The 110,080-nt window shown below is 72.6% G+C and carries 101 protein-coding genes, 5 tRNA genes and 1 pseudogene (2 of these 107 running past the window's edge); 28 read left to right on the top strand and 79 right to left on the bottom strand.

From position 1 onward, the window contains the following. From HCU62_RS03110 to HCU62_RS03000, 23 genes are all read right to left on the bottom strand, one after another. On the bottom strand, nucleotides 1-659 hold the beginning of the coding sequence (locus HCU62_RS03110) for a multiheme c-type cytochrome (RefSeq protein WP_163298098.1). The gene continues 871 nt to the left of window position 1, outside the view; 659 of the gene's 1,530 nt are visible here — the first part of the coding sequence; its start codon is at nucleotides 657-659; its stop codon lies off the left edge, out of view. A 29-nt stretch (nucleotides 660-688) separates the two neighbouring features. Next, entirely contained in the window at nucleotides 689-2,062 is a 1,374-nt protein-coding gene (locus HCU62_RS03105; RefSeq protein WP_163298097.1) for a multiheme c-type cytochrome, read from the bottom strand. A 33-nt stretch (nucleotides 2,063-2,095) separates the two neighbouring features. Beyond that, entirely contained in the window at nucleotides 2,096-2,698 is a 603-nt protein-coding gene (locus tag HCU62_RS03100) for a peroxiredoxin (RefSeq protein ID WP_163298111.1), read from the bottom strand. A 66-nt stretch (nucleotides 2,699-2,764) separates the two neighbouring features. Further along, nucleotides 2,765-3,343: a rubrerythrin gene (gene rbr, locus HCU62_RS03095; RefSeq protein WP_163298096.1), complete on the bottom strand. Its 579-nt coding sequence runs from the start codon at nucleotides 3,341-3,343 to the stop codon at nucleotides 2,765-2,767. An 86-nt stretch (nucleotides 3,344-3,429) separates the two neighbouring features. After that, nucleotides 3,430-3,825, bottom strand: coding sequence for a Fur family transcriptional regulator (locus HCU62_RS03090; protein ID WP_246325180.1), 396 nt, complete (start codon nucleotides 3,823-3,825; stop codon nucleotides 3,430-3,432). A gap of 166 nt (nucleotides 3,826-3,991) precedes the next feature. After that, nucleotides 3,992-4,252, bottom strand: a complete 261-nt coding sequence (locus HCU62_RS03085) for a ComEA family DNA-binding protein (protein WP_163298094.1) — start codon at nucleotides 4,250-4,252, stop codon at nucleotides 3,992-3,994. Nucleotides 4,253-4,344: 92 nt separating this feature from the next. Continuing rightward, nucleotides 4,345-6,390 (bottom strand): chloride channel protein, encoded by a 2,046-nt coding sequence (locus tag HCU62_RS03080; RefSeq protein WP_169755415.1) that lies wholly within the window; start codon nucleotides 6,388-6,390, stop codon nucleotides 4,345-4,347. Between the two features lie 330 nt (nucleotides 6,391-6,720). Beyond that, entirely contained in the window at nucleotides 6,721-8,016 is a 1,296-nt protein-coding gene (locus HCU62_RS03075) for an ABC transporter substrate-binding protein (RefSeq protein ID WP_163298092.1), read from the bottom strand. Between the two features lie 16 nt (nucleotides 8,017-8,032). Then, on the bottom strand, nucleotides 8,033-8,947 hold the full coding sequence (gene ybgF, locus HCU62_RS03070; protein WP_163298091.1) for a tol-pal system protein YbgF: 915 nt from the start codon (nucleotides 8,945-8,947) through the stop codon (nucleotides 8,033-8,035). Between the two features lie 91 nt (nucleotides 8,948-9,038). After that, complete coding sequence (gene tolB / locus HCU62_RS03065; protein ID WP_169755414.1) at nucleotides 9,039-10,349, bottom strand: Tol-Pal system beta propeller repeat protein TolB; 1,311 nt, start codon at nucleotides 10,347-10,349, stop codon at nucleotides 9,039-9,041. A gap of 10 nt (nucleotides 10,350-10,359) precedes the next feature. After that, entirely contained in the window at nucleotides 10,360-11,130 is a 771-nt protein-coding gene (locus tag HCU62_RS12800; RefSeq protein WP_169755413.1) for a TonB family protein, read from the bottom strand. Nucleotides 11,131-11,133: 3 nt separating this feature from the next. After that, nucleotides 11,134-11,580: a biopolymer transporter ExbD gene (locus tag HCU62_RS03055; protein ID WP_309474847.1), complete on the bottom strand. Its 447-nt coding sequence runs from the start codon at nucleotides 11,578-11,580 to the stop codon at nucleotides 11,134-11,136. A gap of 3 nt (nucleotides 11,581-11,583) precedes the next feature. Next, the gene (locus HCU62_RS12485; RefSeq protein WP_163299857.1) at nucleotides 11,584-12,300 is read right to left on the bottom strand and encodes a MotA/TolQ/ExbB proton channel family protein; all 717 of its coding nucleotides are present in this window, start codon (nucleotides 12,298-12,300) and stop codon (nucleotides 11,584-11,586) included. Between the two features lie 8 nt (nucleotides 12,301-12,308). Next, entirely contained in the window at nucleotides 12,309-13,205 is an 897-nt protein-coding gene (locus tag HCU62_RS03045; RefSeq protein WP_163299855.1) for a 1,4-dihydroxy-6-naphtoate synthase, read from the bottom strand. Continuing rightward, nucleotides 13,198-13,890 (bottom strand): futalosine hydrolase, encoded by a 693-nt coding sequence (mqnB, locus tag HCU62_RS03040; protein WP_169755412.1) that lies wholly within the window; start codon nucleotides 13,888-13,890, stop codon nucleotides 13,198-13,200. The genes HCU62_RS03045 and mqnB overlap by 8 nt, the downstream gene beginning before the upstream one ends. Then, on the bottom strand, nucleotides 13,887-14,699 hold the full coding sequence (locus HCU62_RS03035) for a metal ABC transporter permease (RefSeq protein ID WP_163299148.1): 813 nt from the start codon (nucleotides 14,697-14,699) through the stop codon (nucleotides 13,887-13,889). The genes mqnB and HCU62_RS03035 overlap by 4 nt, the downstream gene beginning before the upstream one ends. 22 nt (nucleotides 14,700-14,721) lie before the next feature. Continuing rightward, entirely contained in the window at nucleotides 14,722-15,444 is a 723-nt protein-coding gene (gene pyrF / locus HCU62_RS03030; RefSeq protein WP_163299149.1) for an orotidine-5'-phosphate decarboxylase, read from the bottom strand. A gap of 115 nt (nucleotides 15,445-15,559) precedes the next feature. Then, nucleotides 15,560-18,721 (bottom strand): efflux RND transporter permease subunit, encoded by a 3,162-nt coding sequence (locus HCU62_RS03025; protein WP_163299150.1) that lies wholly within the window; start codon nucleotides 18,719-18,721, stop codon nucleotides 15,560-15,562. Further along, a complete protein-coding gene (locus HCU62_RS03020; protein WP_163299151.1) occupies nucleotides 18,718-19,905 on the bottom strand; it encodes an efflux RND transporter periplasmic adaptor subunit in 1,188 nt (395 codons plus the stop codon). Before HCU62_RS03020 ends, HCU62_RS03025 begins: the two co-directional genes overlap by 4 nt. Before the next feature lie 622 nt (nucleotides 19,906-20,527). Continuing rightward, the gene (locus tag HCU62_RS03015; protein WP_163299152.1) at nucleotides 20,528-21,985 is read right to left on the bottom strand and encodes an efflux transporter outer membrane subunit; all 1,458 of its coding nucleotides are present in this window, start codon (nucleotides 21,983-21,985) and stop codon (nucleotides 20,528-20,530) included. After that, nucleotides 21,982-22,617 carry a TetR/AcrR family transcriptional regulator gene (locus HCU62_RS03010; RefSeq protein ID WP_163299153.1) on the bottom strand — a complete coding sequence of 212 codons (636 nt, stop codon included), beginning with the start codon at nucleotides 22,615-22,617 and terminating at the stop codon, nucleotides 21,982-21,984. Before HCU62_RS03010 ends, HCU62_RS03015 begins: the two co-directional genes overlap by 4 nt. A gap of 167 nt (nucleotides 22,618-22,784) precedes the next feature. Then, complete coding sequence (locus tag HCU62_RS03005) at nucleotides 22,785-23,546, bottom strand: prenyltransferase/squalene oxidase repeat-containing protein (RefSeq protein WP_169755411.1); 762 nt, start codon at nucleotides 23,544-23,546, stop codon at nucleotides 22,785-22,787. Next, nucleotides 23,527-24,675 (bottom strand): tRNA-queuosine alpha-mannosyltransferase domain-containing protein, encoded by a 1,149-nt coding sequence (locus HCU62_RS03000; RefSeq protein WP_169755410.1) that lies wholly within the window; start codon nucleotides 24,673-24,675, stop codon nucleotides 23,527-23,529. Before HCU62_RS03000 ends, HCU62_RS03005 begins: the two co-directional genes overlap by 20 nt. 91 nt (nucleotides 24,676-24,766) lie before the next feature. On the opposite strand from HCU62_RS03000, the gene HCU62_RS02995 reads away from it, so the two are divergent. From HCU62_RS02995 to HCU62_RS02985, 3 genes are read left to right on the top strand one after another with little or no spacing between them, the layout of a single operon-like run. Continuing rightward, entirely contained in the window at nucleotides 24,767-26,005 is a 1,239-nt protein-coding gene (locus tag HCU62_RS02995; protein WP_163299261.1) for a NupC/NupG family nucleoside CNT transporter, read from the top strand. Nucleotides 26,006-26,041: 36 nt separating this feature from the next. Continuing rightward, a complete protein-coding gene (locus HCU62_RS02990) occupies nucleotides 26,042-26,473 on the top strand; it encodes a CoA-binding protein (protein ID WP_163299262.1) in 432 nt (143 codons plus the stop codon). Continuing rightward, nucleotides 26,470-26,976, top strand: a complete 507-nt coding sequence (locus HCU62_RS02985; RefSeq protein WP_163299263.1) for a type 1 glutamine amidotransferase domain-containing protein — start codon at nucleotides 26,470-26,472, stop codon at nucleotides 26,974-26,976. Before HCU62_RS02990 ends, HCU62_RS02985 begins: the two co-directional genes overlap by 4 nt. A gap of 56 nt (nucleotides 26,977-27,032) precedes the next feature. Here HCU62_RS02985 and HCU62_RS02980 read toward each other — a convergent pair whose 3' ends face one another. Further along, nucleotides 27,033-27,512 carry an FKBP-type peptidyl-prolyl cis-trans isomerase gene (locus HCU62_RS02980; RefSeq protein ID WP_163299264.1) on the bottom strand — a complete coding sequence of 160 codons (480 nt, stop codon included), beginning with the start codon at nucleotides 27,510-27,512 and terminating at the stop codon, nucleotides 27,033-27,035. Nucleotides 27,513-27,615: 103 nt separating this feature from the next. On the opposite strand from HCU62_RS02980, the gene coaE reads away from it, so the two are divergent. Together coaE and HCU62_RS02970 are read left to right on the top strand one after the other, a co-directional pair. Then, complete coding sequence (gene coaE / locus HCU62_RS02975) at nucleotides 27,616-28,296, top strand: dephospho-CoA kinase (protein WP_163299265.1); 681 nt, start codon at nucleotides 27,616-27,618, stop codon at nucleotides 28,294-28,296. Nucleotides 28,297-28,631: 335 nt separating this feature from the next. Next, nucleotides 28,632-28,708: transfer RNA gene (locus tag HCU62_RS02970), tRNA-Arg, on the top strand. A gap of 7 nt (nucleotides 28,709-28,715) precedes the next feature. Here HCU62_RS02970 and HCU62_RS02965 read toward each other — a convergent pair. The 9 genes from HCU62_RS02965 to HCU62_RS02925 all read right to left on the bottom strand — a co-directional run bounded on the left by HCU62_RS02965 (nucleotide 28,716) and on the right by HCU62_RS02925 (nucleotide 38,675). Further along, a complete protein-coding gene (locus tag HCU62_RS02965; RefSeq protein WP_309474830.1) occupies nucleotides 28,716-29,678 on the bottom strand; it encodes a bile acid:sodium symporter family protein in 963 nt (320 codons plus the stop codon). A gap of 3 nt (nucleotides 29,679-29,681) precedes the next feature. Further along, nucleotides 29,682-30,590 carry a polysaccharide deacetylase family protein gene (locus HCU62_RS02960; RefSeq protein WP_163299266.1) on the bottom strand — a complete coding sequence of 303 codons (909 nt, stop codon included), beginning with the start codon at nucleotides 30,588-30,590 and terminating at the stop codon, nucleotides 29,682-29,684. Beyond that, nucleotides 30,587-31,642, bottom strand: coding sequence for a bifunctional UDP-4-keto-pentose/UDP-xylose synthase (locus tag HCU62_RS02955; RefSeq protein ID WP_163299267.1), 1,056 nt, complete (start codon nucleotides 31,640-31,642; stop codon nucleotides 30,587-30,589). The genes HCU62_RS02960 and HCU62_RS02955 overlap by 4 nt, the downstream gene beginning before the upstream one ends. Before the next feature lie 80 nt (nucleotides 31,643-31,722). Continuing rightward, on the bottom strand, nucleotides 31,723-32,640 hold the full coding sequence (locus HCU62_RS02950; RefSeq protein ID WP_169755409.1) for a formyltransferase: 918 nt from the start codon (nucleotides 32,638-32,640) through the stop codon (nucleotides 31,723-31,725). A 3-nt stretch (nucleotides 32,641-32,643) separates the two neighbouring features. Continuing rightward, complete coding sequence (locus tag HCU62_RS02945; RefSeq protein WP_163299064.1) at nucleotides 32,644-34,332, bottom strand: ArnT family glycosyltransferase; 1,689 nt, start codon at nucleotides 34,330-34,332, stop codon at nucleotides 32,644-32,646. Further along, on the bottom strand, nucleotides 34,313-35,272 hold the full coding sequence (locus tag HCU62_RS02940) for a glycosyltransferase (protein WP_163299065.1): 960 nt from the start codon (nucleotides 35,270-35,272) through the stop codon (nucleotides 34,313-34,315). The genes HCU62_RS02945 and HCU62_RS02940 overlap by 20 nt, the downstream gene beginning before the upstream one ends. A 6-nt stretch (nucleotides 35,273-35,278) precedes the next feature. Next, on the bottom strand, nucleotides 35,279-36,463 hold the full coding sequence (locus HCU62_RS02935) for an aminotransferase class I/II-fold pyridoxal phosphate-dependent enzyme (RefSeq protein WP_163299066.1): 1,185 nt from the start codon (nucleotides 36,461-36,463) through the stop codon (nucleotides 35,279-35,281). 2 nt (nucleotides 36,464-36,465) lie between these two features. After that, entirely contained in the window at nucleotides 36,466-36,837 is a 372-nt protein-coding gene (locus HCU62_RS02930; protein WP_163299067.1) for an EamA family transporter, read from the bottom strand. Between the two features lie 140 nt (nucleotides 36,838-36,977). Then, the gene (locus tag HCU62_RS02925; protein ID WP_163299068.1) at nucleotides 36,978-38,675 is read right to left on the bottom strand and encodes an ArnT family glycosyltransferase; all 1,698 of its coding nucleotides are present in this window, start codon (nucleotides 38,673-38,675) and stop codon (nucleotides 36,978-36,980) included. Nucleotides 38,676-38,995: 320 nt separating this feature from the next. On the opposite strand from HCU62_RS02925, the gene HCU62_RS02920 reads away from it, so the two are divergent. The 3 genes from HCU62_RS02920 to HCU62_RS02910 all read left to right on the top strand — a co-directional run bounded on the left by HCU62_RS02920 (nucleotide 38,996) and on the right by HCU62_RS02910 (nucleotide 42,669). Further along, nucleotides 38,996-39,673 (top strand): response regulator transcription factor, encoded by a 678-nt coding sequence (locus HCU62_RS02920; RefSeq protein ID WP_163299069.1) that lies wholly within the window; start codon nucleotides 38,996-38,998, stop codon nucleotides 39,671-39,673. A 55-nt stretch (nucleotides 39,674-39,728) separates the two neighbouring features. Further along, on the top strand, nucleotides 39,729-41,093 hold the full coding sequence (locus HCU62_RS02915) for a sensor histidine kinase (RefSeq protein WP_169755408.1): 1,365 nt from the start codon (nucleotides 39,729-39,731) through the stop codon (nucleotides 41,091-41,093). 97 nt (nucleotides 41,094-41,190) lie between these two features. Beyond that, entirely contained in the window at nucleotides 41,191-42,669 is a 1,479-nt protein-coding gene (locus tag HCU62_RS02910) for a rhomboid family intramembrane serine protease (protein WP_169755407.1), read from the top strand. On the opposite strand, the gene HCU62_RS02905 is transcribed toward HCU62_RS02910, so the two are convergent. Then, a complete protein-coding gene (locus HCU62_RS02905) occupies nucleotides 42,666-44,168 on the bottom strand; it encodes a tetratricopeptide repeat protein (protein WP_163299145.1) in 1,503 nt (500 codons plus the stop codon). The genes HCU62_RS02910 and HCU62_RS02905 overlap by 4 nt on opposite strands. Nucleotides 44,169-44,362: 194 nt before the next feature. Next, nucleotides 44,363-45,157 (bottom strand): hypothetical protein, encoded by a 795-nt coding sequence (locus tag HCU62_RS02900; RefSeq protein ID WP_163299144.1) that lies wholly within the window; start codon nucleotides 45,155-45,157, stop codon nucleotides 44,363-44,365. 380 nt (nucleotides 45,158-45,537) lie between these two features. Between HCU62_RS02900 and HCU62_RS02895 the strand changes: the two genes are divergently transcribed. After that, nucleotides 45,538-46,788, top strand: coding sequence for a cation:proton antiporter (locus tag HCU62_RS02895; RefSeq protein WP_163299143.1), 1,251 nt, complete (start codon nucleotides 45,538-45,540; stop codon nucleotides 46,786-46,788). Here HCU62_RS02895 and HCU62_RS02890 read toward each other — a convergent pair. Further along, the gene (locus tag HCU62_RS02890; RefSeq protein WP_163299142.1) at nucleotides 46,777-47,076 is read right to left on the bottom strand and encodes a hypothetical protein; all 300 of its coding nucleotides are present in this window, start codon (nucleotides 47,074-47,076) and stop codon (nucleotides 46,777-46,779) included. The genes HCU62_RS02895 and HCU62_RS02890 overlap by 12 nt on opposite strands. Further along, entirely contained in the window at nucleotides 47,073-47,654 is a 582-nt protein-coding gene (locus HCU62_RS02885) for a hypothetical protein (protein WP_163299141.1), read from the bottom strand. The genes HCU62_RS02890 and HCU62_RS02885 overlap by 4 nt, the downstream gene beginning before the upstream one ends. Before the next feature lie 213 nt (nucleotides 47,655-47,867). On the opposite strand from HCU62_RS02885, the gene HCU62_RS02880 reads away from it, so the two are divergent. The 3 genes from HCU62_RS02880 (at nucleotide 47,868) to nifS (ending at nucleotide 50,513) form a co-directional block, all read left to right on the top strand. Then, nucleotides 47,868-48,362, top strand: coding sequence for a rubrerythrin family protein (locus HCU62_RS02880; RefSeq protein WP_163299140.1), 495 nt, complete (start codon nucleotides 47,868-47,870; stop codon nucleotides 48,360-48,362). Between the two features lie 118 nt (nucleotides 48,363-48,480). After that, on the top strand, nucleotides 48,481-49,323 hold the full coding sequence (nifU, locus tag HCU62_RS02875) for a Fe-S cluster assembly protein NifU (protein ID WP_163299139.1): 843 nt from the start codon (nucleotides 48,481-48,483) through the stop codon (nucleotides 49,321-49,323). Continuing rightward, nucleotides 49,323-50,513 (top strand): cysteine desulfurase NifS, encoded by a 1,191-nt coding sequence (gene nifS, locus HCU62_RS02870; RefSeq protein ID WP_163299138.1) that lies wholly within the window; start codon nucleotides 49,323-49,325, stop codon nucleotides 50,511-50,513. Before nifU ends, nifS begins: the two co-directional genes overlap by 1 nt. A 1-nt stretch (nucleotide 50,514) precedes the next feature. On the opposite strand, the gene epsC is transcribed toward nifS, so the two are convergent. From epsC to HCU62_RS02825, 9 genes are all read right to left on the bottom strand, one after another. Further along, a complete protein-coding gene (gene epsC / locus HCU62_RS02865; RefSeq protein WP_246325179.1) occupies nucleotides 50,515-51,462 on the bottom strand; it encodes a serine O-acetyltransferase EpsC in 948 nt (315 codons plus the stop codon). A 2-nt stretch (nucleotides 51,463-51,464) separates the two neighbouring features. Beyond that, entirely contained in the window at nucleotides 51,465-52,400 is a 936-nt protein-coding gene (gene cysK, locus HCU62_RS02860) for a cysteine synthase A (RefSeq protein ID WP_169755406.1), read from the bottom strand. 181 nt (nucleotides 52,401-52,581) lie between these two features. Continuing rightward, nucleotides 52,582-53,994, bottom strand: a complete 1,413-nt coding sequence (gene glnA, locus HCU62_RS02855; RefSeq protein ID WP_163298622.1) for a type I glutamate--ammonia ligase — start codon at nucleotides 53,992-53,994, stop codon at nucleotides 52,582-52,584. Nucleotides 53,995-54,147: 153 nt separating this feature from the next. Next, nucleotides 54,148-56,727: a [protein-PII] uridylyltransferase gene (glnD, locus tag HCU62_RS02850; protein WP_163298623.1), complete on the bottom strand. Its 2,580-nt coding sequence runs from the start codon at nucleotides 56,725-56,727 to the stop codon at nucleotides 54,148-54,150. 52 nt (nucleotides 56,728-56,779) lie between these two features. Beyond that, nucleotides 56,780-57,118 carry a P-II family nitrogen regulator gene (locus HCU62_RS02845; protein ID WP_163298624.1) on the bottom strand — a complete coding sequence of 113 codons (339 nt, stop codon included), beginning with the start codon at nucleotides 57,116-57,118 and terminating at the stop codon, nucleotides 56,780-56,782. Nucleotides 57,119-57,301: 183 nt separating this feature from the next. After that, nucleotides 57,302-58,525, bottom strand: a complete 1,224-nt coding sequence (locus tag HCU62_RS02840; protein WP_163298625.1) for an ammonium transporter — start codon at nucleotides 58,523-58,525, stop codon at nucleotides 57,302-57,304. Between the two features lie 355 nt (nucleotides 58,526-58,880). Continuing rightward, on the bottom strand, nucleotides 58,881-59,705 hold the full coding sequence (locus tag HCU62_RS02835) for a hypothetical protein (RefSeq protein WP_163298626.1): 825 nt from the start codon (nucleotides 59,703-59,705) through the stop codon (nucleotides 58,881-58,883). A gap of 66 nt (nucleotides 59,706-59,771) precedes the next feature. Then, nucleotides 59,772-60,110, bottom strand: coding sequence for a P-II family nitrogen regulator (locus HCU62_RS02830; RefSeq protein WP_163298627.1), 339 nt, complete (start codon nucleotides 60,108-60,110; stop codon nucleotides 59,772-59,774). Nucleotides 60,111-60,187: 77 nt separating this feature from the next. Further along, nucleotides 60,188-61,510: an ammonium transporter gene (locus HCU62_RS02825; protein WP_163298632.1), complete on the bottom strand. Its 1,323-nt coding sequence runs from the start codon at nucleotides 61,508-61,510 to the stop codon at nucleotides 60,188-60,190. A gap of 423 nt (nucleotides 61,511-61,933) precedes the next feature. Between HCU62_RS02825 and HCU62_RS02820 the strand changes: the two are divergent. Beyond that, nucleotides 61,934-62,071 (top strand): annotated as a pseudogene (locus HCU62_RS02820) (transposase); the annotation flags it as partial. Nucleotides 62,072-62,333: 262 nt separating this feature from the next. Here HCU62_RS02820 and HCU62_RS02815 read toward each other — a convergent pair. Continuing rightward, on the bottom strand, nucleotides 62,334-63,170 hold the full coding sequence (locus HCU62_RS02815; RefSeq protein ID WP_163298628.1) for a TorF family putative porin: 837 nt from the start codon (nucleotides 63,168-63,170) through the stop codon (nucleotides 62,334-62,336). Between the two features lie 591 nt (nucleotides 63,171-63,761). Between HCU62_RS02815 and modA the strand changes: the two genes are divergently transcribed. The 4 genes from modA to HCU62_RS12480 are packed head-to-tail and all read left to right on the top strand — an operon-like array spanning nucleotide 63,762 to nucleotide 67,011. Further along, nucleotides 63,762-64,538 (top strand): molybdate ABC transporter substrate-binding protein, encoded by a 777-nt coding sequence (modA, locus tag HCU62_RS02810; RefSeq protein ID WP_163298629.1) that lies wholly within the window; start codon nucleotides 63,762-63,764, stop codon nucleotides 64,536-64,538. Beyond that, nucleotides 64,535-65,206: a molybdate ABC transporter permease subunit gene (gene modB, locus HCU62_RS02805; RefSeq protein WP_163298630.1), complete on the top strand. Its 672-nt coding sequence runs from the start codon at nucleotides 64,535-64,537 to the stop codon at nucleotides 65,204-65,206. Before modA ends, modB begins: the two co-directional genes overlap by 4 nt. After that, nucleotides 65,203-65,994: an ATP-binding cassette domain-containing protein gene (locus HCU62_RS02800; protein ID WP_163298631.1), complete on the top strand. Its 792-nt coding sequence runs from the start codon at nucleotides 65,203-65,205 to the stop codon at nucleotides 65,992-65,994. The genes modB and HCU62_RS02800 overlap by 4 nt, the downstream gene beginning before the upstream one ends. A 12-nt stretch (nucleotides 65,995-66,006) precedes the next feature. Then, the gene (locus tag HCU62_RS12480) at nucleotides 66,007-67,011 is read left to right on the top strand and encodes a radical SAM protein (RefSeq protein ID WP_181448350.1); all 1,005 of its coding nucleotides are present in this window, start codon (nucleotides 66,007-66,009) and stop codon (nucleotides 67,009-67,011) included. A 59-nt stretch (nucleotides 67,012-67,070) separates the two neighbouring features. On the opposite strand, the gene lon is transcribed toward HCU62_RS12480, so the two are convergent. The 5 genes from lon to HCU62_RS02770 form a co-directional block, all read right to left on the bottom strand. Then, nucleotides 67,071-69,488, bottom strand: coding sequence for an endopeptidase La (gene lon, locus HCU62_RS02790; protein ID WP_163298256.1), 2,418 nt, complete (start codon nucleotides 69,486-69,488; stop codon nucleotides 67,071-67,073). Nucleotides 69,489-69,575: 87 nt separating this feature from the next. Beyond that, nucleotides 69,576-70,835, bottom strand: coding sequence for an ATP-dependent Clp protease ATP-binding subunit ClpX (gene clpX, locus HCU62_RS02785; RefSeq protein WP_163298257.1), 1,260 nt, complete (start codon nucleotides 70,833-70,835; stop codon nucleotides 69,576-69,578). Beyond that, on the bottom strand, nucleotides 70,835-71,440 hold the full coding sequence (clpP, locus tag HCU62_RS02780; protein ID WP_163298258.1) for an ATP-dependent Clp endopeptidase proteolytic subunit ClpP: 606 nt from the start codon (nucleotides 71,438-71,440) through the stop codon (nucleotides 70,835-70,837). The genes clpX and clpP overlap by 1 nt, the downstream gene beginning before the upstream one ends. A gap of 71 nt (nucleotides 71,441-71,511) precedes the next feature. Further along, nucleotides 71,512-72,813, bottom strand: a complete 1,302-nt coding sequence (gene tig / locus HCU62_RS02775) for a trigger factor (RefSeq protein WP_163298259.1) — start codon at nucleotides 72,811-72,813, stop codon at nucleotides 71,512-71,514. Nucleotides 72,814-72,913: 100 nt separating this feature from the next. Beyond that, a tRNA-Leu gene (locus HCU62_RS02770) sits at nucleotides 72,914-72,998 on the bottom strand. Between the two features lie 260 nt (nucleotides 72,999-73,258). Here HCU62_RS02770 and HCU62_RS02765 point away from each other — a divergent pair. The 4 genes from HCU62_RS02765 to HCU62_RS02750 all read left to right on the top strand — a co-directional run bounded on the left by HCU62_RS02765 (nucleotide 73,259) and on the right by HCU62_RS02750 (nucleotide 80,694). Then, complete coding sequence (locus HCU62_RS02765) at nucleotides 73,259-75,226, top strand: bifunctional aldolase/short-chain dehydrogenase (protein WP_163298260.1); 1,968 nt, start codon at nucleotides 73,259-73,261, stop codon at nucleotides 75,224-75,226. A gap of 73 nt (nucleotides 75,227-75,299) precedes the next feature. Further along, complete coding sequence (locus tag HCU62_RS02760) at nucleotides 75,300-76,577, top strand: sensor histidine kinase (RefSeq protein WP_163298261.1); 1,278 nt, start codon at nucleotides 75,300-75,302, stop codon at nucleotides 76,575-76,577. Nucleotides 76,578-76,687: 110 nt separating this feature from the next. Continuing rightward, entirely contained in the window at nucleotides 76,688-79,417 is a 2,730-nt protein-coding gene (locus HCU62_RS12475) for a PAS domain S-box protein (RefSeq protein ID WP_163298262.1), read from the top strand. Then, entirely contained in the window at nucleotides 79,414-80,694 is a 1,281-nt protein-coding gene (locus HCU62_RS02750; protein WP_163298263.1) for an NAD(P)/FAD-dependent oxidoreductase, read from the top strand. The genes HCU62_RS12475 and HCU62_RS02750 overlap by 4 nt, the downstream gene beginning before the upstream one ends. Here HCU62_RS02750 and HCU62_RS02745 read toward each other — a convergent pair. From HCU62_RS02745 to HCU62_RS02730, 4 genes are all read right to left on the bottom strand, one after another. Then, nucleotides 80,652-80,984 carry a ferredoxin-thioredoxin reductase catalytic domain-containing protein gene (locus tag HCU62_RS02745; protein WP_163298268.1) on the bottom strand — a complete coding sequence of 111 codons (333 nt, stop codon included), beginning with the start codon at nucleotides 80,982-80,984 and terminating at the stop codon, nucleotides 80,652-80,654. The genes HCU62_RS02750 and HCU62_RS02745 overlap by 43 nt on opposite strands. A 2-nt stretch (nucleotides 80,985-80,986) precedes the next feature. After that, nucleotides 80,987-81,247 (bottom strand): glutaredoxin family protein, encoded by a 261-nt coding sequence (locus HCU62_RS02740; RefSeq protein WP_163298264.1) that lies wholly within the window; start codon nucleotides 81,245-81,247, stop codon nucleotides 80,987-80,989. An 88-nt stretch (nucleotides 81,248-81,335) separates the two neighbouring features. Continuing rightward, a tRNA-Glu gene (locus tag HCU62_RS02735) sits at nucleotides 81,336-81,413 on the bottom strand. Between the two features lie 4 nt (nucleotides 81,414-81,417). After that, nucleotides 81,418-81,493, bottom strand: a tRNA-Lys gene (locus tag HCU62_RS02730). Between the two features lie 142 nt (nucleotides 81,494-81,635). Here HCU62_RS02730 and HCU62_RS02725 point away from each other — a divergent pair. Further along, the gene (locus HCU62_RS02725; protein WP_163298265.1) at nucleotides 81,636-82,748 is read left to right on the top strand and encodes an NAD(P)H-dependent flavin oxidoreductase; all 1,113 of its coding nucleotides are present in this window, start codon (nucleotides 81,636-81,638) and stop codon (nucleotides 82,746-82,748) included. Between the two features lie 18 nt (nucleotides 82,749-82,766). Here HCU62_RS02725 and HCU62_RS02720 read toward each other — a convergent pair whose 3' ends face one another. From HCU62_RS02720 to holA, 6 genes are all read right to left on the bottom strand, one after another. Further along, nucleotides 82,767-83,834: a branched-chain amino acid aminotransferase gene (locus tag HCU62_RS02720; protein WP_163298266.1), complete on the bottom strand. Its 1,068-nt coding sequence runs from the start codon at nucleotides 83,832-83,834 to the stop codon at nucleotides 82,767-82,769. A gap of 91 nt (nucleotides 83,835-83,925) precedes the next feature. Continuing rightward, entirely contained in the window at nucleotides 83,926-85,167 is a 1,242-nt protein-coding gene (locus HCU62_RS12795; RefSeq protein ID WP_169755405.1) for a heterodisulfide reductase-related iron-sulfur binding cluster, read from the bottom strand. Continuing rightward, on the bottom strand, nucleotides 85,133-85,879 hold the full coding sequence (locus tag HCU62_RS02710; RefSeq protein WP_169755404.1) for a bifunctional UDP-sugar hydrolase/5'-nucleotidase: 747 nt from the start codon (nucleotides 85,877-85,879) through the stop codon (nucleotides 85,133-85,135). The genes HCU62_RS12795 and HCU62_RS02710 overlap by 35 nt, the downstream gene beginning before the upstream one ends. 21 nt (nucleotides 85,880-85,900) lie before the next feature. After that, nucleotides 85,901-86,044 (bottom strand): hypothetical protein, encoded by a 144-nt coding sequence (locus HCU62_RS02705; RefSeq protein WP_169755403.1) that lies wholly within the window; start codon nucleotides 86,042-86,044, stop codon nucleotides 85,901-85,903. Beyond that, complete coding sequence (locus HCU62_RS02700; RefSeq protein WP_163300004.1) at nucleotides 86,041-86,673, bottom strand: HD domain-containing protein; 633 nt, start codon at nucleotides 86,671-86,673, stop codon at nucleotides 86,041-86,043. The genes HCU62_RS02705 and HCU62_RS02700 overlap by 4 nt, the downstream gene beginning before the upstream one ends. Then, nucleotides 86,670-88,064 (bottom strand): DNA polymerase III subunit delta, encoded by a 1,395-nt coding sequence (gene holA, locus HCU62_RS02695; RefSeq protein WP_169755402.1) that lies wholly within the window; start codon nucleotides 88,062-88,064, stop codon nucleotides 86,670-86,672. Before holA ends, HCU62_RS02700 begins: the two co-directional genes overlap by 4 nt. A 361-nt stretch (nucleotides 88,065-88,425) precedes the next feature. Here holA and HCU62_RS02690 point away from each other — a divergent pair, with 361 nt between their 5' ends. Further along, nucleotides 88,426-89,247 (top strand): YkgJ family cysteine cluster protein, encoded by an 822-nt coding sequence (locus tag HCU62_RS02690; RefSeq protein ID WP_163299297.1) that lies wholly within the window; start codon nucleotides 88,426-88,428, stop codon nucleotides 89,245-89,247. Here the strand turns inward: HCU62_RS02690 and ispF are convergent. Genes ispF through dnaA form a run of 4 tightly spaced genes read right to left on the bottom strand, consistent with a single transcriptional unit; the run spans nucleotide 89,228 to nucleotide 93,243 of the window. Continuing rightward, entirely contained in the window at nucleotides 89,228-89,722 is a 495-nt protein-coding gene (gene ispF / locus HCU62_RS02685) for a 2-C-methyl-D-erythritol 2,4-cyclodiphosphate synthase (protein WP_163299296.1), read from the bottom strand. The two genes, HCU62_RS02690 and ispF, sit on opposite strands and share 20 nt — an antisense overlap. A gap of 12 nt (nucleotides 89,723-89,734) precedes the next feature. Continuing rightward, complete coding sequence (gene ispD / locus HCU62_RS02680; RefSeq protein WP_163299295.1) at nucleotides 89,735-90,424, bottom strand: 2-C-methyl-D-erythritol 4-phosphate cytidylyltransferase; 690 nt, start codon at nucleotides 90,422-90,424, stop codon at nucleotides 89,735-89,737. 51 nt (nucleotides 90,425-90,475) lie between these two features. After that, the gene (locus HCU62_RS02675) at nucleotides 90,476-91,915 is read right to left on the bottom strand and encodes an FAD-binding oxidoreductase (RefSeq protein WP_309474832.1); all 1,440 of its coding nucleotides are present in this window, start codon (nucleotides 91,913-91,915) and stop codon (nucleotides 90,476-90,478) included. Next, a complete protein-coding gene (dnaA, locus tag HCU62_RS02670) occupies nucleotides 91,912-93,243 on the bottom strand; it encodes a chromosomal replication initiator protein DnaA (RefSeq protein WP_163299294.1) in 1,332 nt (443 codons plus the stop codon). The genes HCU62_RS02675 and dnaA overlap by 4 nt, the downstream gene beginning before the upstream one ends. Before the next feature lie 731 nt (nucleotides 93,244-93,974). On the opposite strand from dnaA, the gene HCU62_RS02665 reads away from it, so the two are divergent. Further along, complete coding sequence (locus HCU62_RS02665) at nucleotides 93,975-94,583, top strand: HD domain-containing protein (RefSeq protein ID WP_163299293.1); 609 nt, start codon at nucleotides 93,975-93,977, stop codon at nucleotides 94,581-94,583. Beyond that, nucleotides 94,538-95,239 carry a metal-dependent hydrolase gene (locus HCU62_RS02660; protein ID WP_169755401.1) on the top strand — a complete coding sequence of 234 codons (702 nt, stop codon included), beginning with the start codon at nucleotides 94,538-94,540 and terminating at the stop codon, nucleotides 95,237-95,239. The genes HCU62_RS02665 and HCU62_RS02660 overlap by 46 nt, the downstream gene beginning before the upstream one ends. A 24-nt stretch (nucleotides 95,240-95,263) precedes the next feature. Here HCU62_RS02660 and pabB read toward each other — a convergent pair whose 3' ends face one another. Continuing rightward, entirely contained in the window at nucleotides 95,264-97,159 is a 1,896-nt protein-coding gene (pabB, locus tag HCU62_RS02655; protein WP_163299441.1) for an aminodeoxychorismate synthase component I, read from the bottom strand. Between the two features lie 159 nt (nucleotides 97,160-97,318). On the opposite strand from pabB, the gene HCU62_RS02650 reads away from it, so the two are divergent. Continuing rightward, nucleotides 97,319-97,651 carry a hypothetical protein gene (locus tag HCU62_RS02650; RefSeq protein ID WP_163299443.1) on the top strand — a complete coding sequence of 111 codons (333 nt, stop codon included), beginning with the start codon at nucleotides 97,319-97,321 and terminating at the stop codon, nucleotides 97,649-97,651. A gap of 8 nt (nucleotides 97,652-97,659) precedes the next feature. Here HCU62_RS02650 and HCU62_RS02645 read toward each other — a convergent pair whose 3' ends face one another. Then, a complete protein-coding gene (locus HCU62_RS02645) occupies nucleotides 97,660-98,751 on the bottom strand; it encodes a pyridoxal phosphate-dependent aminotransferase (RefSeq protein ID WP_163299444.1) in 1,092 nt (363 codons plus the stop codon). Nucleotides 98,752-98,760: 9 nt separating this feature from the next. Beyond that, the gene (locus HCU62_RS02640) at nucleotides 98,761-99,324 is read right to left on the bottom strand and encodes a hypothetical protein (RefSeq protein ID WP_169755400.1); all 564 of its coding nucleotides are present in this window, start codon (nucleotides 99,322-99,324) and stop codon (nucleotides 98,761-98,763) included. A 172-nt stretch (nucleotides 99,325-99,496) separates the two neighbouring features. Between HCU62_RS02640 and HCU62_RS02635 the strand changes: the two genes are divergently transcribed. After that, a complete protein-coding gene (locus HCU62_RS02635; protein ID WP_169755399.1) occupies nucleotides 99,497-100,384 on the top strand; it encodes a hypothetical protein in 888 nt (295 codons plus the stop codon). A gap of 15 nt (nucleotides 100,385-100,399) precedes the next feature. Here HCU62_RS02635 and HCU62_RS02630 read toward each other — a convergent pair whose 3' ends face one another. The 3 genes from HCU62_RS02630 to HCU62_RS02620 form a co-directional block, all read right to left on the bottom strand. Beyond that, nucleotides 100,400-101,671 (bottom strand): glucose-1-phosphate adenylyltransferase family protein, encoded by a 1,272-nt coding sequence (locus tag HCU62_RS02630; protein ID WP_169755398.1) that lies wholly within the window; start codon nucleotides 101,669-101,671, stop codon nucleotides 100,400-100,402. 7 nt (nucleotides 101,672-101,678) lie between these two features. Then, nucleotides 101,679-102,173, bottom strand: coding sequence for a hypothetical protein (locus tag HCU62_RS02625; protein ID WP_163299900.1), 495 nt, complete (start codon nucleotides 102,171-102,173; stop codon nucleotides 101,679-101,681). 196 nt (nucleotides 102,174-102,369) lie between these two features. Continuing rightward, nucleotides 102,370-102,467: transfer RNA gene (locus tag HCU62_RS02620), tRNA-Sec, on the bottom strand. 121 nt (nucleotides 102,468-102,588) lie between these two features. Here HCU62_RS02620 and HCU62_RS02615 point away from each other — a divergent pair. Then, complete coding sequence (locus HCU62_RS02615; protein WP_169755397.1) at nucleotides 102,589-105,087, top strand: excinuclease ABC subunit UvrA; 2,499 nt, start codon at nucleotides 102,589-102,591, stop codon at nucleotides 105,085-105,087. Nucleotides 105,088-105,173: 86 nt separating this feature from the next. On the opposite strand, the gene atpE is transcribed toward HCU62_RS02615, so the two are convergent. From atpE to rny, 7 genes are all read right to left on the bottom strand, one after another. Next, nucleotides 105,174-105,539: an ATP synthase F0 subunit C gene (gene atpE / locus HCU62_RS02610; protein ID WP_163298236.1), complete on the bottom strand. Its 366-nt coding sequence runs from the start codon at nucleotides 105,537-105,539 to the stop codon at nucleotides 105,174-105,176. Between the two features lie 96 nt (nucleotides 105,540-105,635). Further along, nucleotides 105,636-106,352, bottom strand: coding sequence for a F0F1 ATP synthase subunit A (gene atpB, locus HCU62_RS02605; protein ID WP_163298233.1), 717 nt, complete (start codon nucleotides 106,350-106,352; stop codon nucleotides 105,636-105,638). A gap of 3 nt (nucleotides 106,353-106,355) precedes the next feature. Continuing rightward, complete coding sequence (locus HCU62_RS02600) at nucleotides 106,356-106,775, bottom strand: ATP synthase subunit I (RefSeq protein WP_163298232.1); 420 nt, start codon at nucleotides 106,773-106,775, stop codon at nucleotides 106,356-106,358. Further along, entirely contained in the window at nucleotides 106,744-107,049 is a 306-nt protein-coding gene (locus HCU62_RS02595) for an AtpZ/AtpI family protein (RefSeq protein ID WP_246325178.1), read from the bottom strand. The genes HCU62_RS02600 and HCU62_RS02595 overlap by 32 nt, the downstream gene beginning before the upstream one ends. Before the next feature lie 160 nt (nucleotides 107,050-107,209). Continuing rightward, complete coding sequence (gene hemL, locus HCU62_RS02590) at nucleotides 107,210-108,505, bottom strand: glutamate-1-semialdehyde 2,1-aminomutase (RefSeq protein ID WP_163298231.1); 1,296 nt, start codon at nucleotides 108,503-108,505, stop codon at nucleotides 107,210-107,212. Between the two features lie 152 nt (nucleotides 108,506-108,657). Next, a complete protein-coding gene (gene tyrS, locus HCU62_RS02585; protein WP_163298230.1) occupies nucleotides 108,658-109,872 on the bottom strand; it encodes a tyrosine--tRNA ligase in 1,215 nt (404 codons plus the stop codon). 30 nt (nucleotides 109,873-109,902) lie between these two features. Beyond that, nucleotides 109,903-110,080, bottom strand: the 3' end of a protein-coding gene (rny, locus tag HCU62_RS02580) for a ribonuclease Y (protein ID WP_163298229.1). The gene runs 1,385 nt beyond the window's last position; 178 of the gene's 1,563 nt are visible here — the last part of the coding sequence; its start codon lies off the right edge, out of view; it ends in the stop codon at nucleotides 109,903-109,905.

Genomic DNA, 110,080 nt, shown 5'->3' with positions numbered 1-110,080 from the left:
GGCCAGCCGGTGAGGATGGGGAAGTCCATCTCGCCGAGGTCGGTCTCCACGGTCCGCGTCCCGGCCACCTTGACCTCCGTCCCGTGGCACGAGAAGCAGGAATCGGCGAGGGTGAGGTCGTCGGGCGACTCCAGCCGGGTCCCTTCCTCCGTCACCACCTGGACCCCGTCCGTGGTCTCCACCAGGTTGTGGTAGACGGGATTGGCGTGGAGGTTGCCGTAGGCGTGGGACATGATGTTCTGGTCGTACTGCGCCCGTTCCTCCGGGTGGCAGGCGGCGCAGTCGGCCGGTGTCACCACCACGTGGACGCGGTAGCCGTTGTGGTCGAAGGTGTCGGCGTGGGCGTCGGGGTTGGCGGTGTGGCACTCGGCGCACCCCACCACGGTCATCCGGAGCCCCGGGGGCACCTGGTCCGCGGAGACCCGGCGCTCGAGCGCCGGCCGCTCCAGGGCGGCCATGGGGGTCGTCGCGGCGTGCCGGCTGGCCTTCCAGTCGGCCACGATCCCCGGGGTGGCCACGGCGTGGCAGGAGAGGCACTCCTCGGTGGCCTCGCTCACCTCCGGCGCCGCGGCGGCGGCCCCCGCCGCCGGGATGACCGCCACCAAGGCGGCGGCCGCCAGGGCCGTCCATCCCCTTGCAGTGTGGAATCTCGGTCTCATCTCTTCGCCTCCTCCAGCGTCGTCGTTCCTCATCGGCCCGGGCCTTCCACGGTGAGACGCAGCTCGGCGGTGTTCACCCGGATCGGCGCCGCCTCGTCGGCGGGCAATTCCAGGAGCCGTGCCACGGCGGCCGGGACCTGGGCGTACTTGAGCTCGGCCCGGACCCGGAGTTCACCCGGCGCCGCCGTCTCCGGGACCCGCCAGGTGTAGGTCTCGATCTTCGTCTCCCGGGGCCCGATCCGGTAATCCACGCGGGTATTGTCCGCCGTGTACCACTGGCAGATGGTCATCCGGCCCTTGGGGTCGAAGAAGGGCCGCCGGAAGATCCGGGAACCCGCCGGGGCCGGGGCGTCCCGCTCCACCCCGTCGAAGCCGCGGATGCCCAGGATCTCGCCCATGGCCACGTAGGCCCGGGCCGCCGGGTCCGCCACGGTGTAGGCCTCGCCGGCGAAACCCTTCCGGTCCACGGGGAGCCGGTAGGTGCGGCCCGCGGCGTCCACCGCCGTGACCTCGAGCCAGAGCATCCGCTCCTCGGTGGAGCCCGTGGGGATGAAGTGACCGGCCTTGCCGTTGAAGAGCGCCACCCGGATCACCGCCGTCCCGCCGGGACGCACCTTGGGCCGTTCCGCGTAGAGGGCCACGTCCACGGCCCCGGCGAGCTTCGAGGGGACGTGGGAGCCGTGGAAGTTGTGATGGGCGACGTCGGCGCGCTCCCGGCCGCCCCGGGCGGCCTTCCCGGGGGCCCGGTACATGTGGCAGTCCTGGCAGCGCGTCCCCTCCCGGGCGTAGGGACCGGCCTTCCACTCGCGGTAGGTGCTCTTCACCCAGGCGCCGTAGGGGCTCTGTTCATCGTGGCAGGTGGCGCAGAGCTCAGGGCTCCGAACGAAGTCCGAGCGCTGCACCCGGTGGTACGGGGAGCGGCCGTCGCCGCGCCCCCCGCGCTTCACCTTGCCCGGGGCCAGTTCATAACTGAAGTTGAAGGGCTCGGCCGCGGAACTGCCGGTGACGGTGTGGCAGACGTCGCAGGTCACCCCCTCGTTGGCCCGGGTGCCCTCGCCGGCGGGCTTCGGGGGGATGTCCCCGGCCAGGAAGGCCAGGGGCGCGTGGCAGGCGATACAGCCCGATCGGACCCCGGCCACCTTGGGCTCAGTGCCCGAATGCGGCAGGGCGAGGCGGAAGTACTCCGCCTGGTCCCAGGGGTGGGTGAAGGACTGGGCCATGAGGCTCTGTTCCCACTCCTCGAAGATCCGGGGGTGGCACCCCCGGCACCGCGCGGCCCGGTCGAAGGCCGCGTAGGGATGGGACCCCGGCGCAGCCGCCGGCGCCTCGCCGCCTCCCACGGCCAGGGCGGCGGCGAGGGCCGCCAGCACCACCCGTATCCCGTTTCCGACTGCGCGCTTCATGACCGCCTCCTCTACCCCGCCCAAAGTTTCGCCTCAGGCGCCCTTGGCGTGGCGTGCCAGGTACGCCGCCACGCCCTCGGCCGTGGGCTTCATGGCCTCTTCCCCCTTGTGCCAGTCGGCGGGACAGACGTCGCCGTGGGCCTCGTGGAACTGCAGGGCGTCCAGGACCCGGAGGGCCTCGTCCACGCTCCGGCCGATGGGAAGGTCGTTCACCAAGGCATGACGCACCACGCCCTCCCGGTCGATGAGGAACAGCCCCCGCAGCGCCACCGCCTCGTCGTGCAGCACGCCGTAGGCCCGGGAGATCTCCTTCTTGAGGTCCGAGACCAGGGGGTAGCGGATGGCACCGATGCCGCCCTGCTCCACGGGGGTGTTGCGCCAGGCGAAATGGGTATACTCGGAATCCACGGAGACGCCGATGACGTCGCAGTTCCGCTCCTGGAACTCCGCCAAGCGCCGGTCGAAGGCGATGATCTCCGACGGGCAGACGAAGGTGAAGTCCAGGGGATAGAAGAAGAGGACCACGTAACGGCCCCGGTAGGCCGAGAGCGAAAGGTCCTCGATGGTGCCCCCGGGCATCACGGCCTTTGCCGTGAAATCGGGGGCCGGGCGGGTGACGATGGTGTCCATGGCCATCTCCTCCTCAGATCCTTCCATCCAACTTCGACGGTAGTGGACTCGGTGCCGGTGTCAAGCCGCCGGTCACCAGTTCTCGGCCAAGAGCTCGAAGTAGTCCCTCGGGTGGGCGCAGGCCGGGCACTTTTCGGGCGCCTCCTCCCCCTCGTGGAGGTAGCCGCAATTCAGGCACCGCCACGTGGCCTTTCCCTCCCGCCGGAAGACCCGGTCCTTCTCGATGTTGGCCGCCAGCGCCCGGTAGCGCCGCTCGTGCTGGCGTTCCGCCACGGCGATGGCCTCGAAGACGGCGGCGATCTCCGCAAAGCCCTCGGCCCGGGCCACCTCGGCGAATTCCGGGTACATCCGGGTCTGCTCGTAGTTTTCACCCGCCGCGGCGGCCAGGAGGTTGTCGCGGGTGGTGCCGATGGTCCCCGCCGGGAAGGCGGCGGCCACCTCGACCTCCCCGCCCTCGAGCATCTTGAAGAGGCGCTTGGCGTGCTCCTTCTCCTGGTCGGCCGTTTCCGCGAAGATGCGGGCGATCTGGACGTAGCCTTCCTTCTTCGCCTGGCTGGCGAAGTAGGTGTAGCGGTTCCTGGCCTGCGACTCGCCGGCGAAGGCGGTGAGGATGTTGGCCTCGGTCCGGGTTCCCTTGAGACTCTTTTCCATGGCGTGACTCCTCCGATAAGCGTTCTCGGCACCCGGCCGACGGGCCGGGGCCTGGTTTTCGTCGCTTCCCCTCGCCGCCGCCCCGGTCACGATCCGGCGCCGGGCCCCTCCGCGCCCCGGCAGGCGGGGCAGACCCCCCGGAACTCGAGGCGGTGGGCCAGCAGCCGGTACCCGGTGACCTGTTCGAGCCGGGCCTGGGGGAGGTCCACCGGCGGTATCCCGTGGACGTCGTCCACCCGGCCGCACCGGACACACCGGACGTGGTAGTGAAGGCCCGGGTCCCCGTCGTAACGCTTCGGGCCGCCGGCCACGTCGAGCCGCTGGATGAGGCCCTCCCGGGCCATGAGCTCCAGGTTCCGGTAGACCGTGGCCAGGCTGATCCTCGGGATCCGTTTCCGGACCATCTCGTAGACCTCGTCGGCGGTCGGGTGGGTGGTGACGCCCCGGAGCTCCTCCAGGATCACCGCCCGCTGCCGCGTCATCTTGAGGGGAGGGCGAATATCCATAATTCAAAAATGATAATTGTTACTATCATCAATCCAGGCGGTTGTCAAGCCCCCCGGAACGTCGTGCAGGAAAGGCGCCGGGCCGAGAAGAATCAGGTTACAGGGGCCCGCGGGGAACTGCCCCGCATCGGGACCGGCGGCATCAGTCGCCCGAGACCGTCACCTCTCCCTCGAGGCGCTCGATGATCCGGGGACCGATGCCCTTGACGCGGCGGAGGTCCTCCACCGAGGTGAAGGGACCGTGGCGCTCGCGCTCGGCCACGATGGCCCGGGCCTTGGCGGGCCCGATGTAGGGCAGCTGCTCGAGGGCGGCGACGTCCGCCGTGTTCACGTTGACCGCGGCCCAGGCCGCGGCGGAGAAGAGGAACAACAAGACAAAGGCCAGCGACAGGATCTTCTGCATGGAATCCACCTCCAACGGGTCGGCGGCCCGGCGCCCGGCTCCAGGTTAGCCAAGGCGGCCGCCCGGCACAAGCCGCCCCGGCCCCGGCGGCCTCACTGGAGGTCCATCAGCTCCTCGACGGCCTGGCGGGGCCCGGCCGCCACGAGGACGTCCCGGTCCCGAACCCGGTACTCCCCGAGGGGCACCAGCACCCGGGGGGCCGCGTCCCCGTCGCGGGTACGGACGAAGAGGATCTGGAGCCCGTAGCGCACCCGGATGTCCAGCTCCCGCAGGGTCCGGCCCACGAAGCTCCTCGGGGCCGGAAGCTCCGCCAGGAGGTACCCGTCCCCGATGTCCACGTGCCGGACGCGGTCGAGGGCGGCGGTGGCACTGGCCACCGCGCCGGCGAGGTCCCGGCGGTAGATCTCCCGGCTGTAGGCCCGAAGCACGTCCTTCTCGAGGAGGGACCCCACGATGCGCCGCGGGTTCTCGGGGTCCACCACGGCGATCTCGTCGCGCCCCCCCTCGGCCAGGATCTGGACCGCCACGTCCAGGGTGTCCTCGGTGGTCACCCGGGGCACGTCCGGGTGCACCATGTCCGCGGCCACCACCACCCCCTGGAGGTCCTCCCGCTGGAAGGCGAAGAACCGGACGTCCTCGAGGGAGAGGGTCCCCAGGAGTTCCTCCTCCATGTTCACCACGAAGAAGGCCCCGCGTCCGCGGCGCAGGATGACGTCCAGGACCTCCCGGAAGGGGGTCGTGCCGGGGATGATGGCCGGGAGGGGATCCATGACGTCCCGGACCCGGACGGACTTGAGGACGTTGGGGTCCTCCTCGCGGGCCAGGTCCACCCCGCGCCGCCGGAGCTTCACCGTGTAGATGGAGTCCTTCTCGAGCAGGGTGGCCAGGAGGGTGCTCACCACGCAGGCCGCCATGAGCGGCGGGATGATGGTGTATTCGTCCGTCAGCTCGAAGATCATGATGATGGCCGTGATGGGGGCGTGGGTGGCGGCGGCCACCACGGCCCCCATGGTCACCAGGGCGTAGGCGCCGGAGGCGGCCGTCACGGCGGGGAAGGCGTGGTGCACGAAGGTCCCGAGCACCCCGCCCGTCACCGCGCCGAGGAAGAGCGACGGGGCGAAGACGCCCCCCGACCCCCCCGAGCCGATGGTGAGCGAGGTGGCCGCCAGCTTCGCGAGCAGGAGCAGCGCCAGCATCCCCGCCGGCAGGGCCCCCACCAGGGCCTGGTTGATGGTCTCGTAGCCCACGCCGAAGACGTGGGGGAGCCGGATCCCGACGGCCCCCACGAGGAGCCCGCCGAGGACCGCCTTCAGGGGCTCGGGGAAGGGCAGCCACTCGAAGAGGTCCTCGCAGGCGGTCAGCGTCTTGATGAAGGCCAGGGCCACGAGGCCGGACGCCGCCCCGACCACCATGTAGATGGGGAGCTCCAGGGGGCTGACGAGGTGGTAGGGGGGCACCTCGAAGGCCGGGAAGTTGCCGAGGAAGTGGCGCGAGACCACCGTGGCCACCACCGACGAGATCACGATGGGACTGAACTGGGGCACCCGGAAGTCGCCGAGGATGATCTCCACGGCGAAGAGCGCCCCGGCGATGGGGGCGTTGAAGGTGGCGGCGATCCCGGCGGCCGCACCGCAGGCCACCAGGGTCCGGAGCTGCCGCGGCGTCACCTTGAGCACCTGGCCGACGGCCGAGCCCAGGGCGGAGCCGATCTGGACGATGGGCCCCTCGCGCCCCACCGAGCCGCCGGAGGAGATGCAGACGGCCGAGGCGAGGGACTTCACCAGGACCACCCGGGGCCGGATGGCGCCTCCCCGGAGCATCACCGCCTCCATGACCTCCGGCACCCCGTGCCCCTTGGCCTCCTTGGCGAAGTAGTAGACCAGCGGCCCCACCACGAGGCCGCCGAGGGCCGGGGCCGCCACCCGCCAGGTCCACGGGTGGGAGAGGGCCAGGTGGAGGAGGTCCCGGCCCCCGCCCCAGAAAAGGGTCTGGAAGAGCTTGATGAGTTCCCGGAAGGCCACGGCCCCGAAGCCGCCGGCCAGGCCGCAGACGATGGCCACCAGCACCATGAAGAGGTGCTCGCCGAAGAGGGCCCGGCGGCCGCCCCTCGGCGGAGGGCGGAAGAGACGCCGGCGCATGGCGGGCCGGGAGGGCGTCATCCTGGATCCGTGGCGGCCTTCAGCGGGCATCGGGCCGAATCGCCTGGAGCTTGAGATCATGGGCGGACATGGCCTTCCGTGGCGGACTCACCCCGCCGCCCTTCGGGGCGCTCGACAACGGGCCCGGCTGGCCTCGCAAAAAGGCCTCTGAGGAGATGGCCGAACGAGAATCGCCAAGGGCAAGGCGCGACCCTCGCGAGGAACGAGGCGTACTTGAAGTACGCCGCAGTGACGATGCGATGGGAGGCAACGCCGTAATTGGTGATTCCCGCAACGCCATCATCCTTCGGCGATCCCCCCGCGGGGGGATCACTTCTCCACCGGTTCCCAGTGCTTCTGCGGGGTCCGCCGCACCACCAGCAGGGAACCGGGATCGAGGCCGATGTGGTCCCGCTCGGAGGGATGGAAGATCCCCAGGACGCCGATGTAGGGGGCGCTCATGTGCTCCAGGGCGTCGCGGATGCCCGCCGGCGTGCGCGGGGGCGGCACGGGGCCCGGCGCCGGCGCCGTGGCGTTGTCCTCCGGCGGGGGGGGATACATGGCCTGTTGGAGGGCCACGGCCACGAGGTGCACCGCGTCCCAGGCCGCGCCGCCGGCGAAGAGGGCCTCGGGGGCGGCGTCGTCGGCCCAGATGAGGATCTGGCGGAAGTAGCTCCCCACGGCGTAGGCGCAGACGTGGGACGGAGCGAGGTCCGTCCCCTCGAGCAGCGGCGGGAGCACCGCCCACAGCTCCTGCCCGGGCGGCAGCACCTCGAGAAGGTCCCCGGAGAGCAAGGTGGGCGGCACCGCCAGCCTCAGCCCGAGCCCGTAGGCGGACCGGAGCAGGGTGAGCCCCTGGCTCCGGGGCCCCCAGACCACCACCATCTCGGCCCCTTCGGCCTTCATGGCCTGGAGCTGGGAACGCATGTCGGTGTCCTTCGCCCCGAAGTGGGCGGCCTCGGCCACCTCCAGGCGAAACTCCGGGGCGTAGGCCTTGAGCCAGAGGAAGGCCTCGGACCCGGCCGGATCGTCGGAGGCGAGGATCCCGATCCGGCGGATGAAACGCCGCGCCAGGCCCTGATAGAGGACCCGCATGACCGCGGATCGCGGCGGGTAGACGCCGAAGCTCCAGGTGACGGCCCGCCCGCGCCGGTGCGGCGCCAGGAGCTCCTCCCCCGCCGTGAGCACCACCGGCACCTTCCGGGTGTCGGCGTAACCCCGGAGGGCGGGGACCAGCTCCGGCGTGCTGGGGCCGAGGAGCACCACCGCCCCTTCCCGGTCCACCAGGGTCTTGGCCTTGCGAAGCAGCCGCTCCGCCTCCCCCCAGGTGTCGGCGATGACGAGCTCCAGCCGGTGCCCGCCGATCCCGCCCCGCTGGTTGAGGGCCTCCACGGCCTGCCGGGCGGCGATGAGGGCCGCCGTCCCCTCCCGCTGCCGCTCCCCGGAAAGGTCCCACAGGGCGCCGATCCGGATGGGGGGCAGGGCCGCGTCCAGCCCCGGGCGGGCGTCCGGCGGCGGATCCGCCGCCGCCGGCTGGGCCTGGGCGCGCCCGGCCGGAAGCAGGAGCAGGAGCACGGCCAGGAAGACGAGGCCGAGCGCCGGCCTCCGGCCGGTACCGGCCCTCATGCTTCACCCCCCCGCATCATCCCCCTCCCCGCTTCGGGGCCGGGGCGCCGCCCTGGATCCTTTCGAGCTTCTTCCGCGCGTAGCCGGCCTGGGGACTCTTGGGATAGGCCGCGACGAGCTTGGTGAGCACCGTCCGGGCGCTCTCCACGTCCTTGAGCTTCAGGAAGGCGTAGCCCTGCTTGAGGAGCGCGTCCGGGACCTTGTTGCTCTGGGGAAACTCGCGGATCACCTTCTGGTAGGCCAAGACCGCCTCTTCGTAGCGGCCGAGGTTGTACTCGCACTCCCCGATCCAGAAGTGGGCGTTGGCCACCCGCTTCCCCCGGGGATGGCGGGTGAGGTAGCCGCGGAAGACCTCCTCGGCCTCGGCGTATCTCCCCTTGACGTAGAGGTCGCGGGCCTTCTGGTAGAGGTCCACCTTGGCCTCGGCGGCCCGGCGCCGGGCCTCCTCCGCCTTCCGGGCCGCCTCGGCGGAGGCCTGGAGCAGCTTCACCTCCTTGACGAGGTCTTCCACCCGCTTCGAGAGAACCGCCACCTGGTCGGCCAGGGCCTGGCGGGCCGCGGCGTCGGCGGCCCGGTCCTTCTCCGCCTGGTACTCGGCCTTTTCGAGCCGCCCGCCGACCTTCAGGATCTCGGTCTGGAGCGCGTCCACCCGGCTCGAGAGATCGGCCAGGCGGCTGCGGACCGAGCCGATCTCCTTCCGGCTCTCCATCTGGAGGTCCTTTGCCACGGCGTCCAGGACCCCCTGCATGGCGGCGATGCGGTTGTCCTGGGCCTGGTTCTCCACCGCCAGCCCCTGGATGCGCCGCTCGAGCATCCGGACCTGGTCGGTGGTGGCGCACCCGGAGAGCACCGCCGCCGCCAGGAGCACCGCCGCCGCCACGGCCGCCCGGCAGCCCCCCCCTCTTCCCTCCATCGTCACATGGCGTCTCATCGCATCGTCCTCCCGTCCAGCGCCGCCGGCCGCCTCCGCCCGCGGAACGGCCGCGCGCCCGGGTTCCAGTATCCCATCCCGGCCCGCAAAATCAAGGGCCGCCGGGCGCCGCCTCCGGCCCCCAGCTCGGCATGGCGACCCCGTCGCCCGCCGTGAGGAGCAGCCGCTGGAACTCCCCGTCCGCGAACATCACGTAGAGGGCCTTTCTCCCGCCGTAGCGGGTGGAGCTGAAGAGGATCTGGCGGCCGTCCGGCGACCAGGCGGGGTTCTCGTTGCTGCCCGCCGTGGTGAGCTGGACGGGGTCGCCGCCCTCCGCCGGGATGGTGAAGACCTGGAAGGTGCCCTCCACCCGGCCGACGTAGGCGATCCGGTCCCCCCGGGGCGACCACTGGGGATCGGTGTTGTAGTCGCCCTGGTAGGTAAGGCGGCGGATCTCGCCGCTGGCCGTGTCCAGGACGTAGACCTGGGGGGAGCCGCCCCGGTCCGAGACGAAGGCGAGCCGTCGCCCGTCCGGGGCCCAGGTGGGCGAGACGTTGATGCTCGGCCCCCAGGTGAGCCGGCGGAGCACCCGCCCCTCGAGGTCCATGAGGTAGATGTCCGGGGAGCCGTCCTTGCTGAGGGTCACGGCCAGCCGCCGCCCGTCCGGGTGCCAGGCCGGGGCGATGTTGAGCCCGTCGAAGGCGGCCAGGCGCCGGGTCTTCCCGGTCTGGAGGTCCTTCAGGTAGAGGGCCGGCCGCCCCGTTCGGTAGGAGGTGTAGGCGAGGTAGCGCCCGTCGGGCGAAAGGCGGGGCGAGACGGTGATGCCCCGGTCGAAGGTCTCCCGGCGGAGGCCGTAGCCGTCGAAGTCGGCGGTGTAGACCTCCTTGGCGCCGTTCATGGTGATCACCGCTGCGATCCGGGAGAGGCTCACCCCGCCCTCCCCGGTCACCGCCCGGAGCACCACGTCGCAGAAGCGATGGGCCATGGTCCGCAGATCCGCCGTCCGCCCCGTGTACCGGCGCCCGTCCATGAAGTCGCCGGTGGCCTGATCGAAGAGCCGGAGCTCCGCCACCAGGGTCTCCCCGGTCACGCGCACGCTTCCCTTGACCAGGTAGTCCACCCGGAACCGGCTCCAGTCCGCGTCCGGCCGTCCCCCGTAGACCGCGGGATCGAGCACCGAGAAGACGCCGTGGAAGGCGAGGTCGTCGGAGAGGATGCGGGCCAGGCGCCGGCCGGCCGCCGCCTCCTCCGCCGACCCCGACTCGGGGAGGAGGTACGGGACGGCGATGGGGATCTGCTTGAGGTAGGGGGAGGTGATGTCGATGTAGACCCGAGCCCGGGCCGGCGCCCCCCACCCCGTCCAGAGGACGGCGAAGAACAAAACGGCCGCCAGCGACGCCCCGGGGCGCCCGAAACGCTTCATGCCCATGACCCTATCGCCCCACGCCTTCCGGGCCGAACCGGATTCCGATCTCCACCGGCCCCGGCCGGAGCGGGGCGGGCAGCGGAGGCAGCTCCCCGGCCGCCGTCACCGCCAGCCGGGCGGCCCGGTCGAAGAACCGCGCCCCGGAGGATTTCTCCATCCACGCCTTCACCACCCGGCCCTCGGCCGAGATCCGGATCACCATCACGCACTCGAGCCCCCGTTCCTTCGAAAGCTCCACCGGAACCGCCCAGTTCCGCCGCACCCGAGGGTAGACCTCCTCGTCGGCGTAGCGCTGGAGCACCACCTCGAGGGCCGTCCCGAGCCGCCCGCCACCGGCGGCCGTCCCGTTTCCGGCCCGGTCCGTTCCGGCGGCCGGCGCACCCTGCCCGCTCCGGGCGGCCGCCGCCAGCTCGGCGAGCCGCCGCTCCAGCCGCCGCTCGGCCGCCTCCCGTTTCTTCTCCTCCTCCAGCGCCCGGAGCCGGGCCTCGAGCCGGGCGAGGGCCTCCCGGGAAAGGCGCGTGGCGTTGTCCTCCCGGGGCGCCGGCCGGGGCCGGAGCGAGACCGCCTTCTCGGCCTCGGGCACCCGGGGGGCCGGTGCCGGCCGGGGCGGCGGGGCGGCGGGGCGGATCGCTTCCACCGGGACGAGGCGCACCCGGTAGACCGGCGGCAGGGGCCGCGGCCGGGCCAGCCAGCGGGCCGCGGTCTGGACCGCCGCCGCCGCGAGGAGATGCAGGGCCAGGGCCACGGCGAGGCCTTCCTGCCACTGGCGGTCCCACACGGCCTACCGGCCCTCCCGGCGCCCCTCCGTGCGGGGCGGGGCGGCCTCCGTGACGAGCCCCAGGTCCTCGATGCCCGCCGCGCGCACCGCCGCCACCACCTCGGCCACCACCCCGTAGGGCACCCGCCTGTCGGCCCGGAGAAGCACCTGCGCCCCGCGCCGCCGGGCGCGCCGGTCGGCCAGGAGCCCCGGGAGCTCCTCCAGCGACACCCGGATCCGGTCGAGGGCCACCGAGCCGTCGGCGCGGACCGTGACCACCAGGGGGCGGGTCTTCTGGTGGAGGGGCCGGGCGGTGACCTTGGGCAGATCCACCTCGAGGCCCTTGGTCATCATGGGGGCGGTCACCATGAAGACGATGAGCAGCACCAGCACCACGTCCACGAGGGGTGTGACGTTGATCTCGGCCATGTACCGGCGGCCCCGGCGGCCGCCTCCCCCGGCGGAGAGCACGGCCTAGCCCCCGGACGGCCGCCCGCCGCCCTTCACGGCCAGCTGGCGGTCCACCATGTTCAGGAAGTCCTTGGCCAGCATGTAGAGCCGGTCTTCCATGAAGGCGAGGCGGTTGGTGAAGGCGTTGAAGGCCACCACGGCGGGGATGGCCGCGGCCAGGCCCGCCGCCGTGGCCACCAGGGCCTCGGAGATGCCCGGCGCCACGGTGGCGAGGCTCGCCGTTCCCTGGAGCCCGATCTCGTGGAAGCTCCGCATGATCCCCCAGACGGTGCCGAAGAGCCCGATGAAGGGGGCGGTGTTCCCCGTGGTGGCGAGGAACGGAACGCCTTGCTCCAGGCGCCCGAGCTCGCCCCGGATCCCCTTCTCCAAGGCCCGCTCCAGGGTGGCGAGCAGGATCCGGCGCCGCTCGGCGGCATCGACGGCGGGCATCTCCTGGTGGAGGCGGCGGAGGGCCTCGTAGCCCTGGGAGAAGACCACCGCCAGGGGGGCCCCGGCGGCCTGCCGCGCGGCCTCGTGGATCCGGGCCAGGGGGATCCCGGAGCGGAACCGCTGCTCGAAGGCGTCGTTGAGGCCCCGGACGCGCCGGAAGAGCCGGAACTTCACCACGATCACCGTCCAGCAGAGGACGGAGAAGGCCACCAGCACCAGGAGGACCAGCTGCACCACGGGCCCGGAGCCGAGGACCATGGCCCAGACGTTACCGGCGATGGGAGTCGACATGGAAGGCGTCACCTCCGCGTGCAATCGGGTGTGGCTTCGCCGGGGCGACCCGGCTCCCTGGACAAAACCATGTTTCGGCCCGCCCCGCCACCCCGGTCCGGGAAGACCCCGGCGGCCGCGGCCCGGCGGAAGAGTTCCGCCACCGCCGCCTCCCCCTCCGCCCCGATCTCCTCGGTGAACGCCGTCACGTAGAGCCCGATGTGGGCCCGGATCACCCCGGGGTCCAGCTCCCGGGCATGGGCGGCCACGAACTCCCGGGAGGCGTCGGGGTGTTTCCGGGCATGGCGGACGCTGGCGGCCAGGGCCCGGTCCACCGCCCGGATCCGCTCCTCGCCGAGGGCCCGCCGGGCCACGATCCCGCCGAGGGGGATGGGCCGACCGGTGACCGCCTCCCACCAGGCCCCGAGGTCCTGGAGGCAGACGAGGCCCAGTTCCCGGTAGGTGAAACGGCTCTCGTGGATGACCACGCCGGCCGGCACCTCGCCCGCGGCCACGGCCCCGGGGATCCGGGAGAAGAGCATGGGCTCGAACCGCCGGGCCCCGGGCAGGAAGAGCCGGAGGAGGAGGGCCGCCGTGGTCAGGGAGCCGGGGACCGCGATGGGCCCGCCGGCCGCGGCCTCCGGCGCCATGGGCGCCCGGGCGAGCAGCAGCGGCCCGCACCCCCGGCCCAGGGCGCTCCCCGACCGGAGCAGCACGTAGTCGTCCACCGCCAGGCCGAAGGCGTGGAAGGAGACCTTGGCCACGTCGAGCCGCCCCGCCAGGACGAGCCGGTTGAGTTCCTCCACGTCGGCCACCGTGAGCTCCCACTCGAAGGGCGAGGCCACCCGCCCGTGGAGCAGGGCGTCGAAGATGAAGGTGTCGTTGGGGCAAGGGGAGATCCCCAGGCGCAGCCGCTCCCTAGCCACCGGTCCGCACCTCCGCCGCCGGGGCCAGGGCCTCGAGGGCCGCGGCCGCCGCCGGGGCCAGGGCCTCGAGGGCCTCCCGCACCCGCCACCGGGCGCGGTCCGGCTCGCCCGCGACGTTGCTCACGGCCCGCAGCTCCACGAGGCAGGCCCCGGCCGCCCGGCAGGCCAGGGCCGCCGCCGCCCCCTCCATGTTCTCGGCCAGGGCCCGGAAACGGCGTCCGAGGGCCGCCGCCCGCTCCGGGGTCCCGCTGGCGCAGGAGACGGTCACCAGGCGGCCGGTCTTCGGGGCGGCGGCGTCCAGGGCCCCGCCCAGGCGCCGGTGCCCCTCGTCCAGGGGAAACCGCTCCGGGACCTCTTCCCCCTCCACCTCGATGGGGACCACGCCCCCGGCGGTGCACCGGCCGAGATCCCCGAAGACCTCCTCGGTGGCCAGGCAGAGATCCCCCGCATCGAGGCCCGCCCCCGGAAAGGCCCCCGCCACCCCGGCGAGCACCACCACCCGGTCCCCGTGCCGGGCCAGGCGCCGCGCCACGGCGGCGGCGGCCGCCGCCGGGCCGACTCCGGTCACGAGGACGGGCACCCCGAGGGCCCGGGCCGAGGCCCGGAGAGGCTCGAGCTCCAGCCGCGTCGGCACGGCGAGCACCACCCCGCCCCCGCCGGCTCCGCCCGGGGCCGCCGGGCTCATCCCCGCCGCCCCGCGGCCAGGGCCGCGAGCAGCAGGCCCCCGGAGATGGCCACGATGGCGCCGGAGGCCGGCCAGTCGAACGCCACCGCCGCCACGAGCCCCCCCGCCACCGACACCAGGGCCGCGGCCACGGACCGGAGCACGGCCCCCCGGAAGCTCCGCGCCGAGACCAGCCCCGCCGCGGCCGGCACCACGAGGAGGGCCGCCACGAGCAGCAGCCCCACCACCCGCATCCCGATCACCACGGTCACGGCGGCGAGCCCCACCACCAGGCCGTCGAGCCGCCCCACGGCGAGCCCCGCCGCCCGGGCCGTCTCCCGGTCGAAGGTGTCGTAGATGAGCTCGTGGTAGCAGAGGGCCACCGCCGCGATGACCGCCGCGGCCAGCCCGCCGGCGATCCAGACCTCCCCGGGATCGATGGCGAGGATGCTCCCGAAGAGGTAGGAGAGGAGTTCCGCGTTGAAGTCGCCGGCCAGGGAGGCGAGGATCACGCCGGCGGCCATCCCCAGGCTCGCCAGGATGCCGATCCCCGTGTCGCCCCCGAGCCCGGCCCGGTCCTTGAGCCGGACCATGGCCCAGGCCGCGGCGAGGGCCACGGCGAGGGCCACGGGCAAGGGCGCCGTCCCGGTGAAGAGGGCCAGCGCCACCCCGCCGAAGGTGACGTGGGCGAGACCGTGGCCCACCATGGCCTCCCGCCGGAGCACCAGGAAGACCCCGAGCACCGCGCAGCTGCCCCCCACGAGGAGCCCGGCGGCCAGGGCCCGCTGCATGAAGCCGTAGGTGAAGACCTGGAGCCATTCCATGGTCATGCCGGTGCCGCGCCCGTCGGCCCTACGCCCCGGCGGGCGCGGCGAGGGCCGCGGCGATCTCGTCCTGGAGCGCCGTCACCGCGACCAGGGGATCCGCGGCGTCCCGGACGGGCCGCCCCACCACCACGTGGTCCGCGCCGGCCGCCACCGCCTCGCCGGCCGTGGCCTTCCGGCGCTGGTCGTCCCCGGGGCCCGGGCCCGCCGGGCGGATCCCCGGGGTCACCACCAGGAGCCCGTCCCCCAGCTCGGCCCGCACCCGGGCGGCCTCGCGGCCCGAGGCCACGATCCCGTCGCAGCCGAGTTCCTGCGCCCGCCGGGCCCGCCGCAACACCAGGTCTTCCACGGACCCCGTCATTCCCATGGCCCGGAGGTCCGACTCGTCGAAGCTGGTCAGCACCGTCACCGCCAGGAGCCGCACGTCGCCCTTGGCGGCCACGGCGGCCCGGAGGATGGCGTCGTTGCCGTGGACGGTGGCGAAGCTAACCCCCCGGCCGGCGAGCTGGGCCACGGCCAGGCGGACCGTCTCCGGGACGTCGAAGAACTTGAGGTCCAGCATCACCTCGTGGCCCCGGGCGAGGATCCAGTCCACCACGCCGAAGCCGGCGGCGAGGAAGAGCTGGAGCCCCACCTTGAAGAACCGGACCCTGGGCTCGAGACGCCGCACCCAGTCCCGGGCCGCCGCCCCGGTGGGGACGTCCAGGGCGAAGATGATCCGTTTTTCCAGGGGGATGTCCCGGCGTGCCATGCGGCCTCCCTTCGGCCCGCGCCCCGCCCGGCCGGAGCGGCGCGGCGCGGCGCCGGCACGGGCAGGATACCAGAATCGCCCCGCGCCGACAGCCCTCCGGCCCGGGCGACGCCGTCTACGCCGTGGCCCGCTCCCGGCGCAGGACCCGGCCGGCCAGCCGCCGGAGGTCCTCCGCCACCAGGTAGAGGCTCGGGATGAGGAGCAGGGTGATCCCCGTGGCGAAGAGGATACCGAAGCCCAGGCTGATGGCCATGGGGATCAGGAACCGGGCCTGGACGCTGGTCTCGAGGATCATGGGGGTGAGCCCGAAGAAGGTGGTGAGCGAGGTGAGGAGGATGGGCCGGAAGCGCCGCCGGCCGGCCTCCTTCACCGCCGCGAGCAGCACCATTCCCTCGGCCCGGTTCCGGTTCACCTGGTCGATGAGCAGCAGCGAGTCGTTGACCACCACCCCGGAGAGCGCCACGATCCCGAACAGGCTGAGGATGCTCAGGTTGTAACCCATGACGAGGTGGCCCACCGCCGCGCCCACCACGCCGAAGGGGATGGCGGCCATGATGATGAGGGGCTGGACGTAGCTCCGAAAGGGGATGGCCAGGAGGGCATAGATGGCGAAGAGCGCCAGGGCGAACCCCCGCATCATGCTCGCCATGGACTCCCGCCGTTCCTTCTCCTCCCCCTCGAAGCTGTAGGAGAGGCCCGGGTAGTCCGCCGCCAGCGATCGGAGGACTCCGCCGGCCAGGGCCGCCTTGATCTGGTCCACCTCGGCCGACCGGCTGTCCACGCTGGCCGTGACGTCCACCACCCGCTTCTGGTCCACCCGGTGGATCTCGCTGTAGCCCCGGGTCTCGGTCACCGTGGCGGCCTGCCGGAGGGGGAGTTCCCCCCCGCCGGGGGTCCGGATGCGGACCCGGTCCAGGGAGGCCAGCCGGTGCCGCTCCCCGGCCGGGTAGCGCACCATGACCTTCACCTCGTTGCGGCCCCGCTGGAGCCGCAGCGCCTCGGCCCCGTAGTAGAAGGAGCGGATCTGGCGGCCGAGGTCCTCCTCGGTGACCCCGAGGGTCAGGGCCGCCGGCGTGAGCCGGAACCGAAACTCCCGCTTCCCCGGCGGGTTGTCGTCGGCGATGTCGCCCACGCCCCGGAAGCCGGCCAGCGCCGCCTTGACCCGCCGGGCCGCGGCCTTGAGCACCGCGAAATCCTCGTGGGCGAGCCGGACGTCGATGTTGGCCCCGAGCCGCATGACGTTGGAGGTGAAGGTGAGGACCTCGGCCCCGGGGACCTCCCCCACCGCCCGCCGCCAGGCGTCGTTCACGTCGGCCGCGGCCACGTCGCGGTACTCGCTCTTGACGAGCAGCATGGCGATGTCGGCGAGGTGCCCGCCGGAGCTGGTGGCGCCGGTGGCGCCCGGGCCGCCGGCGGCCATGGTCCCCCCCACCACGGTGTAGACATGGCGAAGGATGCGCCCGCCCTCGGCGTCCTTGTCGAACCGGGCCGCCACCCGTCGACCCTTGCGGACGATCTCGGCCACGGCCCGGGCCGTCTCGTCCACCGGGGTCCCCCTGGGCATCTCGAGGTGGACCCGGATGACGTCCCCGTCCACCTCGGGCATGAACCGGAACTTGAGGATGCCGCCCTTGACGAGCCCGAAGGTCACGAGGAGCACCGCCACCGCCACGGCCACCGAGACGTAGCGCCACTTGAGAGAGAGAGCCAGGAGCCGGGCGTAGGGCCCCCGGATGAACCCGTCGAGCCGGGCCGCCACCCACCGGCGGGGCCGGTCCACCCAGCGCGCGGCGAAACCGCCGGGCCTGGGCGGCCGGGGCCGGCCGTGGCCGAGGTGGGCCGGGAGCACGAAGAGCGACTCCACCAGCGAGACCGAGAGGATGGAGATCACCACCAGGGGGATCACCCGGATGAACTTCCCCATCATGCCCGAGACGGCGGCGAGCGGGACGAAGGCCGCCACCGTGGTGAGCACCGAGAAAATCACCGGGACGCCCACCTCCCGGACCCCGTCCACGGCGGCGCGGAGGTAGTCCTTCCCCCGCTGGCGGTGCTCGAAGACGTTCTCCCCCACAACGATGGCGTCGTCCACCACGATCCCGAGGGCCATGATGAAGGCGAAGAGGGAGATCATGTTGATGGAGACGTCGAGGGCCGGCATGAAGAAGAGGGCCCCCAGGAAGGAGATGGGGATCCCCAGCATCACCCAGAAGGCGAGCCGGATCTGGAGGAAGAGCCCCAGGGTCACGAAGACCAGGACGAAGCCCATGGCGGCGTTCTTGAGGAGCAGCCGCTCGCGGTCCCGGAGGATCTCCGAGCGGTCGTTCCAGGTGGCCAGGTGGAGGGAGGGCGGCAGCTCCGGCGCCTTCCGGGCGACGTAGCGGCGGACGGCCCGCGAGATGTCGATGGGCTTCTGGTCGCCGATCCGGAAGACGTCCACCATGGCCGCGGGCATCCCGTCGAAGCGGGCCGAGGTGTCCGTCTCTTCGAAGGTGTCCCGCACCCGGGCGATCTCGCCCAGGCGCACCCGGGTCCCGTCCGCCGCCTCCACCACCACGATGTCGGCGTAGCCCGGGGCGAAATCCCGCCGTTCCTTGGTCCGCAGCAGGATCTCGCCGCCCTCGGCCTTCACCACGCCGCCGGGGACGTCCAGGGAGGCCCGGCGGATCCGCTGGGCCACCTGCTCGAGGGTGAGGTTGTAGCGGCGCAGGTTCTCCTCCGGGATCTCCACGGCGATCTCGTAGGGCCGGACCCCGCCGAGGTCCACCTGGCTGATCTCCGGAAGGGCGAGGAGATCGTCCCGGATCCGCTCGGCCTGCTCCCTGAGGGTCCGCTCCGGAACGTCCCCGTAGACCACCACGGAGAGGACCTGGCGCCGGTTCACCACCTTGGCGATCACCGGCTCCTCCGCGTCCCGGGGGAAGGTGGTGATGCGGTCCACCTCGCTCTTGATGTCCTGGAGGATCCGGTCGGCGTCCTCCCCGGCGTGGATCTCGGCGACCACCGTGCCGAGGCCCTCGGCGGCCACGGCCTGGACCTCCTTGATGCCGTCCACCGCCCGGATGTTCTCCTCGATGGGAAGGATCACCCCCTCCTCCACGTCCGCGGGGGTGGCCCCGGGGTAGGCCACGGAGATCCGGATCCGGTCCAGGAGAACCTCGGGGAAGATCTCCTGCTTGATGGCGGTCCCCATGACCACGCCCCCCACCACGAAGACCATCATGAGGAGATTGGCGGCCACGGGGTTCCGGGCCATCCAGGCCATGGGACCCTTCACCGGCCGCCTCCCCCCGCCGCCAGGCGCAGCCGCATGCCGTCGGCGGCCCCCACGAGGGGGGTCACCACCACCCGGTCGCCGTCGTCGAGGCCCCCGGCCGCCAGGACCTCGTCGCCTTCGTAACGGGCCACCTGCAGCCGGCGGACCCTGAGCCGGCGGGCCCCGTCCATGATCCACACGGTCTCCCCCTCGTGGAGGACGCTCCTCGGCACGGCCACCACCCCCCGAAGGGACCGCCCCTCGATCTCCACCGCCACGAAGAGTCCCTCGGCGAGGTCGCCGGCCGGGCCGGGGTCGCCCGCCCGGCCCCCGTAGGGGTGGTCCACCCGGACCACCACCCGGGCCATGCGGCCCTTTGGGTCCACCTCGCCCAGGGCCCGCACCACCCGGCCCCGCCACGACAGGTCGACCCCCGCGGCCCGGTAGCGCACCCGGGCCGGGGAGCCGCCCTCGTCCGACCCCGCCGGGGGGAAGCGGATCCAGGCGAGTTCCGCCACCGGCAGCGGAACGACGATCTCGGCGGCGGCCGTCCCGGCGAGGACGGCCACCTGGGCGCCGGGGTTCACCACCTGGCCCACCTCCACCTGCTCGGAGCGAACCCGGCAGTCGAAGGGGGCCGAGACCCGGGTGCGGGCGAGATCCAGCTCGGCCTTTGCAAGATCGGCCTCGGCGGCGGCCACGGCGGCCCGGGCCTCCTCGAGCTGTGGGCCGTAGAGGACGAGCGGGCTCGGCGGCGGCGCCCCCTTGCCCTCGATCCGCTCCCATTCCTCCCGGGCCACCCGGGCCTTGCCCTCCACCTGGGCCAACTCCACCTTCGCCCGGGCCAGGGCCGCCCGGGCCTTGCGGACCGCGAGCCGGTAGTCCGCGTCCTCGATCCGGAAGAGGAGATCCCCGGCCCGGAAGAAGCCCCCCGCCACGAACCCGGGGGCCACCTCCACCACCTTGCCGCCCACCTGGGGCACGAGGGTCACCTCCCGGAGGGGCTGGACCGTGCCGGTGCCGAGGACCCGGGCCGTCCGGTCCACCCGGTGCACCTCGATGACCCGGACCAGGGCCCCGGCCGGGGGCGGGGCGGCCTTCCGCGGCGCGGGCCGCAGGACCTCGAGCCCCTTCATGGCGAGAGCCCCCGCGAGAATCACCGCCAGCGGCAGCCCCACGAGGAAGATGCGTCGCTTGGTCTTCATGGGCGGCCTCGCGAAAAGTGCTCGGAATGAAAGGCGAAGCCATGACGAGAACAGCCGAAGAAACGCCGCTGCGATGCGATTGCCGCCCAGCCGCCAGTTGTGGTGCCGGCTCGGGACGGCGGCCTCCTGCGGCGGGCGTTACTCTTCTTTGCGTGCCCAAAGAAAAGTAACCAAAAGAAAAGGCAGCCCACTGTGGCGCCCCGCCCCGGCCTGCTCCGCCAAGGCGGGGCGGGGCGGGGTCCCCTCGGCGTCTCGGCGGGGCCGGGCGCGACGAGGACTCGCCCCGCTCCGCGGGGCTCGAACAGTTCGTCGCGCTCCTTCCGGCCCCGCTGCCGACGCCTTCGGCACCACAGAGGGCGGGGGGCGGCGATGGCCCGAAAGGTCCTCTGCGTGGATGGCCAGGCAAGAGCCGCCGCGGCCCATGATCGGCCTCTTGTGCCGTCCCCCGGAACCTGCATGGCATGGCCCGGCAATAACATTCCGGCATCGGCACGGATGGCTGGGCCCTGGCCCCATGGGCGTTCGAAGATCCCGTGGGAAGGGGTGACACCGGAGGACGCCGCGGGGATGCGCGCGGCGCCCGGGGCACCGCCCCAGCCTGCGTATTTTTGTGACGCCATCTTCATCGGTATTCTCCATCGCCTTCGGTCCCCTGCGCCCGGGCCAGGGTCTCGTCCATCCAGTCGCCGCCGAGGGCCCGGACGAGGCCCAGCCGGGCGGAGAGCCACGCCCGGCGGGCGGCGGCGAGGTCCGACTCGGCGGCCAGCGCCGCCAGGCGCGCCTGCTGGAGGGAGAGCCAGTCGGAAAGGCCCGCCCGGTAGCGATTCGCCTCCCGGTCGGCCGCCAACCGGGCCGCGGCCCAGTCCCGCTCCGCCGCCGCCGCGTGTCCCGCCTCGGCCCGCTCCCGGGCCAGGGCGTCCTCCACCTCCCGGGCCGCCCGGAGGAGGGCCTCGCGGTAGGCCTCGAAGGCCTCCGCCACCGCCGCCCGCGAACGCGCCGCCTCGGCCCGCCGCCGCCCCCCGTCCACCAGGGGGAGGGCGAGGTCGGCGGCGAGGCGCCAGAAGGGGCCGGTCACCGCGCCGGCCCCGTAGTCCACCCGGCTCTCGCCCAGGGTCGCCAGGAGATTCACCGACGGGAACCGGTCGGCCACGGCGGCGCCGAGCTCGGCGTCCCGGGCCCGGATCCGGAGGAGCGCCGCCTCGATGTCCGGCCGCCGGACGAGGAGATCCGACGGGAGGCCCACGGCAGGAAGCGGCGGGGGGGCCGGGAGCGGCCCGCCGGGCAGGGCCTCGAGCTGTGCCGGGAACCGGCCGGTGAGCACCGCCAGGGCGTGCCGGGCCGCGGCGGACTCGGCCGCGAGGGCCGCGCGGGCCGTCTCCGCGGCGGCGAGGTCCCGCCGGGCCCGGTAGACCTCGCCCGCGTCCACGAGCCCCTCCCGGTAGCGCGCCTCCACGCGCCGGAGGATCTCCGCCGCCACCGCCGCCCGGCGCTCCGCCAGGGTGTGCCGGGCCGCCGTCTCCCGGGCCTCGAAGTAGAGGTCGGCCACCTGGTAGGTCAGGGAGAGGAAGAGGGCCTTGGCGTCCTCGCGGGCCGCCCCGGCCTCGAACCGGGCGGCCTTCCGGCGGTTGCGGAGCTTTCCCCAGAGATCCAGCTCGTAGCCCGCGGCCAGGGAATACCGGTAGTTGGTCCCGGTGGTGGGGCCGAAGAAGCCCGTCTGCTTGTCGCGGCTGAGCTCGCCGGAGGCGTCCAGGGTGGGCAAGAGGGGCGCCCCCGCGACGCGGAGACGGGCCTCGGCCTGCCGGAGCCGGGCCAGGGCCTGGCCCAGCCCCGGGTTGTGCCGCAGCGCCGCCGCCACCAGGGCGTCGAGGCTTGGATCGCCGAAGCGCTCCCACCAGCGGCCGATCCGGGCCGCCGTGGCGTTGGCGGCGGCGCCGGCCTCGGCGTAGGCCGCCGGGACGGCCACGGGGGCCCCGGGGACGCGGTCCCCGTAGCGGGCGCAGCCGGAGAGCCCCGCCACCGCCGCGAGGACGCAGAGGGCCGCCGCGCCCCGCCACCGGGCCGCGCCGTCCCCGGCCCTCATGCCGGCGCCTCCATCCCCGCGGCCGCGAAGTCGAGGAGGATCTCCACCAGCTCGTCCGCCCCGGTGGGCGGCCGGACCCCCTCCGGGACCAGGGGCAGCGTGGTCCAGGCGTGGAAGGTGATGTTCATGGCCCCCAGGAAGAAGAGGATCCGCCAGTAGAGGACCCCCGGCGGCAGGTGCGGCAGGGCCTCGGACAGCGCCGAGAAGACCTGCCGGTGGAGCGGCGCCACCAGGCGGCGGAAGGTGTCGCGGACCGTGGGGTCGGGGTCCGCGTGGGCCCGCCCCACCAGCGCCACGAAGTGCCGCGCCCCGGGCTCCGACGCCATGAACCGGAGGGTCGGCACGAGGACGGCCCGGAGGATCTCGCGGGGCCGGGGCCGGTGCCCGCGCGCCCGGGCCGCCGCCACCGCCTCGGCCACCCCCCGGGACCGGGCCCGGTTGAGCGGCACCAGGCGCCGTTCGAGGACCGCCACCATGAGGGCCTCCTTGGAGCCGAAGTGGTAGTTCACGGCGGCGAGGTTCACCCCGGCGGCCCCCGTGATGGCCCGGAGCGAGGTGCCGTGGTAGCCGTCGCGGGCGAAGAGCCGCTCGGCGGCGTCCAAGAGACGGGTCTTGGTGTCGGGTTCGGTCACGGGCCCTCCCCGCCCCCCGCCGTGGCCGGGCAGGGGGCGGCGTTTTTATACATGCATTTTAAACAAACGATTGAATAAGTCAAGGGCGATGGCAGGGCCTTGTCAAAAGGGCGTGGATGGCCCGGCGGGGGCGCCCAACGTGCGGCCCGGGAAGGGGGCGGCGGGCCTCAGGCGGGGCGCCAGCGGTCGAGGAGCCGGAGGGCCCCCACGGCATGGCGGGTGGCGTCGAGGAAGGCCGCCGCCCCGTGGATGCGGGCGAATCCGCCGGCGCCGGTGCGGCAGGCGAGGACGTAGGTCCGGGCGGCCGCCAGGTCGCGGGGCACGGCCCCGAGCATCGCCAGTACGCGGAGGGCCGTGTGGCAGTGTTCCACGAAGGAGGTCGTCCCCGGCCGGCACCCGAAGCCCCCGTCGCCGTTCTGGCAGGCCCGGACCCAGGCCGCCGCGCCGGCGGCCCATCCGGGGGCCTCCCCCGCCGCCCGGGCGAGCACCAGCGCCATCCATACCTCGCGCACCACGGGGGGCCGCCGCGCCGGGGCCGGCGCCCCCGCCGGGCCGGCCGCGACGCACCCCGCCTCCCGGAGCCGGTGGCGCCAGAAGCGGGCCTCAAGGGTGTCCCGCCCCCCCACCCCCGGGGCGGGCCCGGCCGCCGGCACCCCCACCCGCCGGGCGCTCCAGCACAGGTGGTACAGCGTGCGGGGGTCGCGCCCCGGCACCCCGAGCTCCCCGGCGATCCATTCCCGGAGGCCGGCATCCGGGGGCGGGACGGCCGCCCCCGCCGCCTCCAGGGCCTCCAGGGTCCGGAGGGCGTGATAGGTGTCCTCCGCCGTGGCGGGCAGGAGCGGGGTGGCGGCGTAGCCCCCGGCCGCCTTCCGCCGCGCCGCCACGAAACGAAGCACGCCGTCGGCGATCTCATCCCAGGGGGGCCGCATCTGCCGCCTCCTTCCCGCCGCCGGGCCGCCCCCCGGCCTCCCCCGCCGCGCCGTCGAGGATCCAGGCCCGGTACCTCTCCCCCAGGGCGGCCCAGGAAAAGGGTTCCGTGAGGGCGCGGGCCCGCTCCGCGCCGAGCCCCGGGCACCCCTCCCGCAGAAGGGCCTCGAGCCGCGCCTCGAGCGTCCCCTCCTCGTAGAGGAACTCGCCGGGGAAGAGTTCCGGGTACGCGAGCCGCCGGGGGAGCAGCGGCCGGCATCCCGCCCGGACCGCCTCGAGGACGGCGATCCCGAAGAACTCGTGCCGCGCCGTGGAGACCGCCACGTCGCCCCGGCGCAGCCAGGCCGCGTAGGAGGCCCGGTCCGGGGCCGTCCCGAAGTGGAGGATCCGGTGGCCCAGCCGCCGCCGGGCGGCCCGGAAGACGGCCGGCTGCCGCTCGAAGGACTGCCCGAGCACCACGAGCCGGAAGGGCACACCCCGCCGGTCGAGCCGGAAGAGGACCTCGAAGAAGGTCTCCGGGTCCTTGTCGTGCTCCCACCGGTGGTTCCAGACCACCACCGGCGCCCCCCCGTCGCGGGGCGGCCGCGGGGCCCGGTCGATGTCGGCGAAGTCCACCCCGGGGGGCAGCACCGTGCTCCGGGCACGGATCCGGCCGGCCGGGTCGTCGAGGGCGAGGTCCCGGGGCACGCGGAGGAGGCGCCGGGCCCCCTCGAGGAAGGTTGCGAGGTTGTGGGCGGAGTTGAAGGCCAGCCGGTCGGCGGCCAGGGCCGTGGTGAGGTTCGTGAGGGCGAAGTGGAAGTCCCGCTCGTCCTCCGCCTGCACCGGGTAGGCGAACTGGTTCTCGTGGAAGTAGGCGAGGAGCGGCACGCACCGGGTCCAGGCCGGGGCGAGCCCCCGGAAGGCCGCGGCGTCCAGGTAGGTGGAAGAGAGGACCCGGTCGAACCGGTCCCGGCACCCGGCCAGGCGCTCGGCGAAGAAGGGCGCCGCAAGGCGCATCCGCCACTTCCACTGCCGGGCCGGGAGCCCCATCACGGTCCACTCGGCGGCAACCGCCCGCTGGAGCCCCCGGAGAAAGGCCGCGTGGGAGCCGCCGAGGTAGGGTTCTATGACCAGGATCCGGGGGGTCCGCATGTTTCACCGGCTTGCCCGGCGGGCCGCCCTCCGCGTAAGGTGGAGCGACACCGGGCGGCGGCCGCCGCCCCGAGAATAAGGAGGCGACGTCGTGTGGCAGAGTCTCTTCGGCCTCTTGGTGCTCACCGGCCTGGCCTGGGCCCTGGGCGAAGACCGGCGCCGGTTCCCCTTCCGGGTGGCGGGGGCGGGGCTCGGGCTCCAGCTGCTCCTTGCTATTCTGCTGCTCAAGCTCCCCCCGTGCAAGGCCGTCTTCCTGGGCCTCAACCGCCTCGTGACCGCCCTGGGAGACGCCACCCAGGCCGGCACCGCCTTCGTCTTCGGCTACCTCGGCGGCGGGCCGCCGCCCTTCCCGGTCACGGTGCCGGAGGCCACCTACGTCCTGGCCTTCCGCGCCCTCCCCCTGGTCCTCGTGATGAGCGCCCTGTCCGCCCTGCTCTTCCACTGGCGCATCCTTCCCGCGGTGGTCCGGGCCTTCGCCCGGCTGCTCCAGCGGGGGCTCGGCGTCGGCGGTGCCGTGGGGGTCGCCGCCGCGGCCAACGTCTTCGTGGGGATGGTGGAGGCCCCGATCCTGGTCCGGCCCTACCTGGCCCGGCTCACCCGGGGCGAACTCTTCACGGTGATGACCTGCGGCATGGCCACCATCGCGGGAACGGTCATGGTGCTCTACGCCGAGATCCTCCGGGGGGTGCTCCCGGACGCCATGGGCCACATCCTCACCGCTTCCCTCATCAGCGCCCCGGCCGCCGTGACCGTGGCCCGGATCATGGTGCCGGAGGCGGCACCGCCCACCGGCGGCGGCGACGTCCCGCCCTCGGAGGCCGCCGGGGCCATGGACGCCGTCGCCCGCGGCACGGTCCAGGGCGCGGCCCTCCTCCTGAACATCGTGGCCATGCTGGTGGTCTTCGTGGCCCTGGTGCACCTGGCCAACCAGGCCCTCGCCCTCCTGCCCCGGCCGGGCGGCGGCCCGTTCACCCTCCAGGGGCTCCTCGGCCGGGCCATGGCCCCGGTGGCCTGGCTCACCGGCATCCCCTGGCGGGAGGCGCAGGCGGCCGGCGCCCTCCTCGGCACCAAGACCGTCCTGAACGAGTTCCTGGCCTACCTCGACCTGGCCCGCCTGCCGGGCGCCGCGCTCTCGCCCCGCAGCCGGATCATCCTGACCTATGCCCTCTGCGGCTTCGCCAACCCCGGCAGCCTCGGCATCCTCATCGGCGGCCTGGCCACCATGGTCCCCGAACGGCGCGGGGAGATCGTGGCCCTGGGGCCGAAGTGCCTGGTCTCCGGCACCCTGGCCACTTGCATGACCGGGGCGGTGGTGGGCATACTGGTCTAGGACACGGCCCGGGAAGACCCCGGCAGGGAGGAGACCATGGCCATCCTCACCGACGACGCGGACATCCGGCGGCTCCTCCAGGCGGCGCGGGTCATCGCGGTGGTGGGCGTCTCCACCAACCCCGAGCGCACCAGCCACGACATCGCCCGGCGGGTTCTGGACGCCGGCCGGTGGCGGGTGCACCTGGTCAACCCCGTCTACGCCGGCCGGGAACTCTTCGGGCGGCCCATCCTCGCCTCCCTGGCCGAGGTCCCGGAACCGGTGGACATCGTGGACGTCTTCCGACGGCCCGATGCGGTGGAGCCCATCGTGAAAGACGCCCTGGCCGCGGGGGCCCGGGCGGTCTGGTTCCAGCCCGGGACGGAGAACCCGGAGGTGATCCGGCGCTACGCCGACCGGCTGGACCTCGTCACCGGCGCCTGCCTCGGCGTCATGGCCGGCCGGGCCGCCGGGCCGGGGGCGCCGTGAAGGCCCTCGTCCTCACCGCCGCCGGGTTCGAGGACACGGAGCTCCTCTGCCCCCTCTACCGCCTCCGGGAGGCGGGGCTCCAGGTGGACGTGGCCGCGCCGGAATGGGGGGCGGTGCGGGGCCTGCACGGCTACTCGGTGACCGCCAACCTCACCCTCGACGACGTTCCGCCCGCCGGGCACGAGCTCCTGGTGGTCCCCGGCGGCACGGCGCCGGCGGCCCTCCGGACGCTGCCTCGGGCCCTGGACCTCGTCCGGGCCCAGGCCGCCGCCGGGCGGCCCCTGGCCGCCATCTGTCACGGCCCGCAGCTCCTGGCGGCGGCGGGGCTCTTGGCCGGGCGCCGGGTGACGGGCCACCCGAAGATCTCCCGGGAGCTCATCGCCGCCGGCGCCCGGTACGAGGACGCCCCCGTGGTGGTGGACGGCGTCTTCATCACCTCGCGGCGGCCGCCGGACCTCCCCGCCTTCATGGCCGCCATAGGAAAGGCCCTGTCCGCCTGGTGACGGACAGGGCCATCTGCCTCGAAAGGAGCGGGACCCGCCGGGCCCCGTCAGCAGGCTCACCCGCCGCCGCGGTTCAGGTTGAGCACCCGGAGCAGATCCGTGGCGGTGGCCATCCGGACCTCGGCCACCCGCCCCTTCAGGGTGAGGGACTTGCCGGCGGCGGGATGGTTGAAGTCGGCCACCACGGAATCGGCGCGGACCTCGCGGGCCACGAAACGGACCTTGCGCCCGTCGGCGGTGACCTCCTCGTAGACCTCCCCCTCCCGGATGGCCTCCGGGCGACGGAAGGTGGACAGCGGCACCTCGTTGACCAGGTTGCCGTCGTAGTTGCCGAAGGCCTGCTCGGGGGGGATGGTGACCTCCACCTCGTCCTCCGGCTCGCGGCCATGGAGGACCTTCTCGAGGGCGGGGAGGATGGGTTCGCGCCCGTAGACGAACTGAACCCGGTAGGGCCGGGTCAGTTCCTCGGGCGTTTCCCCCCCGTTGACCGAGAGGGTATAGTGCAACGTGACGACGGTGTCGGGGGTGATCTTCATGTCGCTCGGATGACCTCGTTGATCCTTCTTCGTGGATACCGGCGTATGCCGTTTTTTATTCAACAATCATTATAGCTTTTCCTCTAACGTTTTGCAAAAGGCCGTGGATACGTCCAGCCGACCACCGCTCAAGGTCTATGCCGTCACCGGGGGCCTTGCGGCCGGGAAGAGCACCCTCGCCGCGGCCCTGGCCGCGGAGGGAATCCCCGTGGTGGACACCGACGAGCTGGCCCGGGCGGCCGTCGCCCCGGGGGCCCCGGGCCACGCCGCCGTGGTCCGCGCCTTCGGCGAAGAAGTGCTCGCCCCGGACGGCTCCCTCGACCGGAACCGGCTGCGGCGCCTCGTCCTGGACGACCCAGGGGCGCGGAGCCGGCTCGAGGCCATCGTCCACCCCGAGGTGCGGGACCGGCTCGAACGGCGGCTCGAGGCCCTGGCCGCCCGGGGCCACCGGGTCGCCGTGGTGGAGGTGCCCCTCCTCTACGAGGCCGGATGGGAAGACCGTTTCGACGGGGTCATCGCGGTGACGGCCCCGGACGACGTGCGGGAGGCCCGCCTCGCCCGCCGCCACCGGATCCCGCCCGGGGAGGCCCGGCGCTGGCTCCGCGCCCAGATGCCCCAGGAGGAGAAGGCCCGCCGGGCGGACCTGGTGGTCCGCAACCACGGAGACGCGGCGGACCTGGCCCGCCAGGCCCGACACCTGGCCGCGGCGCTCAAGGCCGGCGGCCTGGATGAAACCAGCCCGGGGCCGCCGGGCCGTCGATCAACTCCCAGATCTACGCGATAAGGCGGCACCTACCTTGACGCACCTGCCGCCGTGTGTGCCGGGGGCGTGGCGACCGGGAAGACGAGCCCGATCACCCGGATGGGAGCCCGCGCCATGCGCGATGCCGTCCACTGGACGCGCAGCGTTCAACGGCGGTTGAACGCACGGGCGCCATTGATGCCCTGGAGGACTGGGAGACGAAACGGCCCAGATCTTCGCCAAAAGATGCGCCATCATCCGGGACTGACAGGTTATTGACAACGAGGCCCGCCCCGGGTACCCCTCGGTGACGCGGGCATCCGGAGCACCGCCGCAGCCGGCGCCGCCTTGCGGCGCCGGCGAACCCGGACCTCGCCGCGCCTGTAGCTCAATTGGATAGAGCGCCGGACTTCGAATCCGGAGGCCGGGGGTTCGAATCCCTCCAGGCGCACCACCCGGTTTCACGCCGGATCCGCCCGCCCCCCTTCCCCCGGGCCGGCCGGCCGGCGCCGCCAGATCCCGGCCAGCAGCGCCCCCGACACGTTGTGCCAGACGGAGAAGACCGCGCTCGGCAGCGCCGCCAGCGCCCCGAAGTGGGCGTGGGCCAGCGCCGCCCCGAGCCCCGAGTTCTGCATCCCCACCTCCAGGGCGATGGCGCGGCGGTCGGCGGTGTCCTGGCCGAGGATCCACGCCCCGGCGTAGCCCAGGGCCAGCCCCAGCCCGTTGTGGAGCACCACGGCCCCCAGCACCAGGGGGCCCGTGGCCCGCAGGTTGCCGGCGTTGAGCGCCACCACGCACCCCACGATGGCCACGATGGCGAGCACCGAGACGGCGGGCGTCCAGGCCTCCGCCCGGGCCGCCGCCCCCGGGGCCAGGCGCTTCACCGCGAGCCCCAGGACCACGGGCACGAGCACCACCTCGAGGATGGAGAGGAAGAGGGCCGCCGGGTCCACCGGGAGCCACCGGCGGGCATAGAGCAGGGTGAGCCAGGGGGTGACCAGCGGCGCCAGCAGCGTGGAGCACGTGGTCATGGCGATGGAGAGGGCCACGTTGCCCCGCGAGAGGTAGACCATGACGTTGGAGGCCGTCCCCCCGGGGCAGGCCCCCACGAGGACCAGCCCGGCCGAGATCTGGGGCGGCAGCCGGAACCCGGCGGCGATCCCGAAGCCGGCCAGCGGCATCACGAGGAACTGGAGCACCACGCCGAGGGCCAGGGGGACGGGGGAGCGGAGGGCCCGCCGGAAGGCCTCGGCCTCGAGGGTCATCCCCATGCCGAACATGATGAGCCCGAGCAACGGTGCGATCCAGGGCCGGATCCCGGTGAAGGCCCCGGGGAAGCGGACCGCCGCCGCCGAGGCGAGGAGCACCCAGAGGACGAACCACCGGGTGAGCACCGCGCCGCCCCTTGCCTTCGCCGCCGCCACGGCTCAGCCCGAGGTCGCCACCGTGCCGGCCCGGCCCGGAAGACACGCCCGGGCCAGTTCGCGGACGGGGACGGCCTCCGGCCGGGCGAGCACCCGTTCGGCCGTCGCTTCCAGGGTGCGGATCCCCGCGTGGCGGGCGAGGAGCTCCGAAAGGAGCGCATCGAAGAACTCGGCGTAGGGTCCCCCCTCCACCTCGGCGTGCACGGCGAGCACCGGGAAGGGCTCGCCCGCCAGGGCATCCAGGAGGGCGCGGCGGAGATCCGCCGCCCGCCGGACCCCCACGGCCAGCAGCTCCTCGATGCAGGGCCCGGTGGTGGGGACCTGGAGGGTCCGGAAGGCCCGCCCCGCCGCGCGCAGGCGGCAGGGCGGGCCGCCCCGGAGATCGCTCGCGTACCGCAACCCCAGCCCGTCCTGGACCTCGAGGCTCACCGCCGTGGCCTGCCACCCCGGGGCGGCGGTGGCCCGGGGCGGGCGCCCAAGGATGCCGGAGAAGGCCGCGAAGGCCCGCCCGAACTCCGCCGCCACCGCCGCCCGGTCCATCCGGTCCAGGTGGTCCTGCCAGCGCCGGTGGTCCCAGGCGTGCACCGCCGCCTCGTGGCCCTCCGCCTCGATCCGGCGCACGAGATCCGGGAAGGCCGAGGCGATGGGCCGGGCCGGGAGCAGCGTCCCGGACAGCACCGTGCGCCAGCCGTAGAGGCTCGGGGCCCCGGTCCGGAGCATCTTCTTCAGGAAGACCGGCTCTCGCAGGAGGCGGAAGACGGCCTTGCCGGCGTTGTCCGGCCCGAAGGAGAGGAAGAAGGTGGCCCGGACCCCGCGGCGGGCCAGGATCTCCAGGAGGACGGGCACCCCGCGGCGCATGCCGTCGTGGGTGTCCACGTCCACCTTGAGGGCCACGGGGGCGCCGCGGCTCATGCGCCCCCGGCCGGGTCCAGGGCCTCCCGTGCCGCGCGCCAGTCGGCCACGTAGGCCGCGATGGTGCGCCGGAGGGCCTCCCGGAGGCCGATCTTGGGCTCCCAGCCCAGCACCTCGCGGGCGGCGGTGATGTCCGGCACCCGGGCGCCGATGTCCTGGTAGTCCTTGCCGTAGAAGGCCTCGGCGGAGACCTCGCGCAGCTCGGCCTTCTCCGCCAGGGGAGCGAGGTCCGGGAACTCCTTGAGGACGTCGATCATGAGCTCCGCCAGCTCCCGGATGGAGACGTCGTTGGCGGGGTTGCCGATGTTGAAGATCCGGCCGTCGCACCGCCCGCCCTCGTTCCGGAGGATGGCGAGCAGGCAGTCGAGCCCGTCGTCCACGTAGGTGAAGCTGCGCCGCTGGCGCCCCCCGTCCACCAGGTTGATGGGCTCCTCCCGGAGCAGGTGGCCCAGGAACTGGGTCACCACCCGGGAGCTGCCCTCCTTGGGGGTGGCCAGGGTGTCGAGCCCGGCCCCGATCCAGTTGAAGGGCCGGATCAAGGTGAAGCGCAGGCCCCGGTGCTGCCCCATGGCCCAGATGACCCGGTCCATCATCTGCTTGGCGCAGGCGTAGATCCAGCGCTGCTTGTGGATGGGACCGTAGACCAGGAGGCTCGTCTCCTCGTTGAAGGGCGGCTCCGGGCACATCCCGTAGACCTCGCTGGTGGAGGGGAAGATCACCCGGGTCCCGTAGCGGGCGCACTGGCGCACCACCCGGAGGTTCTCCTCGAAGTCGAGCTCGAAGACGGCCAGGGGGTCGCGGACGTAGCTGGCCGGGGTGGCGATGGCCACCAGGGGGAGGCACACGTCGCACTTCTTCACGTGGTACTCGATCCACTCCTTGTTGATGGAGATGTCGCCCTCGATGTAGTGCACCCGGGGGTGGTCCACCATGTCGCCGAGCCGGTCGGCGGCGAGATCCATCCCGTAGATCTCCCAGTCGGTCTCGGCCACGACCCGCCGGGTGAGGTGACTGCCGATGAATCCGTTGACTCCCAGGACGAGCAGTTTCATGAGACGGCTCCTTGGCTGGGCCGGGCCCCTCGGCCCGGCCGACTTGCAATCCGGGGCGGCCGCCGGGCGGCCGCGATGGGTCACTCGAACCGGTCCCCCGGCCGGACCAGGGCGGCGAGATCCAGGGGAGTGTCGGGGCCGGCCCCGGCCTCGCTCACGGTCACGAGCCGCAGCGCCCCCTCCCCCGCGGCCACCACCGGTGCGGCGCCCCCCTCCAGCACCGTGCCCGGCGGGGCGGGACCGGGGGCGGCCGGGGCCGGTTCCGCCCACCAGACGATGAGCCGCCGCCCCCGGAGAAACCCGAAGGCCCCGGGGTAGGGCCAGGCCACGGCCCGGACCAGGTTGTAGATGCGGCGGGCCGGCCACGACCAGTCGATGCGGCCGTCCTCCGGCCGCCGGCCGCCGAAGTAGGTGGCCCGGGACGAATCCTGGGGAACCCGCGGCGCCGTGCCGTCGAGGACCCTCGGGATCATCTCGCGCAGGAGCTCCGCCGCCGCCTGCTCGCACTTGCGGAAGAGGTCGAGGGCGGTGTCGGTCTCGGCGATGGGGACGGCCCGCTGGCCCACGATGTCGCCTGCGTCCGCCTGGCGCACCATGTGGTGCAGGGTCACCCCGCCCTCCCGCTCGCCGTGGAGGATCTGCCAGTTCACCGGGCACCGGCCGCGGTACCTGGGAAGGAGCGAGCCGTGGAGGTTCAAGGCGGCGATCCGGGGCAGGCGGAGGATCTCCTCGCCGATCATCCGCCGGTAGTAGCAGGAAAGGATGACGTCCGGCGCCAGGTCCCGGATCTGCGCCACCCACTCCGGGCGGTTCACGTCTTCCGGGGCGAAGACCGGGACCCCGTCCCCATCGGCGAGTTCCGCCAGCGACCCGAACCACCGGGTCTCCCCCGGGTCGTCGCGGTGGGTGAAGACCGCCGGGACGGACACGCCCAGCCCCCGGAGCACCCGGTAGGCCGTCCGCCCCATGTCGCCGTAGCCGAAGAGGACCACGGACACGGGCTACCTCCCCCCGCCCGCCCGCAGCCGCCAGGCCACGAGCTTTCTCCGGGCCCGCCCCTCCCAGGGGCGGACCGGCTCGGCGAGAGACGCCGCCGCCGGGTCGAGGCCCAGGGGGGCGAGTTCCGCCAGATACTTCCTCCGCGAGACGAGGACCGGGACCCCCGGCCCCTCCTGAAAGGCCCGGACCGCCGCGGCGTCGGCCAGCACCGGGATGTCCGCCGGCGGATCGAGGTAGAAGATGGTGTTCGGGGAGGCCTTCCGGTAGAAGGCCGCCCGGGCCCCCGGTGTCGCGGCGAGCTCCCGCTTGAGGGCCAGGGCGAAGGGCTTCTCGGTCCGGTACGGTTCGAGGAGCCCGAGGCAGCCGAGGAAATACCCCCCCATGAGGACGGCCGCGGCGGCGACGGCGGCCCGGGCCCGGCCGCCGGGCCCGAGGCGGCGGGAGGAGAAGGCCGCCGCGGCACCGGCTGCGGCCGCGGCGAGCCCCATCCCCGCCACCAGGGCCGCAAGGCCCGGCGGGGGCACGAACCCCAGGCGCCGTTCCCAGAGGGGGGTCGCGGCGGCCGCGGCCAGGGCCGCAAGGCCCGCCAGTGCCAGGAACCCGCCCTGCACCCGGAGGGCCGCGCCCGCCCACCGGCCGAAGACCGCCGCCGGGTGCTCGAACCCGGCGGCCATCCACAACGCGGCGAAGGGCAGCGCCGGCAGGATGTAGTAGCTGCGGCGCGACCCCGAGGCGGTGAAGAAGCAGAAGACCAGCACCAGGGCCAGGAAGACCCAGGTCTCCGGCGCGGCCCGGGAGGCCCCGTCCCGGACCCCGCGCCACCAGCGGGGCGCGCCGGCCAGCGAGGCCAGGAAAAGCGGCGCCCACGGGAGCAGCAGCATGGGGAGGTAGTAGAGGTAGACGTAGAAGGGCTCCTTGTGGTCGAAGGGCTGGAAGAAGCGCTGGACGTTCTCCCGGAAGACCAGGGCGAGGCCGCTCTCCTCGTAGCCGGGCCGGGTGAGGCCGGCATAGACGAAGGGGACGAGGTAGACCCCGGCGGCCAGCAGGGCCGCGGCGATGTTCCGAGGGTCCCGGAGCGCGGACCAGTCCCGCCGGAGGTAGAGGTCGGCCGCCACGGCCAGGACCGGCACCACCACGGCGGTGAGCCCCTTGGTCTCGGCGCCGACGAAGCAGATGAGCCAGAAGGCCAGATAGTTCCAGAACCCCGGCCGCTCCCGGTGTGCAAGGTACCAGGCCACGGCCAGGGTGACGGCGGCGAGGTTCTCCATGTCGGCGGTCCCGGCCCGGGCCCAGAAGAGGAAACCGTAGGAGGTGAGCAGCATCCAGCCCGCCGCCCGCCCCACCCCGGGCGAGAAGAGGCGGGCGCCCATGTCGCGGAGCCCCCACAGGGCCGCAAGCCCCGCCGCCGCGCTGGGCAGCCGGAGCGCCAGCTCGTCCAGGGCGCCCAGCACCTTGGCGGCCGCCGCGATGAGCCAGTAGGTGAGAAGCGGCTTGTCGAAGTAGGCCGCCCCGTTGATGGTGGGGTGGAAGTAGTCGCCGGAGCGGAACATCTCCCGGACGATCTCGGCCCACCGGCCCTCCGCCGTCCAGAGCCCACGGTCCCCGAGCCCCCAGAAGAGGAGGACCGCGGCCGCGGTCCAGAAGAGCAGGTCTCCGGCCGTCTGCCGGCGCTCAAGGAGCGTCGTCGCCATGCTCGTACACCTCTCCGACGAGGTAGGCCGGCCGCCGCCGGACCGCCTGGAAGATCCGCCCGATGTATTCCCCGAGGAGCCCCAGGGCGAAGAACTGCCCGCCCACGAAGAAGAACAGCACCGCGAAGAGGGTGAAGACCCCCTGGGCGGCCCACTCCGCCCCCAGGACGAACCGGAGCACCAGGATGAGGGCCGCCATGGCGAGCCCCGCCACCGCCAGCCCCGACCCCACCAGGAAGAGGAGTCGGAGCGGCCAGAGCGAAAAGCCCGTCATGAGGTCCAGCTGGAGGCCGAGGAGCTTGAGGAGCGAGTACTTGGAGTCGCCCCCGGCCCGCGCCTCGTGTCGGACCGGGATCTCCACGGGGTTCGCCGCGAAGAAGGTGGCCAGGGCCGGGATGAAGGTCCGGTACTCGGGGTTTCGGAGGATGCCATCCACCACGCGGCGGCTGTATCCCCGGAGCATGCAGCCGAAGTCCCGGAGCGAGATCCCGGAGATCCGCGTGATGAGCCGGTTGGTGACCCGAGAGGCCCACTTCCGGAACCGGGTGTCGCGGCGCCCCACCCGGTAGGTCCCCACCAGGTCGTGCCCCTCGCGGAAGGCGGCCAGGAGCCTCGGGATCTCCTCCGGCGGGTTCTGGAGGTCGGCGTCCAGGGTGATCACCCACTCCCCGCGGCTTTCGGCGAAGCCCGCCATGACGGCCCCGTGCTGGCCGCAGTTGCGGGCGAGCCGCACCACCCGGAGCCCGGGGCGCCGGCGCTGCTCCGCCCGGAGGAGTTCGAGGGTCCGGTCCGTGGAGCCGTCGTCCACGCAGACCACCTCCCACGGCTCGGGCACCTCCGCCAGAACGGCGAAGAGCCGCCGGCAGAACTCGGCGACGTTGGCCGCCTCGTTGTACATGGGGGCCACGATGGAGAGCCGGGGGGCCGTCTCGCCGGGCATCCTGCGCTACCTCCGGAACCGACGGACGAGCCGCTCGAGCGCCGCCGCGACGTCCGCCTGGTCGGCCTCCTCCAGCAGCGGGTAGAGGGGGAGCGAAAAGAGCCGTTCCCCGTTCCACTCCGCCCGGGGGAGATCCCCGGGCCGGAAGCCGTAGCGTTCCCGGTAGTACTTCTGGAGGTGCACCGCCGGGAAGTGGAGCCCGATCCCGATGTTTTCGGCCTGGAGTTCGGCGATGAACCGGTCCCGGTCCACGGCGAGGGCCTCGAGCTCCAGGCGGACCACGTAGAGGTGCCAGGCGTGGACGTGGGGATAGGGGACCCCGCCCAGAGGCCGGACCTCGGGGATGCCGGCGAGGAGCTCGTGGTACCGGGCGGCCAGTTCCGCCCGGCGCCGGTTGAACTCCTCGAGCCGGGCGAACTGGTGGAGCCCGATGGCGGCCTGGATGTCGAGCATGTTGTACTTGAAGCCGGGCTCCTCCACCTCGTACTGGGGGACGCCGCCCTTGGCGTAGCGCCGCCAGGCGTCGCGGGAGATCCCGTGGAACCGGAGCCGGCGCATCCGGGCGGCCCGCTCCGGGTCGGCGCAGAGCACCATCCCCCCCTCCCCGGTGGTCATGTTCTTGATGGGGTGGAAGCTGAAGACCGCGGCCTCGCCCTCGGCGCCCACGAGCCGGCCCTTGTACCGGGTGCCCACGGCGTGGGCGGCGTCCTCCAGGACCGGGATGCCCCGGGGCTCGCAGAGGGCCCGGAGGGCGTCGAGATCGGCCGGGGCGCCGGCGAAGTGGACGGGGATCACCGCCCGGGTCCGCGGGGAGAGCCGCCGCTCCACCTCGGCGGGGTCGATCTGGAGGGTCTCCCGGTCCACGTCGGCGAAGACCGGCCGGGCGCCCAGAATCTCGATGTTGTTCACCGTGGAGGGCCAGGTGATGGGCGTCGTGATCACCTCATCGCCCGGGGCGAGGTCGAGGGTGCACAACAGGATGTGGAGCCCGGCCGTGGCGGAGTTCACGGCCACCGCCTCGCGCCCCCCGCTCCAGTCGGAGAAGGCCTTTTCCAGGGCGGCCACCTTGGGCCCCGTGGTGATCCAGCCCGAACGGAGCGAGTCCACCACCTCGTCGATCTCCGCCTGGCCGATGGTGGGACGCGAAAACGGGAGGAACGTCTCGCGGACGGGCCGATCCGTCGGGGTCATCTTCAGGCGCTCCGGGTGACGAGGTAGACGCCGAGGCAAATCACCAGGATCCCGGCCCAGCGGACCGGGCCGAGGGCCTCGCCGAAGAAGGCCTTCCCGGCCAGAGCCGTCACGATGTAGCCCACGCTGAGCAGCGGGTAGGCGTAGCTCACATCCACCCGGGAGAGCACCATGAGCCACACCACCACGCTCACCACGTAGCAGGCCAGGCCCGCGAGCACGTAGGGGTTCAGGGCCACCTCGAGGCAGAGGCCGGCCAGCCCCTCGAGGCGAAAGGCGAAGGGGCCCACCACCCGCATGCCCTGCTTGAGGGCGAGCTGGGCCAGGGCGTTGAGCAGCACCCCGGCGAGGATGAGAGGGAGATACCGGTTCATGGATTCGTTGTCGCCTCCACCGGAAGGGCCTCGACGGCGCGGCGGTGCAGGGGGCGCCGTTCCCGTCTTTATAGCGCCCGGAAGGGGCCAAGGGAACCCCCCCGCCGTGGCCGCCACGGATCCCGGCGCCCCGCGTGCCTTTAGCGGTGGCAGCGGACATCCCCCTCCAGCCGCCAAGCAAAGAGCCGGGCCGCCTCCTTCCCGAGCCGGGGCCAGGCCCGGGAGACGAGGAGGGGCCTTTCGACGACCGCGGCCGGCAGGGCCCAGCGGATGACGTCGAGGTCCTCGGCCCGGGCCACGATCACCTTCGGCCCCGGCGCCTCGAGGAAACGGCACAGGTCCCCGGTGCCGAGGAAGAGGGCCACCGGGCGCGGCTCGTCGAGGTAGAAGTAGAGGTTGGACATCAGCTTGCCGTAGACCCCGATCCGCTCGGGGGGCACCCCCCGGGCGGCCGCCTTGAGCCCGAGGAGGAAGGGCTTCTCCGTCCGGAAGGCCTCGAACTGGGGCTGCTGCACCGCGAAGACGCCGGCGGCCGCCACCGCCGCCGAGGCCAAGAGGCCCATCACGGCCGGGGGCCACCCCGGGGCCGGGCGGAGGCGCCTGGGGGCCCAGAGGGCCAGCAGCATGCCCGTGCCGACGGCGGCTCCGCCGAGCCGGAGGCCGGGGACCTCGGGCCAGCCCGCCTTCGCCCGGATCCAGGGCCAGGCCAGGGCCCCGGCGATCTCGGCGGCGGCGAGGACGGCGAAGACCCCCGCCTGGAGGCGGACGGCCGCCTCCCGCCACCGCGTCCGTCCCCCGATCCCGTCGAGGTAGGCGGCGCCGGCCAGGGCGCAGAATGGGATCACCGGCAGGATGTAGTAGCTTCGGCGGGAACCGGAGAGGGTGAAGAAGAGGAAGACCGCCCCGGCCGCCTCGAGCACCCAGCGGGCCCGGGGATCCAGCCGGCGGTACCCGGCGGCCATGTCGGCGAGGGCCCCCGCCGAGAGCGGCGTCCACGGGAGCAGCAGCACCGGGAGATAACGGAAGTAGACGTAGAAGGGCTCCCGGTGGTCGAAGGGGTGGACATAGCGGACCACGTTCTCCCGGAAGGCCATGAAGAGCCCCCTTTCGCCGTAGGCGCCGGCGGCCAGGTCCGCGTAGAGGAAGGGGAGGAGATAGGCCACGACCCCCAGGGAGAGGGCGGCGGCGTGGGCCGGGTTGAGGTGGCGGCGCCAGCGGCCGCCCCGGGCGAGGTCGGGGAGAAGGGCCGCCGCCGGTACGGCCACCGCGGTGAGCCCCTTGAAGTGGGCGCCGAGGGCACAGATCAGGTAGAAGCCGAGGTAGGCGCCGAACCCCGTCTCGTCCCGTCGCGCCCAGTACCAGGCCACGGCCGCCATGACGGCGGCCAGGTTGGCGGCGTCGGCGCTCCCGACCCGGGCCCACCCGGCGAACCCGGCGGTGGTGAGCAGGATCCACCCGGCGATCCACCCGGCCCGCCGGGACCAGAGCCGGGCACCCAGGGTCACCGTGGCCCAGAGGGCCACGAGGCCGGCCACGGCCGAGGGCAGGCGGACCGCCCACTCGTCGAGCCCGCCCGTCACGACGGAGGCCAGCGCGATGCCCCAGTAGGAGAAGAGTGGCTTGTCGAAGTAGGGAAAACCGTTCAGGCGGGGGTGGAAGAAGTCACCCGCGAGGAACATCTCCCGGACGATCTCGGCCCAGCGGCCCTCCGGCCCCCAGAGGGCCCGGCCGCCGAGCCCCCAGAAGAGCACGACCACGGCCGCCGCCCAGAAGAGGACCGCCGCCGCGGAAACCCGCCGCCCATCCCGGGGGGATATGTCCGCCGATCGTTCCGCCACCCGTATCCTCCACGGGCCCCGGCCCGCGGGGCCCACGGCGGACATCCTAGGCGGCCTTTCTTGAACGAGGATGACAGGTGGATGAAATTTCTGTCATCTTCGATGGCCCCGCCGCCATCGCCGCGGGGCCCCGATCGCCGTCCCCTCCCCCCGGCCGTGTTGACCTCCGGCGCCGGCTGCGGCACCATGGCCCCACCGGGACAGACGACGGACCCGGCCATCTCCCGAGGGGCCGCCCCGCGGTCCGGCGGCGCGGCGCGGAAGGGCGAAGGGCCCAGAGGCCCCCGGCCGCTTCGTGCGGCCGGGGGCGCCGAAGGACCATGAAGATCCTCGTCGTGGAAGACGACCGCCAGACGGCGCGCTACCTCGCCAAGGGGCTCCGCGAGGCGGGCTGCGCCGTGGTGACGGCGGCCGACGGCCCCTCGGGACTCGAACGCGCCCGCGAAGAGGTCTTCGACTGCCTCGTGGTGGACGTCATGCTGCCCGGGATCGACGGCCTCTCCCTGGTCCGGTCGGTGCGGCGGGGCAACCCCTCCGTCCCCATCCTCATCCTGAGCGCCCGGGGCGCGGTGGAGGACAAGGTTCGGGGCCTCGAAGACGGGGCCGACGACTACCTCTCGAAGCCCTTCTCCTTCAGCGAGCTCCTGGCCCGGGTCCGTGCCCTGGTCCGCCGGGGCGCCGGGCAGCCATCGGCGGCGCGGATCCGGACCGGCGACCTCGAGATCGACCTGGCCGCGCGCCGCGTCTCCAGGGCGGGCCGCCGCCTCGACCTCATGCCCAAGGAGTTCGACCTCCTGGTGGCGCTGGCCCGGAACGCGGGGCGCGTCCTCACCCGCACGCAGATCCTCGAGCACGTCTGGGGCTACCTCTACGACGCCGGGACCAACGTGGTGGACGTCCACATCTGCCGGCTCCGGAACAAGGTCGACCGCGGCTTCGCCTCCCCCCTCATCCACACCATCCGTGGCGTCGGCTATGTCCTCCGCGACGAGCCCTAGGCGCCGGCTCTCCCTGGCGGCGCGGATGACGCTCTTCACAGCGGGCGTCTTCGCGATGGCGACGCTCGGCCTCTTCTGGGGGACCTACCACTTCCTCGGCCGCGTCCTCGACCAGGACGTGGGGGCGGAGCTCCGGGAGGAGATCGGGGAATACCGCCTCGCCTTCCGGGAGGGCGGCCTCGCGGCCGTGCGTGCCGAGATCCTCGACGAGGCGGCCGGCGAGGGACCCGAGAACTACTACGCCCGCCTCTTCGACCCTGCGGGCCGCGTCGTCCTCGAGACGGACCGCCGGCCCTGGGGCGAGGTGCCGCTTCCGGCCCTCGACCCGGCGGGCGGCGCCGCCGGCCGGATCCGGCGCCTCGCCATCCCCGCCCGGCCGTGGCGGGAGGCCCGCCTGCTCACCCTCCCCGTCGGCGGGGGCTACACCTGCCAGGTGGCCCTGCCCGCCGCCTGGGACGTCCGCCTCCTGAACCCGATCCGGAACCTCATGGCCTGGGGCACCGTGCTCGCCCTGGCCCTGGCGCTGCCCCTGGGCTGGTTCGTGACCCGCCGGGGACTCCGGCCGGTGGAAGAGATCCGGCGGGTGGCCGCCGACATCGCCGGCGGGGGAGACCTCTCCCGACGCGTGCCGGAAGGCGGTGCCCGGGACGAACCGGCACGCCTCGCCGCGACCTTCAACGCCATGCTCGGCCGGATCGAGGCCCTGCTCCGCACGCAGCGGGAGATGCTGGACAACGTGGCCCACGACCTCCGGACCCCCATCACCCGGATCCGCGCCATGGCCGAGACCGCCCTGGCGGCGGCCCAGGCTCCCGGGGCCCAGGAACCGCTCGCCCACATCATGGAGGAGTGCGACCGCTGCACCGCCCTCTTCAACGCCCTGCTCGACCTGTCGGAGGCCGAGGCCGGGCTCCTGCGGCTTCGCGTGGAACCGATGGACGTCGGGGCGCTCCTCGGAGAGCTGGCGGCCTTCTTCGGCCCGGCCGCGCGGGATCGGGGCATCGAGCTCCTCGTGGAGGCCCCGGGCCCCGGTGCTCCAGCCGCCGTCGCCGCCGACCGGGTCCGCCTCCGCCAGGCCCTGGCCAACCTGCTCGAGAACGCGATCCGTTTCACCCCGCCGGGCGGGCGGATCCGGCTCTGGGCCGAGGCCGGCCCGGGCGGCCTGGGCCTCCTCGTCCAGGACTCCGGGCCGGGGGTCCCGCCCGCCGACCGGGAACGGATCTTCCGGCGCTTCACCCGCGGAGACCCGAGCCGCGCGGGATCCGGGCGCGGCCTCGGCCTCGCCCTGGCCCGCGCCTACGTCGAGGCCCACGGGGGGCGGCTCACCCTCGAGGAGCACCCCGGGCCCGGGGCCCGCTTCCGCCTGTGGCTGCCGCTCCGCCGCGACGGCGACGCGGCGGAGCCGGCCGAACCGGGCTGAGGAGACCGGGGGCCGGCCTCAAGGGGCGGGCGCCGGGGGCCGACAAGGAAGGCAGCGGGGCCGCCGGCCCAGACCGGGCGCCCCGCCCCGAACCGCCATGCTCCTCCTCCCCGTCCTCCGAGACACCGGCCGGCGGCACCGGCCGCTGGCCACCCTGGCGATCCTCCTCGCCAACTGCCTCGTCTTCGTCCTCTTCCAGCTCGGGGACGGGAAACGCTACCGGCAGGCCGAGTCCTTCTACCTGGAATCGGGCCTCGCCCGGATGGAGGCGCCCCTCTACCTCCGCTACCTCGAAGAACGGGGGGATCGGCCGCCGATCCCGGGAAAGACCCCCCCGGACCGGCTCTCCGAGCCCGACCTCCTTCGCCTCCACCGGGCCATGGAGGCCGACGCGGACTTCCTGGAACGGCTCGAGGCGGGGCGCCTCCGGCCCGCCCCGGCCCGGGGCTGGCCGGAGTGGCGCCGGCTCCGCCAGCGCTACACCGCGCTCCGCGCCCGGGTCACCTCCTGGCGGTTCGGCTTCCGGCCCGCCGCGGCCACGCCGCTCACCGCCGTCACCTACATGTTCCTCCACGGGGGCTTCTGGCACCTCATCGGGAACATGGTCTTCCTGTGGCTGGTGGGGACCGCCCTCGAGGGCGGCTGCGGGCGCCCCTTCTACGCCGCGCTCTACCTCCTCGGCGGCCTGGCCGCCGCGGGGCTCTTCTGGGCGGCCTATCCCCGGAGCCCCATGCCGCTCATCGGGGCCTCGGGGGCCGTGGCGGGCCTCATGGGGGCCTTCGCCGTGCTCTACGGCCGGCGGCGGATCCCGGTCTTCTACTCCCTGGGCTTCTACTTCGGCACCGCCACGGTGCCGGCCCTGGCCCTCTTCCCCGCCTGGGTGGGGAACGAGATCGCCCAGCTCGCCCTGGGCGGCGACACCCACGTGGCCTACGCGGCCCACGTGGGGGGGCTGGCCGGCGGGGCGCTCCTCGGCCTCCTGGACCGGCGCCTCCTCCACCGCTCGGACCCGGAGGCCTTCGAGCCGCCGCCCGAGGACCCCGTCCCGGCCCTCTACGAGGCGGCCCTCGTCAAGGTCCGCCGGCTGGATCTTGCGGGTGCCCGGCCCATCCTCGAGGAGATCCTGGCCCATGAGCCGGACCACGTGGGGGCCCTCCGCCAGCTCTTCCTCGTGGACCGGGAGACCCCCCGCGACCCCCGCTTCGCCCGCACCGCCGGGCGGCTTCTCGCCCGCCTGGCCCGGGACCGGTCCACCTGGGCCGAGGCGGCGAAGGTCTGGCGGACCTCCCGGGAGCTGGGCCTGGACCCGCCCGCGACGCCGGAGCTGCGCGCCCGGCTGGTCCAGGTCTTTCTCTCCCTCGGGGAGGTCCGCGAGGCGGAGGGCCAGGTGGCGGACCTCCTCCGAAAAGCGCCCGGCCACCCCGCCCTTCCCACCGCCCTCCTCCACCTGGGGCGCCACTGCCTCGAGCACGGCGAGCCGGAGAGGGGCCGCCGGTGTCTCCAGGCGATCCTGGCCCGGTTCCCCCGGGCCCCGGAGGCCCGCCTCGCCGAGACGCGGCTGGGGGAAGAGGGCTAGGCGGCCGGCATCTGCTCGAGGTAGCGCCGGATCCGCGGGGCGATCTCGTGCCCGGGGAACCGCCGGAGGACCCCCTCCAGGATGGACCGGGCCTGCGCGGGCTTCATGAGCCGCTCGTGGATCACCTGGGCCAGGCGGAAGCAGGCCTCCGGGACGCGGGGGCTTTCGGGATACCGCCGGACGAGGCGCTGGAGGGCCGCCGCCCCCCGCTTGAGGTCCCCGGCCTCCATCAGCCACCCGCCGACCCGGTAGAGGACCTCGGCGGCCGGGGCGAAGTCGGCGTCCAGCTCCAGGCACTCGAGGTAGGCGCGGCGGGCGCCGGCCCGGTCCCCGACCCGGACGAGGAGGTCCAGGTACTCTCCCGCGTGGGCGAGGGCCGCGGCGGGGTCCGGCCGGCGCCGGAGCAGCCGGAAGAGCCGGTCCGAGAGCTCCGGGTCGTCCCGGACCTCGGCCCGGGCCGGCCCCTGGAGCCACGCCGCCGCCTCGTCGTAGCGGCCCTGCTGGATCAGGGCGTCCACCCGGGCACGGCTACCGCCGCCGGCGCCGGGACCGCCCGCCCCGGCCCCGGCCGCCCGTTCCAGGAGGTCGGTCTCCACGGGAAAGCCCAGCTCCTCGTGGTACTGGAGGATGAAGCACCCCATGAGGTGGTAGGTGACCAGGAGGTAGTAGTTCGAGGCGGCCTGCCCCAGGAAGAAGAGGAGGACCGGCGGCAGCACGCCGCCCGTCAGCCGAAGGAGGGCGGCGGGGGCGGCCCCCAGGAGGAGCAGGAAGGCGAGGAGCACCAGGTACCCCCGGCCGGTCCGCGCCACCAGGGCCCCGAAGCGGCCGGGGTGGAGGGCCTGGACGAGGCTCCCCGTCACGACGAGGATCATCAGCATCGACGGCATGTAGCAGAAGGCGGCGAGGGCGAGGGGGATCGCCACCCAGGCCACCGCCGACGCGGAGGCGCGCCCGAGGAACGCCACCGCCAGGCCTCCCGCCACCCCGGCGACCAGGCCGATGGCCCCGCCCACCACGGCGTAGAGGGCGACCATCTTGAAGACCACGGGGAACTGCTCCGTGGAGACCCGCCCCGGCGACGGCGGCTCGAAGTTCCCCCGGGCGGTCTCCTGGAGCACCACGTAGGCGTAGTTCAAGAGGACGCCCCAGAGCAGGAAGAGGAGGAGGAACGTGAGCCAGGGCAGCGGGACCGGGAGGGCCCGGACCAGGAGGTTGGCGCCGGCCACCCCCAGGATCACGACCAGGGGCCTGGGCCGGAGGGGATAGCGGAAGATCCGGGGCAGCCGCCGCCAGAAGGGGGGCAGGAAGTTCGAGACCGGCAAGGGCTCCACGGGGAGGTTGCACCCGGGGCAGAGGCGGAGGCGGCCGGTGCCGGGGGCGGAGCCCGCGGGGGCCGGGACCACGCATTCCGGGCAGAGATGCGTCCGGCACCGGGGGCAGGCCCAGTGGGCCGGCCGGGTCGGGTGGCTGTCGCAGGAGACGGCCGTGGCGTCCTCCATCCCGGGGCGGTACCGCGCGGTAGCGCCCCTTCCTTTCCCGCCTTATCGATCCGGCACGGCGGATACTTTAGGGCCGGGGGCGCGGGGCGGAACGGCCCGGCGTGGCTCCGGGGAAGGGGCGGCCCCGCCGAAAAAGGGGCCGCGCCCGGATCGGGCGCGGCCCCTGACATCTCGTCCGAAGGACGGGAGCCGGTTCAGGGCGTTCCGGCCTCCTTCTGCCAACCGGTCTTGTCGCCCTGGTCGAAGCCCTTGGGCGTCTTTCCCTTCTTGGCGAGACCCGGCGGCATGGCGGCATCGCCCCAGCCGACCTTCTTGCCCCTGTTCTTCCGGCTCCATCCCGGAGGGGCCTGAACGTCGGCGAGCTCCACCCGGAAGTTGTCGAAGCCGGCGTCCAGGAAGTTCCGGTAGACCTTCATGTCCACGTCGATCCGCACGGCCTTTCCGGCGTAGGCGGAGATGTCGTAGACGAAGTGGGTCATGGGGATCTCCTGGGGCTGGGTCCCGTCGGTGAGAAAGAGCGTCTCGAGGACATTGTCGGACAGGTCACGGATGTGGACCGCGATGCACTGGTCCGGCCCGAAGCTGCCCGCGTGGTTCTTGTAGAACATATCCCAGCTCAGGGCACGGGCATAGTCGGGAAGGACCACGTCCTGGTACATCCGGTGCTCCTGGCCCCCGTTCTGGAGCTGGAGCGCCATGAGGCCGCCCTCGGTGGCCTCGTAGGTGTGGGGCAGGCCCGCGGAGTTCTCCTGCACCATCATGGCGTCGCAGTAGTCGAAGACGGCCTGGTAGCGGTTGATGGTCTCCCCGTGCCGGGCGATGCCCCAGGTGCCGAAGTAGGCGGGCCTCCCCTCCCGCAGGGTCCAGCCCGAGTAGTCGCCGGTCTCGAAGCCGCCGTTGACCAGGACCGGTTCCCCGGCGAAGGCGGTTCCGCCGACGAGCGACACCAGCAACGCCACCTTCCCCAGAAGCGAAAAGTGCTTGCCCATACGTCCCTCCTTCACGCTCGAGGGCCCGCGGCCCTCTTCTGTCGTCCCCGCACCGTAAAAAGGCCGCACGCGCCCACGATACCCGGAAGAAACGGCTCGTGGTGCCTGCAGCCCTTGGAGCGGTGCCCAAATTCGTCACTCCGTGTCGAACTTGGGCAGTTCTGACCTCCTTCTTCGGGGTGGACGGCGGCGCCGGCTGTTACATCAACATCTTGTTATCATTCAATATGCCGGTTCGTTCCCGGCCCGGAGGCCGGGGGCCGCCGTCACCCATCGCTCCCTGATTCAAGCAAGGCCCGTGCCAGCGGCACCGCCTTGACGGCCGCCCGCCCCCCGGGGGAAGATGGACGCCGGGCCCGCGGCCCGCCGGAGGTGTGCCCATGGACACGGCCCTCATCGTCGGCGTCATCCTCGCGGCCGGCCTCGCCTTCGGGGAGCTGGCCCGGCGGTGTCGGCTTCCCAAGGTCACCGGCTACATCGTGGCCGGGATCTGCCTCAACCCGCACCTGCTCCCCCTGGTGCCGGCCGCGTTCCCCGACCGGACCGACCCCGTCACCCACCTCGCCCTGGCCTTCATCACCTTCTCCGTGGGGGGCACCCTCGCCCGGGACCGCCTCCGGCGCCTGGGCCGGACCATCCTCTCGGTGACCTTCTTCGAGGCCGAGCTGGCCTTCGCCTGCGTGGTCCTCGCCTTCGCGGCCCTGAGGCTCCTCCGCCCCGGCGCCTTCGGGATACCGGCGGGGGCCGCGCTTCCCCTGAGCCTCCTCATGGGGGCCCTGGCCTGCCCCACCGACCCCACCGCCACCCTGGCGGTGGCCCACGAGTACCGGGCCAGGGGCGACGTCGCCACCACCATCATGGGGGTGGCGGCCTTCGACGACGCCTTCGGCATCGTCAACTACGCCCTGGCCACGGCCATCGCCCGGGTCCTGGCCGCCGGCGGCGGGTTCGGCCCGCTGGACCTGGCCGCCGGCCCCGCCCGGGCCATCGGCGGCGGGGTGCTGCTCGGGGTCTTCTTCGGTGCCGCCCTCGTGGCGCTGACACCGCTGCTGCGCCGCGAGACGGAGGGCGAGATCATCGTGCTCATGCTGGCGCTGCTGGGGCTCTGCTTCGGCACCGCCGCCGCCCTCGGCGTGGACGAGCTCCTCGCCACCATGACCTTCGGCGCCGTGGTGGCCAACTTCCACCCGAGGCGCCGCCGGATCTTCGGCCTGCTCCAGCGCTACACGGAGGAGCTGGTCTTCGTCCTCTTCTTCACCCTGAGCGGCATGCACCTCGACTTCGGGGCCCTGGCGGCCGGCCCCGTCCTGGTGGTCCTCTTCGTGGTGGCCCGGGCGGCGGGAAAGTTCGGGGGGGCGGCCCTGGGCGCCCGGCTCTCCGGCGCCCCGGAGAAGGTCCGGCGCTACGTGGCCCCGGGGCTCATCCCGCAGGGCGGCATCGTCATCGGCCTGGCCCTCATGATGCGGGGCGAGCCGGCCTTCGCCCCGGTGGCCGACACCCTCATCAGCGTGGTGATCGGAGCCACGGTCATCCACGAGATAGCGGGACCCGCCCTGGCGGGCCTGGCCCTGCGAAAGGCGGGAGAGATCCCGGCCGCGGGAGGGTCGGGACCCGCCGGCTCAGAGCCTTAAGGAAGGGCGCCGCCGGCCCCTGGCCTTGGCGCCGATGCCCGCCCCCAGGCCCGCCTGGACGAGGATCCCGGCGGCGAGCAGTACCCGCCCGAGGTCCCCGGCTTCCCCGCCGCCGTGGTGGAGGTCGGCGGCGGCCGCCGCCAGCCGGTGCACGCCCTCCCCGGCCGGGGGGCCGCCGAGGGCGTGCCGGAGGGAAAGGGCCAGGCCGCTTCCCGCCTGGACGAGGAGGAAGACGAAGAGCACCATCCCCAGCCGCCGGTGCCAGAGGCGAAGCGTCCTTTCCGTCACGGGTCACCTCCTCTCTCCGCCCCGGCGGCGGCGTCCGCCGCCGCGGCCACCAGGGCCTCGATCTCGCGCGTGGCGGCCAGGAGGGCCGCCGGGTCACCCGGGTCCCCGGCCCCGAAGACCTCGGGCGGCAGATCCTGGAGCACCCGGATCACGGCCTCTCCCTGGCGGGCATGGGCCTCGATGACCCGGAGCGGTTCCTCGGCCTCGCCCGGCGGCAGGCGCCGGAGGCGGCGGACCGCCCCCTCCGTGGCCAGGGCGGCGTTCAGAAAGTAATGGGACAGCACCCCCACCAGGCGCCGGTAGACCTCCAGGACCTCCCGCCGGAGGTCCGCCTCGAACCTCCGCTCCAGGAGCCGGCGGCGGTGCAGCGCCGCGAGCCCGGCGAGGAACCCCACCGCCGCGGACAGCAGGGCGAAGGCCAGGGCCATGGCGGTCATACCGGCCGCGAAGGCACCCGGGAAGGCGGCAGGCCCGCCGGTCCACCGCCACACCGCCATGGCGTAGGGGTGGAAGAGCAGGTAACCGGCGGCGCCCCCGAGGAGGGCCCACAGGATCAGGACGGATGCGGAACGACCCATAGGTATTTCATAGCAGAGGTGCCGGCCCCACGACAAATCGCCGGGGGAACCCGCCCAGGCGCCCCGGCGGCGCCTGCAGCGATGCCGCGGATCCGGCCGCGCCGTCCGGGACGGCGCGGGGAGAAACCCGTTGCCCTCCGCCGAAGGGCCCCGTACTATCCACCCAGGAGACACATCGGGACCATCCCGGAAAACCCGCGTCAGGAGGACCCCATGACAAAGACCGAGAAGAATCTCCTCGAGGCCTTCGCCGGCGAATCCCAGGCCAACCGCCGCTACCTCGCCTTCGCCGCCCAGGCGGAGAAGGAGGGCTACCCGCAGATCGCCCGGCTCTTCCGGGCGGCGGCCGAGGCCGAGACCGTCCACGCCCATGCCCACCTGCGCGCCCTCAAGGCCGTCAAGGACACCGCCGCCAACCTGAAAGAGGCCATCGAGGGCGAGACCCACGAGTTCACCGAGATGTACCCCCGGATGATCGAGGAGGCCAAGGCCGAGGGCGAGAAGGCCGCCGAGCGCTCCTTCACCTTCGCCAACGAGGTGGAGAAGGTCCACGCGGACCTCTACCGGAAGGCCCTTGAGAAGATGGGCGACCTCGAGGAGACGGACTACTACGTCTGTTCCGTCTGCGGCTATACCGCCGAGGGGGCGCCCCCGGCCAAGTGCCCGGTCTGCGGCGCCGCCGCCAAGGCCTTCTCCAAGGTGGACTAGCGGCGCGGGGCCTTCGGGGACCCTCGGCGGCGGGCCTTTGACACGGTCCGCCGCCATCATTAGATTGCTTATCAAACGGCCCGTCGGCCGCATCCCGCCAGAACCCGGAGGCCCCGCCATGTGGGAATATACGGACAAGGTCAAGGAACACTTCCTCCACCCGAAGAACGTCGGCGAGATCCCGGACGCCGACGCCGTGGGCGAGGTGGGGAGCCTCGCCTGCGGCGACGCCCTGCGCCTCTACCTCAAGGTGGACGACCAGGGCCGCATCACCGACGCCCGGTTCCAGACCTTCGGCTGCGCCAGCGCCATCGCCTCGAGTTCCGCGCTCACCGAGCTCGTCAAGGGAAAGACCCTGGACGAGGCCCTCAAGATCACCAACAAGGACATCGCGGACTACCTCGGGGGGTTGCCGAAGGAGAAGATGCACTGCTCCGTCATGGGGCGGGAGGCCCTCGAGGCGGCCATCCGCCAGCTCCGCGGCGAGGCCGTCCCCACCCCGGAGCTCGAGGGCGAACTGGTCTGTGAATGCTTCGGCGTCACCGACGTCCAGATCCGCCGGGCCATCGAGGAAAACGACCTCAAGACCGCCGAGGACGTCACCTACTACACCAAGGCCGGCGGCGGCTGCGGCAACTGCATCCCGGAGATCGAGCGGATCCTCGCCGAGGTCCGGGGCACGGCCCCGGAGAAGAAGGCCCCCGAGGGCCCCCCGAAGAAGCTCACCAACATCGAGCGGATCCAGCTCATCCAGAAGGTCATCGACGAGGAGATCCGCCCGCGGCTCCAGGCCGACGGGGGCGACCTCGAGCTGGTGGACGTGGACCGGACCCGGGTCTACGTAAGCCTCCGCGGGGCCTGCACCCACTGCCCCGCCAGCGAGCTCACCCTGAAGGACGGCGTGGAAAAACGCCTCCGCGAGGTGGTCGACCCCGAGATCCAGGTCCTGGAGGCGAACTGATGGCCGTCATCTACTTCGACAACAACGCCACCACCCGGGTGGACCCGGCCGTCTTCGAGGAGATGGCCCCCTACTTCTCCGACCTCTACGGCAACCCCTCCAGCATGCACACCTTCGGGGGCCAGGTGGGGAAGAAGCTCCGAGAGGCCAGGGAACGGGTCGCGGACCTCCTCGGCTGCGAACCCGACGAGATCGTCTTCACCTCGTGCGGCACCGAGGGCGACAACACCGCCATCTGGTCCGCCCTGAACGCGCAGCCCGACAAGCGGCACCTGGTGACCACCAAGGTGGAGCACCCGGCGGTGCGGAACCTCGCCAAGCACCTCGCCAAGAAGGGCTACCAGGTGACCTTCCTCGGCGTGGACGCCCAGGGGATGCTGGACCTCGACGAGCTCAGGGCGAGCCTCCGGGACGACACCGCCCTGGTCTCCATCATGTACGCCAACAACGAGACGGGGACCGTCTTCCCCATCCCCGAGATCGCCGAGATCGTCAAGGCCCGCGGCATCCTGTTCCACACCGACGCCGTTCAGGCCGTGGGGAAGATCCCCCTGGACCTCCGGCGCCTGCCCGCCGACCTCCTCGCCCTCTCCGGCCACAAGATCCACGCCCCGAAGGGCGTCGGCGCCCTCTTCGTGCGGAAGCGGACGCCGTTCCGGCCCTTCGTCATCGGCGGCCACCAGGAGCGCGGCCGGCGGGGGGGCACCGAGAACGTCCCGGGCATCATCGGGCTCGGCAAGGCGTGCGAGCTCGCCAAGGCCCACCTCGAGGCCGAGAACACCACCGTCCGGGCCCTGCGCGACCGGCTCGAGCAGGGGCTCGTGGCGGCCATCCCCGACACGCGCCTGAACGGCCACCCCACCGAGCGCCTGCCCAACACCGTGAACCTCTCCTTCAAGTACGTGGAGGGGGAGGCCATCCTGCTCCACCTGGACCGGTTGGGCGTCTGCGCCAGCTCGGGGTCGGCCTGCACCTCGGGGAGCCTCGAGCCCTCCCACGTGCTGCGGGCCATGGGCGTGCCCTTCACCTACGCCCACGGCTCCATCCGCTTCAGCCTGGGCCGGTTCAACACCCGGGAGGAGGTGGACCTCGTGGTGCGGGAGCTGCCGGGGATCATCGCCGGCCTCCGGGCCATCTCCCCCTACCGGGACGGCGACGAGGCCGCCGTCCCGCCCCGGGCCTGCGGCTAGGTCAGTCCTCCCCCGGCGTCCGCTTCCGGTGGGGCGGCGGGGCCTGGACCACCCGGGTCCCCGGGGGCACGCTCTCCGTGAGCCACACGTTGCCCCCGATGACCGAACCCCGGCCGATGGTGACCCGGCCGAGGATGGTGGCGCCCGAGTAGATGATGACGTCGTCCTCCACGATGGGATGGCGGGGGATGCCCTTCACCGGGCGTCCCTCCTCGTCCAGCGGGAAGCTCTTGGCCCCGAGGGTCACCCCCTGGTAGATCCGCACCCGGTTCCCGATGATGCAGGTCTCGCCGATCACCACCCCCGTGCCGTGGTCGATGAAGAAGCTCTCCCCGATCCGTGCACCCGGGTGGATGTCGATCCCCGTGATGCTGTGGGCGTGCTCGGTGATGATGCGGGGGATGAGGGGGATGCCCAGCCGGTGGAGCTCGTGGGCGAGGCGGTAGTTCATGACGGCGAGCACCCCGGGGTAGCAGAAGATGGCCTCGGCCGGAGAGGTGGCCGCCGGGTCGCCCTCGTAGGCCGCCTGGACGTCCGTGGCCAGGATCCGGGCCACCTCCGGCAGGCGCCCGAGGAAGGCGTAGGTGGTCTCCAGGGCCTGGAGGTCGCAGAGCTCGCACTCCTGGGCCTCGGTGCAGGCGAAGCAGAGACCCCGCTTCACCTGCTCCCTGAGGACCCGGAGCACCCGGTCGAGGGTGGCCCCCACGTGGAATTCCATGCTCTCGGCGTCCAGCTCGGCAAGGCCGAAGTAGCCCGGGAAGAGCACGGACCGGAGGTCTTCCACCATCTCCACCAGGACCGCCCGGGACGGCATGGGCTCCCGGTGCTCCATGCAGGTGCGCTGCGGGTGGAGCCCCCGGCTCGCCTCGCACAGCCGGCGGACCACGGCGGCGAGGTCCGAGGCCACCTTCCGGGCGAACTGGGCCTTCTTCATGAAGGTCTCCGGCATGGTCACACCGCCTCCGACTCGAAGAGCCAGGTGCTCAGATACCGCTCCCCGGTGTCGGGGAGCACCACCACCACCACGGCGCCGTCCAGCTCCGGGCGGGCCGCCACCTCCAGGGCCGCCTGCAGGGCCGCCCCGGAAGAGATGCCGGCGAGGATCCCCTCCTCCCGGGCCAGGCGCCGCGCCGCCCGGCCAGCCGCCTCGTCCGCCACCGGGATCACCTCGTCCACGAGGTCCATCCGCAACACCTCGGGGACGAACCCCGCCCCGATCCCCTGGATCTTGTGGGGCCCCGGCCGGCCGCCCGAGAGCACCGGCGAGGCGGCCGGCTCCACCGCCACGGCCCGCACCGAGGGCTTGCGGGCCTTGAGGACCTCGGCCACCCCGGTGAGGGTGCCCCCGGTCCCCACCCCGGCCACCACGACGTCCACCGCCCCGCCGGTGTCGCGCCAGATCTCCTCGGCGGTGGTCCGCCGGTGCGCCTCGGGGTTGGCCGGGTTGGCGAACTGGCGGAGCACCAGGTAACGGCCGTCGGCGGCCGCCATCTCCTCGGCCCGGCGCACGGCCCCGGCCATCCCCTCCGCCCCCGGGGTGAGGATCAGCTCCGCGCCGAAGGCGGCGAGCAGCTTCCGGCGTTCCACGCTCATGGTCTCGGGCATGACGAGGACCAGCCGGTAGCCTCGGGCCGCGCAGAGGAAGGCCAGGGCGATGCCGGTGTTGCCGCTGGTGGCCTCGAGCAGGACGGTGCCGGGCCCGATGGACCCCGCGGCCTCGGCCGCCTCGAGCATCCCGAGCCCGATCCGGTCCTTCACGCTGGAACAGGGGTTGAAGCTCTCGAGCTTGGCCACCAGGCGGGCCGGGAGGCCCCGGCCCACCCGGCCCAGCTCCACCAGGGGGGTGCCGCCGACCAGGCGGGAGACGTCAGGGGCGATGCGGGCCATGGGGCCTCCTTCCGCCCCGCCGGGAAGAAGAGGCGGCGGGAGAAAACGGCGGGGCCTGCCAATTACTTAGCATGCTCAAAATTGAGCGTCAATCCAGCAAAGGGACCGGGCCGGCAGACGGAAAGGCCCCGGGGCTGAAGGGCCCCGGGGCCGGAAAGACGCCGCCGCGACGGGGCGGGGATCAGATGTCGTAGTAAAGGAAGAACTCGTAGGGATGCGGGCGGAGTTTGACGGGGTTCACCTCGTTCTCCGTCTTGTACTCGATCCACATGTCGATCACGTCCTGGGTGAAGACGTCGCCCTTGAGGAGGAAGGCGTGGTCCGCCTTGAGCGCCTCGATGGCCTCCTCGAGGGAGCCCGGCGCGGAGGGGATCTTGGCCAGCTCCTCGGGCGGCAGGCCGTAGATGTTCTTGTCCATGGCCTCGCCGGGGTCGATCTTGTTCTCGATCCCGTCGAGGACCGCCATGAGCATGGCGGAGAAGGCCAGGTACCCGTTGCAGGAGGGATCCGGGGTCCGGTACTCGATCCGCTTGGCCTTGGGCGACTGGGAGTACATGGGAATCCGGACCGAGGCGGAGCGGTTCCGGCTGGAGTAGGCCAGGTTCACCGGGGCCTCGAAGCCGGGCACGAGCCGCTTGTAGGAGTTGGTGGTGGGATTGCAGATGGCGCAGAGGGCGCGGCCGTGTTTCAGGATGCCGCCGATGGCGTAGAGGGCCTCCTGGGAGAGGCCGGCGTACTTGTCACCGGCGAAGACCGGCTGCCCGCCCTTCCAGATGCTGATGTGGGTGTGCATGCCCGTGCCGTTGTCGCCGTAGAGGGGCTTGGGCATGAAGGTCACGGTCCGGCCGTGGCGGTAGGCCACGTTCTTCAGGACGTACTTGAACCACATGAGCTGGTCGCCCATCTGGAGCAGGGGCTTGAACCGCATGTCGATCTCGGCCTGGCCGGCGGTGGCCACCTCGTGGTGCTGGCACTCGACGTCGATGCCGAGTTCCTGGAGGGTGAGCAGCATCTCGGTCCGCATGTCCTGGAACTTGTCCACGGGGGGCACGGGGAAGTAACCCTCCTTGTGCCGGGGCTTGTAGCCCTGGTTGGGGCACTCGTCGCGGCCGGTGTTCCAGATGCCCTCCACGGAGTCCACCTCGTAGAAGCAGCCGTTGGAGGCCGCATCGTAGCGGACGTCGTCGAAGATGAAGAACTCCGCCTCGGGGCCGATGAAGCAGGTGTCCCCCACGCCGGTGCCCTTGAGATAGGCCTCGGCCTTCTTGGCGATGTTGCGGGGATCGCGGCTGTAGGGCTCGCGGGTCACCGGGTCCACGATGTCACCGATGAGGACCAGGGTCGGCTCCTCGAAGAAGGGATCGATCTGGGCCGTGGCCGGGTCGGGCACCACCAGCATGTCGCTGGCGTGGATGGGCTGCCAGCCCCGGATGCTCGAGCCGTCGAAGCCGAAGCCGTCCTCGAAGCTCCCCTCCGTCAACTCCCCGATGGGAACGGAAAAATGCTGCCATTGCCCCGGGAAGTCGAGGAAGCGGATATCCACCACCTTGATCCCTTTGTCCTTGGCCAGTTCCAATACGTCCTTCGCCTTCATGGTGCCTCCTTTTGGATCTTGAGAGAGTTTGTTGGGCGGCGGGGCCGCTGCCCCCCGCCGTAGGTGATTCTCAGTTGTGCCTCTTTCCTTCGGCCGTCGCTCCCCGCCCCCGGGTCCCCCGGCCCTTTCCGGGCCGCGCCCCGGCGCCGGATTTCAACAAGCGGCGGCATCGGCCAGGGCCCGCCGGATCTCCTCCCGGAGGTCGGGATCGTCGATCTTGGCCCCGTGCCGGTCCCGCACGTAGAAGACGTTCACCACCTGGTCCACGTGGGTGCTCACCCGCGCCCGCGAGATGTCCACCCCGAACTCGGCCAGCGTCCGGGTGATGTCGTAGAGGAGCCCCGCCCGGGCCGGGGCGTAGACCTCGACCACCGTGTGGAAGTCCGAGACGGTATCGTCCACCTCCACCCGGACCTCGGGCCGCAGGCACCCCCGCTCCCCCACCGGGGGCCGCTTGCCGCGGATCCGGTAGGTGAGGCCGAGCCGGCCCGAGAGGGCCGCCGCCATGTCCGCCCGGAGCCGCTCCCAGTCGTGGTCGCCGAGCGCCTCCCCCTCGAGGGCCGGGGCCACCTCCAGGACGTCCACCGCGGTGCCGTCCGACCAGGTGAAGATCCGGGCCCCGAGGACCCGGAGGTTGTGGAGGGCGAAGACGCCGCAGATGCGCGCGAGCAGTCCTGCCCGGTCCCGGGCCATGACCAGCACCGACCAGCAGGTCCCCTGGTCGGCGGGGACCACCACCGGGCCGCGTCCCTCGGCCACCCGGGCGGCAAGACGCACGTGCCCGGCCACCTCGTCGGGGCCGAAGGCCAGGAGGTAGTCCTCGGGGAAGACCCCGGGGGCCGGGGCGTCGCTGCCGCGGAGCCGCTCCGCCACCTGCCGCCGCATCCATTCCACGGCCTGGATCCGGTCGGGGCTCGCCAGGTCCGTCCGTTCCAGGAGGTGGGCCACCTTCAGGAAGAGCTCCTGCACCAGGACCGCCCGCCACTGCGTCCAGGCCGCCGGCCCGGTGGCCCGCCCGTCGGCGATGGAAAGGAGATAGAGCATGCGGAGGCGGTCGGGATCCCGGATGGTCCGGGCGCAGCGGAGGATGAGGTCCTCGTCGTCGAGATCGCGCCGGAGCGCGGTATCGGTGAGAAAGAGGTGATGCCGGACGAGGAAGGCGAGGCAGGCCCTCTCCTTCGGGGCCAGTCCCATCCGCCGGCCGATGGTCTCGGCCGCCTTGGCGCCCCGTTCCGCGTGCCCGCCGCCGCCTCCCTTGCCGATGTCGTGGAACAGCGCGGCCAAGAAGAGGACGTGGGGCGAGGCGAGGTCCGCGAAGAGGTGGGGCTCTTCGTCCCGAAGCCGCCGCACCTCGGCCACCGTCTGGAGGAGATGCCGGTCCACGGTGAAGACGTGGTAGACGTCGTGCTGGGCGAGTGCCACCACCTGCGCGAACTCCGGGATGTAGGCGGCCAGCAGCCCGGTCTCCAGCATGGGGTCCAGGACCCGCCGCGGGTCCGCCGCCTCGGTGAGGGCGGCCAGGAAGGCGGCGGCCATCCGGCGCGAGCGGCGGAGGCGGTCGTCCACGAGATCGAGGTGGTCCCGGACCAGGGTCCGGGCCGAGTGGTGGAGCGGGGCCCCCGTCCTCGCGGACCAGGCGAAGGCCCGCATGAGGAGCCAGGGGCGGCGCCGGGGGGCTTCCGGGTCGGCGAAGCGGACGCGGCCGCCGCGGACCTCCAGGCCGGGCTCGAGCCGGCGGCCGGCCCCGCCGGCGGCGCCCGGCTCGAGGACCTCCTCCACGTGCTCGAAGAAGAGATCGGCGGTGACCCGGACCGTCTCGAGGTGCCCGTAGACCTCGCGCATGAAGCGCTCCACCCCCAGCATCCCGTCGCCGCCCCGGTAGCCGAGGGCGGCCGCCAGCTCCTGCTGCCGCTCGAAGTAGAGCCGGTCGTTGCGGCGGCCGGCCGCCAGGTGGAGGCGGTTTCGGAGGCGGACCAGGGCGTCCCAGGCGGCCTCGAACCGCGCCCGCTGCTCGGCGGTGAAGAGCCCCGCCTCTTCGAAGGCGCCGGGGTCCGCGAGGCCGAAGACGGCCTTCCCGGTCCAGAACACGGCGTTCACGTCGCGGAGCCCCCCGGGGCTCTCCTTGAGGTGCGGCTCCAGGAGGTAGGCGTGGCCCCCGAAGCGCCGGAGCCGTTCCGCCCGGTGGGCCGCCATGGCCCGAGCGAACTCGGCGCGCCGGTCTTCCAGGACGGCGGCGGCGAAGGCCGACCGGAGCCCGTCGAAGAGCCCCCGGTCCCCGGCCAGGCGGCGCGCCTCGAGCAGGGCCACCTGGAAGAAGAAATCCCGCCCCGCCTGCTCGAGGCAGTCCGCCACGGTCCGGACGCCGTGACCCACCTCGAGGCCCAGGTCCCAGAGGGGGTACAGGATCCGCTCCGCCACGCCGGCCACCCGGCCCGAGGCCGCCTCGTCGTAGAGCACCAGGAGGTCCACGTCCGCGTAGGGGAAGAGCTCGCGGCGCCCGTAGCCCCCGAGGGCCACGAGGGCCATGCCGGGGGCCTCGCCCCACGCCTCGCGGAAGCGCTCGGCCAACCAGGCGTCCATCCGGTCCGCGTGGGCATGGAGCAGCGCCCGCCCGGAAAGGCCCCGGGCCCAGAGGTCCGCCAGGGCCTCGCCGCGCACGGCGAGCTCCGCACCGGGGCCCGCCGGGGGCGCCCCCGCGTGCCTCGCCCCGGCCGCCGTCTGGCCCGTGGTCATGCCCATGCGTCCCTCGATCCGAGCCCCGGCGGGCACCGATCCGCCGCCCGCCTCAGATGGCGTCCCGCCCGCGCTCGCCGGTCCGGACCCGGACCACCTCTTCCACGGGCAGGACGAAGATCTTACCGTCGCCGATCTTGCCGGTGTTGGCAGCCTCCCGGATGGTCTCCACCACCTTCTCCGCCTGGGCCGCCTCCACGATGATCTCGAGCTTCACCTTCGGGATGAAGTCCACCACGTACTCGGCGCCGCGGTAGATCTCCTTGTGCCCCTTCTGGCGGCCGTAGCCCTTGACCTCCGAGATGGTCATGCCCTTGATGCCGATCTCGTTGAGGGCCTCCTTCACGTCGTCGAGCTTGAAGGGCTTGATGATGGCCTCGATCTTCTTCATTAGGATCCTCCTTCAGGAAGGCGCGGACGCCTGGATGCCCCGCGGGCCGTCTTCCGCCGCCCGGGGACAGCCCTCGAGGGCGCCGCCGATCTCGCCGTTTCGGGCCGGGCCCCGGTGTCCCCACGGCCCACCGATACCACGAACGCCCTCCACATCCAAGGCGCACCCCGGCCGGACCGATCCTCAGGCATTGTAGGCCGCCTCGTTGTGCTCGCTCAGGTCCAGCCCCTCGGTCTCGGCCTCCGGGGCGAGCCGGAGCCCCCAGGCGAGGTCGATGGCCTTGAGCAGGACGAAGGAGAGCACGAAGGCATAGCCGGCCACCACGGCCACGGCGAAGGCCTGGGTCCCGAGGAAGGCCGCGTTGCCGGCCAGCAGGCCGTCGGCCCCGCCGGGGTTCACCGCCTTGGAGGCGAAGAGCCCGAGGCACAGGGTGCCCAGCACGCCGCCGAGGCCGTGGATCCCCACCACGTCGAGGCTGTCGTCGTAGCGGAACCAGCCCTTGGCCAGGACCCCCACGTAGCAGAGTCCCCCGGCGAGGAGGCCGATGACGACGGCGGCGTTCGGCCCCACGAAACCCGAGGCCGGCGTCACGGTGGCCAGCCCCGCGATGGCCCCGGAGGCCGCGCCCAGGGTGGTGGGCCGGCCGCGGTGGACCCACTCCACCAGCACCCACATGGCCATGCCCGCCATGCCCGCCAGGTGCGTGGCCACGAAGGCCGTGGCGGCCACCCCGTCGGCGGCCAGGGCGCTGCCGCCGTTGAAGCCGAACCAGCCGAACCAGAGGAGCCCGGCCCCGAGGAGCGTCATGGGGAGGTTGTGGGGCAGGAACTGCTCCCGGCCGTAGCCCTTGCGCCGGCCGAGGACCAGGGCCGCGGCCAGGGCCGCCGTGCCGGAGGTGAGGTGCACCACCAGCCCCCCGGCGAAGTCGAGGACGCCCCGGGCCTTGAGCCAGCCGCCGGCCCCCCAGATCCAGTGGCAGACGGGATCGTAGACCAGGACGGTCCAGAGCAGGGAGAAGAGCAGGAAGGGGCCGAACCGCATCCGCTCGGCGAAGGCCCCGGTGATGAGGGCCGGGGTGATGACCGCGAACATGCACTGGTAGATCATGAAGACGGACTCGGGGATGGTGGCGGCGTAGTCCGGATTGGGCGCCGCGCCCACCCCGGAGAGCCCCGCCTTGGCCAGCCCGCCGATGAGCCCGCCCACGTCCGGGCCGAAGGAGAGGCTGTAGCCCAGGTACACCCATTCCAGGCTCACCACCGCGATCATGATGAAGCTCTGCATGATGGTCCCGAGCACGTTCTTGCCCCGGACCATGCCACCGTAGAAGAGGGCGAGCCCCGGCGTCATGAGCAACACCAGCGCCGCCGCCACCAGGATGAATGCGGTATCTCCGGCTTGGATCATGTGCGTGCCTCCGTTGCTGATAAGGATCCCCGGCCCTTGGACCCGCGGCAGATCGACGGGACGGCTCAACACCGACGCCGGCCGCGGCGGTCGGCGCCCGTTTCGGCACCGCCACGGTTGCCCAGCCCAGGCACAGATCCTCTCCGGCTATAGCAGGCGCGATGCCAAGACCGGCGCCCGTGCGAAGATGCCCGGCAGGCGGGCGATCCAGGACGGCGGCGGCAGAGATGCCGGAGGCACGATCATGACAAATTTGCAAAAACAAGACCCATTTCCTTACAAAAATGAATTAAGCGCCGATTCGGCCGGGCCCGGGGAGGCGCCCCGGGCCCGGCACCGGCGCGCAGCGCCCGCCTCAAAAGGCCAGGCTCACCGAGACCCCGCCGTAGACGAAGTTGTCCTTGTCGTTCGTCACGCTGAGCCCCGAGTCCCGGGTGAGGGCCTCGGAATCGGCGGAGAGCGGGAACGACCAGAAGACCTCCGGCGTCACGGTCAGGTCAGGGGAGACCGGGATGGCCAGGGCGGCGGAGACCAGGCCGTCCCGGAAGTCGTTGAACTTTCCGTGGATCACGCCCCGGTCGTCCACCTCGGGGTAGCCGTCGCGGTCCCCGGAGACGAGGTAGGCCGCCTGGGCGCCGAGATCGAGGCTCATCCCGTGGGGGAGGGCAACGGAATGCGAGACCGCCAGGGTCACGTACCAGCTCGGAAGGTGCGCCACCTCCCGGTAGACGGTGAGGGTCGGGTTGAGGGGCGCGTCCAGGGCGACGGCCGCGAAGACCTCCTCCGAGTCGTCGACCGCCACGCCGTCCAGGGCGTAGTAGATGTAGCCCCCGGTGAGGGCCACGGGGCCCAGCGAGGCGGTGTAGGACAGGGTCGCGTCCGTCTCCGTCCAGCTGTTGAGGTGTTGCCCGGCGAGGGCCCCGCGCCGGTCGGTGTCCACGTTGCCCCACAGGTTGGCCTCGAACCCGCGGTAGCCCACCGTGAGGGACGGCTGGACCACCACGCTGTCCTCCGTGAGGGCGAAACCCCGCCACACGTACTGGCTGAGGACGTCCACGGTGAGCCCGGCGGTGGGCCGATCCTCCGCCGCCGGGGCGGGGGCCGGCAGGGCGGCCGTCATCCCCAGGGCCAGGACCGTGGCGGCCAGGACGGCCGCCACGGCGTTCATCGCATGGGTCATCGGGTGACTCCTTTCTCTCATCTCTCTCATCGCGTTGTTCCTTTCTCCCTCTCCGGGGCCCGCGGCCTAGACCGCCGCCTCGCCCCGTTCCATGCTCCGGATGCGCACGGCATCCACCACGTCGGAGACGAAGATCTTCCCGTCCCCGATCTCCCCGGTCCGGGCGGCCTCCGCGATGGTGACGACGATCCGTTCCACCGCGTCGTCCGCGCAGACGATCTCGAGCCGCGCCTTGGGGAGGAGGTCCACCTTGAACTCCCGCCCCCGGAACTGTTCCACCAGGCCGCTCTGCCGGCCGTGGCCCTCAATGCGGCTCACCATGAGGCCCGGAAGCCCGATCCCCTCGAGGGCCTCCTTGACCGCCTCCAGTTTCTCCAGGCGAACGATCGCCTTGATCTCCTTCATGACGCGTGCTCCTTTCCGCCGCGACCTCCCGGATCACGGCACCGGCTGCAAGGGGTCCGGGGCCGGCCCCGCCCCTCCTACGAGCGCAGGGTATAGAACTCCGGGTAGGCCGGCGTCCCGTGTTCGATGATGTCGAGGCCCTGGATCTCCTCCCTGGGGCTGACGCGGATGCCGATCAGGGCGTCGAGGACCTTGAAGGCGATCCAGCCGGTGGAGAAGGCCCAGGCCACCAGGGCCAGGACCCCGATGAGCTGCGCGACGAGCTGGTCCGCGCCGCCACCGAAGAAGAGCCCGCGGACGAAGGGGGCCTCGGTGCTGTAGAGGCCGTAGGTCCCGTCGGCGAAGAGCCCCACGGCGACGAGCCCCCAGAGACCGTTCAGCCCGTGCACGCTCACGGCGCCCACCGGGTCGTCCACGCCCCGGTCCTCGAGGAAGAGGACCCCGGCCACCACGAGGGCGCCGGCCACGGCGCCGATGATCACGGCGCTGGTGGCGTTCACCCAGGCGCACGGGGCGGTGATGGCCACGAGGCCGGCCAGGGCGCCGTTCAGGGACATCCCCACGTCGAACTTGCCCGTCCGGGCCAGCACGACGAGCATGGCCACCAGCGAGGCGGCCGAGGCGGCCAGGGTCGTGTTCACTGCGATCACAGCGATCCGCAGGTGGTGGGCGCTGAAGGTGCTGCCCGGGTTGAAGCCGAACCACCCGAACCAGAGGATGAAGGTCCCGAGGGCCGCGAGCGTTAGGCTGTGGCCCGGGATGGCCCTCGGCCTTCCATTTTTGTCATACTTGCCGAACCTCGGCCCGAGCACCATGGCGCCCGCGAGCCCCACGACGCCCCCAACGGCATGCACCACGCCCGAGCCGGCGAAATCCGCGAAGCCGACCCCGAAGGGCAGCTTCGTGAGCCAGCCCCCGCCCCAGGCCCAGTGGCCGTAGACCGGGTAGATAACGAGGCAGACGGCGGCGGCGTAGCCCAGGTAGGCCTGGAACTTGAGCCTTTCGGCCACCGCCCCGGAGACGATGGTGGCGGCGGTGGCCGCGAAGACCATCTGCCAGAAGAAACCGAGGTAGGTGTCCACGTCGTAGCCGTCCCCGGCGAGGAAGAAGCCCGAGGTCCCGAAGAGCCCGAGGCGATCCGCCCCCATCATGACCCCGTAGCCCACGGCCCAGTAGGCCAGGGACCCCACCACGAAGTCCATGAGGTTCTTCGCCAGGAGATTCGTCACGTTCTTGCTCCGGCAGAAGCCGGACTCCACGCAGGCGAAGCCCGCCTGCATGAACATGACGAGAAAACCGCACAGAAGGACCCACACGAAGTCCACCGCCTTGCCGGGGTCGGCCTTGAGCGCCGCCACCCCCGTGGGATCCCCGGCCGCCGCGGGCACCGCCGTGAGCATGGCTCCCAGGAGCCCCCCCGCGGCCGCCACCCGCGCCCAGAAATACCGCCCATTTCCTCGTTCCATGTCACTGCCTCCTTGGTGATGATTCCGGGCTGGTCTCAGCACCGCCCGCCGGCTACCGGTAACTGCAACAAGGAGGCCAGCACCGGTCAACAAAAAATTATATTAAATCAATATATTATAAATTCCTGTGGAAAACCATTTTCCTGTTTATTACTTTTCTGTATTTTTTTCTGAGAAAAAAATTACAATTTTGAAATTCTGCCGGGTTGGGCGTGCACCCTCCACGCACGCGACACGTCCCCGGGGGAGACGAAGCGACCCCTGGAAGCACCCACCGGGGCAAGGGGATCGCGGCGCCCTGCCGCGGGCCCGGCGGCGGAGAAGGAGAATATCTTGTTCTCCAGGGCCATGTGACGGCAGATATGGTCCGACAATCCCCAGGGGCGCTTGACTCACAAGGCCAGGCGACGCACCGACGTGGTAGGCATCTTCCCCAATCGGGCTGCCGTCATCAGGCTGATGAAAGTGGACGCGATGTTGGCCGAGCAGAACGACGGAACGAGCACATGTCGATCGAGGCCATGGAGTCGGCGTAACGCAGTCAAATCGAAGAAAAAGAAAGGGAGAAGGGAGGGTATCAAGCAGATCCTGCTTGATCTATTCCGAACGGTCCAAGGGCGTACACTTTACTGAACGTGGCCCTTTCCAGGGCCAAAATTCACACAGAGGCGACTTTCTGCGACGCCATCAAAAACGAATGGGGGGCCGGTGCAAACCGGCCCCCCGCGGGCATCCCGAAAGGGTCGCGCCCCCCGGCCTAGAACCGCATCACGGCCCCGATGCCTCCGTAGACGTAGGAGGCGCTGTCGGTGGTCACGCTGAGGCCGGCATCCCGGATGAGGGACTCGGCGTCGCTCGAGAGCGGGAAGGACCAGAACACCTCCGGCCGCACGGTGACATATTCCGTGACCGGGATCGAGAGGGCGGCCGAGACGCGGCCGTCGTCGAAGTCGTTGAACTTGCCGTGGATGACGCCGTGGTCGTCGATCTCGGGAAACTCGTCACGATCGTTGGAGATGAGGTAGGCGGCCCGGGCCCCCAGTTCGAGGCTCATCCCGTGGGCCAAGGCGAAGTCCTGGGAGACTTCGAGGGCGATGTACCAGCTCGGCTTGTGGGCCACCTCGCGGTAGGCGGTCAGCGTGGGGGCCAGGGGAAGATCGGGCAGGGCCAGCTTGGCGAAGAACTCCTCGGCATCGTCGATGGCGGGGTCATCGAAGGCATAGTAGATGAAACCGCCGGTCACCTCCACGGGGCCGAAGGCGTGGGAATAGGCAAGGGTGGCCTCCGTCTCGGTCCAGCTGTTCAGGTGGTTTCCCGCCGCGGCCGAATCCCGGTTGGTATCCACGTTGCCCCAGAGCTCGGCCTCGAACCCCATGTAGTCCACGGAGATCGCGGGCTGGATCACCACGCTGTCCTCCGAGAGCGCGAAGCCCCGGAAGATGTACTGGCTGAGGACATCCACGGAGAGCGCTGCGGCAGGCTTCTCTTCCGCCGCCAAGGCCGAGGCGGCCATCGTGAACCCGCAGAGGGCCCCAACCGCCAGGACCAAAACCCGTACCACCATCTTGCATCTTGCACCGTCATGTCGCTTCATCGTCATTCCTCCTTCTCCTTTTTTCTCCATCGCTGCAGGTCATGCCAAAGGCCGCCTCCCCGCCCGCCGGAGACGATCCCGCGGCGATCCTCATCCGGCGGATGAACGGCCAAAAGCTATATAAATCGAACGGCGCCACACGGGCAACTTATTAATTTTTCAAAATAAATTAAGATGCTAACAAATTTGGGGCGAATCCCCGAGCGGGCGCCCAACGGCCACCGAACGCAAGTCGCCGAAAGTACACAAGGAGGGAAATACTTTCCTCATACCCTGAGAAAAATGACAATTTTGATGGCGTCGCAAAAAGTCGCGGCTGCCGTGCTGCTTCGGATGTCCTCGTCTCATTGCGACGCACCTGAGCACGCAGCATTCCACGACATCCTCGCGCCTTGCATCCTTGATGCTTTCCCGGGGCGAACGCGCGGCCCCCGGCGCACGCGACACGTCCCCGGGGGAGGCGAAGCGACCCCGGGAGGCACCCGCCGGGGCAAGGGGATCGCGGCGCCCCCCCTGCCGCGGGCCCCGGCCCGCTCCGCGGTCCGCCCCGGCGCTTGCGTGCCGCCGGGCCCCGGCTTAAATTCGGGCATCATGGACCGCCGGACCGCCATCTGCGCCCTCCTCGCCCTGGGCCTCTCGGTGTCCGCCGCCGGGCGGGCCGCGGCGGCCGAGTTCGTGGTGGCCGCGGCGGCCAGCCTCTCCGATGCCTTCCGCGCCGAGGCCCGGGCCTTCGAGGCCGCCCACCCCGGGGACCGGGTGGTGCTGGATCTCGCCTCCTCCGGCACCCTGTACGTCCAGATCGAGCAGGGGGCCCCGGTTGACGTCTACGCCTCGGCCTCCCATCGCTACATGGACCGCCTGGAGCGGGCGGGCCGCCTCCTGCCCGGAACCCGGGCCGACTTCGCCGCCAACCGGATCGTGCTGGTGGTCCCCGCCGGCGCCTCCCGCGTCGCAACGCCGCGGGATCTCCTCCGGCCGGAGGTCCGGCGCGTGGCCGTGGGTGATCCCGCCCACGTCCCGGCCGGGCGCTACGCCCGGGAGGCCCTGGAGGGGCTCGGGCTCTGGCCCCGGCTCCAGGGCCGGCTGGTCCTCGGGGTCTCGGTCCGCCAGGTCCGGGACTACGTCGCCCGGGGCGAGGTGGACGCGGGCGTGGTCTTCGCCACCGACGCCCGGGTTCCGGGCCTCCGGGTGGTCCACGTCTTCGCGGACGGGCTCCACGCCCCCATCCGCTACCCCGCGGCGGTCCTGAAAGACGCGGCCCACCCCGCCGCCGGGCGCGCCTTCGTGGCCTTCCTCCGCTCCGGCGAGGGCCGGGCCATCCTCGAACGATTCGGCTTCGGCGCCGTCCCCGGGGAGCCCCGGCCGTGAACGAGGCGGTCCTCTTCCCCGTCCGGCTCTCCCTCCAGGTGGCCGCCACGGCCACGGCCGTCCTGGTGGCGGTCACGGTCCCCCTGGCCTATGCCTTCGCCCGGGGCCGCTTTCCGGGCCGCCGCCTCCTCGAGGTGCTCTTCTCGCTCCCCCTGGTGCTGCCGCCCACGGTCCTCGGCTACTACCTGGTGGCGCTGGTGGGACGCCGGGGCCTGGTGGGCCGCTGGCTCTACGAGACCACGGGATGGACGCCGGTCTTTTCGTGGTGGGGGGCCGTGCTCGCCTCCGCGGTGGTGGCCTTCCCGCTCCTCTTCCACACGGCGGTCGCCGCCATCGCCGCCGTGGACCCCCGGCTCGAGCAAGCGGCCTTCACCCTGGGCCACTCCCGGTGGCGCACCTTCTGGCGGGTCACCCTGCCGCTCGCCCGCCGGGGGCTCCTGGCCGGGGTGGTGCTCGCCTTCGCCCGGGCCATGGGGGAATTCGGCGCCACCCTCATGGTGGCCGGCAACATCCCCGGCCGGACCACCACCATGCCCGTGGCCATCTACAACGCCTTCATCTCCGGCCGGATGGCCACGGCAGGGACGTTGGTCCTGATCCACACCGGGGTGGCCCTCTTCTTCCTGTGGCTGGTCCGGGGCGCCCGGGGGTCGGAGGCGCCGGCATGATCCTGGACGTCCATCTGGAGAAGAACCTCGGCGCCTTCCGCCTCGAGGCCGCCTTCCAGGCCCGCTCCCGCCGCCTCGTCATCTGGGGGGCCTCCGGCGCCGGGAAGAGCCTCACCCTCCAGATGATCGCCGGCCTCCTCCGCCCGGACACGGGCCACGTCCGCGTCCGCAAAACGGTGCTCTTCGACGCGCGCCGGGGCATCGACCTCCCCCCGCAGCACCGGCGGGTCGGCCTCGTCTTCCAGGACTACGCCCTCTTCCCCCACCTCACGGTGGCCGAGAACCTGGCCTTCGGGATCCCCGCCGGGGCCGACCGCGACGAGATGGTCCGCGCCGCCGCCCGCCGGCTCGAACTCGAACCGCTGCTCCGGCTCCGCCCCGGCCAGCTCTCCGGCGGCCAGCGCCAGCGGGTGGCCCTGGGCCGGGCGCTCCTCGCCCGCCCCCGGCTCCTCCTCCTGGACGAGCCCTTCAGCGCCCTGGACGCCGGGCTCCGGGAACGCCTCCGGGAGGGCTTCTCCCGACTGGCCGCCGACCTCGACCTCCCCCTCGTCCTCGTGACCCACGACCCGGAAGACGTCCGCGCCGTGGGAGAAGAGGTGGCCGTCTTCCGGTCGGGACGGTGCCTCGGCTGCCGCCCGGTCCCGCCCGGGATTCGGGAGGGCGGCTCCGCCCGCACCCGGGACCCCCTCTGGCGCTACCTCGAGGGCCTGGACCGGGAGGCGGACACGGGCGAGAAGGTGATCCCCCTGGAAGGCCGCCGCCCCCGCTCCCGGGGCCGGGCCCCCTGACCCGCCCCCCCCGTGCACGCCGCCGCTCCTTCGCGCCGCCCAGGCTATCTGCGGCTCATCGAGACGGGAGAGTTCGACCGCCGGGTCCGGGCCCTCGAGGCCCGGTCGGACCCCTGCCGGCTCTGTCCCAGGGCGTGCGGGGCCCGCCGGGGCCGGGGCGAGACCGGGTTCTGCCGCACCGGCCGCCTCGCCCCGGTGGCGGCCTGGTGCCGGCACCGGGGCGAGGAACCCTGCCTCAGCGGTCGAGGGGGCTCGGGGACGGTCTTCTTCGCCCGGTGCACCCTGGCCTGCGCCTATTGCCAGAACCACCGGATCAGCCAGGAATGGCCGGCGGGGAGGGGGGAGATGGACGCCCCGGCCCTGGCGGAGGTCTATCTGGAGCTCGAACGGCAGGGGGCCCACAACCTGAACTGGGTGAGCGCGACCCACGTCCTGCCCGTGGCGGTGGCGGCCCTCGGGATTGCGGCCCGCCGCGGCCTCCGCCTGCCGGTGGTCCTGAACTCCGGCGGCTATGAGGCGGTGGCGACGCTCCGTCTCCTCGAGGGCATCGTGGACGTCTACCTGCCGGACTTCAAGTACTGGGACCCGGCGACCGCCCGCCGCCTCTCCGGGGCCCGGGACTACCCGGCGGCCGCCCGGGCCGCCGTGGGCGAGATGTGGCGCCAGGCCGGGCCGCTCGAAGTGGACGCCGACGGCCTCGCCGCCCGTGGCCTCCTGGTGCGCCACCTGGTCCTGCCCGGGGATCTTTCGGGCACCGCGGAGGTACTCGGTTGGATCGGCCGGGAACTCGGCCCGGCGGCCGCCGTGAGCCTCATGGCCCAGTACTTTCCCGCCCACCGGGCCGCCGCCCGACCGCCCCTCCACCGGCCCCTCCGGCCCGGGGAATACCGCCGGGCCCTGGCCGCCCTGGAGGCCGTCGGCCTCACGGAGGGCTACGTCCAGGAGCTCGAGGCCCGGGACCACTACCGCCCAGACTTCGACCGGGCGGGACACCCCTTCGAGGGTCCCGACGCCTGAGCTGGACGCAAAAAGGCCGCCGGGGGGCCGGCGGCCTGATCGCCTCGAATCTGGCGCGCTCAGTGGGGGGCGTGGACCTCCGCCGCCTCCGGCCGCTGGAAGCAGTCGGGGGCCTCGGCGGGCCCGAGCCCGGTGAAGAGGCTGTCCGGGTCTTCCATGTCGAGGGCGCGCCGGAGCACCTCGTCCATGTGCTCCACCCGCTCGATGGCGAGGGAACGGGCCAGCTTGGGCGGGATCTCCTTGAGGTCCCGCTCGTTCTCCTCGGGGATCAGGACGGTCTCCACCCCGCTCCGCCGGGCGGCGAGCAGCTTCTCCTTCAGACCCCCGATGGGCAGCACCCGGCCCCGGAGCGTGATCTCGCCCGTCATGGCCACGTCGTTTCGGACCGGGATCCGGAGCAGGGCCGAGACGATGGCGGTGGCGATGGTGATGCCCGCCGAGGGGCCGTCCTTCGGGATGGCCCCCTCCGGGACGTGCACGTGGATGTCCACCTTCTGGTAGAAATCCCAGGGCAGCCCGAACTGGTGGGCCCGGGACCGGACGTAGCTCATGGCGGCCCGGACCGACTCCTGCATGACGTCGCCGAGCTTGCCGGTGATGGTGAGCCGGCCCTTGCCGGGCATGACGGCGGCCTCGATCTCCAGGATGGCCCCGCCCGTCTCCGTCCAGGCCAGGCCCGTCACCACGCCGATCTCGGACTTCTCTTCCTTCTTCTTCTGGCGGTACTTGGGGACCCCCAGGTGCCGGTTCAGGGAGGCCTGGTTCACCTTGACGACCCGGTCGCCCTCCGAGTCCTTGGCCACCTCCCGGGCCACCTTGCGGCAGATGGTGGCCAGGGCCCGCTCGAGACTCCGCACCCCCGCCTCCCGGGTGTAGGAACGGATGATCTCCAGGATGGCCCCGTCGCTCACCTGCATCCGGTCGGGGGTGAGCCCGTGGGCCTCGATCTGCCGGGGGAGGAGGAAACCCTTGGCGATCTCGAGCTTCTCCTCCTCGGTGTAGCCCTCGAGCTCGATGATCTCCATCCGGTCCTGGAGGGGCAGGGGGATGGTGTGGAGCGCGTTGGCCGTGGTGATGAAGAGCACCTCGGAGAGGTCGTAGTCCAGGTCGAGGTAGTGGTCGTTGAAGGTGGCGTTCTGCTCCGGGTCCAGGACCTCGAGCAGGGCGGCCGCCGGGTCGCCCCGGAAGTCCATGCTCATCTTGTCCACCTCGTCGAGGCAGAAGACCGGGTTCTTGGTCCCCGCCCGCCGGAGGGACTGAATGATCTTGCCGGGAAGCGCCCCGATGTAGGTCCGCCGGTGACCCCGGATCTCGGCCTCGTCCCGGACGCCGCCCAGGGACAGCCGCACGAAGTTCCGCCCCAGGGCCCGAGCCACGGAACGGGCCAGGGAGGTCTTGCCCACGCCCGGCGGCCCCACCAGGCAGAGGATGGGGCCCTTCATCTTCTTGACGAGGGTCTGGACGGCGAGGTAGTCGAGGATGCGCTCCTTGGGCTTCTCCAGGCCGTAGTGGTCCTCGTTGAGGATCCGCTCGGCCTCGGCGATGTCGTTCTTGTCGCGGGTGCGCTCCAGCCAGGGCAGAGAGAGGATCCAGTCGATGTAGTTGCGGACCACCGTGGCCTCGGCGGACATGGGGGCCATCATCTTGAGCTTCTTGAACTCCTGGCGCACCTTGGCGGCGGCCTCGCGGGGGAGGCGCTTGCGCTTGATCCGCCGCTCGAGCTCGATGAGCTCGCTCTGGCCCTCGTCCTTCTGGCCCATCTCCTTCTGGATGGCCCGCATCTGCTCGTTGAGGTAGTAATCGCGCTGGTTCTTCTCCATCTGCTTCTTGACGCGCTCCTTGATCCGCTGCTCGGTCTGGGCGACCTGGATCTCGGTGCGCATCAGGGTGAGGAGCCGTTCCAGCCGGCGCCCGGCGTGTACCTGCTCGAGCAGCGACTGCTTGTCGTGCACCTTGAGCGGGATGTGCGCGGCGATGGTGTCGCTGAGCCGGGCCGGGTCATCGATGGAAGAGATGGAGAGCGCCACCTCGGAGGGGATCTTCTTGTTGAGCTTGACGTACTCCTCGAAGGCCCCGATGGTCACCCGCATCACGGCCTCGATCTCGGGGCCGGTGCCGGGCACCTCCACCAGGGGCGCCACGTCCACCAGGAAGAAGCGCTCCCCGCTCCGGTAGGCGGTGATCCGGGCCCGGCGCTTGCCCTCGATCAGGACCTTCACCGTCCCGTCCGGGAGGCGCAGGAGCTGCAGGATGGTCCCCAGGGTCCCCACCCGGTGGATGTCGGCCTCGCGGGGATCGTCCACCTTGGCGTCCCGCTGGGTCGCCAGGAAGATCTCCTCGTCGGCGGCCATGGCGTGCTCGATGGCCTGGACGGACTTCTCCCGGCCCACGAAGAGCGGCGCCACCATGTGCGGGAAGAGCACGATGTCCCGGAGGGGCAGGAGGGGAACGGTGAGGGTTTCCGAGTGTTTCGTCATGAAGTACCGCGTGTTTCAAGGGCTCGCCAGCCGCGATCTCGGGATCCGCCGGGGATCGATTCTACATTAAGGCCCCCCGCGGGGCTTTCAAGAGGCCTGGGCCTCCTTCACCTCGTCCAGGAGGATGGGCTCGGCCTGGCGGAGGATCACCTCCTCGCTGATCACGCATTCCCGGATGCCTTCCCGGGAGGGGATGTCGTACATGACGTTCAGCATGGCCTTCTCGAGGATGGAGCGGAGCCCGCGGGCCCCGGTCTTGCGCTTGATGGCCTCCCGGGCCAGGGCCCGGACGGCGCCCTCGGTGAAGTGGAGCTCCACGTTGTCCATCTCGAAGAGCTTCTGGAACTGCTTGAGGAGGGCGTTTCTCGGCTCGCGCAGGATCCGGACGAGGGCCTCCTCGTCCAGCTCCTCCAGGGTGGCGTAGACCGGCAGCCGCCCCACGAACTCGGGGATGAGCCCGTACTTGATGAAGTCCTCCGGTTCCACCTGGCGCAGGACCTCGCCGAGGCTCAGGTCGCGGGCCCCCTGGACGTCGGCCCCGAAACCGATGGTGTACTTGCCGAGCCGGCTCCGGATGATGTCCTCGAGGCCCACGAAGGCCCCGCCGCAGATGAAGAGGATGTTGGAGGTGTCGATCTTGACGAAGTCCTGCTGCGGGTGCTTTCGGCCCCCCTTGGGGGGGACGTTGGCCACCGTGCCCTCGATGATCTTGAGCAGGGCCTGCTGGACCCCCTCGCCGGAGACGTCCCGGGTGATGGAGGGGCTGTCGGCCTTGCGGGCGATCTTGTCGATCTCGTCGATGTAGACGATCCCCCGGCTGGCCAGCTCCACGTCGTAGTCCGCCGCCTGGAGGAGGTTCAGAATGATGTTCTCGACGTCCTCGCCGACGTAGCCGGCCTCGGTGAGGGTGGTGGCGTCGGCCAGGGTGAAGGGCACGTTGAGCACCTTGGCGAGGGTCTGGGCCAGGAGGGTCTTGCCGCTCCCGGTGGGACCCACGAGCAGGATGTTGCTCTTCTGGAGCTCCACGTCGCCCAGGTCCACCCGGCTGTCGATCCGCTTGTAGTGGTTGTGCACGGCCACGGAGAGGATCTTCTTGGCCTCCTCCTGGCCGATCACGTATTCGTCGAGCAGGGCCTTGATCTCGGCGGGCTTCAGGATCTGCGGGCCGCCGGTCTCCCGCTCCCCGGTCCGGTCGTACTCCTCCGCGATGATGTCGTTGCAGAGCTCGATGCACTCGTCGCAGATGTAGACGTTGGGACCGGCGATGAGCTTGCGGACCTCTTCCTGCCCCTTCCCGCAGAAGGAACAATGCAGGTCGCTGTGGCTTTCCACGTCCTTCTTCGCCATCAGGCTTCCTCCTGGCTCTCGGACGGCCGCTGGACGATCACCTCGTCCACCAGGCCGTAGGCCTTCGCCTCTTCGCCGCCCATGAAGAAATCCCGCTCCGTGTCCTGCTGGATGCGCTCGATGGGCTGGCCGGTGTGACGAGAGAGGATCTCGTTCAGCCGCTCCCGAAGGCGCAGGATCTCCCGGGCCTGGATGTCCACGTCGGTGGCCTGCCCCTGGAAACCGCCCATGGGCTGATGGATGAGGATCCGGGCGTTGGGCAGGGTGTAACGCTTGCCGGGGGCGCCCGCCGCCAAAAGCAACGCACCCATGCTGGCCGCCTGGCCCAGGCACAGGGTGCTGACGTCGGGCTTGATGTACTGCATGGTATCGTAGATGGCCAGCCCCGCCGTCACCAGCCCCCCTGGGGAGTTGATGTACAGGGTGATGTCCCGCCCCGGATCCTCGGCCTCGAGGAACAAGAGCTGGGCGATGACCAGGTTGGCCACCTCGTCGTCCACCGGCGACCCCAGGAAGATGATCCGTTCCTTGAGCAGCCGGGAGTAGATATCGTAGGCCCGTTCACCCCTCGGGCTCTGCTCTATTACCATAGGTATCAACGGCATGTCTGCAACTCCCTGCCGGCCGGCCGGCTCGTCCCGTTATGAAGCAAGATCGATGCCCGGACCGCGCCGGTCTAGCCGCCGGCCGCCGCCTCGGCGGCCCCGGCCCGGCGGATCACCGCGTGCTCCAGGAGGAAATCCACGGTCTTCTTGGCCCGGAGCTTCGGCAGCACGTGCCGCGCCACCGCCGAGGCCACCTGGTCGGGGGGCATTCCGAGCTCGGCGGCGGTCCCCTCGACGTGCCCCGAGACCTCCTCCCGGGACAGGGTGATGTTCTCCGCCTCGGCGATCCGGTCCAGGATCATCTCGGCCTTCACCTGGCGCTCGGCGTCCCCGCGCATCTTCTCCCGGAGCCGGTTCTCGGAGAGCCCGGCCCGCTCGAGATCCAGCCCGCGCTCCTGGAGATGCCCGGCGACGTTGTCCACCATCTGGGTCACCTTCTCTTCCACGAGCCGCCCCGGCACCGGGAAGTCCACCCGCTCGCACAGGATGTCCAAGAGCTGGCGCCGCAGGCTCGACCGGGCGGCCTCCTGCTTGTCGTGGGCCAGCTGCGCCCGGAGGCGCTCGCGGAGGTCCTCCAGGGTCTCGAAGCCGACGCCGAGGCCCCGGGCGAACTCGTCGTCGAGCTCGGGCAGCACCCGCTGCTTGATCTCCTTGAGGCGCACCCGGTAGCGGACGGTCTTGCCGGCCAGCTTCTCGTTGACGGCGTCCTCCGGGTAGGTGACCTCGATCTCCTTTTCGGCATCCCGGCGCATCCCCACCAATCCCGCCTCGAAGTCGGGGTTGAAGTGGTGGGAACCCACCTCGAGGTAGGCGTTCTCCTCCGTCAGCCCCTCGACGGGCTGCCCGTCAACGAACCCCTCGTAGTCGAGGATGACCAGGTCGCCGGTCTCCACGGGCCGGTCCTCCGCCACCGTCTCCACGGTGGCGTAGTGGGTGCGAAGGGCCTCGAGCTGCTCCTGCATCTCCTCTTCCGTGACCTCGGTCTCGGGTTCCTCCAGCTCGATCCCCTTGTACTCGGGCACGTCGAACTCCGGCCAGAGATCCAGGCGGGCGGAGTAGGTGAAGGGCCGGTGGGCCCGTACCTCGGAGGCGCCGTCCAGGACCGGCTGGAGCACCAGCACCAGCTTCGCCTCGTCCAGCGCCTTGGGAAGCGTCCGCTGGACGAGCCGTTCGATGACCTGATCCTGGATCTCGGCCCCGTAGTGCCGTTCCAAGACGCTGCGCGGCGCCTTTCCCTTTCGAAACCCCTTGATGGAAACCTGGCGGTTGAGCCGGCGGAAGGCCCGGTCCAGCTCGGCGTCCACCTCTTCGGCCGGAACTTCCACCGACACCCGTTTCTCCACGGGGCTGATGTCCTCGAAGGTCACTTTCATCGATTCCCTGCTCACCTTTTCCTGGGATTTCTCGGGAGGCGGGACGGCCGCCGGCGGCCCGGTCCACCCGCCCGGGGTGGGCCCCCGCCCCGCCGGTGCCTGGTGCGAGAGGCGAGAGTCGAACTCGCACGGCCGGGGCCGCTGGATCCTAAATCCAGTGCGTCTACCAATTCCGCCACTCTCGCACTTTCGAAGTGTTGCAATCTAATCGAGCGAAAAATCGAAGTCAAGCAAGGGCCCGGGCGGATCGGAGCGGGGAAATGCCTGGTTTTTCTCTTTGGCGTCAAGGAGTTACACTCAACGGCGCCCGCGGCGCGCCGCCCGGTTGATGCGCCCCGCCGCCATCCGGTAGACTGCCGGCGCGGTGACCCGCCGGCGGGCGGGCGCCGCCATACCCCGCCGGGCCGGCGCGCACCGCCGGGCCCGGGCCCGACAGGAGCCTGCCATGCGCAACCTCTGGGACGACCGCGAGGCCCGGGGCTTCGAGGGCGACCTCGGTCTCCGGGTCTACACCTCACGTCTCCTCGGCCGCGACGCGAGCCTCGTCCTCCACGGCGGGGGCAACACCTCGGTCAAGATCCGGGAGACCACCCTCTACGGGGAGGACGACATCCTCTACGTCAAGGGATCGGGGTGGGACCTGGCCACCATCGAGCCGGCGGGCTTCGCACCGGTCCGCCTCTCGCGGCTCCTCCACCTGGCGGGCCTCGAGCGCCTCTCCGACCCGGAGATGGTGAACGAGCTCCGGACCGCCCTCACCCGGGCGGACGCCCCCACGCCCTCCATCGAGGCCATCCTCCACGCCCTGCTCCCCTTCAGGTACGTGGACCACACCCACGCCGACGCGGTGGTCACCCTCACCAACACCGCGGACGGCGAGCGCCGGGTCCGGGACCTCTACGGGGACCTCGTGGTGGTGATCCCCTACGTGATGCCGGGCTTCGACCTCGCCCGGGCCTGCGCCGAGCGTTTCCCCGGGGAGCGCACCCCGCGCACCATCGGCATGGTCCTCATGAACCACGGGGTCTTCAGCTTCGGCGAAACGGCCAAGGAGGCCTACGACCGCATGATCCGCCTGGTGGAGATGGCCGATGCCGAGCTCGAGACCCGGGGGGCCCGGGTGACCACCGCCCCGGCCGAGGCCCCGCCGCCCTTCCCGCGGCTTGAGGCGGCGCGGCTCCGGCGCGCGGTCTCCGAAGCGGCCGGGGTCCCCTTCCTCCTCCACTTCGACCGGAGCCCGCGCACCTTCGCCTTCGTCACCCGGCCGGACCTGGACGTGATCGCCCGTGAGGGCCCCGCCACCCCCGACCACGTGATCCGGACCAAGCGGCTCCCCCTCCTCGGCCGCGACGTGGCGGCCTACGCCCGGGCCTACCGGGCCGAGTTCGAGGCCCTTTCGGCCTCGGCCCGGGCCCCGGTCACCATGCTCGACCCCGCCCCCAGGGTCGTCCTGGACCCGGAGCTCGGCATGGCCGCCGCCGGCCGGAGCGCCCGGGAGGCCGGGATCGTGGCCGACATCTACCGCCACACCATGGACGTCATCGAGCGGGCGACCTGCCTCGGCGGGTACCGGGCGCTCCCCCCCGAGGCCATCTTCGCCGTGGAGTACTGGGACCTCGAGCAGGCCAAGCTCCGGCGGGCCGGCCCGCCGCCCGTCTTCGCCGGCGAGACGGCCCTGGTGACGGGCGCGGCCTCGGGGATCGGGGCGGCCTGCGTCGAGGCTCTCCTCCGCCGGGGGGCCGCCGTGGTGGGCCTCGACGTGGACCCCTCTGTGGCGGACCGCCACGACGCCCCCGCCTACCTGGGCCTCGCCTGTGACATCACCGACCCGGCGGCCCTCGAGGCGGCGCTGGATGCCGCCTGCGAGCGCTTCGGCGGCGTGGACATGCTGGTGCTCAACGCCGGCGTCTTCCCCCGGAGCCGACCCATCGCCGAACTCGAGGGAACGGAATGGCGCCGCGTCCTCCGTGTGAACCTCGACGCCAACCTCGACCTCCTGCGCCTCTGCCATCCCCTCCTCGCCCTCGCGCCCGGCGGCGGCCGGGTGGTGGCCATCGGCTCGAAGAACGTCCCCGCCCCCGGGCCGGGCGCCGCGGCCTACTCCGCCTCCAAGGCCGCCCTCACCCAGCTGGCCCGGGTGGCGGCCCTGGAATGGGGGGCGGAGGGAATCCGGGTCAACGTCATCCACCCCGACGCCGTCTTCGACACCGGCATCTGGACCGAGGAGGTCCTCCGGTCGCGCGCCGAGGCCTACGGACTCAGCGTGGCCGAGTACAAGCGGAAGAACATCCTCCGGGCCGAGGTCTCCCGGACCCACGTGGCGGAGATGGCCGCCGAGATGCTCGGCCCCCTCTTCGCCCGGACCACCGGGGCCCAGGTCCCCGTGGATGGCGGAAACGACCGCGTGATCTGACCCGCCGCCGGGCCGTGCTATAATATGCCTGTCTCCGCTGCCCCGCCGGGCAGGGATGGAGGGAGGTGCCGGCATGTCCCAGCGGCCGTCCAGCCGCGAGGCCCGGTTACTCCGGGAACGGCTCCGGGAGCTCGAGGCCCTCGGCGCCATGGGCGCCCGGATCGCCTCGAGCCGCGGCCTCGAGGAGGTGGCCGAGGCCGCCCTCGAGGCCGCGGCCCGGGCGGCGGCCCCCGACCTCGCCCTGTTCTTCGTACGGGAGGATGACCGCCTCCGCCTGCTCCGCACCCGCCCCGACGCCCCGGAGCAGGCGGCACAGGAACCCGACCTCCGCCTCGGCGAATGCCTCTGCGGCCTGGCCGCCGGCGATGGGCCGGTCTTCTCGGGCGACATCCACGCCGACCCCCGGTGCACCCTCGAAGCCTGCAAGCTGGCCGGGTACAAGGCCTTCGTCGCCCTCCCCCTCACGGGCCGGTCGGCCTGCGTGGGGGTCCTCGGCCTCGCCTGGCGCCGGCCGCGGTCCTTCGACGAAAGCGCCCCCTTCTACGACATCCTCGGCCGCCAGGCCGGGTTCGGGCTCCAGAACGCCCAGCTCGTCGAACGCCTGCGCCACTACGCCGCGGACCTCGAGGCCGAGGTGACCCGGCGGACCGCCGAGATCCGGGCCGCCAACGAAGACCTCGAGGCCTTCGCCGACTCCGTCTCCCACGACCTCAGGGCCCCCCTCCGGGCCATCCAGGGCTTCGCCCGCGCCCTGGCGGACGACCAGGGCCCCCGCCTCGACGCCACCGGCCGGGACTACCTCGACCGCATCCTCCAGGCCTCGGCCCGGATGGAAGGCCTCATCCACGGCCTCCTCTCCTATGCCCGCCTGCGCCGGGCCAAGCTGCCGACCGGCCCCGTCCCCCTGGAGGCCGTGGTGGCGGAGGTCCTGGAGCTCGCGGCCCCCGCCGCCCGGGCCGGCGGCGGCGAGCTGACCGCGGAGGGTTCCTTCCCCGTGGTCCGCGGCCACCGGGAGACCCTGCTCCTCGCCCTCTCGAACCTTGTGGACAACGCCCTCAAGTTCACCGCCCCCGGGGTGGCCCCGAGGGTCCGGATCCGCTGCGACGCCGCCCCGGACGGCCGGGTCCGGATCACCGTGACCGACAACGGAATCGGCGTCCCGCCGGAGGCGCGGGACCGGATCTTCCGGCCCTTCGAGCGCCTCCACGGCCGCGAGACCTACCCGGGCACGGGGATCGGCCTCGCCCTGGTCCGCCGCGCCGCCGAGCGGATGGACGGCGCGACGGGGGTGGCGCCGGCCGAGGGCGGCGGCAGCGCCTTTTGGCTGGAAATCCCCCTGGCCGAGGGATAAAAAAGAAAGGAACGAGCGGAGACCACCGGTACGACGAACCGACCCCCGGATCGCCCGAAGACGAGGGACCACGGCTGAAAGGGCCTGGAAACGGACCCGGATCCACCGAGATGACGAAAAAGACGAAGGATCCCACCGCCCGCGCCGCCCCCGCGGAGCCGGCACCCCGCATCCTCCTGGTGGACGACGACCCGGACGACCGGGAGCTGGTCACCCGGGAACTCCGGAAGGAATTCCCGGGCGTCGAGGTCCGCCAGGCCTCGGATCCCGGCGCCCTCGACGCCGGGATCGCCGCCGGCGACCTCGACCTCGTCATCACGGACTACCAGCTCCACTGGACCACGGGGCTGGACGTCCTCCGGTCGGTCCGGCGCCGCCTGCCCGACGTCCCGGTCCTCATGTTCACAGGGACGGGCAACGAGGAGGTGGCCGTGGCCGCCATGAAGGCGGGGCTCGACGACTACATCCTGAAGTCCCCGAAACACTTCGTGCGCCTGGCGGCCGCCGCCCGGTCCGCCCTCGACAAGGCCGCGGCCAAGCAGGCCCGTCGGAGGGCCGAGCGGCGCTACCAGGCCCTCTTCCAGAACCTCCCCGTGGGCCTCTTCCGATGCGACGCAGACGGCCGTTTCACCGACGTCAACCGGGCCCTGGTCCGCATCCTCGGCGCCCCGGCGCCCGGCACCCTGGTGGGCCGCCGGCTCCCGGACCTCTTCCTGGACCCCGAGGTCTACCCGCTCTGGATCAAGGCCCTCCTCGATGGCGAGGCCGAGACCGCCCTCGAGACCCGGCTCCGCGCCCTCGACGGGCGCATCCTGTGGGCCGAGCTCCACGCCGCGCCCGTCCGGGCGGAAGAAGGGGACGCCCTCGATCACCTGGAGGGCACCCTGGAGGACGTCACCGAGCGCCGGGAGACCGCCGAGGCCCTCAAGGAACGCGAGGAACTCTTCCGGGACCTCTTCGAGAACGCCAGCGACCTCATCCAGAGCGTGGCCCCGGACGGCACCTTCCTCTTCGTCAACCGCAGTTGGAAGGAGGTCCTGGGCTACACCGACGAGGACCTCGAGACCCTGAAGCTCCAGGACATCATCGACCCGGCCTGCCGGGAGGCCTGTCTCCGCCACATCCAGGAGGCCCTGGAAGGCAAGGCGATGCCCCACGTGGAGACCATCTTCCGGGCCAAGGACGGGCGGGCGGTGCATCTCGAGGGGAGCTGCAACTCGAAGTACGTGGAGGGCCGCCCCGTCTCCACCCGCGGGATCTTCCGGGACGTCACCCACCGGAAGGCGGCGGAGGCGGCCCTGGCCCGGCTGCTCCGCCGCCACGAGCTCATCCTGAACTCCGCCGGGGAAGGCATCATCGGCGTGGACGCCGGTGGATCGGTCACCTTCGCCAACACCGCCGCCGCCGCCCTCCTGGGGGCGGGCGATCCCGCGGCGCTGACGGGGCGCGACGTCGACGAGTTCTGGCTGGCCGGGGAGGCTGGAGGGCCCGGAAACCCGGTGCGGGTGACCCTGGCGCAGGGCCGCCCGCACCGGGCGGAGGACGCCGGGCTCCGCCGGCTGGACGGCTCGCCGCTGCCGGTGGAATACCGGGCCACCCCCATCCTCGAGGACGGCGAGGTCACCGGCGCGGTGCTCACCTTCTCGGACATCTCCGAGCGAAAACGCGCCTGGCAGGAGCGGGAACGGATGCAGGCCCAGCTCCTCCACGCCCAGAAGATGGAGGCCATCGGCACCCTGGCCGGGGGGGTGGCCCACGACTTCAACAACCTCCTGACGGCCATCCAGGGCTACACGGACCTGGCGCTGCTCAAGATCCCGGAGGAGGACCCCGTCCACGCGGACCTCCGCTACATCCACCGGGCGGCGGTCCGGGCGGGCAACCTCGTGCGCCAGCTCCTCCTCTTCAGCCGGCGCCAGCCCATGGAGTTCACCTCCATCGACCTCAACGCCACCATCCGGGACCTCCTGAAGATGCTCACCCGGCTCATCGGGGAGGACATCACCGTGGAGACCGACCTCGAGCCCGCCCCCTGGCCCGTCCGGGGCGACGCCGCCAACGTCGACCAGGTGATCATGAACCTCGCGGTCAACGCCCGCGACGCCATGCCGGAGGGCGGGGTCCTCACCCTCCGGACCCGCAACGTCCGGGTCGAGGACCCACCCGAGGCCGCCCCCGGGCGCCGGGGGCGCTTCGTGGCCCTCACGGTGGCGGACACCGGCCTCGGCATGGACGCCGAGACCCTCTCCCACGTCTTCGAGCCCTTCTTCACCACCAAGGAGGCGGGACGGGGCACCGGGCTCGGTCTCTCGGTGGTCTACGGGATCGTCCAGGAACACGGCGGCTGGATCGACGTCCGGAGCGAACCCGGGCGCGGGACCGCCTTCACCGTCTACTTCCCGGCCGCCGCGACGGCCGCCGGCCCGGAGGACCGGCCCCGGGCCGACCTCGGCGGGCTCAGGGGGCGGGGGGAACGCATCCTCCTGGTGGAAGACGAGGCGTCGGTGCGGGACTTCGCCGCCATGGCCCTCGCCGGAAACGGCTACGAGGTGACCGCCGCGGCCTCCGGGGCGGAGGCCCGGGAGTGTTTCGAGTCGGCCGGCGGCGGGTTCGACCTCCTCCTGAGCGACGTGGTCCTCCCCGACGCCACGGGGCTGGACCTCGTCCGGGACCTCGCGGCCCGGGCGCCCGGCATGAAGGTGCTCCTCACCAGCGGCTACACCGACCAGAAGGCCCAGTGGCGCCACATCCGCGAGGCGGCCGTCCCCTTCCTCCAGAAGCCCTTCACCCTGGAGGCCCTCCTCGCCGCGGTGAAGAACGCCCTGGGAGGAACGCCGTGAGCCGGGTGGTCATCGTGGGGGCGGGCTTCGCTGGGCTCTGGGCCGCTCGCACCCTGGCCGCGGCCGGAGCCGACGCGACCCTGGTGGACCGCAACAACTACCACACCTTCCTCCCGTTGCTCTACCAGGTGGCCGCCGCGGAGGTGGAGCCCGAACACATCGCCTACCCGGCCCGGGGCATCTTCCGCCGCCGGCGCGGGATCCGGTTCGTGATGGCGGAGGTCCGGGGGGCGGACCTCGACCGGCGGGTTCTCTTCACCGACGGCCCGGCCCTGGCCTACGACCACCTGCTCCTGGCCCCGGGGAGCGTCCCCCGGTTCCACGGGATCCCCGGCGCCGACGCGCATTGCTTCCAGCTCAAGGAGCTCGAGCAGGGAATCGAACTCCGCAACCACATCCTCACCTGCTTCGAGCGGGCCGCGGTGACCCCGGAGGCAAAGACCCGAACGCGGCTGCTCACCTTCGTGATCATCGGGGGCGGGCCCACGGGGGTGGAATATGCCGGGGCCCTGGCGGAGCTCGTGCGGGGGCCCCTGGCCAAGGACTTCCCCGACCTCGACCCCGGAGCGGCGCGGGTGGTGCTCCTCGAAGCCACGGACGGGCTCCTGCCCGGCTACCCGGAAAAACTGGGCCGGTACGCGGCCCGGCGCCTGCGGCGCATCGGGGTCGAGGTCCGCCTCGGCGCCGCGGTCACCCGGGTGGACCCCGACGGCATCGAGCTTGCCGGCGCCCCCCGGCTCGCCACCGAGACGGTGGTCTGGAGCGCCGGCGTCCGGGGGCATCCCCTGGCCGGGGCCCTCGGCCTCCCGGTCACGCCGGACGGGCGGGTGGAGGTCCTCCCGACGCTCCAGGTGCCGGGACGGCTGGAGGTCTTCGTGGCGGGGGACCTCTGCGGTTGGAAGGGGCCGGACGGGCGGCCGCTCCCGCTCGTGGCACCGGCGGCGGTACAACAGGGACGGGCCGCCGCGGCGAACATCCTCCGGCTGGCCCGGGGAGAGACGCCGGTCCCCTTCCGCTACCGGGACAAGGGCGCCATGGCCGTGGTGGGGCGGGGGGCGGCGGTGGTCCGGATCGGCCGATGGGCCATCGCCGGCCTGCCGGCCTGGCTCCTCTGGCTCTTCGTGCACATCCTCTACCTCGTGGGCTTCCGGAACCGGCTGGCGGTGCTCCTCGACTGGACCCAGGACTACCTCTTCCTGGACCGGGCGGTACGGCTCATCCTCCCGCGCCGGCCTCAGGCCGAAAAGCGCTCGGGCGGGCGCCGCTCCGGAACGTAGACCCGGGGGACCCGTTCCTCGTTCCACTCCCGCGAGACGTAGAGCCCGCAGTAACAGCTCCCGTATTCCCGGACGTCGGCCTCCCGGTAGGCGCAGGGGCAGATGATGTCGGCGTCCCGGTCCCGGTCGCCGGAGGCCAGCCGGCAGGGACATGACATGTACCCGTAGCGGTCGACGTTCACCAGGAGGCCCTCGAGCAGCTCCAGGGTCCGGGCCTCGTCCCGGTTGAAGAAGTAGCCCTGGGGCTCCTGGAGACGGCGGAGGCGTTCGCGGAGGTCGCGGGGGTCCATCATCATGGCGCCACCCCCAGGACCCGGCGGATCTCGTCTTCACGGTAGCCCACCACCACCTCCTCGCCCACCACCAGGGTGGGGAAGGAACAGCGGGGATTGAGCCGGCGGACCTCCGCCACCGCCGAGGCCCGTTCCTCCCCCTCGAGGAGGTCCACGTCGGTGACGTCGTAGGCCACGGCGAGCGCGTCGAGGAGCCGCTTGGCGGCCCTGCAGTGACCGCAGGTGCTCAGGGCGTAGAGTTTCACGGGACCGGATGTCATGGGAAGGCCTCCTGGCGGATGCGGGTTGCCACCAGGATGGCACGGCAGGGGCCCGACGGCAAGCCCCCGGGGGCCGGGGCGGAACGGATGGCGTCCCCGACCGGATTTGAACCGGTGTTGCCGGCGTGAAAGGCCGGTGTCCTGGACCTGGCTAGACGACGGGGACTTCTTGGTGGGCCGTGCTGGATTCGAACCAGCGACTCTCTGCTTAAAAGGCAGATACTCTACCGGCTGAGTTAACGGCCCGGGCGCGGGCCCACTCGAACGCAGGCAGGTATCGTTATCATGGCCCCAGGGGCTTGTCAAGGACGGCCGAAGACGCCATTATGTCTGCAAACGGCCGGGCACCGCCGGTTGACGCGCCGCGGCCGTTGGGCTAAAAGGCACCATGCCGTCCACGACGTCTCTCACTCCGCCGACCCTGACCATAGGGGACATAACCCTCCGGCTGCCCATCATCCAGGGCGGCATGGGCGTCGGCATCTCCATGGCCGGCCTGGCCTCCGCCGTGGCCGCGGCCGGCGGGCTCGGGGTGATCGCCGCGGTCCAGATCGGCATCATCGAGGCCGACTTCCACCTGAACCCCCTCGAGGCCACCCTCCGCGCCCTGCGGCAGCAGGTCCAGACCGCCAAGGACCGATCCGGGGGCGGCCCCATCGGGGTCAACGTCATGGTGGCCCTCAACAACTACGACATCATCGTGAAGGCGGCGGCCGAGGCCGGCGCGGACATCATCATCAGCGGGGCGGGTCTCCCGCTCCGCCTGCCGGGGCTCGTCCCCGAGGGGACGGATCCCGCGCTGGTCCCCATCGTCTCGTCCGGCCGGGCGGCGGGCATCGTGGCCCGCCGGTGGGTCGAGCACTACGACCGCGCCCCCGACGCCGTGGTGGTGGAGGGTCCCCTGGCCGGCGGCCACCTGGGATTCAAGCCGGAGCAGATCGACGACCCGCGCTACGCCCTGGAGAACCTCGTGCCCGAGGTCATCGAGGCCCTCCGCCCGTTCCGGACCCGCCGCGGCACCCCCATCCCGGTCATCGCCGCGGGCGGCGTCTACACCGGCGCGGACATCTACCGGTTCATCAAGATGGGGGCCGCGGGCGTGCAGATGGGCACCCGGTTCGTGGCCACCCACGAGTGCGACGCCTCGGACCGCTTCAAGCAGGCCTATCTGGCCGCCACCAAGGACGACGTCACCATCATCCAGAGCCCCGTCGGGCTCCCCGGCCGGGCGCTTAAGGGCCGCTTCATCGAGCGCTCCCGGGAAGGGAAGAAACGCCCCTACACCTGTACCTACCACTGTCTCAAGGCCTGCGACTACCACAAGGCCCCCTACTGTATCTCCATGGCCCTTATCAACGCCCAGAAGGGCTACCTCGACGCGGGCTTCGTCTTCTGCGGGGCCAACGTCTGGCGGGTGGACCGCCTGGTCTCCGTTCAGGAGCTCATGGACGAGCTGGAGGCGGGGTACCGCGAGGCGGCGGCCCGGGACCAGGCCGCCTGAGGCGGCCGCCCCGGCGGGTCAAAGGATCTCGATCCAGCCGTAGGGATCGTCCCGGTCCCCGTACTGGAGCCCGGTGATCTCGTCGAAGAGCCGCCGCGCGAGCTCCCCCGTGCGGCCGCCGTTGATCCGGTGGTCGACCCCCTTGTAGTAGAGGGACCCCACGGGGGAGATGACCGCGGCGGTCCCCGAGCCGAAGCACTCCCTGAGGACGCCGCTTCGGATCCCCTCGAAGACCTCGTCCACGGCGATGCGCCGCTCGGAGACGCGGAGCCCCCAGTCGCGGGTGAGCCGGAGCACCGAGTCGCGGGTGATGCCCGGGAGGATGGTGCCCCCGAGGGGCGGGGTCACCAGCTCGTCGCCGAGGAGGAAGAAGATGTTCATGGTGCCCACTTCCTCGACGTATCGCCGTTCCACGGCGTCCAGCCAGAGCACCTGGGTGAAACCGAGCCGCTTGGCCTCCTCCGAGGCCATGAGGCTGGCGGCGTAGTTGCCGGCGGTCTTCGCCTCGCCGACCCCCCCGGGGGCGGCGCGCACGTACTTGTCGGTGACGTAGATCCGGACCGGGTCGAACCCCTCGGCATAGTAGGCCCCCACGGGGCTCAGGATCACGGCGTAGAGGTATTCCTCGGCGGGGCGCACGCCGAGGTGGGGCTCCGTGGCGATCATGAGGGGGCGGATGTAGAGGGAATTGCCCCGCTGCTTCGGCACCCAGTCCGCGTCCACCCGGACCAGGTGCCGGATCCCCTCGAGGAAGATCTCCTCGTCCAGCTCGGGCATGCACAGGCGGCGGGCCGAGCGGTTGAACCGCTCGGCGTTGGCCCGGGCGCGGAAGAGCCGGACCCGGCCGTCGGTGCCCCGGTAGGCCTTGAGCCCCTCGAAGATGGCCTGGCCGTAATGGAAGGCCATCGCCGCCGGGTCGAGCCGGAACGGCGCGTAGGGCACGATCCGGGGGTTGATCCAGCCCCGGTCCGCCCGGAAGTCCATGAGGAACATGTGGTTCGAGAAGTGGTCGCCGAAACCGAGGGCCTCGGGGGCCGGGGGATGGCGGCGCTCGCCTTCCGGCAGTAATTCCAGTCGGATATCCATGTAGCAGGTCCGTCCTTTGGCACCGGCCCTGGGTGAGCCGGGATTCACTGTTTTTACTGCAATCGGACCGACTTGGAAAGGGGCGGCGCGATCAGCCCCCCCGCCCCTGGGCCAGCTCGGCGGGGTGCAGGACCCGGACCCCCCCGTCCCCTGGACCCGCGGGCCCGGCCCGGAGCCGCAGGAGGCACCCGGAGCAGTTGGTGACCACCACCTCCGCCCCGGCGGCCCGGAAGTCCGAACGCCGCGCCGCAAGGAGCGCCTCCGCCGTCCCGGGCTCCCGGAAGGCGAAGGCCCCGCCCTGCCCGCAGCACCCTTCCCCCGCGGGCCGGAGGTCCATGCCGCCGAGGGCTTCCAGGAACTCGGGCAGGACGGATGGATCCCCGAGGCCGTGGCGCTGGTGGCAGGGGGTATGCCAGGTGACCGCCGCCGGGGGCGGGGTACCGGGAGCGCCGGCCGGCCGCAGGCCGAGCTCCAGGACGAGCCGGGCGAACTCCCGGACCCGGGCGGCCAGGGCCGCGGCGGCCTCGCCGTCCGGATCCCCGGGCGGGAACAACCCCGGGAGCCGCCGGGAGAGAAAGGCGGCGCACGAGGCGCATCCCGTCACCACCCACGTCGCGTGGAGGGGGGCGAAGACCCGGACGAACCGGCGGGCCTGGTCCCGGGCCCCGGCGACGTCCCCCGCGGCCCAGGCGGGCAGCCCGCAGCAGCCCTGCCCGGCGGGCACCGCCAGGTCTCCTTCCCCGAACCAGCGGGCCACCGCCACGGCCACCTCGGGGAAGAAGTGCTCCTGGAGGCACCCCACGAAGAGGGCCGCCCGGACGGGCCCGGCGCCCGGGCACAGCGGGCGCAGCTCGGGCCGCCCCGTGGCCGGGAGCGCGGCAGGCGCGGGGAACCCCCAGCCCCCGCCCCCCGGAAGGGGCAGGCGCCGGAGGAACCGGAGGCCCCCGGCGAAAAGACGCGCGAACCGGCCGCCCCGCCCCCCCGAAAAGGCGGCGCCGAAGAGCCGGGCGGCCGCCCGCCCCCCCCGGCCGCCCCGCCCCTCGGCCCTGGCCTGCTGCACGAGATCGGCCGGCGAGATCCCGGCCGGGCACCGGGCCGCACAGGCCCCGCACTGGAGGCAGGCCGAGAGCATCCGCTCCAGGCCCGGCCCGGCGACCGGGGGCCGCGCACCGAGGGCCACGGTCTTTCCCCGGGGGGCGGCGGCCTCGTGCCGGCGCACCCGGTAGACCGGGCACACCGCGAGACACGCCCCGCACCGGGTGCAGGCCCCGGCCGGGGCGGCCCCGCCGGCCCCCGGGCTAGCGGCCGTGGAGGGCCGCCCGGACCCGTTCACGGGCCTCCGGGTCCTCGGGGAGGTTGCCTGTCAGCATCACGAGGCGGTTCTGGATCGCCGGCGGCACGGATCCGCCCTGGACGCGCACCCGGGCGACCCCGATGGACTTCCCCCTGGGGTGGGTCCGGAGCAGCACCGTCCGCCCCTCGGCCGGGAGCCCGCCCCGGGGGGAGCCGGCCCCACTGCCGATGACCAGGTCGATCCCGGGAACGGCCCGGACGATGGCCCGGTCGGCGGTGTCGCCGAGGTTGGAGAGCAGCACCACGAGGTCCGCCTTCCGGCGCACCTCGGCCACCACGGGGGCGAGCACCTGCCGGGGGTCCAGGATCTCCACGTCGCCGCGGCGCCGGATCCCGCCGTAGAAGGTGCCGGTGACCCCGATCACCCCCACCCGGACCCCGCCCGCCTCGAGGAGGGTCCAGGCCGGCACCGGGGCGGCCCCCTTGACCCGGAGGTTGGCCGAGAGCAACCGGAGGCCGCGCCGCCGGGCCCCGTCGAGGCAAAACCCGGGCCCGGCGGAGAGATCCCGGGCCCCCACGGCGGCGGCCCGGTAGCCCGCGGCGGCGTAGAGGTCCAGCAGGGCCTCGGCGCGCCGCCGGGCGGCCTCGTCCGCCGGCCGCTCGTCGGCGAAGAGGAAGTCCCCGGCCTCCAGCAGCAGGAGGCCGGGCTGGCGGGCCTTCATGTCCCGGATCCACCGGACCCGGCGGGGCATTCCCCCGATTTTCCGGCCCTTTCAGGTAGCGCAGGCGTCCAGCTTCCCGAGGGTGTTTCCCGTGTAGGCCAGCGTCACGTCACCCGCCCCGGCCAGGCCCAAGGCGGGCCAGGCCCCCGCGAGGACCGCGGCGGCCAAGAGCCCCATCCATCGCTTCGTCTTCATCCGGAACCTCCCGATTCGTCCCCGGGCGGGGGCGATGCGCCGCCGGCGCCCCCTGCCAGGAGTTCTTCCATCCACCAGCTGGCCCAGTTCTCCTCGAGGATGGCCCGGGCCAGCGCCCGCCCCGTCTCGGTGCGGAGCCGGGCCCGCACGTGGGGGATCCAGCGGCCCGCATCGGGGCTCCCGGTATCGAGGTGGACCTTGAGGGACAAGAGCATGTCGAGCTGGTCCGCGTCCCGGGCCAGGGCGGCCTCCACGGTCTCCCCGGCCCGCCATTCCGCCAGCAGATCCGCGATCTCCCCGCCGCCGGGCAGATCCCGGGTCATGTCGGCCACCGCGGCCGCCTCGTCCAGGGTCACGTAACGCTTGTGGACGGCGTTGGCGTCCCCGGTCCGGGCCTCCGGGAGGTCGTGGACGAGGCAGAGCTGGATCACCCGCGCCGCGTCGGCCCCGCCGTGGCGCCGGGCGAGCATCCAGCCGATGAGCGCCATGCCGAAGGAGTGGGCGGCCACGGACTCGCGCCCCTGGCCGAGGAAGGCGTACCCCGTCCGCCAGGTCCGCTTCAGCATGGCCCCCTCGAAGAGGAAGCGGGCCAGGCGCCGCCACTCTCCCGTCGCCGGGTCCCCGCTCATGCGGCCGTCCTCCCTTGGCAAAGGCGCAGCAAGAGCGCCTCGAGCACCACCTCCGGGGCCCCCCGCCCGCCCCCCTTCAGGGCGAAGTCCACCTCGGCCATCCCCGCCAGCGCCCCCAACAGCCGGGCCAGCGGGAAGGCCGGGGCCCGGAGGGCCACCTTGTAGAGGGCGTACGGGTGGAGCCCCCGGACCGGCCCGGGGAGCGGCTCCCCCCAGGCCTCCCGGAGACCGGGCAGGACCTCCGCCTGGAAGCGGGCGTAGGTGAGCCCCGAAAGGCGCCGGAGGGACCCGGTGCGCTCCAGGGCGGCCCGTACCACGGCCATCCGCCGGACGAAGTTGGCCACGGCCCGGAGCACCGCCAGCGGGTGCACCCCCTGGGCGAGGAGCCGGTGCAGGGTGACGCAGACGCGTCCCGGGTCACCGGCCCCCACCGCGTCGGTGAGCTCGTAGACGGCCTCCTCCCGGTGCCGCACCACGGCGGCGGCCACGTCCCCGGCGGTGACCGTCCCGCGGCCGCCGGCGGCGGCGCAGAGCTTTTCGAGCTCGGTCCGGAGTGCCACCCGGTCCTCCGGGCCCACCTTGGCGAGGAGGTCCCGGAGGGCCTCGGCCTCGATGCGCTTTCCGGCCTCGGTGAGGACGCGCCGGGCGAACTCCGCGGCGGCCGCCTCCGCCCGTCCCCCCCGGTCGGCCTCCGGGGAGAGATCCAGCACCCGGCCGTGGGTCTTGAAGCGCCGGAAGGACCGCCCCCGCCGATCCACGGCCTCGGCCTCCAGGACGAGGACCACGGCGCCGGGATCGGCCCTGCGGGCGAGCCAGTCGAGGAGGAGCCCGTCGGCGGCCCCGGCCCCCGGGGCGGTCTCCGGGAACTCCTCTCCCCGCTGCTCCAGGAAGCCCCGGCACCAGGCGGCGAGATCCGCCTCGCCCTCAAGCCCCAGGGCCTCCCCGAGCCGGTCCGCGGGGAGCCGGGCCGCCTCGGCCGGGGAGAGCTTCGCCTCCGCCACAAGACGCGCGGCCCGGCGGATGGCCGCCTCCGTGGCGCCCTTCGCCGCCAGGGCCCGCACCTGGCGCCACCGCGCGGGGAACGTGGCGGCCGAGTGGAAGAAGGGCGCATCCCGGACCCAAACCACCTTCCGGCCCGGGAAGAAGGGCCGGGTCTCGAGCCGTTCCACCAGGGTGCCCTCCGCCAGGCCCTCGCCGTCGCAGACCTCCAGGTTGAAGTCCCGGGCGGCCGCCGGCACCAGGAGGTCGAGGAGGCGGTCGATCCAGGGCCGGCACAGGGGCCGCTCGCCCAGGAAGAGGTAGGCCGGGGCCGGCCGACCTGCCGCGGCCTCCGCCAGGGCCGCCTCGGCCTCTTGGATGCGGCTGCCCTCTGAGGATGTCTTCCTGGCCATGGCCTCCGATAACCATTTGAAATCAAACTGGATTTGTGGGCATCCAAGGGCGAGCCGGATGCCCGGCGTCAACGATATCGGCAAATTGCCAACGCCGCAGATGGCCCGTTATCGGGCGCCCCGAAGGGCGGCGGTGCATGCGCCGGAAGGCGCATACCCCCCAGGATCTCAAGTCCCGGGCGACCCGGCCCGATGCCCGTCAAAGGCCGCCACGGATCCAGGATCAAGCCGGTTTTGCACTATACGGGGAAGCGTTCCGGCCGGTCAAGCCGCCCGCCCTTTTGCCGACGCCCCGGGCCGGTGGTATTCTTATAGGTCCAGCATGCTGAGGACCAGACCCCGGTTCCAGAGGAGGACCTCCATGAGCCCCGAGCCCGAGGCCTACATCGACGACTCCCGCCGCCTCACCGACGACGACACCTTCGTCTTCGCCTGCCACCCCGGCTGCGAGTGCTTCACCCGCTGCTGCCACGACCTCAGCCTGGTCCTCATGCCCTACGACATCCTGCGCCTCAAGCGCCGGCTCGGCCTTTCCTCCGGGGAGTTCCTCCGCCGTTACACCTCGGTGCACGTGGGCCAGGGCTCCGGTCTGCCCGTGGTGACCCTCAAGATGGAAGGGGCCGACCTCCGGTGCCCCTTCCTCGACCCCGGCTCCGGCTGCACCGTGTACGAGGATCGCCCGTCGGCCTGCCGGACCTACCCCCTGGCACGGATGGCCCGGCGGAGCAAGGAGATGGAGGGCGTGGAGGAATTCTACTTCGTGGTCCGGGAGCCGGACTGCCTGGGCTTCCGGGAGGACCGCCGCTGGAGTGTCCGGGAGTGGAAGGAGAACGAGGGCCTCGGACCCTACAACGCCATGAACGACGCCTTCGGGGAGCTCCTCCAGGCCAAGACCGAGGTCGGCGTCGGGGCCATGGACGCCGACCAGATCGAGATCTTCTACCTCGGCTGCTACGACGTGGACGGCTTCCGGGCCTCGTACCTGGAAGGGCCGAGCCTCGACCGCTACCTGGAGCCCCCGGAGGTCCTGGAAGAGATCGCCCGCGATGAAGAGGCCCTGCTGCGCCACGGGATGCGCTGGGTGAAGAAGAAGCTCTTCCAGGGCGGGTGCGCGGCCTGCGGGGCGGCCTGCGGCCGGGGGGCACCCGACGACCCGGACGGCGTCACCCCGCCGGGACGATGAGCGCCACCGCGTAGGCCGCCATCCCCTCCCCCCTGCCCGCCGGGCCGAGGCCCTCGGTGGTGGTGGCCTTGACGTTGATGCGCTCCGGCGTGGAGCGGCAGGCCACCGCCAACTCCTCGGTCATGGCCCCGATGAAGGGGGCCACCTTGGGCGCCTCGGCCACCAGGGTGAGGTCGGCGTTGCCCAGGACCCACCCCCGCCCGTTGACCATCTCCACCACCTGCACCAGGAGGTCGAAGCCGGCCATGTCCTTGTAGCGGGGGTCGGAATCGGGGAAGTGCCGCCCGATGTCCCCGAGCCCGGCGGCGCCGAGGAGCGCGTCGGCGAGGGCGTGGACCAGGACGTCCGCGTCGGAGTGGCCGAGCAGCCCCGTGGGGTGCGGGATCCGCACCCCGCCGAGCACCAGCGGCCGTCCCGGCACCAGCCGGTGGACGTCGTAGCCGAAACCGATCCGGAAGGGGAGTCCCCGCGCCACGGGCCGCCGTCCCTAGCCCGCCCGGCAGGCGAACATGGCCTCGGCCACCGCCAGGTCGTCCGGCGTGGTGATCTTGAAGTTGCGGCGGCTCCCCAGGACCACCCCCACGGGCTGTCCCACCGCCTCGAGGAGGGCGGCCTCGTCGGTGGCCTCGAGGCCCTGGGCCTCCGCCCGGGCCAGGGCCCGCTCGAGGTCCGCCCGCCGGCAGACCTGGGGGGTCTGGGCCAGGAGCAGCCGGGATCGGTCCAGGGTCCGGACCACGAAGCCGTCCTCGTCCACCTCCTTGACCGTGTCGTGGACCGCCGTCCCGAGCACCGCGGCCCCCACCTCCCGGGCGAGGAGACAGGTGGCCTCGATATCCGCGGCCGCCACGAAGGGCCGGGCGGCGTCGTGCACCGCCACCCACTCCCATTCCGGCCCCACCGCCGAAAGCCCCGCCCGGACCGAATCCTGCCGGCGGGTGCCGCCCGCCACCACCCACACGGGGAGGGCCACCGAGGAGCCGCCCACGATGGCCTGGGCCGAGGCCTCCTCGCCCGGCGGCGCCACCACCACCATGGCCTCCACCAGGGGACAGCTGGCCAAGGCCTCGAGGGTCCAGGCCAGCAGTGGCCGCCCCCCCACCTCGAGGAACTGCTTGGGCATCTCGGCGCCCATGCGGCGGCTCACCCCGGCCGCGGCGACGATGGCGTTGACCTTCATGTCGAACTCCTCCGGGCGCCGGGCCGCTGCCCCACGCCTCGAGGGTCCATCTTAACCGACGTCTGCATCGTCGGGGAAGACCTTCCCCGGGTTCATGAGACCCCGCGGGTCGAAGACCGACTTCACCCGGCGCATGAGGTCCAGGACGTCGGGCCCGGTCTCCCACCGGATGAAGGGCCGCTTGGCGGCCCCGACGCCGTGTTCCCCGGAGATCGTGCCGCCGAGGGCCAGGGTCCGCCGCATGAGATCGGCCACGGCGGCCTCCACCCGGCCGGCCTCGCCCGGGTCCTCCCGGTCGAAGAGGAAGTTCACGTGGAGGTTGCCGTCGCCGGCGTGGCCGAAGACGAGCACCGTCACCCGGTGCCGCCCGCCGATCTCCTCCACCGCCGCCACGAGGTCGGCGAGCCGGCCCCGCGGGACGCAGACGTCCTCGCTGACCTTGTGGGGCCTGCCGAGACGCTTGAGGGCCGGAGACAGCCCGCGGCGGGCCGCCCAGAGGGCCTCGGCCGCGCCGGGCTCCGCCGCCGGGAAGACCCGGAGGGCCCCCGCCGCCTCGAACCTCCCGGCCGCCTCCGCCGCCTCCTCCCGGACCCGGGCCGGCGGCCCGTCCACCTCGAGGAGCACCAGGGCCCCGGCATCTCCGGGAACCGGGAAGGGGAGGTCGCCGCCGATGCAGGCGAGGCTCATCCGGTCCAGGAACTCGGCGCACCGCGGGACCAGGCCCGCGGAGAAGACCGCCCCCACGGCGGCCGCGGCATCGGCCGGGGCCCGGAAGACGCCCGCCAGGGTCGCCACCGCGGGGGGCATCGGGACCAGCCGGAGCACCAGGCGGGTGAGGATCCCGAGCGTCCCCTCGGACCCCACGAGCAGCCGGGTGAGGTCGAGACCCACCACGCCCTTGGCGGTCCGGCCGCCGAGCTGGACCACGCGGCCGTCCGGGAGCGCCACCTCGCAGCCGAGGACGTAGTCGCGGGTGACCCCGTACTTCACCGCCCGGGCACCCCCGGCCCCGGTGGCGGCGTTGCCGCCCAGGGTGCAGACGGCGAGGCTGGCGGGGTCGGGGGGGTAGAAGAGACCCTCGCGCTCCGCCGCGGCCTGGAAGTCGCCGGTGACCACCCCGGGGTCCACCACCCCGACGAGGTCCCGCCGGTCGATCTCGTGGATGCGGTGCATCCGGGTGAGGGCCACCACCAGCCCGCCCCGGGTGGGGACGGCACCGCCCGCGGTGCCCGTCCCGGCGCCCCGGGGCACCACCGGGAGCCCCGCATCGGCGGCCAGCGACAGCACCGCGGCGGTCTCCTCCGTGGTGGCGGGGAGCACCACCCCGTCGGGCCGGCCGGTGACGAAACCGGCGTCGGCGCCGTAGCAGGCGAGATCCGCCGGGTCGATGCTGACGTTCTCCGGCCCCACGATCTCGCCGAGGCGGCGGACGAGGGCGCGTCCGATGTGCCGCCGCCCCGGCCCGCTTCCCGGTCCCGCCTGGGCCTTCACGCCTTCCAGCGCCGCGACTGGAGCTGCTCGGTGAGGAACTCCACCTGGCGGCGGAGCTTGCCCTTCTCCTGGATCTGGGCGGTGATGCGCTTTACGGAGTGGAGCACCGTGGCGTGATCCCTGTTGAAGTGGCGGCCGATGGCCTCGAGGGAATCCTCGGTGAACCGGCGGGCCAGGTACATGGCCACCTGGCGCGGCCACGAGACGGCCCGCCGCCGGGAGCGGGACCGCAGGTCCTCGCAGCTGACCTGGTAGTAACGGCAGATCACCTCCCCGATGGCCTCCAGGGTGATCTCCCGCGCCTCCCCGACCAGCTCCCGCACCACGTCCCTGGCCAGGTCCATGTTCACGGGCTCGCGCAGCAGGGAGGACTTCGCCACGAGACCGGCCACGGCGCCCTCGATCTGGCGGATGTCGCCCTGGAGGTGACGGGCCAGGTAGTCCACCACCCCCGGGTCGAGGTCCACCCCCTGGGAGGCGGCCTTGCGGAGGATGATCTTCCGCCGCGTGGGGGTGTCGGGGGGATTGATGGAGGTGATGAGCCCCCCGGCCAGGCGGGAGCGCAGCTGGTCGTTCACCTTGGGGATCTCCCGCGGCAGCTGGCTCCCGGTGAAGACCACGGTCTTGCCGTCGTCGAGGAGGATGTCCAGGGCCAGGGCCAGTTCGCTCTGGGTCCGCTCCCGGCCGGCGAAGCAGTGGGCCTCCTCCAGCATGAGGACGTCGCAGGACTCCCGGTACCGCCGCTTGAAGTCGTCGAGACCGTCGTTCTTGATGGCGCGCACCACCTGGGCGGTGAAGTCGTTGGCGGTGAGGTAGCAGACCCGGGCCTTGGGACGGCGCTCGAGGTAGCGCTGCCCGAGGGCCTGGATGAGATGGCTCTTGCCGAGGCCGGCCGGGGCGTGGACGTAGAGGATCCGGCTGTGGTTGGGCTCCTCGTTGGCCGCCGCCCAGCAGGCCGCGTGGGCATAACGGTTGCAAGCCCCCACCACGAACTCCTCGAAGGTGAACCGCTGACAGAAGGCCGGGCGGGCGATCTCGGTGGGGGAGAACCGGGGCAGGTGCAACTGGCCGCGGGCCGCCTCCCGCTCCTCCTCCACCGGGCAGAGGCGGAGGTTCCATCGTCGGCCGCCCTGCGCCAGGTGGTCCTTCAGGAGCGGCAGGTAGTGCTCGCGGATCCAGGAGGCGAAGAACTGGTTGGGGCACTGGACGAGGAGGGTGTCGCCCTCGGCCCCGGCAAAGGTGAGGGGGGCGATCCAGACCTCGTAGCTGCTGGGCGATACCCGTTGCCGCCAGACCTCCTTGAGCGATTCCCAGACCTTCTCTTCCATCCCGCTCTCCTCGTTGGAACGCTGCACCGCCCTCCCCGGTCCGGAGGAGCGCTTCCGACGAACCGGCCGCGGGCCCGAAACGGCCCGGGACCATTCCCCTGCAAGGGTCGAATCACGGAGGGCCCGGGGCGGCCGAAACGGCCACCGGTCGGCCGAAATCCGACCGAGGGGCACCTCCGTCGCGTGGACAAGAAGGAGCCTGATGGCGTCGCAAAAAATCGCCGACTGCGGCGGTGCCTCGGTGCGACTCGTCACCGCAGCGTATCAGAAGGCCGCTTCATCATCTCGACATCTTCGCGCCGTGCATTTGGCGATTTTTTTGCGGAGCCATCCACTCAGAGGCCTTTTTTACGAGGTCATCAAGCCTGTCCCGCTCGTCGAGGGTCGAGGATTGAGACATTGAACAGGTGCCTTTTTACCGGCCCCCCTTGGAGGTGTCAAAGCGGATGGCGACGGGATTTGGCCGGACCGCGTCCGCCGGATTCAACAGCCGGTAGGAGACCCTGCTGTCGTAAAAATCCCGACCCCGGTCGCTAAGCAACGGGGAAAAGGGCCAAAATCCTGCTGCATTTTTTTTCTTTTATTTCAACTAATTAAAGACTTTTCCACAAGATTTCAACAGACGGGTCACCCCCGCGACCTGCCGCGATCTCCGTTTTTCTTCCGATTCCTCTTCCCCGGACATCTCCGGGCCGGTTGCCAGGGGAGGCGGCCTTTGGCATAGTGCCGGCATGAGCATCCCCACCCGCGCCGAGTGCCTGGGGCTCCTCCGGGCCCACCGGGTCCCGCCCCACATCGTGGCGCACAGCCTCCGCGTGGCCCAGGCGGGCGAGTTGCTGGCCGGGAGGCTCGCCGCCGCCGGCCGCCGGATCGACCCCACCCTGGTGGCCGCTGGCTGCCTCCTGCACGACCTCACCAAGATGCGGTCCCTGGAGACCGGGGAGGATCACGCCCGGACGGCGGCGGCGGTGCTCGAGGCCCGGGGCTGGGCGGAGGCGGCGGACGTCGTCGGCCAGCACGTCCGCCTCCGGCCGGAGGTGCTGGCCGCCCCGCCCAACGAGGCCCAGGTGGTCTTCTACGCGGACAAGCGGGTGATGCACCACCGGGTGGTGGACCTCGACGAACGCTTCGCGGACCTCGTGGCCCGCTACGGGGTCACCCCGGAGAAGCGGGAGCGGCTCCGCCGGCTCCACGCGGAGACCCGGGGCCTCGAGGCGAGGCTCTTCGCGGGGCTCGACATCGGGCCCGGCGACCTCGATCGGCTCAACCTGGACCCCCTGGAGGACTTCGAACCATGGCGAGAGAGATCACCTTCTTCGGCCACTCCGCCTTCCGCGTGACGTCGGACGCGGACCTGTCCATCTGGATCGACCCCTGGCTCGGCAACCCCTCGGCCCCCGACGCCCCGCCGCCCGAGCCGCCCGACCTGGTGCTCATCACCCACGCCCACGGCGACCACCTGGGCGACTGCGCGGCCCTGTGCCGCTCCTCCGACACCGAGGTGGTGGCCATCCACGAGGTGCAGCAGTACCTGCTGGGGAAGGGTCTCCCCAACGTCACGGGCATGAACATCGGCGGCACCTACACCACCAAGGGCGTCACCCTCACCATGGTGCCCGCCCTCCACAGCTCCTCCATCCAGGAAGACGACCGGATCATCTGCGGCGGGGCGGCGGCGGGCTTCGTCATCCGCCTGGAGGGCGGCACCGCCCTCTACCACGCCGGCGACACGGCGCTCTTCGGCGACATGGCCCTCATCGGGGAACTCTACCGCCCCGAGGTGGCCATGATCCCCATCGGGAGCCACTACGTCATGGGCCCCAAGGAGGCGGCCCACGCCTGCCGCCTCATCCGGCCGAGGACCGCGATTCCCATGCACTTCGGGACCTTCCCGGTCCTCACCGGGACCGTGGCGGCCTTCGACGCGGCGCTCCGGGAGATCGCCCCCAACGTCCGGATGACGGCGCTGGCACCCGGCGAGACCCTCTCGTTCTGACCAGCCGCTGCAACGGTCCCGGGCTCAGAAGGGGCCCTGCCACCTCGCCCGGAGGAGTCCCCGGACCGAGTTGCCCACGTAGAAGGCCGGGGCCCGCTCCAGGTCCGCCGGGGTGAGCGCCTGCTCCACGGCCCGGCCGGCCGCGAGGAGACCCTGCCGGAGCACGCCCCCGAGGAGGCCGGCGCCCGCCGGGGGGGTGGCCAGGCGTCCGTCCTCCAGGGGGAGGAAGAGGTTGGTGAAGGTCCCCTCGGTGACCTCCCCCCGCTCGTTCACGAAGAGACACTCGTCGAGGCCGGCGGCCCGGGCCCGGGCCGCCTCCCGCTCGTAGAGCGGCCGGTGGGTGGTCTTGTGGAAGAGGAAGGGGTCGTCGCTCCGGACCGGTTCCGGGGAAAGCCCCACGGCCAGGGGTTCCCGGAGGCCGGCACCCAGCGGGGCCGAGGTGACCTCGGCCCGCCCCTCGAAGGTGTAGCGCAGCCGGACCCGGTGCGGGCCCGCCCCCGGGTCGAGGGCCCCGGCGGCCTCGGCCAAGGCCCGGCGGACCGCCGACGGCCGCCACCGGAACCCGAAGTAATGCGCCGAGTCGGCCAGGCGGGCCAGGTGCGCCTCGAGGTCCGAGTAGCCGCCGGCCGGCGTCTTCACCCCCCCGCCGGGGGGATCCCAGCGCAGGGTCTCCACCAGGGCGAAGGCCGGCCGGCGGCGGGTCACGAAGGCCGCCTTCACCCGGCACTCCTCGTACTCCGCCCCGGTGTCGGACCCGGCGGTGACCCCGCTGCCGATGCCGATCTCGCCCATTCCGCCCTCCAGCACCACGGTCCGGATGGCCACGTTGAGGGTCCCCTCCCCCCCGGGCCCGAGGTAGCCCACGGCACCGGTGTAGACCCCCCGCGGCTCCCGCTCCAGGTCGGCGATGATCTCCATGGTGCGGAGCTTCGGCGCCCCCGTCACCGAGCCGCAGGGAAAGGCCGCCCGCAGGAGTGCCTCCCACGAGACCCCCGGCCGGAGCCGGCCGTCGATCCGGGAGGTCATCTGGAAGAGGGTCTCGTAGCGCTCCACCGTGAAGAGCTCGGGGACCGCCACCCCCCCGGGCGGGCAGAGGCGGCCGATGTCGTTGCGGAGGAGATCGACGATCATCACGTTCTCGGCCCGGTTCTTCCCGTCGGCCGCCAGCCGACGGGCGATCTCCCGATCCTCCGCCGTGGTCCGCCCCCGGCCCGCCGTCCCCTTCATGGGACGGGTGGTGACCCGCGCCCCCCGGCGCCGGAGGAAGAGCTCCGGCGAGAGAGAGAGGATCCAGCGGTCCCCGTCCCGGACCACGGCCGCGTAGGAGACCGCCTGTTGGGCCCGGAGGGCGAGGTAGAGCGCCTCCGGGTCGCCCCGGTAGGAGAAGCGCCCCTTGAGGGTGTAGTTCACCTGATAGGTCTCGCCCGCGGCGATCCGCTCCTGGACCTCCCCGATGGCCTCGGCGTAGGCCGCCGGATCCACGTTGAGCGCCAGGGGGCCGATCCGGCCGCGGAGGTCGGGGACCGGCCCGGGAAAGGCCGGCCCGTCCGGGGCATGGACGAAGACCTCCGGCTCGGGGAAGACCCCGAGCCAGGCCAGGGGCCCGGCCGGACGCCGCCGATCGAGGAGCCCGTGGAGCTTGGGCTCCAGGGCGTAGCCCCACTCGTAGGCCCACCACCCCGCCAGGTACCGGCCGCGGGCCAGGGCCCGTTCCACCGCCGCGAAGAAGGCCGGCAGGTCCTCCGGCCCCGAGGCGGTCAGCACGGCCTCCGGCCGGCGGAAGAGGAAGGAGCGGCGGTCGTCTCCCGCGATCCGGGCCGTCTCGAGGAGCACGTAGGCCGGCTCCTCCCGGAGGCGTTCCAGCAGCGGCACGACGTCGAGGGGATAGAGGGCGCCGGTGACGTAGGGTTCCCTTTCCATGGACACTCGCACCCGGTGGACTCTTCATGTCATGCATCCAGGACGGGACGGCCGCGCGCCCATCGCCGGATGCCCGCGGAGCCCGGGACAAAATCCGCCCAGGCGGGTAAGATGGGACTCTCCGGTCCTTCCCGGGGCAACATGGCACAAGGAGGCGAGATGCGCCAGTACCTCATCGATCAACTCCGGCCCGAGGAGGTCGAGCGGGTCCGGGCCGAGCTGGACCGCGCCTGCGAGCCGGCGGAAGTGGGCGGCCTCTACTGGCTGGAGGTCCCGGAAGACCTCCTCGGCCCGGAACAGTTCGCGCACCGGGAGTGCCGGCCCCACTGCCTGGCGGTGGAGGTGGGACGCGACCGGGTCTCCTTCGAATTGCTCGTCCGTAGCCGGAAGAAGCTCCGGTGCGCCTGCATCGCCTACGCCACCCCCCAGCAGCGGACCTTCCTCTTGGGGTTCGCCGACCGCGTCCTGGAGGCCGCCGGCGTCAAGGCCTGAGACCGGCGTCAGCCGCTCCGTTCCCCCGCGATCTCCCGGAGACACCGGACCAGAGCCGCGTTCTCCCGGGGCGTGCGGAGGCTGATCCGCACCCATTCCCCCCGCAGCCCCTCGAAGTTCCCGCAGTCCCTGACGAGGATGCCCCGGCGGCGGAGCGCGCCGGTCAGCTCCCGGGCGGTCCAGGGGGGCCTCACCTCGCACAGGGTGAAGTGGGCGGCCCCCGGCCGGGGCCGGAGAAAGGGCGCCGCCTCGGCGATCGCGGCGAGGAGGCGGTCCCGCTCCGGCGGCCAGTAGCCGCGCACCCGCTCCTCGTAGCCGGTCGCCCCTAGCAGGAAGACCCCGGCCACCTGGGCCAGCCGGTCCACGGACCAGGGCCGGGCGGCGGCCCGGAGCGGCGCGAGGAGGGCCGGCGCCCCGGCGGCGAACCCGATCCGGAGACCGGGGACACCGTAGATCTTCGAAAAGGACCGCAGTACCAGGAGGTTCCCCGGCAGTTCCCGGGCCAGGAGCGAGGTCGCCGCGTCCGGCCCCACGAAGGGGGCGTAGGACTCGTCCACCACCCAGGCCGCCCGGGGATGGCCCTCGGCCAGGGCCCGGAGGGCGTCGGGGTCGAGAAAGCGCCCGGTGGGGTTGTTGGGGTTACAGACGAAGCAGAGGGGCCGGTCCCCCTCTTCCGCCGCCGCCGAGAGGGCCGCGGCCAGGGCCTCCTCCTCCCCGGGGCCGGGCCAGGGGCCGATCATCCGGAGCGGCCGGCCCGCCTGGCGGGCGGCGTCGGCGTAGTCGGCGTAGGTGGGCAGCGGCACCACCACGGGATCGGCCCGAAGCGCCGCCGGCAGGAGATGGATCCACTCGGTGGTCCCGGCGCCCACCAGATAGCCCTCCGGGTCCCCCCCGTAGCGCGCCGCCAGGGCCTCCCGGAGGGAGCGGGAATCCACCTCCGGCAGGAACCGCACCTCGGGATAGCAGGCGAAGAGGGCCTCCCGGAGCCCCTCCGGGGGGCCCAGCGGGCTGATGTTCCCGCTGAAGTCAAGGATCTCGCCGGGGGAACGGCCGAGCTCCCGGGCGAGCCCGTGGACGTCCCCGCCGTGCCCGTGCAGCACGGCCCAGGGCTACCCTTGGGGCGGCGGGCCGAAGGACCGCTCGAAGAGGTCCCGGATGGCCCGCCGGCCCTCCTCGGTGAGGTACCGCGTCCCGGTCCCGGCGAAGGTCTTGTGAACGATGGCGGGGTCGTCCGGCACCCACTGGTGCCCGTCCCAGGTGAACCATCGGTTCCGGTCCTGGTCGAAGACGCTCAGGGGCCGGTTGAAGAGCTTGGCCAGCTCCACGCCCCAGCCGGTGCCGCCCTTGACGGTGCCGTCTGGCTGGATCCAGCCCACGGCGAAGACTTGGTAGCCGTTGTTCACCATGTGGAAGATGGACTGGAGGACCCGGCGGATCTTCTCGGCCTCCGCGTAGGTCCGGCCCATGCGCTTGGAGACGATCTCCATGCTGATGTCGCCCCGGCGGAGTTCCTCCTCGCTGAGGACCCGGACGTCCTTGGCCCTGGCCATCTCGTGCCCCCGGAAGGACAAGGTGACCTCCCGGAGCCCCCACCGCTCGGCGTTGATCCCGAATTCCGCCTCGGCCCCCTTGAGGCCGCCGCTGAAAAGGGTGTACTGGGTCGTGTCCACCATGATGCTCGCCTCCTCGTATTGCGGGCGGGCCCTTCCGGCCCTACCCCCGGGCACGGACTTCTAGCACCTTCGCGCCCGTTTGTCGAGCGGCCCCGGGCGCGCGTCCCGGTTGACATCCCGGCACCGCCCCTGCTATCACCGAACAAGGGCGGACGCACCGCCCGTGCCGGCCATGCGTCTCACCATCGAACTCGCCCACTACCTCAAGGAACTCCTCGACCGCCGCAACATCCAGGTCTCCAGCCTGGAGGGGATCGAGGCCCCCCTGCGGGAAGAACTCCTCTCGGGCCGGCGGAAGGCCCGGCTGCTGCTCCGCTCCCACCTGTTGCCGGTCCCGGTCCAGGATCTCGGGGACCGGCGGCTCCTGGTGGAAAGCGACACCCTGGCCGCGTCGATCAAACCCGGCGAACGGGTCATCGTGGTCGTCCCGGCGGACGACGGGCGCCGCTTCGTCCTCCAGACCTCGGCGGAGAAGGTCTTCGTGGACCGCGTCCAGCTCCACGTCGAAGACCCCCGGTGTCAGCGCCGGTACCGCCCGGCCGGCGAGGTAGCGGTCAAGGCCTGGCGCCTGCCGGACGTCCTGGTGGCCAAGATGGAGGCCGGAGAACTGGAGATCCTCCGGGACATCCGCCTCGGCGAGGCGGCCCCGGCGGAGGCAGATCCCGGCGAACCCGAAGGCGGCGGGGCGGCCGGCGATGCCGGCCCGGGCGTCGTCGACGTGCTCTACGACCCCGCCAAGCGCGCCGCCAGTCCCCTCCAGGACGACCTGGCCCAGACCACCCCCATCCCCGGCCGGCTGGTGGACGTCTCCACCGGCGGCCTCTGCCTGGCCGCCCCGTCGGCGCCGGACATGAACCTCTTCAACCGGCTCGTCATGGTGCACTTCCACCTGGCGCCGTCCGCCGGCGAGGAGGGAGGCGCACCGTCCCCGCCCCTCGAGTTCCAGATCTTCGGGGTCGTCCGGGCCCTTCGCGGCCAGGAGGACGACGCGCGGATCCACGTCATGTTCCTGAAGGCCCTCCCCGAGGAGGCCGTGAGCTGGCTCGGGGGCGACGGCTGACGCCGGGGCCGCCCCTCACGGCGCCGCCGCCAGCCCCACGCACTCCCCGTCGCCGACGACCCCGCCCGGGGGCCACCCGCCGCCTTCGCCCTCGCCCCCCACCACGCAGTTGGTCCCCACCACGGCCCCGTCGGGCACCACGGCCCCCTTGGCGACCAGGGTGAGGCCGCTCCGGAGGTGCCCCGGGAAGGACCGGTTGGCCCTGCCCGGGTCCCCGTGGCCCACCCGGGCCCCGGCCCCCACGACCACCTCCTTGTCGGCGATCACCCGGTGGAGGACCGCCCCCGGCCCCACCCGGGTCCCGTGCATGAGGATGGACCCGGAGACCTCGGCCCCCCGGGCCACCCGGACCCCCGGCGAGAGGATCGAACCCTCCACCCGTCCCTCGATGACGCAGCCGGGCCCCAGGATGGACGACCGGACCTCGGCGCCGGGGAGCAGGCGGGCCGGGGGGCGGTCGCCGGGACGCCCCTCGGCCTCGAGGTTGGTGCAGACCCCCCAGTCTTCCGGGGCGAGGCCGCTCTCCGGCCGGATGAGATCCATGTTGGCGGCCCAGTAGGCCTCGACTGTGCCCACGTCCCGCCAGTATCCCTCGAAGGGAAAGGCGTGGACGTCGCCCCGGGCCATGGCCGCGGGCAGGATGTGGTGGCCGAAGTCCACCTCGCCGGTCTCCCGGAGGGCGCGCACCAGGTAATCGGTGTCGAAGACGTAGATCCCCATGGAGGCGAGGTTGGACCGGGCCCGGGCGGGCTTCTCCTCCCAGTCCACGATCCGGCCCTCGCCGTCGGTGATGCCGATGCCGAACTGGTGGGTCTCCTCCCACGGGACCGGCATCATGGCCACCGTGACCCGCGCCCCCCGCTCCCGGTGGTGGCGGACCAGGGCCCGGTAGTCCATGCGGTAGACGTGGTCGCCGGAGAGCACCAGGACCTGGCGGGAGGGATGGGCCGCCAGGAGGTCGAGGTTCTGGCGGCAGGCGTCCGCCGTGCCCTTGTACCAGTCGGAGTCCTTCTCGCCGGTCCGCGGCGGCAGGATCTTGATCCACCGGGTCCGGCCCGCGAAGTCCCAGGCCGAGCCGTCGCCGATGTGCTCCATGAGGGAGAGCGGCTTGTACTGGGTGAGGACCGCCACCTGGGAGATCCCGGAATTCATGGCGTTGGAGAGGACGAAGTCGATGATGCGGTAGATGCCGCCGAAGGGGACCGCGGGCTTGGCCCGGTGGCGGACCAGGACGTTCAAGCGGCTCCCCACGCCGCCGGCCAGGACGAAGGTGAAGGTCTCCCGCATGGGTGGTTCACTCCCCCGGCGGCGCCGGGGGCACGACGGTGATCACCACCTCGGGCCGGGCCCCGGCGCCGCCGGGGCGCCCCACGGCCGTGAGGCCGGCCCGGGGCAGGCCGCGGACGGCGAGAAGCCGCTTAACCGCCTCCGCCCGCCGCTGGGCCGCGGGGAAGGCCGCGGCAGGCCCTGCCCGGTACTCCACGCGCGCCCCGACCCCGGGCGTCTCCAGGAGCACCTGTGCCAGGCGGTCCAGGATCCCGTAGACCTCGGGCGCCACCTGGTCGCCCGCCGACGGAAAGCACCAGGCGCCGTCCAGCACCACCTGGACCTCGGCACCCGTGCGGCGGACCTCCACCGGCCCTTGCCCGGCCAGGGCCTCCCGCAGGGCCGCCTCCCGCCGGAGCACCGCCGGGGAGGCGGCGGCCGGCGGCGGCCCCGCCCGGCCGCCCTCCTCCGGCGGCGGGGCCGTCGGGACGGGGCCGGCCGGGGCACAGGCGGCCGCGGCCATTCCCAAGAGAACGGCCCCGATCCACCCCCGGACTGGCGCCCTCGATGCCATGCCGCGTGCTGCCCCCATCCCGTCCGCGCCCGGGCCCGGGGCCCGGGGCCGCAGGACCATCCTATGCCCTTTCGCCCCGGCGGCCAAGACCCCGGGCCGAGCGAAAAACACCGGGCCGGCGGAATCGGCCCGGTGGGCTTGCACCTGGCGGAAGCGCATGGGAATCGAACCCACCCACGGGGCTCCTCACCCCGTGCACCGGATTTGAAGTCCGGGAGGGCCACCAGCGCCCTTTCCGCTTCCGGTAACTGTCTACGGGGTTTGCCTGGGAAAGTCAAGGCGGGCGGGCCTTTCCACCCGGACCGCCGGATGGGTATAGTGGGCGTGCCCACGGACGCCACCCCTGCCACAGGAGACACCCGGCATGCCAGGCCGCTTCCCGCATCCCGCAACCGCCCCCACCGGCGGCGTCCTCCGCATTCGCGGCGCCCGGTGCCACAACCTCCGGGCGCTCGACCTCGATCTCCCCCTGGGGCGCATCATCGGCCTCTGCGGGCCGTCCGGGTCCGGAAAGTCCAGCCTGGCCATGGACCTCCTGGCCGTCGAGGGACGCTACCGGTACCTTCTCGCCCTGGGCCTCGAGGAGCGGGCCGAGTCCCGACACTGGGAGGAGGCCCCGGTGGACCGGATCGAGGGACTTCCCCCGGCGGTGGTCGTGGGCGGCGGGGCGGGCGGGCGGAACCCGAGGTCCACCGTGGCGACCCTGGCCGGGCTGGCCGGGCTCATCCGGGCCCTCTTCGCCGCCGCCGGCCGTGCCCGGTGCCCCGGCTGCGGGACGGAGATCCGGGCCCTCGGGGCGCTCCAGGTCGCGGACCGCCTGGCGGGGCTCCCGGAAGGGACCCGGCTCCTGGTCCTCGCCCCCATGGGGGACCGCGGCCCCGGAACCCCGGCGGGACAAGTCCTCGGCGACCTCCAGAAGGACGGTTTCTCCAGGGTCCGGGTCTCCGGGCGGGTCGTCCGGGTCGAGGACCTCCTGGAGGACCCGGCCGGCGCGGTCCCCGCCGGGGCGGACCTCGAGGCCGTGGTGGACCGGGTCGTCCTGCGGCCGGGACTCTTCAACCGCCTCGCCGACTCCCTGGCCCTGGCCTTCCGCCTCGGCGGGGGGCGGCTTCGGGTGGCCGTGGAGCCCCCGGGCGGGCCGCCGGAGGAGCACGCCTTCAGCGAGGACGCCCGGTGCCCCGGCTGCGGCGCCGCCTTCCCCCCGCTCACCCCCGCCCTCTTCGCCGCCGGGGGCGAGGGGGAGAAGGCGGGGCTCCCGCTCCCCCTCGCCCGCTACGTCCGCCACGTCACCCTCGGCCCCTGGACCTACCCGGAGGTGATGGCCTGGCCCCTCGCCACGGCCGGGGAGCGCCTGGCGGAACTCCGGGCGCGCCTCGGGACCTCCAGCCCGGCGGATCTCCCCATCCGGCCCGCCCTCCGCCTCGTCGACGAGCTCCTGGAACGAGTGGCCTCCCTCGTGGAGGCGGGCCTCGGCCACCTCGGCCTGGACCGCCCGGCCCCGACCCTCGCCGCCGGCGAACTCCAGCGCCTGCGCCTGGCCGGCGCCCTGGGCCGCCGCCTCACCGGCGTTCTCTACATCCTGGACGAACCCACCGCCGGGCTCCACCCGGCCGACCATCCCGGCCTCCAGCGGATGCTGGCGCGCCTGGCGGCCGACGGGAACACGGTCCTGGTGGTGGAACACGACCTCGATCTCCTGCGGGAGGTCCACCACCTGGTGGAGCTGGGACCCGGCGCCGGCCCCGACGGGGGCCGCCTCCTCTATGCCGGCCCCCCGGGCGGTCTGAAGGATGCACCCCAATCCGTCACGGCGCCCTACCTCCTGGGGAAAAGTCGGCTCCGGCGGCTCCGCCGGAACGCACCCCGGGGTCGGATCCGGCTCCGCCGGGCCGAGGCGCGGAACCTGGCCGGCATCGACGTGGAGATCCCCCTCGGGGCCCTGGTCTGCATCACGGGGGTCTCCGGCGCCGGCAAGAGCGCCCTGGTGGAAGAAGAACTCCGCCCCCGCCTCTCGGCCTGGCTCCGGGGCGAAGGCGGCGGGGTGGAGATCGAGGGCGGGCCGGCGCCCGAACGCCTCCTGGCGGTGGACCAGCGCCCCCTCGGCGGCGGGGCCCTTTCGACCCCCGCCTCCGTGATCGGCGTCTTCACCCCCTTGCGGCACCTCTTCGCCCGCACCCCCGAGGCCCGCCGCCGCGGCTACGGGCCGGGCTACTTCAGCCTGAACCGGAAGGGCGGCCGCTGCGAAAGGTGCCGCGGGCGGGGCCGGCTCGCCCTCGAGCTCGGCGCCCTGCCCCCGCTTCCGTATCCCTGCGATCTCTGCCACGGGCGCCGGTACAACCGCGACGCCCTGGAGATCCGCTACCGCGGGCTCACCATGGCCGACGTCCTGGATCTGACGGCCGGCCAGGCGGCGGACTTCTTCCGGCGGATCCCCCCCGTCCGGGCCCCCCTGGAGGCCATGGAACGGCTTGGGCTCGGCTACCTCCCCATCGGACAACCCGTGCCCACCCTCTCCGGGGGCGAGGCCCAGCGCCTCCGGCTCGCCGTGGAACTCGCCCGGGAGGCCGCCCGCCCCACCCTCTTCGTCTTCGACGAGCCCACGCGCGGCCTCCACCAGGTGGACATCCAGCGCCTGCTGGACGTCTTCGACGACCTCCTCGACCGGGGCCACACCCTCGTCCTCGTGGAACAGGCGCCGGAGGTCCTGGCCCTGGCCGACTGGGTCATCGAGCTCGGGCCGGGGCCGGGGCCGGCGGGCGGGCGGCTGGTGGCCGCCGGGCCGCCGGCGTCGGTGGCCGGGGCCGGCGGGCCGACGGGCCCCCACCTCGCCCGCGCCCTGGAAGCGGTCGATACGGCCCGCTGAGCCGCCCGCCCCTCGAAAACAAAAACGGCCGCGGGACCCACAGAGGTCCCGCGGCCGTCAAGGCATCTTCTTCGCAGTGGTGCGCCCTATCCGAGCTCCACGCCGAAGATGGCCGCCAGCTTCGGCAGCAGCGGGTTGGCGTAGAGAGCGATGAGGGCCACGACCAGGGCGTAGATGGTGAGGGACTCGATGAGGGCCAGGCCGATGAACATGGTCACGGTGAGCTTGCCGGCCAGCTCGGGGTTCCGGGCCGTCCCCTCGAGGCAGCCCCGGGCGCAGTGGCCCATCCCCACGCCGCAGCCCGAAGCGGCGATGCCGACGCCGAGCCCGGCGGCCAGGAGAGACATGGCCATCAGGAAGCCGATGTGGCCGCCCTTGGCCACGTCACCGTCGGCGGCGAAGGAAAGGCCGGCAAAACCGAGCACCATCAACAGGGTCAAGGCAGTGGTCATGGAAAACTTCTTCACGGTTCGTTCCTCCTCGTTAAGGTTTGATATTTTGGCCTTCTTCCGAAGTTGGAATGCAGTGCTCGCGGTCTCCGGCCGGGATCAGTGCCCCTCCGCCATGGCCTCCACGGCGTAGACAATGGAGAGCATCATGAAGATGAAGGCCTGGAGCAGGCAGACCAGCACGCCCAGGAACATGACCGGCAGCGGGGCCAGGTACGGCCCGGCGAGCATGAAGAGCAGGCCGAGCAGGATCTCCTTGGACACCATGTTCCCGAAGAGCCGGATGGAGAGGGAGAGGATCCGGCCGATGTGGCTGAAGATCTCGATGGGGAACATCATGGGGGCCATCCAGGGGATGGGGCCCATGAAGTGCTTGATGTACTTGATGCCGTGGAACCGGATGCCCAGGAGGTGGTAGGCCGCGATGGAGATGGCGGTGCAGCCCAGGGTCACGTTGAGGTTGGCGGTGGGGGACATGAAGCCCGGGATCAGGCCCATGTAGTTCCCGATGAGGATGTAGAGGAAGAAGGTGGCGATCATCGGGAAGATGATGAGGGTCTTGCGCCGGTCGTGGGTCTGGTCGTCGATGAAGTCCTCGAGCCAGGCCACGTAGGCCTCCATGAGGTTCTGCATCCCCCGGGGGATCATCTCCATCCGCCGGGTCCCCAGCCAGGCCGCCACGAGGCACAGGAACATGGCGAGGAAGCTGTACTGCATGTGCGGAGCCAAGGCCTTGGCCAGTGTGGTCTCGCCCCCGTGGGCCGGCAGCCCCAGGGCATCGAGGATCAGGCTCAGAAAAAGCAACGGATGTTCCATGGATTACGCGGCCTCCTTCGCGCCGAAGAGACGGTAGGCGAGCATGCCCAGGGTCAGGAGGTAGAAGGTCCCGACCATCACGGACAGGCCCACGATGATGCCGATGGGGGAGAGGGGACGCCCGGGCAGGAGCAGCGCCACGGACAGGGCCAGGGCCAAAAGCCCCAGGCGGACGGCCATGCCGCCGAAGTAGGCGGCCGGGCTCCCCAGCCGGACCACGCGGCGGCAGTCCCGCTCGAGGCCGAGGCCGTTGAGGTTGGCCAGGACGCCGCCGACCAGGACGCCGCCGGCGAAGCGACCCCCGAAGAGCCCCAGGGCGCCCACGACCAAAACGGCCAGGAGGGCCCAGCTCATGCCCGTGAACAACCGGACGAACCTGGACCCGGTCAGCTCACCGCTGATCATCTGCCTGATCGCTTCCATCCGGTCCCGTCGCGTCCGTTTCGTCCCCCCGGCCGGCCTGTTCCCGGCTGAAGCGCCGGCTCAGGAGGACGAAGTTCTTCGCCCCCCCGGCCACGCCCATGGCGAGGCACACCAGCGTCAGCCACGGGGAGGTCCGGCCGTCGAAGAGCCAGTTGTCGAGGTAGTAGCCCGTCAAGGCCCCGGCGAAGATGGAGAAGACCACCGACATGGCGATGGTCATGGCGGCGCCGAGGCTGCGGAACTGCTCTGCCAGTTCGTGTCTCAGGCCGCCCATCCCCGCCTCCGGGCCGCCTCGCGGCCCACTGAACGAGGCCTCACCTTCGGGAGCCGGCCCGCCGACACGTGGCTCCCCTCCCGCAAGCTTTTAAACTCAGGCTCATGACTTAGCATAGCCACGGGGGGCTGTCAACGGATTTGTGCCGGCGCCGGCCGGGTTATCCGGCCAATTCCTTGAATGCCGATTCAGCGGCCTGCACCGTGACCTCGATCTCGTCCCACCCGTGGGCCAGGGAGACGAAGGCGGCCTCGAACTGCGCCGGGGCGAGGTAGACCCCGCGTTCCAGCATGGCCCGGAAGAAGCGGGCGTAGGCCCCGGTGTCGGACCGGAGCGCGTCGTCGAAGTTCCGGACGGGCCCGGTCTGCCCGAAGAAGACCGTGGCCATGGAGGCGATTCCCTGGACGGTGCAGGCCACCCCGTGCCGCCGGGCGGCCTCGCCCAGCCCCTCCGCCAGGGCCCGTCCCCGCTCCTCGAGGAGGTCGTAGACCCCCGGGCGGGAGAGGACCTCGAGGGTGGCCAGCCCCGCCGCAGTGGCCAGGGGATTGCCGGAGAGGGTCCCCGCCTGGTAGACGGGCCCATCGGGCGCCACCTGGGCCATGATCTCCCGCCGCCCCCCGTAGGCCCCCACGGGCAGGCCGCCGCCGATGATCTTGCCGAGGCAGGTGAGGTCCGGCACCACGCCGAAACGTTCCTGGGCCCCGCCCGGGGCCAGCCGGAAGCCGGTGATGACCTCGTCGAAGACGAGGACGATCCCCAGCTCCTCGGTCCACCGCCGAAGGGTGGGGAGGAAATCGCCGTCCGGCGGCACCACTCCCATGTTGGCCGGGACGGGCTCCACGATGACCGCGGCGATGTCGCCACCTTCGCGGTCGAAGAGGGCCTCGAGGGCCTCGAGGTCGTTGAAGGGCGCGGTGAGGGTGGCGGCCACCACCTCGTCGGGCACCCCGGGGCTGCCGGGGATGGCCAGGGTGGCCACCCCGGAGCCGGCCTTCACCAGGAAGCCGTCGGCGTGGCCGTGGTAACAGCCGTCGAACTTCACGATCTTCTTGCGGCCGGTGAAGCCCCGGGCCAGGCGGACGGCGCTCATGGTGGCCTCGGTGCCGGAATTCACCAGGCGGACCATGTCGATGCCCGGCACCATGTCCACGATGCGCCGGGCCAGGGCCACCTCCCGCCAGGTGGAGGCACCGAAGCTGGTCCCGTCCTCCAGGGCCGCCGCCACCGCGGCCCGCACCTCCGGGTGCCCGTGGCCGAGGATCATGGGCCCCCAGGAGCCGATGTAATCCAGGTAGGCGTTGCCGTCCACGTCGAAGAGCCGGCACCCGGACGCCCGCTCGATGAAGACCGGATCGCACTGGACGGACTTGAAGGCACGGACCGGGCTGTTCACTCCGCCCGGGATCACCTCCCGGGCCGCCTCGAAGGCCCTGGCCGACATCTGGTGGTGGTGCATGGCCCCTCCCTTGCTGGATACTGGCCGGACCCCCCGGGGCCCGGGACGAGATGGCCCGGAACGGGCGCCGGAGGCCGGGCGGACGCGACGGCCCCACGGCGGCGGGCCCTTCGGACCTTATACCGTGGGCCGGGGGACGGGACAAGGCGGTCTCAGGCGACCACCACCCGGAGAAACCGCCGCTTGCCCACCTTGAGGACGCGGGAACCGGCCGAAACCCGCACCTCTTCACCGGCCACCCGTTCGCCGTCCATGGAGACCGCCCCCTGCCGGATGAGGCGCCGGGCCTCGCTGGCGCTGGAGACGAGCCCCGCCTCCTTGAGGAGGCGCGGAAGGAAGATCCCCCCGCCCGAGGCGCCGACCCGGACCTCCGGGATGTCCTCGGGGATCTCCCCCCGCGAGAACTGAGCCTCGAAGGCCGCCCGGGCCGCCTCGGCGGCCTCGGGCCCGTGGAAGCGGGCGGTGAGCTCCTGGGCCAGCGCCGCCTTGGCCGCCTTGGGGTGCACCCGGCCGGCGGCCACGTCCCGGCGGATCACCGCCACCTCCTCGAGGCTCCGGTCGCTCAGGAGTTCGTAGTAGCGGTACATGAGCTCGTCGGAGATGGACATGAGCTTGCCGAACATCTCGCCCGGCGGCTCCGTGATCCCCACGTAGTTACCGAGGGACTTGGACATCTTCTGGACCCCGTCGAGCCCCTCGAGGAGCGGCAGCGTCAGCACCACCTGGGGCTCCTGCCCGTACTCGCGCTGGAGGTCGCGCCCCACCAGCAGGTTGAAGCGCTGGTCGGTGCCGCCGAGCTCCACGTCGGCCTCGAGGGCCACGGAATCATAGCCCTGTATGAGGGGATAGAGGAACTCGTGGAGCCCGATGGGCCGGTGCCCCTGGAAGCGCTGCTTGAAGTCCTCCCGCTCCAGCATCCGGGCCACGGTCTGGTGGGCGCACAGGCGCACCAGCTCCATGGCGGAGAGCCCCTCCATCCAGGTGCTGTTGAAGACCACGCGGGTCCGGGCGGGGTCGAGGACCTTGAAGATCTGCTCCCGGTAGGTTCGGGCGTTGGCCGCCACCTCCTCGGGCGTCAGCGGGGGCCGCGTCTCGTTCTTCCCCGTGGGGTCCCCGATGCGGCCGGTGAAATCCCCGATGAGAAAGATGACCTCGTGACCGAGCTCCTGGAAGTGCTTCATCTTCTGGATGAGCACCGTGTGCCCGAGGTGGAGGTCCGGGGCCGTGGGGTCGAAACCGGCCTTGACGCGGAGGGGACGGCCCGTCGCCGCCGCCCGCCGCAGCTTCGCCTCGAGTTCCGCCGGCTCGATGATCTCCACCGCCCCGCGGGCGATGAGGTCCAGGGCCTTTCGGACGTCGGTTTCCATGGAAGGATGCCCCCGCCCCGGCCGCCCGGCCTACTTCGCGTACTCCACCGCCCGGGTCTCCCGGATGACCGTCACCTTGATCTGCCCGGGGTAGCTCATCTCGCTCTCGATCTTCTTGGCCACGTCCCGGGCCAGGAGCACGGCCTCGTCGTCGGAGACCTTGCCGCTCTCCACCATGATACGGATCTCGCGGCCGGCCTGGATGGCG

Origin of the sequence: Dissulfurirhabdus thermomarina, assembly GCF_012979235.1 — a bacterium.
Taxonomy (GTDB): Bacteria; Desulfobacterota; Dissulfuribacteria; order Dissulfuribacterales; family Dissulfurirhabdaceae; genus Dissulfurirhabdus; species Dissulfurirhabdus thermomarina.
The sequence above is the reverse complement of the archived record's forward strand: the minus strand, read 5'-3'. Positions and strand labels throughout refer to the sequence as shown.

What these genes read in the sequence shown, in the direction of transcription:
- HCU62_RS03105 (WP_163298097.1), bottom strand. Translation starts at nt 2,062, where the DNA reads ATGAAGCGCGCAGTCGGAAACGGGATACGGGTGGTGCTGGCGGCCCTC.
- HCU62_RS03100 (WP_163298111.1), bottom strand. Translation starts at nt 2,698, where the DNA reads ATGGCCATGGACACCATCGTCACCCGCCCGGCCCCCGATTTCACGGCA.
- rbr (WP_163298096.1), bottom strand. Translation starts at nt 3,343, where the DNA reads ATGGAAAAGAGTCTCAAGGGAACCCGGACCGAGGCCAACATCCTCACC.
- HCU62_RS03090 (WP_246325180.1), bottom strand. Translation starts at nt 3,825, where the DNA reads ATGACGCGGCAGCGGGCGGTGATCCTGGAGGAGCTCCGGGGCGTCACC.
- HCU62_RS03085 (WP_163298094.1), bottom strand. Translation starts at nt 4,252, where the DNA reads ATGCAGAAGATCCTGTCGCTGGCCTTTGTCTTGTTGTTCCTCTTCTCC.
- HCU62_RS03080 (WP_169755415.1), bottom strand. Translation starts at nt 6,390, where the DNA reads ATGCGCCGGCGTCTCTTCCGCCCTCCGCCGAGGGGCGGCCGCCGGGCC.
- HCU62_RS03075 (WP_163298092.1), bottom strand. Translation starts at nt 8,016, where the DNA reads ATGAGGGCCGGTACCGGCCGGAGGCCGGCGCTCGGCCTCGTCTTCCTG.
- ybgF (WP_163298091.1), bottom strand. Translation starts at nt 8,947, where the DNA reads ATGAGACGCCATGTGACGATGGAGGGAAGAGGGGGGGGCTGCCGGGCG.
- tolB (WP_169755414.1), bottom strand. Translation starts at nt 10,349, where the DNA reads ATGAAGCGTTTCGGGCGCCCCGGGGCGTCGCTGGCGGCCGTTTTGTTC.
- HCU62_RS12485 (WP_163299857.1), bottom strand. Translation starts at nt 12,300, where the DNA reads ATGTCGACTCCCATCGCCGGTAACGTCTGGGCCATGGTCCTCGGCTCC.
- mqnB (WP_169755412.1), bottom strand. Translation starts at nt 13,890, where the DNA reads ATGAGCCCGGCGGCCCCGGGCGGAGCCGGCGGGGGCGGGGTGGTGCTC.
- HCU62_RS03035 (WP_163299148.1), bottom strand. Translation starts at nt 14,699, where the DNA reads ATGACCATGGAATGGCTCCAGGTCTTCACCTACGGCTTCATGCAGCGG.
- pyrF (WP_163299149.1), bottom strand. Translation starts at nt 15,444, where the DNA reads ATGGCACGCCGGGACATCCCCCTGGAAAAACGGATCATCTTCGCCCTG.
- HCU62_RS03020 (WP_163299151.1), bottom strand. Translation starts at nt 19,905, where the DNA reads ATGAAGACCAAGCGACGCATCTTCCTCGTGGGGCTGCCGCTGGCGGTG.
- HCU62_RS03015 (WP_163299152.1), bottom strand. Translation starts at nt 21,985, where the DNA reads ATGAGGGCCGGGGACGGCGCGGCCCGGTGGCGGGGCGCGGCGGCCCTC.
- HCU62_RS03005 (WP_169755411.1), bottom strand. Translation starts at nt 23,546, where the DNA reads ATGCGGCCCCCCTGGGATGAGATCGCCGACGGCGTGCTTCGTTTCGTG.
- HCU62_RS03000 (WP_169755410.1), bottom strand. Translation starts at nt 24,675, where the DNA reads ATGCGGACCCCCCGGATCCTGGTCATAGAACCCTACCTCGGCGGCTCC.
- HCU62_RS02990 (WP_163299262.1), top strand. Translation starts at nt 26,042, where the DNA reads ATGGCCATCCTCACCGACGACGCGGACATCCGGCGGCTCCTCCAGGCG.
- HCU62_RS02980 (WP_163299264.1), bottom strand. Translation starts at nt 27,512, where the DNA reads ATGAAGATCACCCCCGACACCGTCGTCACGTTGCACTATACCCTCTCG.
- HCU62_RS02960 (WP_163299266.1), bottom strand. Translation starts at nt 30,590, where the DNA reads ATGAGCCGCGGCGCCCCCGTGGCCCTCAAGGTGGACGTGGACACCCAC.
- HCU62_RS02955 (WP_163299267.1), bottom strand. Translation starts at nt 31,642, where the DNA reads ATGAAACTGCTCGTCCTGGGAGTCAACGGATTCATCGGCAGTCACCTC.
- HCU62_RS02945 (WP_163299064.1), bottom strand. Translation starts at nt 34,332, where the DNA reads ATGGCGACGACGCTCCTTGAGCGCCGGCAGACGGCCGGAGACCTGCTC.
- HCU62_RS02940 (WP_163299065.1), bottom strand. Translation starts at nt 35,272, where the DNA reads ATGCCCGGCGAGACGGCCCCCCGGCTCTCCATCGTGGCCCCCATGTAC.
- HCU62_RS02935 (WP_163299066.1), bottom strand. Translation starts at nt 36,463, where the DNA reads ATGACCCCGACGGATCGGCCCGTCCGCGAGACGTTCCTCCCGTTTTCG.
- HCU62_RS02930 (WP_163299067.1), bottom strand. Translation starts at nt 36,837, where the DNA reads ATGAACCGGTATCTCCCTCTCATCCTCGCCGGGGTGCTGCTCAACGCC.
- HCU62_RS02920 (WP_163299069.1), top strand. Translation starts at nt 38,996, where the DNA reads ATGAAGATCCTCGTCGTGGAAGACGACCGCCAGACGGCGCGCTACCTC.
- HCU62_RS02915 (WP_169755408.1), top strand. Translation starts at nt 39,729, where the DNA reads ATGGCGACGCTCGGCCTCTTCTGGGGGACCTACCACTTCCTCGGCCGC.
- HCU62_RS02910 (WP_169755407.1), top strand. Translation starts at nt 41,191, where the DNA reads ATGCTCCTCCTCCCCGTCCTCCGAGACACCGGCCGGCGGCACCGGCCG.
- HCU62_RS02905 (WP_163299145.1), bottom strand. Translation starts at nt 44,168, where the DNA reads ATGGAGGACGCCACGGCCGTCTCCTGCGACAGCCACCCGACCCGGCCG.
- HCU62_RS02900 (WP_163299144.1), bottom strand. Translation starts at nt 45,157, where the DNA reads ATGGGCAAGCACTTTTCGCTTCTGGGGAAGGTGGCGTTGCTGGTGTCG.
- HCU62_RS02895 (WP_163299143.1), top strand. Translation starts at nt 45,538, where the DNA reads ATGGACACGGCCCTCATCGTCGGCGTCATCCTCGCGGCCGGCCTCGCC.
- HCU62_RS02885 (WP_163299141.1), bottom strand. Translation starts at nt 47,654, where the DNA reads ATGGGTCGTTCCGCATCCGTCCTGATCCTGTGGGCCCTCCTCGGGGGC.
- HCU62_RS02880 (WP_163299140.1), top strand. Translation starts at nt 47,868, where the DNA reads ATGACAAAGACCGAGAAGAATCTCCTCGAGGCCTTCGCCGGCGAATCC.
- nifU (WP_163299139.1), top strand. Translation starts at nt 48,481, where the DNA reads ATGTGGGAATATACGGACAAGGTCAAGGAACACTTCCTCCACCCGAAG.
- nifS (WP_163299138.1), top strand. Translation starts at nt 49,323, where the DNA reads ATGGCCGTCATCTACTTCGACAACAACGCCACCACCCGGGTGGACCCG.
- epsC (WP_246325179.1), bottom strand. Translation starts at nt 51,462, where the DNA reads ATGCCGGAGACCTTCATGAAGAAGGCCCAGTTCGCCCGGAAGGTGGCC.
- cysK (WP_169755406.1), bottom strand. Translation starts at nt 52,400, where the DNA reads ATGGCCCGCATCGCCCCTGACGTCTCCCGCCTGGTCGGCGGCACCCCC.
- glnA (WP_163298622.1), bottom strand. Translation starts at nt 53,994, where the DNA reads ATGAAGGCGAAGGACGTATTGGAACTGGCCAAGGACAAAGGGATCAAG.
- glnD (WP_163298623.1), bottom strand. Translation starts at nt 56,727, where the DNA reads ATGACCACGGGCCAGACGGCGGCCGGGGCGAGGCACGCGGGGGCGCCC.
- HCU62_RS02845 (WP_163298624.1), bottom strand. Translation starts at nt 57,118, where the DNA reads ATGAAGAAGATCGAGGCCATCATCAAGCCCTTCAAGCTCGACGACGTG.
- HCU62_RS02840 (WP_163298625.1), bottom strand. Translation starts at nt 58,525, where the DNA reads ATGATCCAAGCCGGAGATACCGCATTCATCCTGGTGGCGGCGGCGCTG.
- HCU62_RS02835 (WP_163298626.1), bottom strand. Translation starts at nt 59,705, where the DNA reads ATGACCCATGCGATGAACGCCGTGGCGGCCGTCCTGGCCGCCACGGTC.
- HCU62_RS02830 (WP_163298627.1), bottom strand. Translation starts at nt 60,110, where the DNA reads ATGAAGGAGATCAAGGCGATCGTTCGCCTGGAGAAACTGGAGGCGGTC.
- HCU62_RS02825 (WP_163298632.1), bottom strand. Translation starts at nt 61,510, where the DNA reads ATGCTCACGGCGGTGCCCGCGGCGGCCGGGGATCCCACGGGGGTGGCG.
- HCU62_RS02815 (WP_163298628.1), bottom strand. Translation starts at nt 63,170, where the DNA reads ATGAAGCGACATGACGGTGCAAGATGCAAGATGGTGGTACGGGTTTTG.
- modA (WP_163298629.1), top strand. Translation starts at nt 63,762, where the DNA reads ATGGACCGCCGGACCGCCATCTGCGCCCTCCTCGCCCTGGGCCTCTCG.
- HCU62_RS02800 (WP_163298631.1), top strand. Translation starts at nt 65,203, where the DNA reads ATGATCCTGGACGTCCATCTGGAGAAGAACCTCGGCGCCTTCCGCCTC.
- lon (WP_163298256.1), bottom strand. Translation starts at nt 69,488, where the DNA reads ATGACGAAACACTCGGAAACCCTCACCGTTCCCCTCCTGCCCCTCCGG.
- clpX (WP_163298257.1), bottom strand. Translation starts at nt 70,835, where the DNA reads ATGGCGAAGAAGGACGTGGAAAGCCACAGCGACCTGCATTGTTCCTTC.
- clpP (WP_163298258.1), bottom strand. Translation starts at nt 71,440, where the DNA reads ATGCCGTTGATACCTATGGTAATAGAGCAGAGCCCGAGGGGTGAACGG.
- tig (WP_163298259.1), bottom strand. Translation starts at nt 72,813, where the DNA reads ATGAAAGTGACCTTCGAGGACATCAGCCCCGTGGAGAAACGGGTGTCG.
- HCU62_RS02765 (WP_163298260.1), top strand. Translation starts at nt 73,259, where the DNA reads ATGCGCAACCTCTGGGACGACCGCGAGGCCCGGGGCTTCGAGGGCGAC.
- HCU62_RS02760 (WP_163298261.1), top strand. Translation starts at nt 75,300, where the DNA reads ATGTCCCAGCGGCCGTCCAGCCGCGAGGCCCGGTTACTCCGGGAACGG.
- HCU62_RS12475 (WP_163298262.1), top strand. Translation starts at nt 76,688, where the DNA reads ATGACGAAAAAGACGAAGGATCCCACCGCCCGCGCCGCCCCCGCGGAG.
- HCU62_RS02745 (WP_163298268.1), bottom strand. Translation starts at nt 80,984, where the DNA reads ATGGACCCCCGCGACCTCCGCGAACGCCTCCGCCGTCTCCAGGAGCCC.
- HCU62_RS02740 (WP_163298264.1), bottom strand. Translation starts at nt 81,247, where the DNA reads ATGACATCCGGTCCCGTGAAACTCTACGCCCTGAGCACCTGCGGTCAC.
- HCU62_RS02725 (WP_163298265.1), top strand. Translation starts at nt 81,636, where the DNA reads ATGCCGTCCACGACGTCTCTCACTCCGCCGACCCTGACCATAGGGGAC.
- HCU62_RS02720 (WP_163298266.1), bottom strand. Translation starts at nt 83,834, where the DNA reads ATGGATATCCGACTGGAATTACTGCCGGAAGGCGAGCGCCGCCATCCC.
- HCU62_RS02710 (WP_169755404.1), bottom strand. Translation starts at nt 85,879, where the DNA reads ATGCCCCGCCGGGTCCGGTGGATCCGGGACATGAAGGCCCGCCAGCCC.
- HCU62_RS02705 (WP_169755403.1), bottom strand. Translation starts at nt 86,044, where the DNA reads ATGAAGACGAAGCGATGGATGGGGCTCTTGGCCGCCGCGGTCCTCGCG.
- HCU62_RS02700 (WP_163300004.1), bottom strand. Translation starts at nt 86,673, where the DNA reads ATGAGCGGGGACCCGGCGACGGGAGAGTGGCGGCGCCTGGCCCGCTTC.
- holA (WP_169755402.1), bottom strand. Translation starts at nt 88,064, where the DNA reads ATGGCCAGGAAGACATCCTCAGAGGGCAGCCGCATCCAAGAGGCCGAG.
- HCU62_RS02690 (WP_163299297.1), top strand. Translation starts at nt 88,426, where the DNA reads ATGAGCCCCGAGCCCGAGGCCTACATCGACGACTCCCGCCGCCTCACC.
- ispD (WP_163299295.1), bottom strand. Translation starts at nt 90,424, where the DNA reads ATGAAGGTCAACGCCATCGTCGCCGCGGCCGGGGTGAGCCGCCGCATG.
- dnaA (WP_163299294.1), bottom strand. Translation starts at nt 93,243, where the DNA reads ATGGAAGAGAAGGTCTGGGAATCGCTCAAGGAGGTCTGGCGGCAACGG.
- HCU62_RS02665 (WP_163299293.1), top strand. Translation starts at nt 93,975, where the DNA reads ATGAGCATCCCCACCCGCGCCGAGTGCCTGGGGCTCCTCCGGGCCCAC.
- HCU62_RS02660 (WP_169755401.1), top strand. Translation starts at nt 94,538, where the DNA reads ATGGCGAGAGAGATCACCTTCTTCGGCCACTCCGCCTTCCGCGTGACG.
- pabB (WP_163299441.1), bottom strand. Translation starts at nt 97,159, where the DNA reads ATGGAAAGGGAACCCTACGTCACCGGCGCCCTCTATCCCCTCGACGTC.
- HCU62_RS02650 (WP_163299443.1), top strand. Translation starts at nt 97,319, where the DNA reads ATGCGCCAGTACCTCATCGATCAACTCCGGCCCGAGGAGGTCGAGCGG.
- HCU62_RS02640 (WP_169755400.1), bottom strand. Translation starts at nt 99,324, where the DNA reads ATGGTGGACACGACCCAGTACACCCTTTTCAGCGGCGGCCTCAAGGGG.
- HCU62_RS02635 (WP_169755399.1), top strand. Translation starts at nt 99,497, where the DNA reads ATGCGTCTCACCATCGAACTCGCCCACTACCTCAAGGAACTCCTCGAC.
- HCU62_RS02630 (WP_169755398.1), bottom strand. Translation starts at nt 101,671, where the DNA reads ATGCGGGAGACCTTCACCTTCGTCCTGGCCGGCGGCGTGGGGAGCCGC.
- HCU62_RS02625 (WP_163299900.1), bottom strand. Translation starts at nt 102,173, where the DNA reads ATGGCCGCGGCCGCCTGTGCCCCGGCCGGCCCCGTCCCGACGGCCCCG.
- HCU62_RS02615 (WP_169755397.1), top strand. Translation starts at nt 102,589, where the DNA reads ATGCCAGGCCGCTTCCCGCATCCCGCAACCGCCCCCACCGGCGGCGTC.
- atpE (WP_163298236.1), bottom strand. Translation starts at nt 105,539, where the DNA reads ATGACCACTGCCTTGACCCTGTTGATGGTGCTCGGTTTTGCCGGCCTT.
- atpB (WP_163298233.1), bottom strand. Translation starts at nt 106,352, where the DNA reads ATGGAACATCCGTTGCTTTTTCTGAGCCTGATCCTCGATGCCCTGGGG.
- HCU62_RS02600 (WP_163298232.1), bottom strand. Translation starts at nt 106,775, where the DNA reads ATGGAAGCGATCAGGCAGATGATCAGCGGTGAGCTGACCGGGTCCAGG.
- HCU62_RS02595 (WP_246325178.1), bottom strand. Translation starts at nt 107,049, where the DNA reads ATGGGCGGCCTGAGACACGAACTGGCAGAGCAGTTCCGCAGCCTCGGC.
- hemL (WP_163298231.1), bottom strand. Translation starts at nt 108,505, where the DNA reads ATGCACCACCACCAGATGTCGGCCAGGGCCTTCGAGGCGGCCCGGGAG.
- tyrS (WP_163298230.1), bottom strand. Translation starts at nt 109,872, where the DNA reads ATGGAAACCGACGTCCGAAAGGCCCTGGACCTCATCGCCCGCGGGGCG.